The organism is Nitrospirillum amazonense (assembly GCF_007828045.1).
In the GTDB taxonomy this organism is placed as follows: Bacteria; Pseudomonadota; Alphaproteobacteria; order Azospirillales; family Azospirillaceae; genus Nitrospirillum; species Nitrospirillum amazonense_C.
Genome location: NZ_VITN01000007.1, coordinates 1 through 115,343, shown reverse-complemented (window position 1 = coordinate 115,343; position 115,343 = coordinate 1). Strand labels below are relative to the sequence as shown.

The window sequence follows — 115,343 nt, the reverse complement described above, 5'->3', positions numbered from 1 at the left end:
CCTCGCGGGCGAACAGCTCAGCGCTGGAGCGGCCGATGCCCTGGCCGGCGGCGGTGACGATGGCGGTCTTGCCTTCAAGGCGTCCCATGATGGTGTTTCCTTCAGGTGATACCGGCGGCATGTTTCATGCCGCCGCAGGGTGCGACCGTATCCGCCGCAGTTTTGCGGGGAAGTGTCAGCGGACTGGAGCGGCACGGTTAAACAGGCACCGGCGCATCGGCGCGCAGCAGACCCTGCTGTTTCAGGTCCGCCCACAGGGCGGCGGGGATAGGGTGGCGGATCAGGCTGACGGCCCGTTCCACCTGACGCGGACTGTCCATGCCCGGGATGACGGAGGCCACCTGACCGTGGGCCAGGGGGAATTGCAGGGCCGCCGCCGCGAGGGGCACGCCGTGGGCGTCGCACACCGCCTCGATGGCGGCCACGCGGGCCACGATGTCGGGCGGGGCCGGCTGGTACTGGTAGTTGATGGGGCCGGGGCCCTTCACCCCGGTGGCCAGGATGCCGGAGTTGTAGGGGCCGCCGATGATGATGCTGACGCCCCGTTGCGCGCACAGCGGCAGGAAAACGTCCAGCGACGACTGGTCCAGCAGGGTGTAGCGGCCGGCCAGCAGCATCAGGTCGTAATCGCCGTGGGCCAGCGCTTCGACGCAGACCTCCCACTCGTTCACGCCTAGGCCGATGGCGCCCACGGCCCCGCCGTCGCGCAACTCCCGCAATGCGCGGTAGCCGCCCGCCATGAACTGGCGGAACGTCTCCGCATGGCGGTCGCCGTGGGCGTAACGGCCGATGTCGTGGACATAAAGGATGTCGATGCGCTCCCGCCCCAGCCGCCGCCGGCTGGCCTCATAGGAGCGCATGACCGCGTCGTAGGAATAGTCGAAGCGGCTCTCGAACGGTTCCGGCGACACGAAGCCCTGGCGTACCTGGCTCAGGTCGGCCTCCGGCACCGGATCCAGCCGCCGGCCGACCTTGGTGGAGAGGATGAGCTTCCCCTCCGGGTCCAAGGCGGGCAGGGCGCGGCCCAGCCGTTTCTCCGACAGGCCGAAGCCATAATGCGGGGCCGTGTCCAGGTAGCGGATGCCGGCGTCCAGGGCCGACCGGATGGTAGCCTCGGCGTTCTCCTCCGGCATGGCGCGGTAGAGGTTGCCGATGGACGCCGCACCGAAGCCGAGGGCACCCAGCGATGACGGGTCGAACGGCATGCTATTCCACCGTGTTCCGGGCCACGCTCCAGGCCACGGTGCGCTGGCGCTGCGTGCCCAGGCCGTCGATGCCCAGCTCGATCACGTCGCCGGGCTTGAGATAGGTGGGCGGGGTCTGGCCCAGGCCCACGCCGGCGGGGGTGCCCGTACTGATGACGTCACCCGGCATCAAGGTCATGTAGCGGCTGATGTAGCTGACCAGGTGGGCCACGCCGAACACCATCTCCGCCGAGGTGCCGTTCTGGTAGCGGTGGCCGTTGACCGTCAGCCACATCTTCAGGGCCTGCGGGTCGGGGATGTCGTCCTTGGTCGCCAGGAAGGGACCGATGGGGCCGAAGGTGTCGCAGCTCTTGCCCTTCACCCACTGGCCGCCGTGCTCCAGCTGGAATTCGCGTTCCGACAGGTCGTTGATCAGGACATAGCCGGCCACGTGGTCCAGCGCCTTTTCCAGCGGCACATGGCGGGCGGTGTCGCCGATGACCACGCCCAGCTCCACCTCCCAATCCGTTTTCACCGAGCCGTAGGGGATGACGACGTCGTCGTTGGGGCCGCAGATGGCGGTGGTGGCCTTCATGAAGATGATGGGCTGGCTGGGCAGGGGCAGGTTGGATTCCGCCGCATGGTCGCGGAAGTTCAGGCCCACGCAGATCATCTTGCCCACGCGCCCGACGGCCGGCCCGATGCGCTGGCCCGCCGGCAATGCTGGCAGCGTGGCGGGATCGATGGCGGCCAGCCGCGCCAGGCCGGCGCTGGTCAGCACGTCACCGGCGATGTCATCGACGATGCCGGTCAGGTCGCGCGGGGCGCCCTGGGCATCCAGCAGGGCGGGGCGTTCATGGCCGGGGGCGCCGTAACGGGCCAGTTTCATCACGTATCCAGTCGGTTGAAGACGGTTGAGTCACAACTGATATATTAGATACGTCAATTCATATGTCAACGGCGCGAGGCCAACGACTCAGAACATGCCCAGGATGCGTTGCAGGGCCGCCTGGAAGTGCACGGTCAGCGCCGCCTCCGCCCGGTCGCCGTCGCGGTCGGTGCAGGCCCGCAGCACCTCGATATGTTCATTCAGGGTACGCAGGGCCAGCGGCTGGGTGATCAGCCGTTCCAGCCGGATCAGGGTGACGTAGTTCTTCAGCCGGCGGGCCGTCGTCTCGATCAGCGGGTTGCGCAGGCAGGCGATCATGGCGCCGTGGAAGCGCTGCTCCAGCCCCTCCAGCGTCTGGGTCAGGGTGGGGGTCAGGCCGTCCTTCTCTATGGCGGCGATCAGCGCCTGGTGGTCGGCCAACAGGGCCGCGATCTCGGCCGCGTCGCCGGTTTCCGCATAGGTGCGGGCGGCCGCGCGCTCTATGATGGAGCGGAACTGATAGGTGGATCGGGCGAATTCGAAGTCCGGCTTCAGGAACTGGATGCCGGAGCGGGGATGGATGGTCAGCACCCCTTCCGCCTCCAGCACGCGTAGCGCGTCGCGCAAGGGCTGCACCGGGATGCCCAGCAGCTGCACCAGGTCATTCTGCGACACGAAGGCGCCGGCCGGCACCTTGCGGGCGAACAGCCCTTCCAGGATGGCGCTGTAGGCGATCTCACTCAGGCGCTTGCCCTCCGGGGCGCTGCCGGTGTCCTCGATCGCCGCGTTTGCCGCTTGCTTTTTGCGTGCCGCTGCCATATCTAATTCGTGTCCTGATATTTCAGATATCGATATCTGAATAGAGTGTAGCGGTGAAAATGCAGATCGTCGACTTCCGCATCACACGATTCCAGTTTGCCCGAGATCGGGTCATCGGGGATAGCCAAGTCCGGACCGATGACGTTCATGTCGCAGCCCTGGAACTGGTCGGTTCCGATGGCTCGGCGGGCCTGGGATTCGTCCAGTCGCTGTTCTTCCCCCTGCCGGAGGAGGCGGAGATCATCCGCGTTTTCCAGTCGGAGGTGTGGCCTGGGCTGGAGGGGCAGCAGTCCGGCGCCCTGGCCCATCGGGTGACCCGGCCGCGCGGCGGCATCGCCCGGCGCTACACCCTGCCGTTCGAGGAGGCGTTGCAGCAGGCCGTCTGGGATCTGTTCGCCAAGTCCGTGGGCCTGCCGCTGTGGCGGCTGCTGGGGGCCCGCAAGCAGAAGGTGCGCGCCTATGCCTCCGGCCTGGATTTCCACCTGGACGACGGGGCGTTCCAGGACCTGTTCGCCCATGCGGCCTCCGAGGGCTTCACCGCCTTCAAGATCAAGGTGGGCCATCCGGAGATCGGGCGCGACATCCACCGCCTGGACCTGCTGAAGCAGGCCGTCGGGCCTGACGCCACCGTGATGGTGGACGCCAACGAGGCCTGGACGCCCAAGCAGACCATCCTGAACCTGGAGCTGATGCGCAAGGCCGGGCACGAGATCTTCTGGCTGGAGGATCCCATCCAGCGCAACGATTTCGACGGCCTGCGCCTGCTGCGCCAAACGGCCGGCCGCACCCTGATCAACAGCGGCGAATATTTGGACGTATCGGGCAAGCGCGCGCTGATCGAGGCGGGCGGGGCCGACATGCTGAACGTCCACGGCCACGTCACCGACGTCATGCGCATCGGTTGGCTGGCGGCGGAGAAGGTGGTGCCGGTGACGCTGGGCAACTCCTTCCTGGAGGTCGGCGTCAACATGGCCTTGGCCCTGCCGGAGGTCGAGTGGCTGGAATACTCCTACCAGAACTTCGACCATCTGGTGGAGGAGAGCTACCGCATGGAGGACGGCTACATTTACGGCCGGGAGGCGCCGGGCCACGGCCTGGTGCTGAGCGAGGAGGCGCGGCGCGTTTGGCGCCGGCCAGCCATCCTGGACCGCGCCGACCTGGGCGCCGCCCCGCCGCAAGTTCGCCTGGCGCGGGCTGGGTAAGCCCATGCTGATCGACGCCCATCTGCATCTCTGGGATCCGGCGCGCCTGCGCTACGACTGGCTGTCCCATGTTCCTTCCATCGCCGGGCCGCACACCTCGGCGGAATGGGCGGCGATGGAATTGCCCATCGAGCAGGCGGTGTTCGTGCAGGCGGACTGCGATCCGGCCCAGGCGCTGGATGAGGTCGACTGGGTCGCCGGCTTGGCGGACCGCGTGCCGGTGGGCGGCATCGTGGCCTTCGCGCCCTTGGAACGGGGGGCGGGGGCGCAGGCCGCGATCGACGCCCTGGCCACACGGGCCCTGGTGCGGGGCGTGCGCCGGTCGGTGCAGAACGAACCGCTGGCCTTCGTCACCGACCCTGACCACCTGGACGGCATGGTGCGGGCGGCGAGGGCGGGGTTCAGCCTGGACATCTGCGCCCGCGCGCCGCAGCTGCCGGATCTGGCCCATGCCTTGGACCATCTGTACGCGGCGGTGCCGGGCGCCGTCACCGTGCTGGACCACCTGGGCAAGCCCGACATCGCCACCCACGGCGGTGACATCCAAGCCGACGGCTGGGCCGACGCCCTGGTCCGGCTGGCGCGCTTCCCCAACCTGGCCTGCAAAATCTCCGGCCTGACCACCCAGGCACGGTGGGACGGCTGGCAGGTGGAGGATGTGCGGCCCTACATCGACCATGTCCTGGCCTGCTTCGGCGCCGGGCGCTGCCTGTTCGGCGGCGACTGGCCGGTGGTGGACCTGGCCGGCGGCTACCCGGCGTGGCTGACGGTGTTCCAGGATATCGCCGCGGGCTGGACCCAGGCGGAGCGGGACGCCGTGTTCCGGGAGACGGCGCGGCGGATCTACCGGCTGGTCGGCGGATAATGCATCGATAGACAGTCAATCGACAGCGGCCCCACCCAAGAGGGCCGGTCATGACGGCAGTCAGGGAGAGATCAACCAAAGATGAGCGACATTCCCATGTACGTCCCCCTTCCCTCCGCCCCGGCGGAAGACACCAGCCAGCATGTCGCGGGTCGGCGGCGTTGGGTCCTGCTCTGGTCGCTGCTGATCAATTTTTTCGTGCTGCTGGCCCTCTACAATGGGGTCATCTCGGTGCTGCTGCCGAACCAGGTGGCGGCGCTGGATCCGGCGGCGAAGGCGGCGAACCTCGCCATCGTCATGTCCATCACGTCCATCTTCTCGACGCTGACCACCCCCATCGCCGGCGCCCTGTCCGACCGCACCCGGTCGCGCTGGGGCCGGCGGTCGCCGTGGATCGCCCTGGCCTCCCTCATCGGGTCCATGTGCCTGTTCGGCGTGTCGCTGGTCACGTCCCTGTGGTCCATCACCGTGCTGTGGGTGATGGCGGCCATCGCCTACAACGCCATGCAGGGGCCGCTGTCCACCGTGGTGGCCGACCGCTTCGCGCCGGCCAACCGGGGGACCGCCTCGGGCTTCATCGGGGCGGGCATGACGGCCGGCGGCACGGTGGGCATCATCGTGGCGGGGCAGCTGGCCGGCCAGCTGGTGCTGGGCTACCTGGTCTTCGCCCTGGCCGTCGCGGCCTGCTGCGTCGCCTTCGTTTTCCTGAACCGTGAGGTGCCATCAGCACATCTCAAGCCCGCGCCCTTCAGCCTGCCGGGCTTCCTGCGCAGCTTCTGGATCGATCCGCGCAAGCATCCCGATTTCGGCTGGGCCTTCCTGGGCCGCTTCACGATCTATATGGGATACCAGGGGGTGGTGACCTACCAGCTCTACATCCTGCGGGACTACATCCAGCTGTCGGTGGACCAGGCCAACGTCGTCATCGGCAACATCTCCGCCATCACCTTCGTCATGCTGCTGTTCTCCGGTTTGGTCTCCGGCTTCCTGTCGGACAGGGTGGGGCGGCGCAAGCCCTTCGTCTTCTTCTCCTCCGTCATCATGGCGGCGGCCTGCGTGGTCCCGCTGATCACCCCGACGGTGGAGGGGATGTACCTTTATGCCGGCATCGTCGGGCTGGGCTACGGCGCGTTCACGGCGGTGGACATGGCGCTGATGACCCAGGTGCTGCCCCGGGACACCGGGTCCACCGGCAAGGATCTGGGCATCCTGACCACGGCCATCAATATTCCGCAGGCCATCAGCCCCGTCATGTCGGCCTGGTTGCTGGGCCTGTCCGGCGGCGATTACAGCGTGCTGTTCATCGCGGCCATCCTCTTCGTCTTCGCCTCCTCGTTCTTCGTGTTGCCGATCCGGTCGGTCCGCTGAGGCGCCGGCGTATTGAAAACAAAGCCTGTAAGGGGGGGTGAGCGATGGGATCATATGCGGCGCGTCTCGGCCTGTTGGCCTTGCTTTTGACATCGGCGCCGGGGTGGTCGCAGACACCATCTACCCCCGACCTGCCCACCCCCGACCTGCCGCCCGGCCATCAGCCGGAACGGCTGTACGGGGAAAAGCTGCTGGCCACCATCAGGATCCCGCAACGGTCCCCGTCGCCGCCCGTGGTCCTGTCGGTATCGCCCACCGGGTCCGACACGGGCGACGGGTCGCCGGCCCATCCCTTCGCCACGCCGGCCCGTGCCCAGGCCGCCGTGCGGGACCTGAACCGCGACCGGGATGTCATCGTACGGCTGGCCGACGGGGTCTACCGCCTGGCGGAGCCGTTGCGCTTCTCCCCGGCTGATGGCGGGCAGGCGGGCCACCTGGTGCGCTGGGAGGCGGCGGACCGGGCCAAGCCGGTGATTTCCGGGGGCGACAGGGTGACCGGCTGGCGGTTGGCCGACCCGGCCAAGGGGATATGGGCGGCCGACATCCCGCGTGGCGTCGATCCGCGCCAGATCTGGGTCAATGACCGGCTGGCCTGGCGGGCGACGCTGGAGGTGGGGCGCCAAGCCTTCCGCTTCCACGACTGGGGGATGGAAATCATCGACCCGGCCTGGCGGGGCCTGGCCGACGTGCCGGACCAGAGGCGGATCGAGGTCGAGGGTACGGGGTGGTTCACGGATCGGCACGCGATGGTGGAACGGATCGAGGGCGACCGCATCGTCATGCAGCAGCCGGGCTGGCGGAACAACATCATCGGCTATGACACCATCGCCCGGCCGGTTTCGGAGGCCTCCGCCCGGCTTTTTCTGGTCAACGCCCTGGCCTTCCTGCGGGAGCCCGGCCAGTGGTATGCAGACCCAGCCGCCGGCCGTCTCTACTACAAGCCCCGCGCCGGAGAGGAGATGGCGACGGCGTCGGTGGTTCTGCCGCGCCTGTCGATGCTGGTTTCCATTGCCGGCACCTATGACGCGCCGGTCAAGGATCTGCAGTTCAAGGGGGTGAGCTTTCAGCATACCAGCTGGCTGGAACCATCCGGCCCGCAAGGCTATGCCAGCCAGCAGAGCGGCGCGTTCCTGGCCGGCCACCTTCCCGGCTATCCCCAGGAACCGATACGGGACTGCTCGTGGGGCTGCTGGGCGTTCGAGGCCGCCCGCAACCATTGGCGCCAGCAGCCGGCGGCGATCCAGGTGGCCGCCGCGACCCGCATCCTGTTCGAGGGGGGCGAGTTCGCGCATCTGGGGCAGGTGGCGCTGGGCATCGGCAACAATGCCGATGCCAATGACAGCGGCATCGGGCTGGGCGCCATCGCCGTCGAGGTGTCGCGCAACCTGTTCACCGACCTGTCTGGCGGCGCCATCATGGTGGGCGGCGTCACGCCGGATGCCCACCATCCGCCGCGTCCCGAAATGGCTGTCCGCGACATCCTGATCCGCAACAACCGGATCAGGACCGTGTCGCAAGACTATCGGGAGCAGGCGGCCATCCTGGTCACCTATGCGACGGCGCCGGTGATCCTGCATAACGACGTGTCCGACACGCCCTATGACGGGATTGATGTCGGCTGGGGCTGGGGCGTCAACGACCCGGGCGGAAGCTCAGCCTATCGGACGCGGGAACGCGGTTATTACGACCAGCCGGGCAATTTGGTCTACGACACGCCCACCATCCTGCGCGACGCCGTCATCTTCGGGAACCGCGTGCATTCCGTGAAGCAATGGTATGGGGACGGCGGCGCCATCTACCATCTTTCGGCCGATCCCGGCGGCCTGATCGCCGAGAATTACATTTACGACGTTCCCGGCGGCATCGGCATCTACCTGGACGAAGGGTCGCGGTACCTGACGGTGCGCAACAACGTCGTCGACCGGGTCGATGTCTGGCTGAACGTCAACACCCTGGACTTCAACCTTCCCCGCCGCACCGCCATGGACGATGTGGCCTTGGGCAACTGGTTCCGCGACGGGCGGGCGCGGGGAACGCTGACCGACTATCTCAACAACCGTCTGGCCGACAATGTCGAGGTCAAGGGCGACCCGTGGCCGGCCGGCGCACGGGCGGTGATGGAACGCTCAGGCGTCCAGCAGGACGACGCGCCGCGGCGTTGACGGCGGCCGGGTTCACGGCGCCCCCTCTCATTACGACTGCTCCTTCAGGGAATGGATGCGCTCCATGGCGACCCAGGTTTGCCCAGCCGGCGTGCCGGGCAGGGGCCGCTGGAAGGTGCCCATCAGCCGCTCCCATTCCTGGACCTCGGGGTTGGCCGCGTCGCTGGCCGCCTTGGCCACGGGGTCGAACTCTGGTCCCACCTCCATGATCAGCACCATGCGCGTGCCGTACAGCCAAATTTCCAGGTCGCGGACGCCGTCTTTCCGGATGGCGTCGACCACCGGCTTCGGCACGGCGCCCGGCCCATGCCAGGCCTTGTAGCGGGCCATCAACTCCGCGTCGTCCGCCAAGTCCACGGTGAAGCACAGCCGGCGTGTGTCGCTCATTTTGCGCCTCTGAAGTTTTTATTTCGTCATCTGAGATATCACATGTCGCTTCTGAATTGACAAGGCCGCGTTTGGAGGCCTTAATCCCCGAAATCCAAGCGCCAAAAAAGCAAGTCCTCAAGACCAGACTGACGGAGGATACGGGGATGGTCAGCCTTTACGGACAGGTCCGGTCCCGCCGCGATGTCGCGGCCCACACGGGCTCCCTCTCCCAATTCGCTGGCGTGCGGCTGATGACCCTGGGCGACGGTGTCGAGCGCGGCGTGCGCCTGCTGGAATTCCGCACGGGCACGGGGCTGCGCTTCACCGTCCTGATCGACCGGGCCATGGACATCGCGGATTGCGAGCATAACGGCCGCGCCGTTGGCTGGCACTCGCCCTCCGGCTTCCGCCATCCCGGCCTGCATGAGTATGAAGGGGAGGGCGGCCTGGGCTGGTTCCGCTCCTTCTCTGGTCTGCTGGTCACCTGCGGCTTGGACCACATCCTGTTCATGGATGAGGATGCGGCCGACCATTACGTCTATGGCCCGCGGACGGGCGTCAAATCCTCCCTGCACGGCCGCATCGGCACCATTCCCGCCCGCCTGACCGGCTATGGCGAGCGCTGGGATGGGGATGACTGTTGGCTGTGGGCGGAGGGCGTGGTGCAGCAGTCCACCGTGTTCGGGGAGGACCTGCACCTGATCCGCCGGGTCGAGGCCAAGGTGGGCACGGATGAGATCCGCCTGCACGACCGGGTGGTCAACCATGGCTTCTACCGCACGCCGCACATGTACTGTTACCACATCAACGTCGGGTACCCGGTGCTGGCGGAAGGGTCGCGCTATGTGGCGCCCATCCGCGACGTGGTCTGGGCCTCCCACGCCGGGGACGATTACCGCAAGCAGGGCGTCGGCTACCGCACCCTGCCGGCGCCGCAACGCGATTTCCATGAGCAGGTCTGGCAGCATGAGATGGCGGCCGACGCCGCGTCGCGCGTGCCCGTCGCCCTGGTGAACGAGGGCATCGGCTTCGGCCTGGAGGTGGAGACGGACAAGCGCCAGTTCCCCGTCCTGTATGAATGGCAGAACCTGCAGCAGGGCCACTACGCCCTGGGCATCGAGCCCTCCACCAACCACGTCTTCGGCAAGCCCTTCGCCAAGCGGCGCGATGAGCTGATCTGGCTGGAACATGGGGAGGAGCGGCACTACGACAGCGTCTTCCGCATCCTGCCGGACGCCGCGTCCGTGGCCGCGTCCGTGGCGCGCATCCAGGCCATCGCCCGCCAGCCGGACGCGGACTACCCCCCTCCCTCGGGCAACTTCCGCCCCGTCATCCGCGCGTGAGGAGGCAGCCGATGTCCATCGGGGCCAAGACCATCCTGTACACCGGTGCCGCCGGCGGCCTGGGCCTGCCCGCCACCCTGCATTTTCTGCGCGAGGGCGCCACCGTGCTGGCCGTCGATCATGACGCCGCCAAGCTGGCGGCCCTGGCGGCCCTGGCGGACGCCGCCGCCGGCATCGACGCCGGCCGGCTGGTGCCCCTTAAAGCCGACCTGTCGGACCTGACGGGCTTCCGCGCCGTGCTGGCGGACCAGGCGGCGGCACTGGGCGGGCTGGACGTGGTCATCAACAACGCCGCGATCTATCCGGCGAAGCCGTTCGAGGACTACAGCGTGGAGGATCACCAGGCGGTCCAGCGCGTGAACGTCGACGCCGGCATCGTGGCGGTGCAGGTGGCGCTGCCCCATATGCGGGCCCGGGGATGGGGCCGCATCATCAACATCGCCAGCATCACCTTCTACGGCGGCTGGGCCAACCTGTCGCCCTACGTCGCGTCCAAGGGCGCCCTGGTCGGCCTGACGCGGGCCTGGGCGCGGGAATTCGGCGCCTATGGCGTCACCGTCAACGCCCTGTCCCCCGGCGCCTTCCCCACGGACGCGGAGAAGATCCACCCGGATCCGGAGGGCTACACCCGCTTCGTGCTGGACCATCAGTCGGTGAAGCGGCGCGGCCACCCCGGCGACATCGCGGCTGCCCTGTCTTTCCTGGCGTCGGACGCCGCCGGCTTCATCAGCGGCCAGACCCTGAACGTCGATGGCGGCTGGGTCATGCACTGAGCCCTTTGCCCGGGCCCCATTTGCCTGAGCCGCCACCTCCTTTCCATTTCAATTTGTCCTAGGACGACACCATCATGGGCATCCTCAGCGGATACCGCGTTATCGATTGTTCCATCGCTATGGCCGGCCCCTTCGCGGCGCAGCGCCTGGGCGATCTCGGCGCCGATGTCATCAAGGTGGAACCGACCAGCGGCGAATGGCAGCGCCACGCCTCGGCCGGCGGCGCACGCGGCAACAAGATCAACGTCTCCTTCCTGTCGCTGAACCGCAACAAGCGCTCCCTCGCCGTGGACCTGAAGGCGCCGGAGGGTCGGCAGATCCTGCTGGACCTGGTGAAGGACGCCGACGTCTTCCTGCAGAACTACCGCCCCGGCGTGGCCAAGCGCCTGGGCGTGGATTACGGGACGCTGTCGGCCATCAACCCAGGCCTGGTCTATGTCTCCATGTCCGGCTATGGCGAGGACGGCCCTTATGTGAACTACCCGGGGCAGGACCTGCTGTTGCAGGCGCTGTCCGGTGCCATGCTGTCGGCCGGCAGCGCCGACCAGCCGCCGCAGCCGGCCGGCCAGTACCTGGTGGACGCCATCACCGCCTACACGGCGTTCGAGGGTGCGCTGGCCGCCCTGCTGCACCGGGAACGGACGGGCGAGGGGCAACTGGTCCAGGTCAACATGCTGGACGCCATCACCACCCTCCAGATGCAGGAACTGTCCGTCTTCACCGTGGGCAACAAGCCGCAGACCCGCTCCGCCGAGGCGCACGCCCATTGCTACATCCGCGCCCCCTACGGCGTATTCAAGACGAGCGACGGCTATATCGTCGTCGCCATGGCCGGCCTGGACAAGCTGGGCCGGCTGATCGACGAGCCGTTTTTGCAGGGGCTGAACGACGAGGCGGACAGCTGGAAGTTCCGCGACGAGATTTTCGCCTGCATCCGCATCCGGCTGTTGGGCCGCAGTTCCGCCGAGTGGCTGGAGCTGTTCCGCGCCCATGACATCTGGTGCGGGCCGGTCTACGGCTACGCCGACCTGGTGGCCGATCCGCAGATCGCCCACAACGGCACCTTCATCACCTATGACCACCCGACCGAAGGCCGGGTGAAGACGCCGGGCTTCCCCATCCGCTTCTCCAAGACGCCGGCAGCACTGGAACGGGGCGCCCCCCTGGTGGGCGAGCACACGCGCGAGGTACTGGAGGGGCTGTCCCTGTCGCAGGCGGATATCGAGCGGCTGCTGGCCGCCGGTGTCGTCGGGGCGCCGTGAGCCGCCCGATGTCGAATGACGTGCCCCATTACCGTGCTCTGACCTGGGACCACCGGCGCGGCTACAACGCCCTGGCGGCGGCGGCCGGTGCGCTGGACCCGGCGCGCGACGGGCTGTCCCTGTCCTGGGATCGTCACTCGCTGGAGGACTTCGAGAAGCACCCCATCGCGGATCTGTGCCGGCGCTACGATCTGATCGTGCTGGACCATCCCCATGTGGGCGACGCCGTGGCCGGCGGGGGCCTGGTGCCGCTGGAGGCGCTGTTCGGCGCCGAGGAGATCGCGGCGTGGGGGCGGGAGGTCATCGGCCCCTGCCTGTCCAGCTATCGCTACGGTGGCCGGCACTGGGCCCTGCCGCTGGACGCCGCCACCCAAGTCATGGCCTACCGTCCCGACCTGGTCGACGGGCCGCCGCCGGTAACCTGGGGTGAGGTGGTGGCCCTGGCCGGCCGCCATCCGGTGGCGCTATCGCTGGCCGGGCCGCACGCGGCCCTGTCGTTCCAGTCCATCTGCGTGGCCCTGGGCGAACCACCGGCGGAGGCGGATCCTGAGCGCTTCGTCGGGCGGGCGACGGGCACGGCGGCGCTGGACCTGATGGCGCGGCTGGCGGCGACCAGCCCAGCGGCCCTGGCCGACCTGAACCCCATCGGCATCCTGGGCCGCATGGCGGTGGCGGACGATGTGGCGCTGTGCCCGCTGATCTACGGCTACGTCAACTACACCCGCGCCGGGGCGGGCGGCCACCCGCTGCGCTATGCCGACGCCCCCCGGCGGGTGCCGGGGGGCCGGCCGGGATCGACCCTGGGTGGCACGGGCATCGGCATCACCACCCGCGCCCAGGTTACCCCGGCCTTGCTGGACCATCTGCGCTGGCTGATGTCGGCAGCGACGCAGGCGGGCTTCATCCCCGACCATGACGGCCAGCCCAGCCTGCGCTCCGCCTGGGCCGACGCGCGCGTCAACGACCATTGGGGCGGCTTCTACCGCGACACCGCCGCCACGCTGGAGGCGGCCTTCGTCCGGCCCCGCCACCCCGGCGCCATTCCCTTCCAGACGGCGGCCTCGGCCCTGATCCGCGCCGCCCTGGCCGACAGGCGGCCGCACGGCGCCGTCATCGACGACCTGCAGAGCTTGTACGCCGCGTCCCGCCAGTCGGGCTCAGCCGGGCATGGGGAGAGATGAATTGACCGACGAAGTGTTGTTCAGCGTGGATGGCCCCGTCGCCACCCTGACGCTCAACCGCCCGCAGAAGCTGAACTCCGTCACGCCGGAGATGGCAAAGGCCCTGACCGACGCCGTTACCGAATGCAACGGCAGCGACACCATCCGCGCCGTGGTCATCACCGGGGCGGGGGAACGGTCGTTCTGCTGCGGATCGGACATCAAGGAGTTGGACAGCTACGTGACACCCTGGGATTTCCGCAACCGCGCCGACTATTGCGACGCCATCCACCATTGCCTGAAGCCCACCATCGCCGCCGTCAACGGCTATGCCTTCGGCGGCGGGTTGGAGACGGCGCTGTCCTGCGACATCCGCATCGCCGCCACCAACGCCCAGTTCGCGGCGCCTGAGATCAAGCTGGGCTGGATCGGCGGCGGCGGCATGGCGGCTTTCCTGGCCCATTCCATCGGCGCCTCCAACGCCGCCCTGATGATCATGACGGGCGACCCGGTCGATGCCGCCCGGGCGCTGGCCTGGGGCCTGGTCAGCGAGGTGGTGGAGCCGGCGGCCCTGCTGCCCCGCGCCCAGGCGCTGGCCGCCACCATCGCCGCCCGGGCGCCCATCGCGGCGGAGACGGCCAAGCTGAACCTGCGGGCCGCGTTCTCAATGCCCCTGGACCAGGCCATGGCGTATGAGCGGGACCTGCAGACCATCTGCTTCGCCACCTCCGACGCGGCGGAAGGCCGCGCCGCCTTCAAGGAAAAGCGGCCGCCCGTGTTCCGGCGGCGCTGAGGACCCCGATGATGACCGACCCGCGCCCCGCCGATCCCTCCGTCGTGGCCATGCGTGGCGGGCCGTGCGTGACGGGCATTGATATCGGGCTATGATGCCCGCCCGTCCCGCCACCCGCCTGAACAGGAAGCGCCATGCCCCCGAAGATCCTGCTGACCCGCCGCTGGCCCGACGCCGTGGAGGCGCATCTGCGCCAGCGTTACGACGTCACCGTGGACCCCGGCGACCGGCCGCTGAGTGCCGCTGACCTGACCGAGGCCATGGGCCGGTATGACGCCATCTGCCCCACGGTCACCGACCGGCTTGGCGCCGCCATCCTGGCGGCCCCGAACGCCCGGGTGCGCATCCTGGGCAACTTCGGCGCCGGCTTCGAGCATATCGACCTGGACGCGGCCAAGGCCGCCGGAATCGTCGTCACCAACACGCCCGACGTGCTGACCGACGCCACGGCGGACCTGGCCATCCTGCTGATGCTGATGGCCAGCCGCCGCGCGGGCGAGGGGGAGCGGGAGCTGCGTGCCGGCCGGTGGACCGGCTGGCGTCCCACCCACCTGCTGGGCCAGGGGCTGGCGGGCAAGCGGCTGGGCCTGGTGGGCTTCGGCCGTATCGCCCAGGCGACGGCGGCCCGTGCCCGGGCCTTCGGCCTGTCCATCGCCTATTACAGTCGCCGCCGGGCCGATGTGGGCGTGGAGGCGGCCCTGGACGCCACCCATGTCGACAGCCTGGAGGAATTGGCCGCCACCTCGGATGTCCTTTCCCTGCATTGCCCCGGCGGGCCGGCCACGCGCCATCTGGTGAACGCCGCCCTGCTGGCGCGCATGAAACCCACCGCCATCCTGGTCAACACCGCGCGCGGCACCGTGGTGAACGAGGCAGACCTGATCGTGGCCCTGTCTAGCGGCGCCATCGCCGCGGCCGGCCTGGACGTGTTCGAGGGGGAGCCGGCGGTGAACCCCGGCCTGATCGCCCTGCCCAACGCCGTGCTGCTGCCACACCTGGGCAGCGCCACGCTGGAGACGCGCACCGCCATGGGCATGCGGGTCGCCGCCAACCTGGACCGCTTCTTCGCGGGCGAGGTGCCGCATGACCGCGTCGCTTGACCTGGTCGAGGGCCTGTTGCGCCGGCGCCTGGACGCGGTGCCGCGCCGCCCCTTCATCCTGGGCATCTGCGGTGCCCAGGGCAGCGGCAAGTCCACCCTGGCCGATGGCCTGGCCCAGCGGCTGGCGGCGTCGGGCCTGCGGATCGCCGTGCTGTCGCTGGACGACCTGTACCTGACCAAGGAGGAGCGGCAGGACCTGGCCCGCGCCGTCCATCCCCTGCTGGCCACGCGCGGCGTGCCCGGCACCCATGACGTAGGCCTGGGCCTGGCGGTGCTGGACGGGCTGGGAATGCCGGGCCGCACGCTGCTGCCGCGCTTCGACAAGGCCGTGGACAGCCGCGCCGCCGAGGGCGTCTGGGTCGAGGGACCGGTGGACGTGGTGCTGTTCGAAGGCTGGTGCGTCGGCGCCGTGCCGCAGGCCGCCGCCGACCTGGGCCCGCCGGTGAACGAACTGGAGCGGGACCGCGATGCCGGCGGGGAGTGGCGCCGATATGTGAACGCCGCCCTGGCCGGGGACTATCAGCGCCTGTTCGGCCGCCTGGACGCCCTGGTTCTGCTGGCCGCCCCCGACTTCGCCGTGGTACGCGGCTGGCGCATCCAGCAGGAGGAGGGCCTGCGCGCCAAGCTGCGGGCGGCGGGCAAGCCCACCGACGGCACCATGACCGACGATCAGGTCAGCCGCTTCATCCAATTCTACGAACGCCTGACCCGCCACATCCTGGCCGAGATGCCGGGCCGCGCCGACCTGACCTTGCGCCTGGATGCGGCACGGCAGGTGGTTTGATGGCGGCCTGTACCGGGGTGGGACGATAAACATTAGGGAGCGCTTTCTTATGATCACCCCGCCGCCCTGGACCCGCCTGCTGCTGGCGGGTGTGCTGCTGTTGTTGCCCGGTGTGGCCAAGGCGGCGGAGCCCATGACCTTCCATGTGGCGCCGGATGGGGATGATTCCGCACCCGGAACGATGATGCGACCCTTCCGCACCCTGGTCCGCGCCCAGGCGGCGGTCCGCACCGCCAATCGCGACCGTGACGTCACGGTGGAACTGGCGGCCGGCACCTACGCGCTGGACAAGCCGCTGGTCTTCGCCACCGCCGACGGCGGGCAGGGGGACCATCGCGTGGTGTGGAAGGCGGCGGCGGGGGCCGAGGCCCTGATTTCGGGTGGCATGCGCGTCACCGGCTGGACGCTGGCGGACGCGGAGAACGACATCTACGTCGCCGACGTGCCCAAGGGCCTGGACAGCCGCCAGCTGTGGATCGACGGCACGGCCGCCGACCGGCCGGCCATCGAGATCACCCACCATGATGTGGAGTTCACTGCCCACGGCTTTATCCTGAAGAACCCGGCGCTCGCCACAATCGCCGCCGTCAAGGCGCCGCAGCGGCTGGAGGTGGAGGCCACGGGCATCTTCACCGATCGCTATTCCCCGGTGGACCGGATCGAAGGCACGCAGGTCACGCTGAAGCAGCCGGCCTGGGACAACAACAGCTGGGGCTATGACACGCTGAACAAGCCCTTCATGCCTGACCAGGCGCGGCTGTTCCTGGTGAACGCGCCGGAATTCTTCGGCAAGCGTAGCGAATGGCCCCTCAACCAGAACCAGTGGTACATCGATCCGGCCGCCGGCAAGCTGTACGTGAAGCCCCGGCCCGACGCCGACATCACCGCCATGACGGTCATCCTGCCCCGGCTGGAGGCGCTGGTCGCCATCGGTGGCAGCTATGACCATCCCATCCGCAACCTGACCTTTCAGGGATTGCGCTTTTCCCATACCAGCTGGATGGGGCCGTCGCGGGCCACCGGCTACGCCAACCAGCAGAGCGGCGCCTACCTCAAGGAGGTTTCCCCCTTGCGGCCGGTGGACGCCTACGCCACCTGCGGCTGGGGTTGCCCGGAATTCGAGAGCATGCGCCAGAAGTGGGACCAGATCCCCGGCGCCGTACAGGTCTCGGCCGCGCGCGACATCACCTTCACCGGCAACACCTTCAGCCAGTTGGGGCAGGTGGCGCTGGGCATAGGCAACGATGCCAACGCCCACCTGACCGGCGTGGGCCTGGGGACGGACGGGGTGAAGGTGCTGGGCAACCGCTTCGCCGTCATCGCCGGAGGGGCCATCATGGCCGGCGGCGTGCGGGCGGAGGCGCACCACCCCGCCGACCCGCGCCAGGTCAACCGCGACCTGACCATCGCCGACAACGTCATCACCGACGTAGCCCGCGATTACAAGGACAACGCGGCGGTGCTGGCGACCTACATCGACAGGGCCGACATTCTGCACAACGACATCTCCGACGCCAATTACGACGGCATCGCCATCGGCTGGGGCTGGGGCTACAACGACGTGGGCGGCAACCGGAACTACCGGGAAAACCAGAAGGGCTATCTGCACAACCCGGTGTTCGACCAGCCCACCGTGTTGCGGAACATGACGGTGGCGGGCAACCGCGTCCATGGTGTGAAGAAATGGTTCTTCGACGGCGGCGCCATCTACAACCTGTCGGCCAACCCCGGCGCGGTCATCCGCGACAACCACATCTTCGACATCGCCGACCGCATCGGAATCTACCTGGATGAGGGCAGCAAGCACCTGCGGGTGGAGGGCAACGTGGTGGAGACCGCCGGCTATTGGCTGAACGCCAATACCGTGGGCAAGAACTTCGCCTGGGGCGTCACCGCCGACAACGCCGCCACCGGCAACTGGCACAATTCATCCCGCGTCGGCGGCCGCTGGCGGGCGGAGATCGGCATGCGGATGGAGAATGACCACCTGGTGCCCGACCGCGCCTGGCCGGCGGCGGCGCTGGCGGTGATCCGCCAGGCGGGCCCGCGTCCGGGGTCGGATTGCCGGTGATGGCGGTCCGGGCAGTTCCGTGAACAGGGCCGCACCCCACGATGGCATGAAAACTCATGCCGTCGGCATCACAGGGCGGCGATGTCCGCCTGGGTGTTGTTGAAGCAGTCGGTGACCCAGGACCGGAAGGCGAGGGCGCTGGTGCTCAGGGCCGTGCCGGCCGGCCACACCAGGTAATAGCCGTAGATATCCTCCGCCTGGATGTCGAACAGGCGTACCAGGCGCCCCCGGCGGATCTCCTCCTGCACCATCAGGCTGCCGGCCAGCGCCACGCCCTGGCCGCTGCTGGCCACCTCGATCAGCATGGAGCTGTCGGACAGGGTCAGCCCCGCCGTCGGTTCCTGCAGGCGCAGGCCGGCCACGCGCAGCCAGGCCGACCAGCTTTGCCAGCCGTGGCGCAAGATGGTGCAGCGCGCCAGATCCTCCGGCGTCTCTATGCCCAGGCGGTCGCGATACTCGGGGGAGCATACGGGGAACAGCACCTCGCCCCCCAGGCGCTGGCTGACGGAATTGGGCCAGTCGCCAGCGCCATAGCGGATGGCCAGGTCGATGCCCGGCACCAGAAACTCCTCCAGGTCGGCGGTGGAGCGGATTTCCACCGACACCTGGGGCATGATCTGGGTGAAGCCGCGCAGCCGGGGCAGCAGCCAGCGCGTGGCCAAGGCCGGATGGATGCTGACGACCAGCCGGCCGCCATTGACGTGACGGCGGTTGGGAAAGGCGCGTTCCAGGATCGCCAGGGCTTGGCGCACATGGGCGATGATGGTCACGGCCTCACGGGTCGGGGCCATGCCGCGGCCCACCCGGCGGAACAGCGGGATGCCCAGCCGCTCCTCCAATTCCCGGATGCGGTGACTGATGGCGCCGTGCGTCAGGCCCAGCTCATCCGCCGCCGCGGAATAGCTGCCGTGGGTGGCGGCGGAGTCCAGGGCCCGCAAGGTCTGGATGGATGGAAGAGTCTGCATCGGCGCGGCCTCTGGCTTCGTACTGTGAAAACTATTCACATATGAGGTCAGATCATATCGTTTGTCATCAAGTGATATTTCCTTAACCGTAGGACTAACAAACGGGGAGCACGGGGAATGAACAGTGCTTTCATAAACGGGAAGGCAGTTGGGTCCTGTGCTGGCAAGATTCGCACAGCGCTCCGATCGGGCTGGTACATGGTAATCCTGCTCACAGCAGCCCAGGTCGTTTCTTACATTGACCGCTTTTTACCCAGCCTGTTGATCACCCCGATCAAGACCGATCTGGGGTTGACCGATTTCCAGGTGGGGCTGCTGCTGGGGCCGGCGTTCGGCGTGTTCTACGTGCTCATGGGCCTGCCCATGGGCTGGATGGCGGACCGGTTCAGCCGGCGCGGCATCCTGGCCGCCGGCATCACCATCTGGTGCTGCATGACGGCCGCCGCCAGCCTGGCCCGGGGTTTCCCGGCCCTGTTCGCCGCCCGCCTGGGCGTGGGGTTGGGGGAGGCCGCGATCGCCCCGTGCGCCGTGTCGCTGGTCAGTGACCGGTTTCCCCGCCAGCGGCGGGCCCGGGCGCTCAGCGTCTTCATGTCGGGCACCTTCCTGGGGGCGGGCATCGCCTTCCTGCTGGGCGGTCCCCTGGTTCACGCCATCGCCGGCCTGCCGGTGATGGCTGTGCCCCTGCTGGGGGAGTTGCACGCCTGGCAGCTGAGTTTCCTGGTCGTCGGCCTGCCCGGCCTGACGCTGGCCCTGCTGATGTTCACGTTCGCCGAGCCTGAGCGCCAGGACCGGGCGGTGGACGCCGACAGCGGACTGCAAGGCGGGCAGGCGTCCATCGCCCAGGCGCTGCGCTTCATCCTGAGGCGGTGGCGCACCTTCGGGGTGCTGTTCGTCGGCTCGGCCGCCTGCGTCACCATGGGGTCGCTGGCCTTCTGGAACGCCACCCTGTTCCAGCGCAGTTTCGGCTGGAACGTCCGGGACATGGGCATCGCCACCGGCATCCTGTTTCTGACCGGTGGCCCCCTGGGCACCGGCCTGGGAATCTGGCTGACCAACCGCTGGATCCGCCTGGGGCGCAAGGACGCGACGCTGCGCGCCCTGCTGGTGGGGTTATTGATCGCGGTTCCCGGTTTCGCCGCTTATCCCATGATGCCATCGGCGCCGTTGGCCATCGCCGCCCTGTTCTTCGCCTTCGTCGGCCAGGCCATGGCCGCCGCCGCGGGCCCGGCGTCCCTGACCCTGATCGCCCCCGGGCAGATCAAGTCGCAGGCCACCGCCGTCTACTACCTGGTGATCAGCATCTCCGGCCAGTTGATCGGCCCGCCGCCGGTGGGATGGATGACCGACCTGTTCGGCGACCCGGCGCGGCTGGGCTGGGCCATGAGCATCGAGGCCCTGGTGATCGGTGTGACGGCGCTGACCGTCCTGGCCCTGGGCATGCCCGCCTACTGCGCCGGCGTGGTGGCGGTGGAAAAGATGATTGCGAAGGGGGATTGAGCATGACCGAGGGCGGGGCGCCCCTGCTGGGGACCATCCGGGCCGTCACCCATGTGGTGCCGGACCTGGCGGTGATCCGGGCGGCCTACGGTTCCGTGTTGGGTTACCAGCCGGTGGATGAGGGCATCCTGCCGGCGGACACGGCGGCGGCGTGGGGGGCGCCGGCCATGGCGGGGCGGCGCTACCTGACCCTGGCCCCGGCCTGTGGCACCCCGGCCTGGCTGCGCTTCGTGGAAAGTCCAGCGGCGGCCGGCTGGCAGGCGCTGACCACCCACGGCTGGAACGCCACGGAGATCGTGGTCCAGGACGTGGACGCGCTGGCCGCCCGGCTGGAAGGATCGGCGTTCCGCGTCATCGGCCCGCCCAAGAGCCTGCAGCGCTTCCCCATGATCCGCGCCATGCAGGTCCTGGGGCCGGCGGGGGAGTGCCTGTACCTCACCCAGGTAGGCTCGGGCAGCGGATTGGACCTGGCACAGGCCGCCGCCTTCGTCGGCCATGTCTTCATTGTCGTCGCCGGCGGGCCTGACCTGGGTGCGCTGTTCGCCACCTACGCCGGCTTCGCCAACGCCATCGATCCGCCGGTGTCGACGCGGGTGCAGGTGATTTCCTGGGCCAACGGCCTGCCACCGGAGACGGAGCATGCCCACGGCCTGGTCAAGCTGCCGCGCGGCACCCTGATCGAACTGGACGCCTATCCGGCCGTGACCCGGCCGCGGGAAACCGCCCCCGGCGAGCTGCCGCCCGGCATGGCGATGGTCAGTTTCAGCGTGGATGACCCGCGCGTCTTCGCTGGCCTGCGGACCCACGCGGCGCTGTTGCCCGGCGGTGGCGCCAGCGCCTGTCTTCAAGGTGCCGCCGGCGAATGGATCGAGTTCGTCGGTCCACCGTGACCGACGCCGGGAGCAAGCAAAAAACCAATAAATATATGGAGGCAGTATCATGGCTATGGCCATTGAGGACAGGGCTGCTCTGGATTTCGTGCTGAGCCTGCGGCGGCATTGGGCCGGAACGGTCTATCCCCGCCTGCGGGCCGACTTCGACGCCGCCGCGCCGTCATCGGCACCGGTGAACGACCCCGAAAGCCTGGCGCCGCTGGTGCATGGGCTGGCGACCTACCCCTGGTTCTCCTGGCTGGAGCGCGGGTCGCAGAAGATGCTGTGGCGGGCGGTATCCGACGCGGTGGTCCGCCAGGGCGCGTTGCCGCCAGGGCCCGACGGGCCGGCCACGGTGGAGGTGGATCCCGGCCTGCTGCTGCCGGACTGGTACACCGACTGGGACATCCACGTGCAGCCGGGCGGGGTGTGGTCGCACGACCTGGCCGGCCGGATCTATGAACTGGGCGCCCGGCTGGTGATGCTGGGGGAGAATGACGACTACGCCTTCCACCGCCTGTTCGTGGAAACCGCGCTGCCCAAGCGGTCCTATCGCCGCATGGTCGATCTCGGCTGCGGCTTCGGCAAGTCCGCCTGGCCGCTGAAACAGGCCTATCCGGAGGCCGAGGTCATCGGCGTGGACTTGGCGCTGCCCTGCGTGGAACTGGCCGCCCGCCGGGCCAGCGAGCGCAAGCTGGCCGTTCGCTTCCGTCAGGCCGACGCGGCGGCCACGGGGCTGGAGGGGGGGAGCGCCGACCTCGTCACCTCCACCATGTTCGTGCATGAGGTGCCGGCCGACGTGCTGCCGGCGGTATTCACGGAGGCGTCGCGCCTGCTGGCCCCCGGCGGCGTGCTGCGTTTCCTGGATTTCCAGCGCACAGGCGACGGCCTGCGCGACCTGGCCATGGTGGAACACGGCGCCCGCAACAACGAGCCCTTCCTGCCGCCCATGATCGCCGCCGACCTGCCGGCCATGGCCGCCGCCGCCGGCCTGGTGAACGCCCGCTGGGTGGCCTTCGACGAACGGGGGCGCGGTCGCCTGCCCGACCTGTCCTGGCCCACCCGTGCCGAGTGGCATTTCCCCTGGGCCGTCCTGGAAGCGGAGAAGCCGCAATGACCGATCGCAGCTACCCCCCCCTGCCGCCCATGGCGCCCGATGTGGAGCGCCTGACCGGCCTGGTGTTCGAACTGGCGTCTCAGTTGCACATCGAGCGCACGCGGCGCCTGGCCCTGGAAACGGCGCTGGCCCGGATGGGTGTCATCGCCCCGGGCCAGGCGGACGCCCTGGCCGAGGACGCCGCCGTGCTGGCCCGGTCGCGGGCCGAGCTGGAGGTGGCCATGCGCAAGCTGATGCGGGTCTTGAGCGAAAGCGACGACCCGAAAGCGCCGTTGCGGGGCGAAGTCCCGGCCCCCCGTTGATTTCATTGCAGTTAGGAGCCTGAATCTTGGCGCGTTCCTGGATCGAATTCATTCAAGCCCAATACATTCCCTGGCAACCCCACACCCTGTGGGGCCTGCGTGACGGCGTCGAGGCCAAGGTGTTGAGCCACGACGACGCCACGGGTGCGGTCAGCATGCTGGTCCGTTATCCCGCCGGCTTCACCGCCCCGGCGTCCCGCCTGGTGGTGGACGAGGAGTTCCTGGTCCTGGATGGCACGCTGACGATGGCCGGCCAGGAGTACGGCCACCTGGCCTACGCCCACCTGCCGGCGGGGTATGAGCGGGGTGGGCTGGACAGCCCCGGCGGCGCCGTGGTCCTGACCTTCCTGTCGGCGGCGCCTGACCGGGCGGTCCCGGTCACCGGCTACGATCCCGCCCGCCTGGTGGCGCGGCTGGACGGCTATCAGGTGCCCTACACCGGCAACTTCCATCCGGAGTTCCCGCCGGGCGCCGGGCGCAAGTTGCTCTACAAGGACCCGGTCACCGGCGATGTCTCCTGGATGCTGGGCACCCTGCCGGTGCGCTGGGCCGAACGGTCGGAGGTTCATCCCACCGTCGAGGAGATGTACCTGCTGAGCGGCGAGGTGCACGGCAACCGCGGCGTCATGCGGCCCGGCGCCTATTTCTGGCGGCCGCCGGAGGCGCCGCACGGCCCCTACGGCACCCTGACAGGCAACCTTTACTTCTTCCGCACCAAGGGCGGCCCGCTGACGACGAACTACGTCCAGGCGGAACGGCCCTTCCAATGGTGGCCGGCCTACGACCCGGTGTTGCCCCCGGATATGGAGGCCTACCGCGGCGAAATGCCGGCCAACCCAACAGCCTGGTGAGAGCGAGGGCGGACACGCCCCTCACCTTCAAATCAAAAGAACGGGAGCATTCATGATGACGGGTAAAATTCGGGGAGTTTCCATCCTTGCCTTGTTCGGCGCGCTGGCGGCCATGCCGGCCCTGGCGCAATCGGCTGCCCCTTCCACGGCCCAGCCGGCACCACCGCAGGCGGCCGATGCCAGCCAGCTCGAGGAAATCATCGTGACGGCCCAGCGCCGTCAGCAGAACCTGCAGGACGTGCCGCTGGCGGTGTCGTCGCTGGGGGCGGCGGATCTGCAGGACCGGCAGATCCGCGATACCATCGACCTGATCCAGCACATTCCCAACCTGATCGGCAACAACAACGTCGGCCTGGGCAGTTCCAACACCTATTACATCCGCGGTATCGGCAACACGGAATCCATCGCCACGCAGGACGTGCCGGTGGGCACCTATGTCGATGACGTCTACATCTCGCGCCAGAACGCCAACAATTTCGGCCTGTTCGATGTGGAGCGCATCGAGGTGCTGCGCGGTCCCCAGGGCACGCTGTTCGGCCGCAATACCACCGGTGGCGCCATCAACGTCATTATGAAGAAGCCCTCGGCCACCGCCGGCGGCTACCTGGAGGCCGGCGCCGGCCGCTTCGGTGAGACCGACATCCGGGCCAGCATGGACGCGCCCCTGTCGGACAAGGTGCTGACCAAGGTCAGCATGTACCGCGACCGCAGCGACGGCTATGTCCGGCAAGTCAACACCGGCGACAAGCTGAACGGCACCGACTCCTACGGCGTGCGGGGTGCCGTCCGCCTGCTGCCGACGGACCGGGTGACCATCGACCTGGCCGGCGACTACGTCGATGAGAACGAGGCCAATCTGATCAACCGCGTCGATCCGGCGACGGGCGACCGCATCGCCACCATCGGCATCACCCAGGGCGCGCTGGCCAAATACTTCACCGGCACCAAGGCCAACAACGAGGTCGGCAACTCCACCAAAAGCTGGTCGCTGAGTTCCAACGCCGCCTGGGAACTGGACGACCTGACGCTGAACTCCATCACCGGTTTCCGCCAGACCACCCAGCGCTATTTCATCGACTCCAACCCGGCGGCGCCCAATCCCGTCGCCACCGGCGTGTCCCCCATCCTGAACTACAGCCTGCATCAGCAGTGGTCGCAGGAGTTCAAGGCCAATGGCCAGGCGCTGGACAACCGCCTGAACTACACCGTCGGCTTCTATTACCTGCATGAGAACAACTGGACCGACCTGGGTACGGGTGTCGGCACCGCCTCCGGCTTCACGGTCAGTGGCGACCGCACCATCAAGAACACGCTGGACTCCTACGCCACCTACGCCCAAGGCGACTACAAGCTGACCGACGCGCTGACCGCCACCGTCGGTGTCCGCCTGTCGAAGGAGGAGAAGCAGCTGAAGGTCGCGACCAACGCCGGGGGCAAGGGGCCGCTGTTCAGCACCGCCCTGATCGAGGCCGCCGGCATCCCGACCGACCTGGAAAACGAGTTCGTGACGCCCCGGTTCGCCCTGTCCTACCAGATTGACCCCAGCCTGATGGTCTACGCTTCCGCCACGCGGGGTGAGAAGTCGGGCGGCTGGAACGGCCGCGCCCTGGCCAACAACCTGTTCCTGGCCTTCAAGCCGGAAAAGGTGTGGTCGGAGGAGCTGGGCATGCGCGGCGATTTCTTCGACCACACGCTGCGCCTGAATGCCACCGCCTTCTACAGCGAGGCGGAGGACGTTCAGATTTCCGCGGCCTACACCGTCAACGGCCAGCGCATCTTCACCACCACCAACCCGGCCGGCCTGCGCAACTACGGCGGTGAACTGGAGGCGGAGTGGGTGCCCATCCGGGGCCTAACCTTCAGCGGCTCCATCGGTGTGCAGCACGCCCGCTACATCGATATCTCCAGCGATGTCCAGGCGCAGCTGGCGGCCTGCCAGGCGGCGCTGGCCTCCAACAACAGCTCCGGCATCTCGAACAACTGCAACCGGGGCTTCGTCGACTTCAAGGGCCGTATCGCCCGTCCGGTGCGCGCGCCGGACTTCACCGGCCTGGTGACGGCCACCTACCAGATCGACACCGAGGCCGGCATCTTCCGGCCCACCGTCGGCTTCGACTACAACAACGGCTACGCCATCGGCAACGCCGGCAACAGCGACAGCACGGACGGCGCCTGGACCGATCCGCAGGTGCTGTGGAACCTGAACCTGGCCTACGAACCGGCGAAGGTGCCGAACCTCACCCTGTCCGTCGGCTGCAAGAACTGCACGGACCGGACCTACAAGGTCTCCTTCCTGTCGGCGACCTCCATCTACCTGAACCCGCCCATGACCTGGGATGTGCGGGCACACTACAAGTTCTGATCCCGGTCTTTCGATACTTTCGAGCGGCCCCGCATCGGCGGGGCCGTTCCCATTTCAGCATCCGGTATGGCCAAAGAAAACCCCGCGCGGGCCGATCTTCCGCGCGGGGTCTTCCTTCGCGTGGACGGTGATCAGCGCGGCGTGGCGCCGACCACCTCCGACCCGGTGGCGAACCAGGCGTTGTCCTGGTCCTTCAGCCAGCGCAGCAGGCCGTCGAAGGCGTCGATGCGGTAGGGCAGGCCCAGGATGTAAGGCGTCACCTGCAGCGGCAGCAGGCGCCCGCCATAAGTGCGGGATTCCTGGTCCAGCCAGGCGTAGGCATCCTGGATTTGCCGCACGTAGCTGTCGGCCGACTGCTGCAGCACGTTCACGATCTGCCGGTCGGACAGTTCATGGCTCAGCGGCAGGTTCATGATGTCGCCGGCCGCGGTCCGCATGGCATAGGGCAGGTCGTCGTTCACCCAGTCGCACATGTAGCGCACGCCGGCCTCGGCCAGCAGGCGGGGGGTGTTCCAGGATTGCGAGCGCGCGATGGACAGCCAGCCGGCCGGTCGCGTGCCCGTCGCCTGTTCCAGCACGTCCAGCGCCGTGCCGATCAGGGCGCGCTCCGCCTCTTCCTCCAACCCGGTGGCGATGGTGCCGTTCATGTCGGTGGAATGGGCGATGATCTCATGGCCCGCCGCGATGATCTCGCTGATGACGGCGGGATAGCGCTGGGCGATGGCGGCGTTGACGGCGACCGACACCTTGGCCCCCACCGCGGCGAAGGCGTCCAGCAGCCGGTAGAAGCCGACGCGGGTGCCGTAGTCGCGGGAGGTGTAGTGGCGATAGTCGGGGAAGGGGGTCTGCATGTGCCCCGGTGCCCGGAAGGGCTTGTCCGCCGGCGTCAGGGGGAACCATTCCAGGCTGATCACGACGCAGACAGCGACGCCCTTGCCCCCCGGCCAGCTGACGGCCGGGCGGTCGAACAGGTTGGACCAGGGGTAGAGGTCATGGTCCATGCCCCGGCGGCGGCGGGGATACTCCAGATATGAAGGGTCCAGGGACATGGGCGCTCACTCCGCTGCCGGGCGGGCGGTTTCGGCCGTCACCGCGTCGTAATCGTGGGCCAGGAAATGCTGGGCGATGTCGCCGGCCCGGGTGATCCAGGCGCGGCCATCGGCGGCGATGTGGCGCAGCACTTCCTCGAACGGGCCGATGCGGTGCGGCTGGCCGATCAGGTAGCTGTGCAGGGGGATGCACATCACCGTGCCCGATGCCTCCCCCTCCCGCGCCAGGCGCTCGTACTGGCGGATCAGGGTGTCGGCGTATTCCCGGGGGCTCATGTTGTAGACGGCGAAGCCATAGTGGTCGTTGACCTCCAGGCTGTAGGGCATGGAAATCAGGCGCCCCCGCGCCACGTGCACCGGCCCGGGCTGGTCGTCGTGGTAAAGGTCGCAGGTGTAGGTGAAGCCCATCTCCGCCAGCAGGTCCATGGTGCGGGTGGTGTGGGTCAGGGCGGGGGCCAGCCAGCCCCGGATGCGCTGGCCCGTGGCCTCCCGCACCGTGCGGACGCTGTCCTCCATGATGGCCCGTTCCTGGGCCTCATCCATGCCGTAGGTGTAGCGGGTGTTGTAGATGCCATGGCTGAAGAACTCCCAGCCCAGGGCGTTGGCGTTCTCCACCACCTCCGGATGGTGCTGGCACAGCGCCACGGACAGGGACACCGTGCCCGTGAAACCGTGGCGCTCCATCACCTCCGCCATGCGCCAGTGGCCGACGCGGTTGGCGTAGTCGCGGTGGCTGTAGCCGACCACGTCGGGGTGGGGCTTGGTCCAGCTTTTGCGGAAGGGGTTGGCCGGCGGATCGATCTCGTAGAATTCCAGGTTGGGCGAGATCCAGACGGCGATGGGCTTGTCGCCCGGCCAGCGGATGGGGTGGCGGTCGCGATAGGGGCGGAAGTCGTACAGCCCAGGATCGTTGACCAAGGGGGTTTGGGGTGTCTTGTCCATCACCGCGCCTCCAGCCAGTCGATGACCGCCTGCACCGGCTCAACATCCGCGTATTTCAGCTGCAGGTCGGTCAGGTTGGCGAAGTGATAGCTCTCGTGCTTGTCGGCGCAGGTCTCGATGGGAACGATGGTGCGATAGCCGCGGCTGAGGGAGTCCACCGCCGTCGCCCGCACGCAGCCAGAGGTGGAACCGCCGGTGACGATGACCGTGTCCACCTTGTGCCAGACCAGATAGCTGGCCAGGGGCGTCTCGAAGAAGGCCGACGGCATGCGCTTGGTGTAAATCGCGTCGACGGCCGTATCGATTGCGCACCGGTCGTCGAAGGCGTGCCGCCGGCTGCCGTACTTGATGTTCTGCAGGCTGTCCGGCGTGTTGGTCCGGGTGCCCCAGACGCCGGCGTCGCCGGCATCCTCGGCATAGGCCACGTGGGTCCAGATGACCGGCATGCCCCTGGCCCGCGCCAGGGCAGAGATGTGGTTCACATGCTCGATCTGCCGGGGATCGGTCTCATAAGCCGTCTTGAACTCGTCGATGCGGGTATAGGCGTTCTGGAAATCCACGTTGACGATGGCCAGTTTCTCGCCGAAGCCGAACTTGGTCCGGGCCGGATTGGCCATCACGTCCTCGAAAATCTGGCGGGCCGTCCGGTCGTCCCGGATCATGCGCGTGCCGACGATGGTCATGCGACGTCTCCCTCAGTGGTGATCAGCGGGCTTGAAGCCCAATGGCAGGCCGGCGGCGGTAACGAAGCCGTACAGCGGTTCGCCCGGCAGCGCCTCCGCCAGGATGGTCCGCACGGCGAACAGGGCGTCCAGGTCGATGCCCGTGCGCACGCCCATGGCTTCCAGCATGAAGGCCAGGTCCTCGGTGACGATGTTGCCGGAGGCGCCGGGCGCGAAGGGACAGCCGCCCAGGCCCCCCAGCGAGCTGTCCAGCGTGGTCAGCCCGGCGTCCAGCGCCGCCAGGGCGTTGGCCAGGCCCAGGCCGCGCGTGTTGTGCAGGTGGATGCCGGTCAGGGCGTCGGCGCCGACGGTGTCGCGGACCAGCTTGATCAGGCGGCGCACGCTGGCCGGGTCGGCATAGCCCGTCGTGTCCGACAGCCCGACCTCGTCACAGCCGGCGGCCATCAGTTCCTCCGCCAGGCGGGCGATCTGGCTGTCGGGGATGGGGCCTTCCAGGGTGCAGCCGAAGGCGGTGGACAGGCTGCCCTCGAAATGCGGACGCCGGTCGGGGGGCAGGGCGGTGATCATGGCGGCGATGGCCTTCGCCTCCTCGATCACCTGGGCGTGGGTGCGGCGCAGGTTGCGCAGGCTGTGCGTCTCCGACACCGACAGGGGCAGGGTCAGCTTGTCGGCGCCGGCCTGGATGGCCGCCTCCGCCCCGCGCGCGTTGGGCACCAGCACCGCCACGGCCAGGCCGGGGATGGTCTTGGCGTGGGCCACCACCTCGGCCGTGTCCGCCAACTGCGGCAGCAGCTTGGCCGGCACGAAGCTGCCCACCTCGATCTCCCGCACGCCGGCCGCGGCTTCCGCCGTGATCCAGGCCTTCTTGGCCGCCAGCGGCATGATGGCGGTGATGCTTTGCAGGCCGTCGCGCGGCCCCACCTCACTGATCAGGACGTCCCCAGCTGCCATGCTCTTGTCTCCCGGTCCCATCGGCCCGCTTGTTTTATTGTTATAAGTCTATATCAATTAAAAAGGGCCTGTCGAGCCCGAAGCGGATGTGGCGGGAGACAAGAATGGATATGGACAGGGACGCGCTGCCGTTGGCCGGCGTCACGGTGGTTGAATTCACCCACATGGTCATGGGGCCGTCGGTGGGGGTGATCCTGGGCGACCTGGGCGCCACGGTGATCAAGGTGGAACCCGTGGGCGGGGACCAGACGCGCCGGCTGCTGGGCTCCGGCGCCGGCTATTTCCCCATGTTCAACCGCAACAAGCGCAGCCTGTGCCTGGATCTGAAGAGCCCCGAGGGTCTGGCCATCGCCCGGCGCCTGGCGGATGGCGCCGACGTGCTGGTGGAGAACTTCCGCCCTGGCACGCTGGAACGGCTGGGCCTGGGGCCCGAGGCCCTGGCGCGGAGCAACCCGGGGCTGGTCTACTGCTCGGCCAAGGGCTTCCTCGCAGGTCCCTATGAACACCGCACCGCCTTGGACGAGGTGACGCAGATGATGGGCGGCCTGGCCTACATGACCGGGCCGCCGGGCCGGCCGCTGCGCGCGGGCTCGTCGGTTGTGGATATCGCCGGCGGCATGTTCGGTGTCATCGGCATTCTGGCCGCCCTTCTGCGCCGGCAACAGACCGGGCGGGGCGGGGCCGTCAAATGCTCCCTCTACGAGACGACGGCCTTCCTGGTCGGCCAGCACATGGCCCAGCAGGCGGTGACGGGGAAGGCGGTGCAGCCCATGCCCGTGCGCCTGTCCGCCTGGGCCATCTACGACGTGTTCGAAACCCGGCGGGAAGGGGAACTGCTGTTCGTCGGCGTGGTCAGCGACGGTCAATGGCAGGCCTTCTGCACGGCCTTTGGTCTGGATGATCTTGGGGGCGATCCCGCCTACGCCTGCAACAACGACCGGGTGCTGGCGCGCGACGTCATCCTGCCGCGGGTGCGCGCCCTGTTCGCCAACGAGGACCGCGCCGCCCTGGTGGAACGGCTGGAGGGCGTGGGCCTGCCCTTCGCCCCCATCACCCGGCCGGACGAACTGTTCGACGACGCCCATCTGAACGCCGGGGGCGGCCTGCTGGATGTCACCATCCCCGGCGGCACCGCCACCAGGCTGCCGGCCCTGCCGCTGGAATTCGACGGTTGCCGTCCCGGCCTGCACCATGACATCCCCGAGGTGGGCGCGGACGCCGACGATATCCTGGCCGGCCTGGGCTATGGGGCGGCGGAGATCGGCGCCTGGCGCACGCGCGGCGTGGTGGGATGAGTCAGGAATGGACCTGGGTGCCGAGCGCGCCGGCATCGCCGCCGCCGCTGGCGCCCAGATCCAGGGTGATCTGATAGCGGTCGGCGCGGTAGTGGGCGATGGTCAGCAGGATGGGCTGCCCGGCGCTGTCGCTGACCAGCCGCTCGATGCGCAGCAGGGGCGCGCGGGGCTCCACCTCCAGCGCGGCGGTCAGGGCGGCGTCGGCCGAGACTGCGGCGATGGTCTGCCGGGCGTGGCCGATGCCGATGCCCGCGCCACGTAACAGGGCCAGCATGGGCCGGGTGGTCAGGTTCTCCCGTGTCATCAACGGCCCCAGGCGGGCGGGCACATAACTCACGACCTCGCCCAGCGGTGCCCCGTCCAGGGAGCGGACGCGCACGGCGCGCACCAGGGCGGCCCCGGGGGGCAGGCCGAAACGCTGGGCCACGGGGGGGCTGGCCGCTTCCTCCGCGATGTCGATCACGCGGACCTGGGTGTTCTGGCCAAAGGCCACCAGCGAATCCACCGCCTGGTCGATGTTGGCCTCCAGCGGGCGCACGGGGGTCTGGAAGATCACGCGGGTGCCGATGCGCCGCCGGCGTTCCACCAACCCGCTGTTCGCCAGTTCGTCCAGGCAGCGCCGGGCGGTGATGCGTGACACGCCGTAGATCCGCACCAGGTCCAGTTCCGTGGGCACGGCGCTGCCATAGGCGCGCTGGCCGCTGGTGATCTCGTCCCGCAAGGTCAGGAACAGTTGATGGTACAGCGGCACGGCCCCCTGCCGGTCCACGACCCCCTTGGCTTCCTTCACCACTGCCCCTCCCTCCCTCCATCCTGCGCGCCCTTGCGGGTTATAGCGGTTTTTTACCGGCTGGCGCGCCTCCGCAATTTGTTATAGAGATATAACAAATAAAATGAACCTCGGCAGGCGGGCGTTGACAGGCATGCGGACCATTTTCGAAAAAATCTGGGCGGAGCATCAGGTGGCCGACCTGGGCGGCGGGACGGAACTGCTGCTGGTCGACCGCGTGCTGCTGCATGAGCGCACTGGCGGCGTGGCGCTGGAAAGCCTGGCGGCGGCGGGACGGAAGGTCATGGCACCCGGCCAGGTCTTCGCCACCATGGACCATGTTGTCGATACGCTGCCGGGCCGGGGCGACCGCACCATCATGCCCACCGGCACCGCCTTCATCACCGCCACCCGGGCGGCGGCGCGGGCGGCCGGCATCACCCTGTTCGACCTGGGCGACCCGCGCCAGGGCATCGTCCACGTCATCTCCCCCGAGCAGGGCATCGTCCTGCCCGGCCTGACCCTGGTCTGCCCCGACAGCCACACCTGCAGCCAGGGGGCGCTGGGCGCGCTGGCCTGGGGCATCGGCTCGACGGAGGCGGAGCACGCGCTGGCTACGGCCACCCTGCGGGTGCGCCGGCCGCGCACCATGCGGGTGACCGTCAATGGCCGTTTGGCCCAGGGTGTCACGCCCAAGGACCTGGCGCTGCACATCCTGGCCCGCCACGGCGCCGGCGGCGCCAAGGGCTATGTGGTGGAATATGCCGGGGAGGCGGTGCGGGCGCTGAGTGTCGAGGGACGGCTGACCTTGTGCAACCTGGCCACGGAATTCGCCGCCTTCACCGCCATCATCGCCCCGGATGACGTGGTGTTCGACTATCTCCAGGGCCGCCCTTACGCGCCCGAGGGGGCCCGGTGGGACCAGGCGGTGGCCGCCTGGCGGCAGCTGTACAGCGATGACGGTGCCGTGTTCGACCGCGCCATCACCATCGACGCCGGGGCGGTGGCGCCCATGATCACCTGGGGCAACAGCCCCCAGCACGCCATACCCCTGGATCAGCCGGTGCCCGCCTTCCAGGACGTGGCCGACCACAACACGCGGGAAGCCTATGACCGCGCCCTGTCCTACATGGCGGTGACGCCCGGCGCGCCGCTGGTGGGCCTGCCCATCGACGCCGCCTTCATCGGCTCATGCACCAACAGCCGGGTGGAGGACTTGCGCCGGGCGGCGGCCCTGCTGCGCGGGCGCAAGGTGGCGGCGGGGGTGCGGGCCATCTGCGTGCCCGGCTCCAGCCGGGTGAAGGCCGCAGCGGAGGCCGAGGGGCTGGACCGCGTCTTCCTGGATGCGGGCTTCGAATGGCGGGAGGCCGGCTGTTCCATGTGCTTCTTCGCCGGGGGGGAAAGCTTCGGCCATCGCCAGCGCGTGGTCACCTCCACCAACCGCAATTTCGAAAGCCGGCAGGGGCCGGAAACCCGCTCCCACCTGGCATCGCCGGAAACGGTGGCGGCGTCGGCCGTCGCCGGCCGCCTGGCCGATCCCCGCCTGCTGGAAGTCTGACATGACGCCGTTCACCACCCTGACCGCCATCGCCGCGCCGCTGGTGCGACCCAACATCGATACCGACGCCATCATTCCCTCGCGCGAGATGACCTCCGTCTCCAAGAAGGGCCTGGCCGGCGGGCTGTTCGCGGGCTGGCGCTACACCGCCGTGGGCGGCCGCGACCCCGACCCGGATTTCGTGCTGAACAATCCGGTCTACCGGGGGGCGGCCATCCTGCTGGCGGGGGAGAATTTCGGCTGCGGCTCCAGCCGGGAACACGCCGCCTGGGCGCTGGCCGAATACGGCTTCCGCGCCATCCTGGCCCCGTCCTTCAACCCCATCTTCCGCGGCAACTGCGTGCGCAACGGCATCGTGCCGGTGGAACTGCCCACGGTCGCGATCACCTGGATCGCGTCAACGGTGGCCGAGGCGCCGCGCACCCGGCTGGTGACGGTGGACCTGCGGCAGCAGATGGTGACGGCGCCGGACGGCGGCACCCATCCCTTCAGCATCGAGCCGGAGGCGCGGGAAATGTTGTTGCACGGCCTGGACGCCATCGACCTGACGCTGCTGCGCCGCGCGGAGATCCAGGCGAAGCGCCAGGCTGACAAGGAACGCCGCCCCTGGGTCTATCTTTAAGGGGATCCATTCAGCGTCCGCCCCAAGCCGCCGTCCGGCACAAGATCATGCAGCACCGGCGCGGTTGGGGGGTGAAAGGGGCGGGCCGCCACGGCGGCCAACGCCACACCATGATGGCGACGGTGGTCAGCGCGCTCAGCATGGACCCGCCCCCCCCCCCCGTGCTGAGCTGCGCTTCAGTACCGGTAGGAGACTGTGACCCCATAGGTGGTCGGCTGACCCTGGAAGCGGACGACGGAATCGCCCACACGGGTGGTCTGGATGGCGTAGAAGGTGTTGGTGAGGTTCCGCACGAAACCTTCGAAGCGCCAGGTGCCGCTGACGGACGATAGGCCGGCCCGCAGGTCGATGACGCCGTAGTCGGCGTTGTAGGTTGAGGGATAGCCCTGGCTGATGGCGCTCTGGGTGCCGAACAGCCCCTGTGTCTTGGTCTGATAGCGGGCGCTGGCGCCGACGAAGGCGGTGTAGGCGCTGCTGACGCTCCAGTCATACTGGGCGTCCACCAGGAAAGACCATCGGGGTGTATTGGGGAAGGCTTGGCCCTTGAAATTGACCGGCGTGGTGGTGAAGGCGTTGTAGCCGAAATAGTCGCTCTCGACCAAGGAATGCAGGTACGTCGTCTTGGCGGTGACGGTCAGATTGTCCAGGGGCTTGGCGCGCAGGCTGAACTCGGCACCGTCCTCCTTCGACTTGGGCACGTTGACCAGGACGCTCAGCAGCCCGAACACGCCGTTCGGATCCAGGCTGCGGGCCTCCAGCTGCTTGTTGGTGTAGTCGTAGTGGAACAATGCGCCGTCGATTTCCAGGCGGTTGTTCAGCAGGCGGGTCTTCACCCCCAGCTCATAGGCCAGCAACTCCTCCTGGGTGACCGGCCGCAATTGCAGGTAGGAGGAGGCGGACAGCGTCGGGAAGCTGCCGGCCTTGAAGCCGCGGCTGACCGTGCCGTAGATCAGGGTCCGTTCCACCGGCGTCCAGTTGAGGCCGACCCGCCAGGAGACATTGTCCTCGCTCAGCCGCTGGTTGATGTAGGCGGGCGTCGAGCTGGCGTCCAGCGTCGTGCAGCCGCCGCGCACCGCCGGGACGACGCCGACCCCATGCTTCAGGATGGTTTCGATCACCGTGGCGCCGGCGGCGGTGTTGCCGTCGGTATCCCGCGTGCACCCGCCATGGCTGATGGCCGTCGTCGTGTACCGGGCGCCGGCGGTGATGCCCAGCTCTTCCAGCGGATGGTATTCGATGTTGCCGAATGCCGCCCGGCTGATCGAATCGTCGTCGGAATCGCTGCGGTTGCCGCTGAAGGGCGGAATGGCCGGCTTGCCGATCAGCAGCGGCACGTTGGTCAGGGCGAAGGAGGAGGAGGAGCCGGCGAGGTCGTACAACTGCGTTTCGCGCGTGTAGGCCTTGGCATAGTCGGCACCCACCAGCCAGTTCAGGCGGTCGTCGAACTCCTTGCCGCTCAAGCGCAATTCCTGCGAGGTGGCGTTGACGATGCCGCTCTGCAGCTGGCTGAAATGATAGTTGGCGCCCTGCGGCTCGTTCAGGTCGTTCTGGGTGAAGTGTTGGAATGAGCCGAGATAGGTGAGGGTCATGCCACGGGGCAGCGCGTAGTCGGCGCGCAGCGACGCCTGCTCGGTGGACTCGTCCACCCGGGGCGTGGTCCCGGCCAGCCAGTCCGCCGCCTCCGGATCATCCGGGCCAGGTTTGGCCTTGGTCGTGTTCGGGACCAGGGCAGCCGAGGACTGCCGCTGCAGCACGATCTTGACCAGGTTGGCGGCGGGCAGGTCGGACCGGTCGATGAAGCCGTTGAAGTTGGCCTGGACCTGCAGCGCATCCGTGGGGTTCCAGTCCAGCAGGGCGCGCAGCTTCACACTGTTCTGCTGGCCCAAGGTTTCGTCGCGCGTAGTGCTCTGCTGCCAGTCGCCGCCCTCGCGGACGCTGAAGGCGAAACGCCCGGCCAGGGTGTCGCTGATCGGGCCGCTGACAAAGCCGTCCAGCCCGGCGGCGGCGAAGCGGCCCAGGGTGCCGTCCAACCCGGCCTCGAACTGGTTGGTGGGCTTGGCGGCGATGTAGTTGACGGCGCCACCGGTCGCGTTCTGGCCATATAGCGTGCCCTGCGGTCCCTTCAGCACCTCCACCCGTTCCAGGTCGAACGTCGCCCCCTTGGACAGCGCCGGATAGGCGTAGGGCACTTCGTCGGTATAGACGCTGACGGTGGGCGTCGCGGCGATGGAGAAGTCGTTATAGCTGACGCCGCGGATGCTGTAGACCGGCGAGCTGTAGTTGGTCTGGGACACGACGAAGCTGGGATCGACGCGGGCCAGGTCGCCGACGCTGTCGACCCCCTGCCGCTGCAGATCGGCGCCGCTCAGCGTGGTGATGGACATGCCGACGCTGTCGGCCGACTGCGCCCGCTTTTGCGCGGTGACGATGATTTCGTCCAACTGCCCGACATCCGGCCCCGCCTCCTGCGCGGCGGCGGCCCAGACCGGGCCCAGCACCAACGCGACGGCGCCGATGCCACAACGAAGACGATAGCTTCCCTTTATCAATTTACACCCTCCCTGAGCCCGGCCGTTCGTGCGGCGGGTTTTTGTTTGTCAGCCATGATGGGAACGTCGCCGGCGGCGACGGGTGCCCGCGGCTTAAGGCGCTTAACAGAACCTGAAAATCGTTCAGCTACGCTAAGCCAAGGCCGAATATTGTCAATCTTGATTGATATAGTTAAGTTATATGCCTGGGATGTTGTCTTAATCTTGACAGCCTGGCAGGCGCCGCCTCATGTTCGTCGCCCATCAATCAATGAGCCTATCGGTCAATGAACGGCGCGTCGCGGCGGCGTGGGGAGGGTGTCATGGCAGGAAACCGTCGAGTCCTTATCAGTCAGAAGTTTTTCGATCAGGCGTCGCTGGATTATCTGCGCGACCACGGCTGTGAGGCTGAGGTGTTGGCCCTGCCGCCGGGTCGGGCCGACGGCGATTTGGCGGAAGACGAATTGCGGGACTGCCTGGCCGGGGCGGCCGGCTGGATCGTCGGGCATGCGCGTGTCACCCGCTCGCTGCTGGCAGCCCTGCCGGGCCTGGCGGTGGTGTCCCGGCGGGGGGTGGGATATGAGCGGGTCGATTTAGCCGCGGCGCGGGAGCTGGGCCGGGTGGTCACCATCGCCGCCGGTGGCAACGATGCCGCCGTGGCCGACCACACCATCGGCCTGATGCTGGCCGTTGGGCGCCGGTTCCGGCGGTCCCAGGCGGACATGGCCGCAGGCAAATGGGCCATCCAGATCAGCACGGACCTGTACCGCAAGACCGTCGGCATCATCGGATACGGTCGCATCGGGCGGAGCGTGATCAAGCGCCTGAGCGGCTTCGACGCCACGGTACTGGTCTGCACGCCGGGGCCTGTTCCCCCGGATGCCCCTAAGGGGGTGGAGTTCGTTTCGCTACCGGAACTGCTGCGGCGCAGCGATTATGTTTCCGTGCATGCGCCGCTGACGCCCGCGACGCGCTTCATGATCGACGCGGCGGCGCTGGCGGCGATGAGGCCGGGGGCCATCCTGGTCAATGCCGCGCGCGGCGGCCTGGTGGACGATCGCGCCCTGCTTGCCGCGCTGGAGGCCGGGCATCTGGCCGGCGCCGGGCTCGACGTCTTCGTCAGCGAAAGCGATCCGGACTACCGCGAGGTCACCGCCGCCCTGCTGGCGCGCGACGACGTGGTGGCGACGCCGCATGCCGCCGCCTCCTCCCGCGAAGGGCTGGACCGCACCAACATGATCGCCGCGCGGTCGGTCGTGGCCGTGCTGGATGGCGGCGACCCGCCTGCCGACTGCGTGGTCGCGGATGGGCGGTCCCGCTCACAGGCCGGGTAGGGGCCCGCGATAGTGCGGCTCATGGCGCTCGCGCTCACCGCCCAGGCTCTGCTCGATGGCGTGGGCGATCCAGCCGGCGGCGCGGGCCAGGAAGAACGTGGCCTCGCGCGAGCGTAAGCCGAGCTTCAGTCCGGCGAAGGCGCCCAGCAGCGCGAAACCCGGCTCGTAGCCGCCGATGTCCCGCGCCGCGCCGATGGCCGCCATCAGGCGCTGGAAGTCGGCGTCGCGTGCATAGCCGGCTTCCAGCAGGTCCAACAGCACGGTGGCGCGCACGTCGGGGCCGCTGGTGGCGGGCAGGAAGCCGGCGATGGCGTCGCCTTCCTGGACACGCCGGGTGATGGGCTCGAAAGGTCGTTCCGTTTCAACGATTTCCTGGACCAGCCGGCCGATGGCGGCGAACTTGACCGGGCGCGTCTTGCGGCCGATGGCGATGGTCAGGCCGGTCGAAACCGCTCGCCAGGGCGAGACGCCGGTGCTGGCAATCGCCCGGACGGCGAAGGTCGCGGGCTCCAGCCCATGGTCGGCGGCCAAAATCATGACATGGCGCATCAGCGCCGCCTGGCGGTCGGTGAAGCCGAAGGCCTCGGCGATGCTCACATGGATGGCTCTGCGGTCGGGGCGGTCATTCCCGATGATCAGCGCCGTGAAGGCGCGCAGCACGTCACCGCCCGTCCGGGCCATGCCGGTGGGTGAGAAGTCTTGCGAGCGCGGATTTGCCTTCTCGATCAGGGGGAAGAGGGCGATGGCCTGGTCCAGGGGCGATTCCCCCGCCAGCGCGTGGCGCACCGCCTTGACCGTGTCGGGAAAAGCCGGCAGCGACTCGCCGAACACGGCGTCGGCGTCCACGTCCCACAACAGGGCGGCCACGCTTTCGAAGGTGGGGCGGTTCACCAGTTCCCGGACGCTGATCCCCCGGTAGAACAGATTGTCCTCGGTCAGCAGGGTGATGGAGCTTTCGGCGTCCAAGTCCGTCGGGCTGGCCGGCGGCTTGCGGCCGCGGCCGCGCAGCTGTTCCACGTCGGCGCGCCAATAGCGGCGCTTGCGCGAGTTGGGAATGCCCGTGGACCGCAAATTCTTGCGCGTCACATAGACGTAGAAGGTGTCGATGGTGACACCCAGCAGCGCCGCGGCCTCTTCGGCCGATATGTAGTCGTCGTCGACCATTTCTAAACTTTTATAATCAAGATTGACGACTTATCCCTTACTCCGTAGCGTCGGTCAAGTTTGTTATGCATCTTGCTAAGAATAAACAGACGGGACACGAGGAAATGTCGGAGTTGGAACGGACGGTGACCAAGGTCATCGTGCCGAGCGGAATGCTCGGCGCGGGAGTGAAACGGGAACACATCGCCTATGGCCTGGCCCAGGGCGCCCATGCCATTGCCGTCGACGCCGGTTCGACGGACAGCGGCCCCTCCTATCTGGCGCGCGGCGTCTCCAAGATGAACAGGGAGTCGATCAAGCAGGATCTCCTCGTCCTGCTGCAGATGGCCAATGAGGCCGGCATACCGGTGCTGGTGGGCACATGCGGCACCTGCGGCGCAGACTCCAGCGTGGACTGGACCCGTGACATCGCCATTGAGGCGGCACGGGAACTGGGCATAGGCCTGCGCATCGCCTGCCTGTACAGCGAACAGCCGGCGGCGGTGCTGAAGCGCAAGCTGGCGCAGGGGAAGATCCGGCCGCTGGCGCCGCTGGGCCAGGCCACCGATGAGCTGTTCGACGCCTGCGATCACATCGTGGCCCTGATGGGGCCGGAGCCCTACATCGATGCCGTCCAGCGCGGCGCCAACCTGGTGCTGGGCGGCAGGACCACCGACACCGCCGTACTGTCGGCCGTGCCCCTGATGCGGGGTGCCGGGGTGGCCCAGACCTGGCACGCGTCCAAGATCGCCGAATGCGGCGGGCAGTGCACGACCAACCTGCGGCGGGGCGGCGTGCTGATGCATGTCGGGGCCAACCACTTCGACATGGAACCCTTGGACCCCGGCAATCGCTGCACGCCCGAAAGCGTCTCGGCCCACCTGCTGTATGAGAACAGCGATCCATTCCTGCTGGTGGAACCGGGCGGCATTCTGGACGCCAAGGAGGCGGTCTACACCCAGGTCGAGCCGCGCATCACCCGGGTCGTCGGCTCCATCTGGCGGCCCATGCCCTACACCATGAAGCTGGAGGGGGCCCGTGGCGGCGACTATCAGACCATCATGCTGATCGGCATCGAGGATCCGGAAGTCCTGGCCAACCTCGATGAATTCCATGACCGCATGCACAAGACGCTGGTGGACCGCATCGCCGCGACCTTCGGCGATGAAGCGGGTGATTTCGAGGTCTCGCTCCGCCTTTACGGCTGGAACGGCACGTCCGGCCAGCCCGTGCCCGCCGATACCCCACCCCCGCGCGACGTGGGCGTGTTGTTCGTGGTGACGGCGCGCACCCAGGACCTGGCCGACCGCATGGCGCGATCCTGCAACCCCTATTTCTTCCACATGCCGATACGCTTCGACATGGAACTGCCCAGCTACGCCTTCCCCTTCACGCCGGCCGAGATCCCGCGCGGTCGCGTTTATGAATTCATGCTCAACCATGTCGTCGAGACCGAGGACGGGTTCGAACTGGTCAGGACGGATTGGGTGGACGTGTCATCGACCGGCACCGTTGAGCATCTGGAGACGCCGAATGCCTAAGATCGCTGAAGTGTGCCGGCACGTCCGGTCGAAGAACGCCGGTCCTTTCTGGATCACCGTGGATTTCTTTTTCGCCGACGACGACAGTTTCGCGCGCTACCGTGACGCGCCGGAACTGGGGCCCGACCTGTTCGCCCGGCTGTTCGGCACGGACCCGGGCGGCGTGAAGCGTGTGCCGGTGGACGCGCTGCGCATGATCAAGATCTCCTACCCCCGGCCGCATCCCCAGGGCTGGCGGCATGAGCGCGACATGCATGGCGGTCAGCAGTTCGCCCGCCTGCTGTCGGTCGAGCTTGCCTGACGCCGTCGCGGCACCCGTATTTCGCTTAAGCGCACAATAATAAAATCGGGAGGACGCAAATGGGCAGGCAGGCCGCCCTGCATCGCCGGGACACCGCGTATTCCTGGTATGTCGCCGTTGTGATGTGCCTATGTTTCACGTTCAGCTACATGGATCGGGCCCTGTTGCAGCTTCTGGTCGGCCCGATCCAGAAGAGCTTTGACCTCAACGACACGCAGCTTGGTCTGCTGCAGGGTGCGGCCTTCGCCGTCTTCTACACGCTGTTCGGCTTTCCCCTGGCGCGTGTCGCGGATACACGGCACCGTCGCAACCTGACGCTGGCCGGGCTGGTCGTCTGGTGCGCCGCCACGGCGGCGTGCGGCCTGGCGCAAAACATGCCGCAACTGTTCGGCGCGCGGATTTGCGTCGCCATCGGCGAGGCGGCCCTGGCGCCGGCCGCCGTGTCCCTGATCGCCGATTACTTCACGCCGGGGGCGCGGACCCGGGCGCTCAGCATCTATTCCATGGGGGTCTTCTTCGGCAGCGGGCTGGCGCTCGGCCTTGGCGGCACGCTGCTGAAATATTTCGGCCATGAGGATGCCGGCCAGACGGAGCCGTGGCGGCTGGTCTTCATCATCCTGGGTGCCGCCGGGCTCCTCATGGTGCCGCTGCTGCTGACGGTGCGGGAGCCGGCGCGCCTGACGGATGACGGCCGGCGGTCGGAGGCCACGGCCAGCCTGCGCCAGGTGCTGGCGGAGTTCTCCCGCAAGAAGGCGGCCCTGCTGACCACGGTCGGCGGCTTCGCCACCACCAGCATGGCGGCCTCGACCCTGGCGTCCTGGGCCCCCACCTTTTTCGTCCGCGTCCATGGCTGGGCGCTGGGCCCCACGGGCCAGAAGCTGGGGGGCATGACCCTGGTGCTGAGCCCGCTCGGCGCCATCGTCGGCGCCCTGCTGGCCGACGCCCTGACCCGTGCGGGCCGGAAGGACGGCAAGCTGATCGTCGGCACCGGTTCGGCGGCCTTCTGCGCGGTCGCCAGCCTGGTCATGGCGATCGCCGACCAGGCCGTGGCGCTGGTCGCCATCGGCTCCATCCAGTTCGTGGTCGGTTTCAACTTCGGCCTGGTCCAGGCCAGTCTGGCCGAACTGGTGCCCAACCGCATGCGGGCCATCGCGTCGGCCTGCTACATCGCCAGCTCCAACCTGCTGGCGGCGACTTTCGGGCCGCTGCTGGTCGGCGTGCTGAACGATCACGTCTTCCATGACCCGATGATGATCGGCCGGTCCATCGCCATCGTCGCCCCCGGCGGCTTCGCCGTGGCGGCGCTCATCCTCGCCGCCGGCCGCCGATCCTATCGTTCGACCCTGTCCTTGGTGGCGGCGGATAACGCGGCGGCGCAGCGCGCGTCCGATCCCGCGCCCCTCTCTCGTGTGAAGGACCCAGCATGATCGACAGCGAGATCAACCCCATTACCCTGGAAATCTGGTGGAGCCGGCTGATCGCCATCGCCGATGAGGCCGCGGCGACGCTGCTGCGCACCTCCTTCTCCACCGTGATCCGTGAATCCAACGACTACGTCACCGTCCTCATGGATGCGGACGGCGAGACCATCGGTGAGTGCACCCTGGGGATCCCGGCCTTCGCCGCCCTGGTCGGGCGCGCCGCCCGCGCCATGCTGGACCGCTTCCCGGCATCAACATGGCGCGAGGGCGACGTGGTCATGACCAACGATCCCTGGATCGGCACGGGCCATCTGCCGGACATCGTCGTGGTCGCCCCCATCTTCCACCGTGGCGCGCTGGTCGGGTTCTCCGGTTCCGCCGCCCATGCGCCCGATATCGGCGGCACCTTCAAGGAGGGCCCGACCGAGCTGATCGAGGAAGGCGTGCTGATCCCCCCGGTACGGCTTTATCGCGCGGGGCAGCTGAATGACGATCTGGTGCAGCTGCTGCTGGCCAACATCCGCCTCAAGGATATCGTGTTCGGCGACATCGAGGCGCAGGTCAACGCGAACGAGGTGTGCCGACGCCGGGCGGTGGAGTTCCTGGAGGATACGGGCGAGCCTGACTTCAAACGGCTGGGCCGCGCCGTGACCGGCCTGGCGGAGCGGGCCATGCGCGCGGCCATCGCCGGCTTGCCCGACGGCGTTTATCGCGGCGCCATCGAGGCCGATGGCGTGGTGGACCAGCCGACGCGCATCGCCTGCGCGGTGACCATCGCCGGCGACGACATCACCGTCGATTACGACGGCTCCTCCCCCCAGGTGGCGTATGCGATCAATTCGACGCTCAACTATACCCGCGCCTACACCATCTATCCGTTGAAGTGCCTGCTGGACCCCTTCACGCGGCGCAATGAGGGTTCCTACCGCCCCATCCGGGTGACGGCGCCGGCCGGAACCATCCTCAACCCCACCGCACCGGCGCCGGTCATGGCGCGCCACCTGACGGGGCACCTGCTGTCCTGCGCCCTGTTCCAGGCGCTGTCGCCCCTGATGCCGGAGCGGGTGGTGGCCGACAGCGGCGGGGCGCCGGCCTTGCGCGCGCATTTCAGTGGGCGCGCCGCCGACGGGGGGCGCTTCGGCCAGCTGTTGTTCGCCAGCGCCGGCATGGGCGCCTCGGCGGAGCGGGACGGCCTGTCCACCACCGCCTTCCCCACCAATTCCGGCGCCGGCAGCGTCGAGGCCATGGAGACGGTGTCGCCGCTGCTGTTTCTGCGCAAGGCGTTTCGGCCGGACTCCGGTGGGGCGGGCCGCCAGCGCGGCGGCCTGGGCCAGGACTGCGAAATCCTGAACGCCGCCGCGACACCCATCCAGATGGTGCTGCTGGGGGATCGTGAGCGCCACCCGGCGCTGGGCGTCATGGGGGGTGGTTCCGGGGCGCCGGCGCTGGCCGCCCATCGGGACGGGCGCACCGTGCCCATGAAGTCACGCTCCCTCATCCAGCCGGGCGAAAGCGTGACGCTGTCCTTCCCCGGGGGCGGTGGCTATGGACCGCCGGCTGACCGGCCGGTCGCGGCCATCGAGACCGATCTGAAGCGGGGCGTGGTGACCACCGACGCCGTACGCCGCGATTACCCCATGCAAGCTCTGGCCCTTGGACTGAAGTGATGAAGCAGAAGACCATCCGCATCGGCGTCGACATCGGCGGCACGTTTACCGATTTCGTCCTGCATGACGAGGCCCGCGGCCTCAGCGCCACCGGCAAGCGCCTGACCACCCCCGATCAGCCGGGCCGGGCCATCGTCGAGGGCATCGTCCGCCTGCTGGCGGAGACCAACTCGACCATCGACCAGATCCACAGCATCGTCCACGGGACGACCCTGATCACCAACACGGTGCTGGAACGGACCGGCGCCAAGATCGGCCTGCTGGCCTCGGAAGGCTTCCGCGACATCCTGGAGATGGGACGGGAGATCCGGTACGACGTGGACGATCTGGCGCTGGAACCCGTGCCCGTCCTGGTGCCACGTCACCTGCGGCTGGACATCCCCGGGCGATTGAAGGCCGATGGTGGCGAGTTCATGCCGCTGGACGAGCAGGCGGTGCGCGACGCCGTCCGCCACCTGGTGGAGGAAGAGGGCATCGAGGCCCTGGCCATCGCCTTCCTGCATTCCTACCGCAACCCGGCGCACGAGCTGGCGGCGCGCCAGGCGGTGCGGGCGCTCTATCCCGACTTGCTGGTCTCGTTGTCCGCCGAGGTCGCGCCGGAGATCCGCGAGTACGAACGGACCAACACCACCTGCGTCAACGCCTATGTCCAGCCCCGCGTGCACGGCTATCTGGACCGGCTGGTCGATGATTTGCGCGTCCTGGGCTTCGCGGGCGAGCTGTACATCATGTTGTCCAGCGGCGGCATCACCACCATAGGGGACGCCAAGAATTTCCCGGTGCGCCTCATCGAGTCCGGGCCGGCCGCCGGCGCCATGGCGGCCGCGCACATCGCCCGCGAGACGGGACAGCGGCGGGTGATTTCATTCGACATGGGCGGGACCACGGCCAAGATGTGCCTGGTGGAGGATTACGCGCCCCACATCAAGCATGACTTCGAGGCGGGCCGCCTGCACCGCTTCAAGCAGGGGTCGGGGCTGCCGCTGAAGGTCACGGTCGTCGATATGATCGAGATCGGCGCCGGCGGCGGTTCCATCGCCGGGCTGGACGCCCTGGGCCTGCTCAAGGTGGGGCCGCGCAGCGCCGGCTCCGTGCCCGGCCCGGTCTGCTACGGACGCGGCGGGACGGAGCCGACGGTGACCGACGCCGACCTGATGCTGGGGTATCTCGATCCCGCCTATTTCCTGGGGGGCGAGATGGGCCTGCGCGACGCGGCGGCCGGCGACGCGATGGAAAGCCGGCTGGGCCGGGCGCTGGGCATCGACACCCCCGGGGCCGCGCGCGGCATCCAGGCCGTCGTCAACGAGAGTATGGCCGGGGCCACCCGCATGCACCTGGCCGAGAACGGCAAGGATCCGCGCGACTACGCCATGATCGCCTTCGGCGGCGCGGGCCCTGTCCATGCCTACGGTCTGGCCAAGCTGCTGAAGGTCAGGCAACTGATCGTGCCTCCTGGGGCGGGGGTCATCTCGGCGTTCGGCTTCCTGGTGGCGCCACCCACGGTCGATTTCGTGCGCGGGCACGTATCGCCGGTGGCCCGGCTGGACTGGCCCCATGTGCGGGGACTGATCGCCGACATGGCGGACCAGGCCCGGCGTCTGCTGGACGCGGCCAGTGCCGCCACCGTGTCCATGCGGACCAGGCTCTATGCCGACATGCGCTATGTCGGCCAGGGCTTCGAGGTGTCGGTCGGCATCCCGGCGGAGGCGATCGCCGCCGGTGACGGTGGGGCGCTGCACGAAGCCTTCGGCGCGGCCTATCGCGCCCGTTTCGGCCGGGCGGCCCAGGGCATGCCGGTCGAGGTGGTCGGATGGCGCCTCTCCGCCTCGCTGCCCATCCAGCCGATCAGCCTGACCCGGACGCGGGAAGAGGGGGCGGAGCCGCTGCGGGGCCACCGGCGGGTCGACTTCCCGGATTTCGGCCCGGTTGACACGGCGATCTACGACCGCTACACTCTGGCGCCCGGCGTGCGCATCGTCGGCGCCGCCCTGTTCGAGGAGCGGGAGTCGACTTTCGCGGTGGGGCCGGATTGCGTTACGGAGGTTGATCCGCACGGCCATCTGATTACCACCATCGCCGCGGATGCCGGAACGGCGGCAGCCTGACGGGCCCCAGGGGCGCCTTTCCGGCGCTCCGTTGGGCGCGGGTAGGGGCGGGGGCCTGCTCACCGTGGCAGCTCGGGCTGCGTCGTGACCATGAATTTCCAATCGGCGAGCGCAGCGTGCCGGTGTGGCGCGGCCTGCTCCGCGTAGGCCGGGTTTTCGAGAATTCGGCGCAGTGTGGCGAAGCTCGCATAACGGACGATGACGATATCGTCCCAGGCTTCGCCAGCGACGCCCACCAGCACCCCACGGACATTGCCAACCCAGAAAACCGAATAGTCCTCGCCCCGCGCGATAGTTTGGAAGGCGCGGGCATACCGCTGGAAATAGGCCTCGCTACCCGAGCAGGGCGGCAGGTCGGAGGCCGCTTCAAAGGTGGCCTCATAGGTGGCCTGGTCCCGATAGCGCACCAGATTGACCATGTAGACCGGGCCCGCTTCGGCAAGTGTTCTGCCCGCCGCGTCCAGCGCCGCACGGGTGTCGTCAATGATCGCCATATCTCTCGCCTTTCTGGATTGTCGCGCTGAGCACCTTCATGCGGGGGAACCGTGAGCGTTCAGGGGCCGCCGGCGGAACTGCGCTTGCCAAGCAATACGTCCAACTGTATTTATTAGCAATGGCCAGACCGTCCCTTCGCGAAAAAATCATCGAGTCCGGGGTGCGTACGCTGCACGAGCGCGGATACGCCGGTGCCGGCGTGCGCGAGATCACCAGTGACGCCGGCGTCCCCCAGGGCTGCTTCACCAACCATTTCCGATCGAAGGAGGCTTTCGCCGCCACCATCCTCGATCGCTACCATGAGCGCACACAGGCGATCATGGACGGCACGTTGCGCGATAACGGCCGGCCGGCCGTCGAACGGTTGCGCGCCTATTTCGATGCCATCACCGAACGGCTGGAAGCGGCGGGCTGGCGATACGGCTGCCTTGTCGGCAACATGAGTCTCGAGTTGCCGGAACAGAGCGAGGTGCTACGCGCTCATTTGGTCGAGGTTTGCCGCGCCCTCACCGACGCGTTCGCCGAGGCTATACAGGCCGGCCAGGAAGCGGGTGAGATCCGGGACGATCTGGACGCCGGCGACGTCGCGACTTTCCTTCTCGCGTCTTGGGAGGGCGCTATGATGCGCATGAAGGTGGACAGGTCCCCACACCCCATCGAGCAGTTCAAGCGGGTGGTCTTCGCGTCCGTCCTTGCTCCAGGGGTGAAGGCCGGCGCCCCTCAATAACGCGGCTGGGCATGACGGGCATGGACTGGAACGACCTCAAATATTTTCTGGCCGTGGCGCGGACCGGAAGCCTCACCCGAACGTCCGCCGACCTTGGGGTGAGCCAGTCCACCGTCGGTCGCCGCATCGCCGAATTCGAGGAGAGCATCGGCATGGCTCTCTTCCAGCGGCATCAGACCGGCTACTTCCTCACCGACGAGGGGCGCGAGATGCTGGGGCACGCCGAGCGGGTCGAAGACAGCATCCTGGCGTTGGAACGCGGTGCCGCGGGTCTCGACAAGACCCCGGTGGGAACCGTCCGGCTCGCGACGTCCGAAAATCTGGCAACGGACCTCATCATTCCCGCCCTGCCGGCGTTCCGGGACCGCTACCCGGGCATCTGCCTGGAGATCATCACCAGCACCGTCACGGCTGAGCTTGGAAGACGCGAGGCGGACATAGCGCTTCGCGTCGTGCGGCCGACACGCGGCAACCTGACGGTGAGGCGCGTGGGCCACATGACCTACTCGGTCTACGGCAGCAGGGATTACATTGAACGCCACCCTGCCATAGCCGGCGAGCCGCTGGGCGGGCGGCACTTCATCACCTGGGACGACGGCCACGCCTTCATGCCGGCCGCGGCTTGGCTCGCGCGGGAATACCCGGGCTGCAAGGTCGCGCTGGTCACCAGCAGCCTGCCCTCCCAGATCGCCGCCGTTCGCGCCGGCCTGGGCCTGGCCGTCATCCCGGACTTCCTGACCGTGAGGGAGGACTTCATCAGGGTCATTCCGCCCGATCAGATGTTCAGTGCCGAGGTCTGGCTGGTGACCCATGCCGACCTTGTCGCGTCCGCCCGGGTGCGGGCCGTCGGCGACTTCCTGACCGAGGAAGTGATGCGGGCCAACCCCGAGCTTTCGGGGCGTTAGCTTGGCCTGCTTCTTCGCCGGCGAACGCGGACGGGAGGCGCCGGCTCCGGTGCCTCCCGCGCATTGATCACGACGTCTGGGATATCTTGTCGGCCCACAGGTCGACAGGCCCCATCCGGTCGGAACCCTGGGTGGCGAGCATCCAGCCGGGGTATTCCGGCGGCAACTCGCTGACGGCGTCGAGCGCCGCGATTTCGTCGTCGCTCAGCACGATGCCGGTCGCGGCGATATTGTCCTGCAACTGGCTGAGCCGCTTGGCGCCGACGATGACCGAGGTCACGACCGGCTTGGCCAGCAGCCACGCCAGCGCGATGCGGGCCGGGCTGCAGCCGTGCGCCGCCGCGATGGGTTTCAGCGCGTCGATGACAGTCCAGGCCCGTTCCTTGTCGACGATGGGGAAGTCGAACGACGAGCGCCGCGACCCCTCCGGCGACTGGTTCTCGCGGCTGAACTTGCCGGACAGCAGGCCGCCGGCCAGCGGGCTCCACACCAGCAGGCCCATCTTCTCCGCCTCCAGCAGCGGCTTGAGTTCACGCTCCAGGTCACGCCCGGCGATCGAGTAATAGGCCTGCAGCGTGTTGAACCGCTCGAGGTTGAGGCGCGCGGAAATGCCGAGCGCCGTCGCGATCCGCCACGCCTGCCAGTTGGACACGCCCAGGTAACGGACCTTGCCCTGCCGGACCAAATCATCGAGCGCGCGCAGCGTCTCCTCCACCGGTGTCAAGGTGTCGGTGGCGTGGATTTGATACAGGTCGATGTGATCGGTCTGGAGGCGGCGCAGGCTGGCCTCGACGGCGTCCATGATGTGGCCGCGCGACGCGCCGACGTCATTCCGACCCTGGCCCATCCGGCTGTAGACCTTCGTCGCCAGCACGACCTCATTCCGGGGAATCCCCAGATTCTTGAACGACTGGCCCAGCGTGCGCTCGCTGGCGCCGGCCGAATAGACATCCGCCGTGTCGAAGAAGTTGATGCCGGCGTCGATGCTGGCCTTGACCAGATCATCGGCGTCCGACTGGCCGACGTTGCCGATATGCTCGTAGACGCCGGTCCCGTCGCTGAACGTCATGGTCCCGAGGCACAGCTGTGAGACCAGAAGGCCGGTATTCCCCAATGTCTTGTATTTCATCTTTCTCTCCTGAAGATGCGACGGCGCGTGCGGGGCCGAAGGGGCGCGGCGCCGTGTCGGTTGGTGGTGGTGCCGTGTTGATCAGCCTCGCGGCGGCTGCGGCGCCTTGACGGGGCGCGAGAGAACCGGGGGCGGGCGTCATCTATGTCGTGACGCCAGCTTGGCCCTGCCGATTTCGGAAAGAAATACAAGAAAATGGCAGTCCGAATTCCAAATTTGGAAAATGCGGCTGGCTTCGATGATCAGCCCTGCGCGGGCTGGACCACATATAGGCTCGACAGCGTCTCGCGAAGCCAGCGCTGGACGGGGTGAGCGTCGTTCCTGCGGTGCCAGGACATGGCGAACGACACGGTGCCCAGCGTGACCGGCGGCGGCAGGATCAGCAAATCGTCACGCGCGGCAGACGCGTTGACCGCGCCTTCCATGAGGGTGGCGATGAGGTCGGAGCGGGCCACCAGGGGAGGGGCCGCGTACATCTGCGGCAGCGACAAGGCGATGCGGCGGCGGAGGCCCATCGCCGCCAGCGCGGCGTCGACCTGGCCGAACCGTTCCCCTTCCGGCGAGACGAGAAGGTGGGACAGGCTGAGGAATGTCGGCAGGTCCAGCGCCCCCGAGGCGGCCGGATGGCCACGCCGCACGATGCAGACGAAGCGTTCCTCAAACAGCGGCTGGCTGAGGATGCGGCCGCCCACCGGCTGGCGGGGCGGGACGCTGATCGTCAGGTCGGCGTCGCCGGCGTCCAGGATGGCGACGGCATCGTCCCGGTGGGTGAAGGCGTTGATGCGCAGCGTCACATTGGGCGCCCGTTCCCGCAGGGCTTCGGTCAGCCGCGGCAGCAGCACCAGGGCCGGATGGTCGGACAGCGCCAGCGTGAACGCCTGCGACGACGTGGCGGGGTTGAAGCGCTGGGTGAACTCCAGTGTCCGGCTGATCTCGGCCAGCGCCCGGCCCAGGGGTTCCGCCAGGTCGCTGGCGCGCTGGGTGGGTTGCAGCCCCGACGGGCTGCGGACGAACAACTCATCCTCGAACAGCGCGCGCAACCGCGCCAGCGCGGCGCTCATCGCCGGCTGGGTGCGCCCTATCCGCTTGCCCGCCCGCGTGACGCTCCGCTCCGCCATCAGCGCGTCGAAGGCGACGAGCAGGTTGAGATCGATGCCGTGTAAATCCATACCATGGATGTTTCCACATACAGACTATCGATTTCAAGAATGTTGTTCGCCTCCCTAATTTTAGGGGGCGTCAACAAGGAGACAACCCCATGTCGCAAGACCCTATCGTCACATCGAACGGGCTCGCCGAGCGGGATCGCATTGCGATCGAAACGCTCTACCGCGCCTTTTCCGACCATGATCCCGACCTTCTCGACGGGGCGCTGGCCCCGGACTGGCAGGACATTCCCCTCGCGCCCGGCCAGGCCGCCGGCCGCGAGGGCATGAAGCCGCTGGTCCACGCCTTCAGCGCCGCCTTCCCCGACGTGCGCATCACCATCCACGAGCTGATCGGCGCGCCGGGCCGGGCGGCCGTGCGCGCTGAGATCACGGGCACCCATCAGGGTGAATGGTTCGGCGTGGCGCCGACCGGCGTCCGTTTCACCATCCCGATCCACGAGTTCCATTATGTGCGGGATGGGCGCGTCACCCATACCTGGCACCTGGAGGACTGGTTCGGCTGGCTGCATCAGGTGGGCGCCTTGGGCACCGGGGAGAAGCGCGCCGGGGAGAAGGCGGAATGAAGGCGTTTCGTATCCACGGCTACGCGGCGGATCCGGTCATCGATACCGTCGATATGCCCCGGCCCGGTGCCGGCGAGGTGCTGGTGCGCGTCGCGGCCGCCAGCCTGAACCCGCTCGATGTGAAGCTGCAGCGCGGCTATATGGAGGCCTTCTTCCCGTTGGCCTTCCCCTACACGCTGGGAAGCGACCTGAGCGGCACCATCGAGGCCTTGGGCGATGGCGTGTCGGGCTGGAGCGCCGGTGACCGGGTCGTGGCGCGAACGGCGCCGACCAGCGGCGGCGCGCTGGCGGAGTTCGCGGTGGTTCCGGCCGACCAGCTGGTGCGCCTGGCCGACACCGTCAGCTTCGAGCGGGCCGCCGGCGCCCCGACGGCCGCCGGCACGGCCTGGCAAGCGCTGTTCGAGGTCGCCGGGCTGGGTGCCGGGCGGACGGTGCTTATCCACGCTGGCGCGGGCGGGGTCGGCAGCTTCGCCATCCAGTTCGCCCGCCAGGCCGGCGCGCGGGTGGTGGCGACCGCTTCCGGCAACGGTATCGCCATCGCGGAACGCTTAGGCGCCGATCTCGTGATCGACTACCGCAACCAGGATTTCACCAAGCGCGTTTCCGACGTGGACGTGGTCCTGGACACCATCGGCGGCGAGACGCAGGCCCGATCCTATGAGCTGCTGCGCGCCGGCGGTTTCCTGGCCTCCATCGCCGCCCCGCCGGACGGGGCCTTCGCGAAGGCGCACGGCGTGGAGGCGGCGTTCGTCTTCCACAGGTCGGATGCCGCCCGGTTGGCGGCCGTCATGGACAAGGTCGCCGCCGGGGTCGAGGTTTTGATCGACCGGACGGTGCCTGGCCGCGATGCCGTGACGGCGTTCCACCATCAGGCGTCCGGCCGCGCGCGTGGCAAGATCGTCCTGACCAACGGATGGTGAGGGTCGGACGAGGTCCGGCCCAGGGAATCCTCCGGGCGCCACCCGGCGTCCGGAGGGTTTCGGTTCCTTACGTCTGGCGCACGTACTCACCGGGTGCTGGACATAGCGTTGTTGATGGTCGCGGCGGCGCCACCTGGGCCGCCTTTCCCGTGTCGCGCAACCACGCCTCCCATGCCGGCCACCAGGAGCCGCCGTGGCTGGGTGCCGAGGCCGCCCAGGTGTCGGGATCGATGTACCGCTGATCCGGCTGGCGGGTGAGGATCTGATAGCCGCCGCGCTCCGCCGCCGGCGGGTTGACGATGCCCACGTTGTGCCCGCCGGATACCAGGGTGAAGGTGACGGCGGTGTCGCTGAACAGGTTGACCTTGTAGACCGAACGCCAGGGGGCGACATGGTCGCGCGCGGTGCCCAGGGCGAAGATCGGCACCTTGATGTCGCGCAGCGCGACCACCCGCCCGTCCACGGCGAAGCGGCCGGCGGACAGGCGGTTTTCCAGGAACAGGCCGCGCAGGTATTCGCCGTGCATGCGCGCCGGCATGCGTGTGGCGTCGGCGTTCCAGGCCATCAGATCGGTCATGGGCTCGCGATCGCCCAGCAGATAGTCGCGGATGAAGCGCGACCAGATCAGGTCGTTGGGGCGCAGCAACTGGAAGGCGCCGGACATCTGGCCGCCGCTGAGATAGCCCTGCGTCCACATCAGGTCCTCCAGCAGGCTGACCTGGCGCTCATCCAGGAACAGCATCAGTTCGCCGGCCTCGGCGAAATCGGTCTGGGCCGCCAGCAGGGACAGGCTGGCCAGCCTGTCGTCCCCGTCGCGGGCCATGGTGGCGGCGGCGATGGACAGGATGGTGCCGCCCAGGCAATAGCCGCAGGCGTGGATCCGCTGACCCGGGACGGCGGCGGTGACCGCGTCCAGGGCCGCCATGACCCCCAGGCGGCGGTAATCATCCAGGCTCAAATCCCGGTCGCCGGCATCGGGGTTCTTCCAGGACACCATGAAGACGGTATGGCCGCGCCCAACCAGCCAGCGCACCAGCGAATTCTCCGGCCGCAGGTCCAGGATGTAGTACTTCATGATCCAGGCGGGGACGATCAGCATCGGCTCCGCATGGACGGTGGGCGTGGCCGGCGCGTATTGGATGACCTCCATCAGCCGGTTGCGGTAGATGACCGAACCCGGCGTCAACGCCACGTCGCGTCCCACCTGGAACTCCTCCGCGCCGGCCGGCGGCGCACCCTTCATCAGGCGGCCGGCGTCCTCCAGCCAGTTCAGCCAGCCGCGCGCCAGGTTGGCACCCCCTTCCTGCAGCGTGCGGCCCATGATGACCGGGTTCAGCCAGGGCAGGTTGGTGGGCGACAGGATGTCGGCCCACTGGCTGAAGAGGAAAGCCAGTTCGTCCTCATGCCGGCGCGCCACGCCGGGCACGCGATGGGCGGCGTCCAGCAACAGTTTTTCCCCCAGCAGATAGGCTTGGGCCACGGCCACATGGGGCCATTGCCGCCAGACGGGGTCGGCGAAGCGATGGTCACCGGGTTGCGGATCGACCAGGAGTGCGGCATCGCCCGCGACGGACGCTTGCCCCAGCCACACGGCGAATTGCCCGGCGGCGTCCGCTGCCGCCAGTGCCCAGCCCAGACGCCGCCCGGGGCTGGCCGACAGGTGCAAGGCCCAGTCCGTCCATGCCTCCAGCAGCACCGATGGCGAGAGTCCCTGCGTCATCCGCGCCGCCGTGGCGCGCAGGGCGCGGTCGAGGGCGCGAAAATCCGGATCGGCATCGGCGGCGGGCGGGGGTGGGGGCGTCGGGACCGTCGTCATCGGCCGGATCGATGCCGGACGGCGGGCCGGGGCAGGGCGCGGGGCGGGGACGGCGGCGGTCATGGGGTGCCTCCTATCGCCGGTCCGCGGCATGGGGCCGGCCGGCCTCATCATGGCAGCCGTGGTGGCGGCGGCCTTGATGCATCGCAAGGCGCCCGCGTCGGCATGGGCGCATAGTGCCGTCATGGCCCGCGAGGGGGCCTTCCCCATCGGCGGGCCGGGAAGGGGAGGAGTCATGGCCTCAGCTCGGCTCACACTGCCGCGGGTGCTCGGCATTCCCATTTTCGTGGACCTGTCCTGGTTCTTCGTGGCCGCCTTGATCGGGTGGTCGCTGGCGGCGGGGGTGTTCCCCGCGCTGCTTCCCGGCATGCCGCGCCCGGTCTATCTGTGGATGGCGGTGGCGGGGACGCTGGGCCTGTTCGTCTGCATCCTGCTGCATGAACTGGCGCACAGCGTGGTGGCGCGCGCGTTCGGCATGCGAATCAACGGCATCACCCTGTTCGTCTTCGGCGGCGTGGCCGAAATCGCGGACGAGCCCGATAAGGCGTCGCACGAGTTCCTGGTGGCGATCGCGGGCCCCGCCGCCAGCGGCGTCATCGCTCTCGCCTGCTGGGCGGTGTCGCAGCCGTTTCCCCTTCTGGGCGGCTGGCCGGCGGCCGCCGCGACCCTCGCCTATCTGGGCCAGCTCAACGCCTATCTGGCGCTGTTCAACCTGGTGCCCGCCTTCCCGCTGGACGGCGGCCGGGTGCTGCGGGCGGCGCTGTGGCGGCTGCGGGGCGACTATGCCTGGGCCACCCAGGTCGCGGCGGCCTGCGGTGACCTGTTCGGCCTGTTCCTCATCGCGCTGGGCTTCTGGAACACCGCGACCGGCGATGTCATGGGCGGCTTGTGGGGGGTGGTCATCGGCATGTTCCTTCGGAACGCCGCCGCGAGCGGCTACCGGGACATGCAGGTGCGCACGGTCCTGGGCGGGATGCGCGTGGCCGATGTCATGACGCCGGATCCCATTTTCGTCAGTCCGCAGGCCGTCGTCGGTGATTTCCTCACCCGCTATGTCTACCGCTATCACCACCGCAGCTTTCCGGTGGTCTGGGATGGCCGCGTCATGGGCGTCGTCGGCATCCCGCAAGTGGCCACCCTGGCGCCCGACGAATGGTCCGCGACCCCGGTCCGCGACATCATGGTGCCGTGCGGGGAGCCGGACTTCATCGCCGCCGACGCCAGCGTGGTCGATGCCTTCCGCCGGCTGGGCGAGGCCGGGCGGCATCGGCTATGGGTCCTGGACCACGGCCGCCTGGTCGGCGTCATCGCCGCCAGGGACCTGATGGTCTTGGCCTCGCTGGCCACTGATCTGCCGGCCTTGGCCCGGCGCGGCGGTACCGCACCATCCGGTCCGGGCGCGTCAAGTCCGCCGCATCTCACAGGGCCTGGTCCGCTGGACATCCACACTCAAAGAGACGGAGGTCATCATGCCTGACGCTAAGCAACCCTTCAGTCCGGCCGAGGATCTGGCGAAAGGGGTCATGGAAGAGATGTTCGCCGGCAACGTCGCCTGGCTGGAAGACATCCACAACGTCTATGGACGCTGGACCCAGGGCATGCTGGGCACCGTCCAGGAGATGGTGCGGCTTTGGGAAGGCCGCTTCCACGAGGACTGCGAGGCGTGCAAGGCCCTGTCGGCATGCCATACACCGCTGGATCTGCAGCGCTTCGGCCAGGCTTTCGCGGTCAAGGCCAGCCGGGATTACGCCGAAGGCGTCGGGCGGCTGCTGCATGTGACGGTGGAGGCGCTGGGGCCCCCCGCCGCCCCCGGCCCGCGCGGCTGAAAGCCGCCCCAGGCCCACGCGGCTGAAAGCCGCCCCAGGCCCACGCGGCTGAAAAGCGACGGGGCGGCCCCCGGCCGCCCCGTCCGACCGCTTGCCGGCCCTCACTGCATATACTTGCCGCCGTTCACAGACAGGGTCTCGCCGGTGATGAAGCCGGTGTCGTCGGCGGCCAGGAAGGCCACGGCGCGGGCGATCTCCTCCGGCTGGGCCAGCCGCTTGGCCGGGATGCCGTTGACGATGGTCTGCAGGATGTCGGCAGGCACCGCCTCGACCATGGCGGTCTTGGTGTAGCCCGGGGCCACGGCGTTGACGGTGATGTTGCGCGACGCCCCCTCCAGCGCCAGCGCCTTGGTGAAACCGATCAGGCCGGCCTTGGCGGCGGCGTAATTGGTCTGCCCGGCCTGGCCCGACAGGGCGTTGACCGAACTGATGTTGATGATGCGGCCATAACGGCGCTCGCGCATGCTTTCGATGACGGCGCGGCACATGTTGAAGCAGCCGCCCAGGTCGACATCGATCACGGCCCGCCATTGCTCTGGCGTCATCTTGTGCAGCATGGCGTCGCGGGTGATGCCGGCGTTGTTGACCAGGATGTCGATGGGGCCGTGCGCCGCGGTGACCCCCGCCACGCCGTCGGCGCAGGCGGCATAGTCGGCGACATCCCAGAAGACCGTCGGCAGGCCCGTCGCCTGCTGAAAGGTCGCTGCCATCGCCTCGTCCGCGGGCGCGCAGGTGGCCACCACGGTGTGGCCGGCGGCCTTCAAGGCGAGACAGACGGCGGCCCCTATGCCGGTGACCCCGCCTGTGACCAAAGCGACGCGTACCATCAGAACCTCCATCCCATGTGTGTCGGTTGCTGGCCTACGGGACCATGTGAAGGCTCGGGCCTCCTTGTGATGCGTCAAGACAGCGGCGATTCCGGTCCGGATTGCGGCCGATCAATGCGGGGATGCGGAAACGGCGTCCACTAGGGAGGCCGGGGAGCCGTCCAGACGGAGGGCCAGACAGGAGGAACGTCATGCGTGCCATGGTCTGGGACGGGACGGGGGCGCTGAAGGAACGGGATTTGCCCGATCCGGAACCGGGGCCAGGCGAAGTCCGCCTCGTCGTCCGGGCCTGCGGCATCTGCCGCACCGACCTTCACCTGATTGACGGCGACCTGCCGCCGGGCGGCCTGCCCCGCGTTCCAGGCCATGAGATCGTAGGCGTCATCGACCGGCTGGGTCCGGGGGTCGTCGATCTCAGCCTGGGCCAGCGCGTGGGCGTGGGCTGGCTGGCGCACAGTTGCCGGCGCTGCCCTTATTGCCTGGCGGGTCATGAGAACCTCTGCGACCGGCCCGCCTTCACCGGCTATACCCGCGATGGCGGCTTCGCCACGCTGGCCGTGGCGGAGGCGCGCTACGTCTATCCTTTGGACGGCATCGACCTGGCCGACACCGTGGTGGCCCCGCTGCTGTGCGCCGGTCTCATCGGCTGGCGCTCGCTGGTGATGGCCGGCCCGCATCGCAAGCTGGGCCTTTATGGCTTTGGCGCTGCCGGGCACATCATCCTTCAGGCCGCCCGCTGGCAGGGTGCGGAGGTGTTCGTCTTCACCCGGCCCGGCGACCTGGCCGCGCAGGAGTTCGCCCTCACCCTGGGCGCTGCCTGGGCCGGCTCGTCGGAGGAGCCGCCGCCCGAGCCCCTGGATGCGGCTATCCTCTACGCCCCGGTGGGTGCGCTGGTGCCGGCGGCGCTGGCGGCTGTGCGCAAGGGCGGGCGGGTGGTCTGCGCCGGCATCCACATGAGCGACATCCCCGCCTTTCCCTATACCCTGCTGTGGGGGGAACGCCAGCTGGTCTCGGTCGCCAATCTGACGCGGGCCGACGCGCTGGATTTCCTGCGCGTGGTGCCCCTGGCGGGCATCCGGCCGGAGGTGACGTCCTATCCCTTGTCCCAGGCCAACCGGGCGATCCAGGACCTGCGGGCCGGGCAGGTGCGCGGGGCTGCGGTCCTGGTGCCTTGACGGTCAGCGCACCGCCGCCAGGTGACGGCGGAAGCGCCACAGGCTGAGGCAGAAGAACAGCGCGCCCATACCGGCGACGGCGGCGAAATGGCGCCAGACCAGGGTGATGTCCGCCCCCCGGTAAAGGATGGCCTGGGCGAAGGCCACGAACTGGGTGGCGGGGGAGAACTGCATGATCCGCTGCAGCCAAACGGGCATGCTCTCCAGCGGCGTGTTGCCGCCCGACAGCAGGTTCAGGGGCAGGACGATCAGGATGAACAGCAGGCCCAGCTGCGGCATGGACCGCGCCACCGTGGCCAGGAAGATGCCCAGGGCGGTGGTGAAGAACAGGTAGACGGCGGTGCCGGCCAGGAACAGGGGCAGGGACCCGGCAAGGTGGATGCCCAGCGCCCACCGAATGATCAGCGCCAGGGAAAGCGCCGTCATGCCCAGCACCACCAGGCCGTTGGCCAACACCTTGGCGCCCATGATCTCCAGCGGGCGCACGGGCATGACCAGCAGATGCTCCAGCGTGCCGTGCTCCCGCTCGCGGATGACGGCCGCGCCGGTCAGCAGGACCGACAGCATGGTGACGTTGAACAGGATGGCCATCAAGCCGGTGAAGCGCGTCGTTTCCAGCGTCTGGTTGAAGGCGAAGCGCAGCTGGGCGCTGACTGCGTCGGGGACGGTGGTGGTCTTGTCCCGCGCCAGGAAGCGTGTGACCTCATCGCTCAGCACCGATTGGATCTGCGCGGCGCCGATGCCGGCCTGCATCATGGCGGTGGCGTCCACCAGGATCTGCAGCTCCGCCCCGCGGCCGGCCAGCAGGTCGGCTTGGAAGTCCGGCGGCACGTCCAGCACGAAGGTGTAGCGCGCGTCGGCCATGGCGCGGTCGACCTCGCCTTTGCCGATGAGGGCGGGGGCCTGGAAGTCCGGCGCGCGGAAGGCGGAGCGGAGCCGCAGCGCCAGGGGCGACTGGTCCTCATCCACGATGGCGATGGAGGCGTTGCGCAGCTCGTGGCTGATGCCCGTGGCCTGCAGGTAGATCATGCCGGTGAAGGCGTAGAGCACGAAGAACAGCATGAAGCGGTCGCGCAACAGACCGGCCAGTTCCTTGCGTGCCAGGGTCAGCAGATTGCGGAAGGCGGCCATGGGGCTCACGCCTCCTGCTTGCGCAGCAGCACGGCCGCCGTCAGCACCAGGACAGGGAAGAAGGCCAGCAGCGACAGGATGAAGGGTGTCAGCTCCGCCAGCGACAGCCCCTTGGTGAAGGCGCCCACCACCGTCTTCACGAAGTAGGTGGTGGGGAAGATGGCGCCCAGCAGATGGGGCATGCCCGACAGGGTTGAGACGGGCTGCATCATGCCGGAGAACTGGATGGCCGGCAGCATGGTGGCGATGGCTGTGCCGAAGACGGCGGCGGTCTGTGTGCTGACGAAGCAGGACACCAGCAGGCCCAGCGCGGTGGTGGCCATGACGTAGGCCAGCGCCCCCAGACTGAGGCCCAAGAGGCTGCCCTTCAGGGGCACGTGGAAGATGACCAGCGCCATCACCACCATGATGGTGTAGTTGAAGAAGGCGATGGCGATGTAGGGCAGCTGCTTGCCCAGCAGGAATTCCAGCCGCGACACCGGCGTCACGTACAGGTTGGTGATGGACCCCAGCTCCTTCTCCCGCACCACGCCCAGGGCGGTCAGGATGGACGGGATGAAGACCAGCAGCAGGCCGATGACGGAGGGCACCATGGCGTCGGCGGACCGGAAGGCCTGGTTGTAGCGGAAACGCGGAATGAGGTTCAATCCGGGCGGGTCCTCGACACCAGCCTCCGCCGCCAGATCCTGCCGCAGCCGGATGAACAGGCCGGCGACATAGCCCTGGATGGTTTCCGCCCGGAAGGGCATGGCGCCGTCGATGCGGACGGCGATCTCCGCCGGCGTGCCCTTCTTCACGTCGCGGCCGAAGTCGGGCGGGATATCGACCACCAGGGCGACGTCATTGGCCTGCAGGCGCCTCAAAGCCTGGGCCGCGTCGGCGGCGGGTGGTGTTCCCTCGAAGTAGCGGGAACTGGAGAATGCCTCCACCACCGTGCGCGACAGGGGGCTGTGGTCGCGGTCCAAGATGGTATAGCGCAGGTTCTCGACATCGAAGTTGATGCCGAAGCCGAAGACCACCATCAGCAACAGCGTGCCCAGCAGGGCGACGGTCAGGCGAACCGGGTCGCGGCGCAGTTCCAACCCCTCGCGCAGAGCATAGGCCGACAGCCGCCGCAGGGAAAAGGCGCCGGCGTCCGCCATCGCGGTCGGCGTGGGCGATGCCGCCGCCGGCGCGGGTGCCGGCGCCTCATCCGGGGCGCTCTCCCGCATGTAGGCGACGAAGGCGTCGTCCAGGCTGGCGGCGTCCTTGGCCCGGCGCAGGTCGTCCGGCGCGCCCACCGCCAGCACGCGGCCGGCCTGCATGAAGGCGACGCGGTCGCAGCGCGCGGCCTCGTTCATGTAATGGGTGGAGACGAAGATGGTGACCCCCTGGTCGCGCGACAGGGTGGTCAGCTGCCGCCAGAAGGCGTCGCGGGCCACCGGGTCTACGCCCGAGGTGGGTTCGTCCAGAATCAGGACTTCGGGCTTGTGCAGCACGGACACGGCCAGCGACAGGCGCTGGCGCACGCCCAGCGGCAAGCTGTCCGCCAGGGCGGGCAGGTAGGGGGCGAGGCCGAAATCGGCCACCACCTCGGCGATGCGCGCCTGCGCCGCGCCGCCCGTGAGCCCGAACAACGTGGCGTGCAGATCCAGGTTCTGCGCCACCGACAGGTCGCCGTAGAGCGAGAAGGACTGGGCCATGTAGCCCACCCGCCGGCGGGTGGCGAGGTCGCCGGGATCGACCGGCTGGCCGAACAGCAGGGGCGTGCCGGCGCTGGCCGGCAGCAGGCCGGTCAGCATCTTCATGGTGGTGGTCTTCCCGCAGCCGTTGGAGCCCAGGAAGCCGAAGATCTCCCCCTTGGGAATGGCGAAGCTGACCCGGTTCACGGCGACGAAATCGCCGAAGCGGCAGGTCAGCTCCCGCGCCTCGATGGCGATGGGCCGGCCAGGTGGCAGGGGGGTGGTGGCCGCGGTTTCGTCCGGCCCCCGCCGGTCCGCCGGCAGCAGGGCGACGAAGGCCGCTTCCAGGGTGGCCGTGCCGGTGCGGCTCATGAGCTCGACCGGCGTGCCGTCGGCCAGGATGCGGCCGCCATCCATCATCACCGCCCTGTCGAAGCGCTGGGCCTCATCCATGTAGGAGGTGGCGACCAGCAGGGTCATGCCCGGCCGCTCCGCCCGTATGCCGTCGATCAGGTCCCAGAACTGCCGGCGGGACAACGGGTCGACGCCGGTGGTCGGCTCATCCAGGATCAGCAGGTCGGGATCATGGATCAGGGCGCAGCACAGCCCCAGCTTCTGGCGCATGCCGCCCGACAGCTTGCCCGCCGGCCGGTCGGGAAAGGGGGCGAGGCCGGTGGCGGCCAGCAGATGGCCGATGCGGCGGCCGCGCTCCCCCGGGCCCTGCCCGAACAGCTTGCCGAAGAACTCCAGGTTTTCCCGCACCGACAGGTCGGGATAGAGGTTGCGGCCCAGCCCCTGGGGCATGAAGGCGACGCGGGGCTGCAGGCGCCGGCGGTCCCGCCCGCGCGCCATGTCCCCGCCCAAGACCTCCAAGCCGCCCCGCTGCAGCCGCTTGGCGCCGGCGATCAGGCCCAGCAGGGTGGACTTGCCCACGCCATCCGGGCCGATCAGGGCCAGGGTACCGCCGGCCGGCACCGCCAGGGTCACTGCATCCAGCGCCGGGATGCGGCCATAATGGTGGCTGATGCCCGTGGCGCGGACGGCGGGGGGCGGTGTCATTGCGCTGCCGTGGTGGTCAGGCGTGACTGCAGCCAGGCGGGCCAGGCGGCCTTGGTATCCAGGCGGACATAGGCCGTGCCGCTGACACCCGTCTTCACCTGCTCGATATGGCTGGTCACCAGGGCCTGCGGTACCCGAGCCTTCAGGCGGAACATCATGCGGTCGCGCTCCGCCCGGGTTTCCACCTGCTTGGGCGTGAACTGGGCCTTCGGCGCCACGAAGCTGACCGACGCGGGAATGGCCAGGCCGGGCAGGGCATCCAGCAGCAGGCGCACGTCGGCGCCCAGCGCCACGCGGTTGGCATAGTCGGTGGGCAGGAAGAAGGTCATGTAGACGTCGGACAGGTCCAGCAGGGTGGCGACCTTGCCGCCGGCGCCCAGCATCTCCCCCGGTTGCGCCAGCTTGTACAGGATGCGGCCGGTCACCGGTGCCTTGAGGATGCCGTCGTCCGCCAGGTCGCGCAGCCGGTCGGCATCGGCCTCCGCCGCGCGGATGGCCTCCTCGGCGGCGCTCAGTCCGCTCTTGGCCGATCGCAGGGCGGCCGAGGCGCTTTTCAGCTGATTGCGGTTGGTGTCCACCCGCTGCTGCGAGACGTTGCCTCGGGTAAACAATTCGTTGGCCCGGTTCATCTCCTTGGTGGCGAACTCCAGGTCGCTTTGCCGCTGCACCACCAGGCTGGCCGCCTGGTCACGGCTTTTCTGCGCCTGTGCCAGGGCGGCGGTGGCGGCGCGGTATTGGGCCTGGACATCGCGCACGTCCAGCCGGGCCAGTACGGTGCCGGCTTGCACCAGCTGCCCCTCCTCGAACTCTATGGTCAGGACGCGGGCCGCGTACTTGGCGGCGATATCCACCTCCTGCGCCTCGATGCGGCCGTCGGCGGAGACGAAGCCCGCCGGCAGCACGTTGCCGCGCGTGCGCAGCCACAGCAGGTAGCCGCCGCCGGCGGCGCCGGCCAGCAGGATCAACACCAGCAGGAACTTGAGGAAACGCATGGGACCGGTGCTCCTTCAGGGGTTGGCCGGGGGCGCCGGGTTGGGGGCCTGGGGGTTCAACAGCGCGGCGATACGGTCCAGCAGGGCCAGGCGCTGCGTGTCGCCGTCGGCATGGCGCAGCGTTTCCGCCAAGTCCAGGATCGTGGCGGCATAGACATTGTGCCAATCCTGCTCGGGCACGGCGGCCAGGCGCGGCTGGTCGGCCGGCTTCCGCTCCGCGTGGCCGGGCCGCAGGACGATGGTCTCATCCAGTTCAGGCTGATGGACCGGGACCGACAGGTCCCGGGTGGCCAGCGCGTCCGCCAACGCCTGCCGCGGCGTGGTCTCTCCGTGCATCAGGGCGATGCCATTGCGGATGGGGCCGCGCGCCGCCAGCCACGCCAGCAAGGCCGCCTGGTCGGCGTGGCCGGAGTAGCTGTCCAGGGTGCGGATGCGGGCGTGCACCTCCACCTCTTCGCCGTGGATGCGGACGTGGCTGGCCCCCTGGGTCAGGATGCGGCCCAGCGTGCCCGGCGCCTGATAGCCGACGAACAGGACCGTGGCGTTGCGTTGCCACAAATGATTCTTCAGGTGATGGCGGATGCGGCCCGCGTCGCACATGCCGCTGGCCGCCATGATGATGGCGCCGCCGCCCAGACGGTTCAGGCGCTTGCTGTTCTCCACCGCCGTGATGGGGTGGAAATAGGGCCGGTCGAAGGGATTGGCCACGGCGGCGTGATTGATGTCCGGCAGGTGCTGGCGGAAGACTTCCGTCACGTTCACCGCCAGCGGGCTGTCCAGGAAGATGTCCGTGTGCGGCAGGGCCCCGTCGTCCATCAGCCGGGCCAGGTCGTACAGCAGCTCCTGAGTCCGCTCCACCGCGAACACGGGGATCAGCAGCACGCCGCCCGCCTTCAGCGCCGCTGCCACTTCCTCGCCCAATTGGCGCCGCCGTTCCTCATTGTCCACGGGCGGGCGCAGCGTGCCGCCGCAGGTCGATTCACAAAACACCCAGTCCACGCCCGACGGGCCTTCGGGCAGGCCGTGGAAGGGCTTGTCGCCCGGCCCCAGGTCGCCCGAGAACAGCAGTGTCTGTTCCCCGCCATCGCCCGCCACCTTGACCTCAACCGAAGCCGAGCCCAGCAGGTGCCCCGCATCCCAGAAGCGGATCCGCACGCCGGGCATGACGTCGATCCAGATGCCGTATTCGCCCGCTTCCAACTGGTCCAGGCAGGCCTCCGCGTCCTTGCGGGTGTAGATGGGCTGCACCTCCGCCCGGCCGCGCTGGCGGTTGCGGTGGTTCAGGTGCTGAACCTCGCTTTCCTGGATGAAGCCGCTGTCGGGCAACATGAAGGACAACAAGTCCCGCGTGCCCCCGGTGCAGTGGATGCGCCCTTTGAATCCCTGGCGGCACAGCTTGGGCACAAGGCCGCTGTGATCGATGTGGGCGTGGGTCAGCACCAGCGCCGCCGGCTCGCGGGGGTCGAAGGGGAAGTCGCGGTAGTTCAGCTCCTTGACCGTCTTGGGACCCTGGAACAGGCCGCAATCGATCAGCAGCGCCCCGCCATCGTGGCGGATCAGGGTGCAGGACCCGGTAACGGTGCCGGCGGCACCGTGGAAGGTGACGGTGGGGATCATGGAAACAGGCCTTTGAATGGTCAGGCTCCGGAAGGCGGCGCGGCGGGGGCCGTCGGCACCTTAAGGCCATGGGCCAGCAGGGCGCGCCACACGCCCACGGCGTCGTCGGCGAAGCTGAACAGTTCCAAATCGGCCGGGGAGATCATGCCGGTCTTGGCCAGCACGTCGAAATTCACCACCCGTTTCCAGTAGGCCCTGTCCACCAGCACGACGGGAATGGCGGGGGACTTGCCCGCCTGGCGCAGGGTCAGGATCTCGAACATCTCGTCCAGGGTGCCAAACCCGCCGGGGAAGATGACCAGACCCGCCGCCCGCATGGCGAAGTGCAGCTTGCGCATGGCGAAGTAATGGAACTGGAAGGTCAGTTCCGGCGTGGTGTAGGGGTTGGGCTCCTGCTCATGCGGCAGGGCGATGTTGAAGCCGATGCTGGGCGCGCCCGCCTCCCACGCGCCGCGGTTGACCGCCGCCATCAGGCCGCCGCCGCCGCCGGTGGCGATGACGTTGTCGCGATAGCCGCCGGGAATGCCGTCCAGCGCCCCGCCCCGTTGGGAGGCCAGCCGGCCGAAGGCCACGGCCTCGCCATACCACCGGTGGGCGTTGGGGAATTCCGCGACGCGCGCCACCTCCGCCGCCGTTGCCGGCGGCCCATCCGGATCGCGAACCCGCGCGCTGCCGAAGGCGACCAGGGTGGAGCGCACGCCCCAGTCCCGCAGCCGCTCCTCGGCCTTTTCATATTCCAGCATCAGGCGGGCGCCCCGCATGCTGTCGCTCAGCAGGAAACTCTGATCCAGCGCCGGCAGGCGATAGGCGGGGGACGCCAGTTGCGCCCGGTTGTCGGGCCTCGAAGCATCGCGCGACATGATGGGAAGCGTCCTTGTCACGATCGCCGGGTGGGCTGCCGGACTCCGTCCGGCAGCCCACCCGTTCATGACCCAACCATTCACCATCCCGGCTGTTGGCAAAATGATCCACCTCAATCTCCGGTCGCGTCGCGGCGGGCGTGGGATCAAGGGCTGATGATCACCTTCAGGGCATGGCTGTCGGCGGCGTGGCCGAAGGTGTCGTAGGCGGACAGGATGCCGTCCAGCGTGAACCGGTGGGTGATCAGCAGCGACGGGTCCAGCTTCCGCGACTGCACGGTCTTCAGCAGCATGGGCGTGCTGACGGTATCCACCAGCCGCGTGGTGATGGCGATGTTCTGTGCCCACAGCCGGTCCAGGTGCAGATCGGCCTTGTGTCCATGCACGCCCACGTTGGCGATGACCCCGCCGGGCGCCACCAGATCCTGGCACAGCTCGAACGTGGCCGGGATGCCTACCGCCTCGATCACCGTGTCGGCGCCCATGCCGCCGGTCCAGGCCCTGACCGCCTCCGGCACGTTGGTTTGCGCGCTGTTCAGGGTGCGGGTGGCGCCGAAACGGCGCGCGATCTCCAGCCGATTGTCGTCGATGTCGATCATGATGATCTCGGCCGGGGAATAGAACTGGGCCGTCAGCAACGCGGCCAGGCCGATGGGGCCCGAGCCGACGATGGCTACAGTGGCGCCCGGCGCCACCTTGCCGTTCAGCACCCCGCATTCGAATCCGGTGGGCAGGATGTCGCTCAGCATGGCCAGCGCCTCCTCATCCGCCCCGTCGGGGATGGGATAGAGGCTGGTGGCGGCGTGGGGAATGCGCACATATTCCGCCTGGGTACCGTCGATGACGTTGCCCAGGATCCAGCCGCCGGTGCGGCAGTGGGAATACATGCCGCGTCGGCAGTAGTCGCAGGTGCCGCAGGCGGTGATGCAGGAAATCAGCACGCGGTCGCCCGGCCTGAACGTCGTGACCCCGGGCCCCACCGCATCGATCACGCCCACCCCCTCGTGGCCCAGGATGCGGCCGGGCGCGCAGGTGGGCACGTCACCCTTCAGGATATGCAGGTCGGTGCCGCAGATGGTCGTCTTGGTGATGCGGACGATGGCGTCGCCGGGGTCCTTGATCTCCGGCTTGGGCCGCTGCTCCAGTGCCTTGCGGCCGGGGCCTTGGTAGACAAGCGCCTTCATGACGGTTTTCCCCTATCTCAGGTTAGTGACGTCTCAGGTTGATGAGTCCGGTCAGCGGGGCGCCAGCGTCAGTGGGCCAGCAGCGCCGGGACCGGGGTCTTGGTCAGGATGTCCCGGGTCACGCCGCCCAGCGCCCATTCCCGCAGGCGGGAATGGCCATAGGCTCCCGCCACGATCAGGCCGGCATCCGAAAGCTCGGCCTCGTTGAACAGCCCCGCGGCGATGTTGTCCCACTTCCCCAGCCGCCGGATCTCGGCGGCAACGCCGTGCCGTTCCAGATAGCGGGCCAGATTGCGGTCGCCCGGCGCGTCCTTGGACCCGCCGTTGTCGATCGTGGCGATGATCACCTGGCTGGCGCGGCGCAGGAAAGGCATGGCCTGGGCCACGGCGTTGGCCGCCTCGCGGCTATCCTTCCACGCGACCAGAACGGTGTCGAACGGCCGCAGGCGCAACGGATCCTCTTCCGGGATGACGAACACGCCGCAGCCCGATCCGAACAGCGCCGCCTCCACCACATCGCTGGCGCGGTTGGGTTCGGCGATGCGGTAGGGGGTGCGGACCACCAGCAGATCCGCCGTACGGGCGTGGGTGGCGACCAGCCCCTGGACATTCGCCGCCCGGCAGTCGATGCGATGCAGATCGTGGGGGCCGGCCAGTTTCGCCAGGCGTTCTTCCAGCGCGTGTTCCACCAGCCGGCACTGGGCCTTGGCGTCGTCCAGATGCTGGGACAACAGGCTGCGGCTGACCGCGTAATGCGATATGCTTTCCGGCGGCTCGGGCAGGATGTTGATGTACAGGCCCTGGACATGGGCCTGATGCATGATCGCCAGATGGTCGGCATGCAGGATGCGGCTTTCGTCGTCGCCGCCGCCATCCAGGTGAACCAGAATTTCCTTGATCATCGCGCCGGCCCTCCTTCGGTGAAGCGGCCTGTCCATGGGGGCATGGAGGCGGTCGCCAGCTCTGGAACACAGCTTGCCGCAGACGGGCTGGCGGGACCTTGACCTGGCTCAACGGGTCACGGGAAGAAGGCGTGATCCCGAAGCATCCGGACCCCCGGGTCCCGTCCAGCTTGGCGGTCACACACCGACATCGCCCCTTGCCCTAATGGGCGATCGGGATTGTCCGCCTCCTTGCTGTCGGTCCAGGCGACAAGGACGGTGTCCCGGGGCCGCAGCCGGGCCGGTTCTTCCTCCGGCACCACGAACACGGCGCGGCCGGATCCGAACAGGGCGGCCTCCACGAATTCCGGCGCCCGGCCCGGCAGGGCGAAGCCGGGCTGGTAGGGTGTGCGCACCACCGTCAGATCGGCTGTGCGCGCCTGGCTGGCCACGACGCGGTCGATGCCGTCGATCAGGACATCGAACCGGCGAAGATCATAAGGAACACTCAGCTTGTCGAGCCGGAGACGAAGGGCCTGCTCCGTCCTGTCCGTCTGGGCCTTGAGCACGCTCATCTGCTCGGATGCCGCGCCGCGGCTGACGGCGTATTGCGGCAGCGTGAGAACGATCTCGGGCAGGGATTCGCAGTAAAGCCCCCGGATGTGGGCCCTGTGCGCGGTCGCCAGATGCTCGGCATGCAGCAACCGGTATTCGTCGTCCGAACTTCCGTCCAGATGGACCAGGATTTCCGTGATCATGACACCCGCCCTCGTCACAGGGGAGCGGCCTGTCCGTGCCGTGGCACGATGCCGGGTCGCCAGCTCGGGTCGCAGTGTGCCATGTGAGGCCGCCGCCGCATTGACCCAGGTCAGGGGCGCACGCGCCGGAAGGGATACGCACAATAGGCGCCGTCCCCATTCCCAATGGAATGGGGACGGCCCACAGGTTTCAGGGCACGGTGACGGTCGCCGTGGCCGGCTGGGTGTTCCAGCCGCGCAAGGCCACCCTGGGCTGCCCCTGGGCCAGGGCGGCCGGGTAGGCGATGGTGATCTCGCGCCGGTCGCCCGGCAGGAGAGAGACGTAATTGTCGCTGGCATAGGCCGGCAGCAGGCGGTTGCCGTCGGCGTTCTGCAGGGTCAGCTTGTTCATCAGGGACGCGGCGGTGCCGGTGTTGGTCAGGGTCACATGCACCTTGACCTCGTCGCCCGCCCGCTCCGTGCGCGTGGCCAGGGTCACGGGCTGCGGCGCCAGGTCGTTCAGGCGACGTGTGGCGGCCTCGTCGGCCACCCGCCAATAGACGTTCTGCGACAGCGTGCCACCGGCGTCCGACAGCTCCAGCTCCACCAAAACCAGGCCGTTGGCCTGGATGGCGGCGGCCAGGTCCAGTTTGCGCGCAGGGGTGGCGGCGTCGGCGGGGGCATCGACCTTCTGGGTCTGGTCGCTGATGACCTGGCCGGCCACGGTCAGGACGCGGGCGCGGATGGTCAGGCCCTTTTTGGCCTCGCGGGTGTTGTTGACCACGCTGATCCCGTCGTCCGGCGCGTTCAGCTGCACGTGCAGGGGCTCCGCCGCCTTCTGCACGCCGTAGAAGGCGCCGTGGGTGTCGTAGTCGTGGCTCATGATCTGCCAGTTGGTGCTGGGCCAGGCCGGCTGGGTCATCCACAGCAGGCGGCCGCTGTTCACCGTCCACAGGCCGGCGTTCATGCCCTCGAAGATGGCCCGGTGGCTTTCATAGTTCATCAGCTGGGCCTTGCGCTCGAAGTCGGCCAGGCTGGTGGCCGCCCCCAGCTTGCGGTCCATGGCGGCCATGAAGCCGTGGGTGTCGCCGTTCCCCGTCTGGTGCCAGTCGTGATAGGCCCAATTGTCGCTGACCGGCCAGCGGTCGGCCGCCGGCACGGCGGCCTCGAACGCCTCCAGCGTGGGAAAGGACGGTGTGCCCACCTCCACCGCGAAGCCGCGGGACAGCTTGGTGAAGTACTGTGACGGGTCGCGGTAGTCGTAGGGGCCGCTGTCCTGCAGGTTCACGCGGTTGGAACTGCCGCTGTAGTAGCGGGTGCCGTCCAGGGTGGCGACCAGGCTTTCCAGCCCCTCGTTCAGCACCGGTTGCGGCACGCCCTCGTTACGGCCGAACCACAGCACGATGGAGGGGTGGTTGCGATAGCGGCGGATGACATCGGCGGCGTTGTCCAGGAACAGGGGCACGTCCTGGGCTTCGATGTTGTAGTCCTGGGTGCTTTCCCAGAAGTCGTTCAGCACCATCAGGCCGTATTCGTCGGCCAGGTCGAAGAACACGTCCTCGGTGTTCTGGCCCACCCAGTTGCGGATGATGTTGACGTGGGCCTCGCGGTGCAGGCGGAAGAAGGGCTCCAGCCGGTCGCGCGATACACGCTTGCGCCAGTCGTCGGTGCCCCAGCTGCCGCCGCGCGCCGGCACGCGCACGCCGTTGACCTTCAGGATCAGGTAGGGGGCCAGGCTGCTGTCCTCCAGCGGCGTCACCGCCGGCGACTTCTCAGCCCCCGGCAGCAGGGAAGAAACCCAGCCGCCGGCGATCTTGTGGATGCCGGTATGGCTGCCGTCCACTACGCGCTCCCCGCGTTGGAAGGCGGCGGTGGGGTCCACCTCCACCCGGCGCAGATGGCCGCCGCTGTCCATCAGCGACAGCTCATAGCTGACCTCGCGGATGCCGAAGCGGGTGTGCTTCTCATCCGACTTTATACTCCCCTGGGCCCCACCGGCGGCGGCCGTCAGGGTCAGGTTGTGCAGGGCGGGATCGCCCAGGCCGTTGGGCCACCACAGCTTCGGGTTCTTGACGCTCAACTGCGGGAACTCGGCGGGCGTGAGGGTGACGCTGCCCGCACCCGGCGGCAGGGTCACGGTCTTGGCGACGGTCACGTCGTCGAAGGCGGCGCGGATCTCGGCCTGCACCGGCTGGCCGGTCAGGTTCTCCACCGGCACGGTGATGGTGATGTCCGCCTTGGACGTGTCGGGCAGGGGCAGCTTGGTCACCACCTGGCTGTCGCCGATGCGTACCGCGCCGGAGGCGGTCAGGGTCACGTCCTGCCACAGGCCGGTGTTGCGGTCGCGGACGGCGGGGATCCAGTCCCAGCCCTCGCTGGCGATGAAGGTGGGGCCGTCCAGCGCCTGCATGCCGCCGTTCTCGCCCACGCCGGCGGTGATCGATTGCTCATGCGGCAGGCCGGGATGGGGCGGCGGGGTGATCTTGACCGCCAGCACGTTCTTCTGGCCCGGGCGCAGAGGACCGGTGACGTCGAACTGCCCTCGGATGAAGGCGCCGCGCACGCCGCCCAGCCGTTCACCGTTCAGCCACACCTCGGCGGCGTAGTTGATGCCCTTGAAGGTCAGCAGCGGGTGGCGGCCCTGCAGGTCGGCGGGGGCGTCGAATTCCGTGCGGTACCAATAGTCCTGCCTGTTCAGGCTTTCCGGGATGGCCAGGTTGTCCAGGCCGTAATCCGGGTCGGGGTAGACGCCGCGGTCGATCAGGGTGGTCAGCACCGTGCCGGGCACGGTCGCCGCATACCAGGACGCGGTGTCGAACCCCGGCTGGGAGATGCGGGCGCCGTCGCCCTGCACCTTGGGTGCCTCCGCCAGGCGCCAGCCGCCCACGGTCCAATTGCTATCGCTTCCCGGGGGACCATCGGCCTTCAACGCCGGGCCGGTGGGAAGGGGTTTCGCCACGGGCTTGGAAAAGGCGGCGCCGGACTTGGGCAGGGTCCACGGGGCCTGCGGCGTCACCTGGCCCATCATCTGCCTGACCTGCACCGGCCAAGTGGGACTGGCGGCTTCGAAATTGATCAGGTCGGTGGTGGGCTTGCCCTGGGCGGCGGCTTTGACCTCCGCCGCGCCCAGCGCTTGGGGGGCGATGGTGAAACCGGCGATGCGGCCGGCGAAGGCGCCGCCCAGGCGCGGCGCCAGGCCCACCACCGGGGTGACGGTGATCTGGACGGGGATGCCGTGTGCCACCTCGGCGCCATCCAGGTACAGGTGGGCGGTCTTGCCGTCGGAGCTGGCCAAGGCATGGTGCCAGGTGCCGGCCTTTACGGCGCCACCGCCGCTGATGGTATCGGCGGCCCCGGAGCGCAAGGCCAGGCGGCCGTCCTTCAGCGCCAGGTAGCGGCCCTGGGCCGGGTCGCCCACGCCGGCCAGCAGCACGGTGCCGGTACCGATTTCATCGGCCTGGAACCAGGTGGACAGGGTCCAGGGGCCGTCGGCGGGCAGGGTGATGCCGCTCAAGGGCTTGGTCAGGCCGTCGCCGCCGGCCAGGAAGGCGGCGTTGTAAGGGCCGGAATTGACAGCGCTGTCAGACGCAATTGCCCTCAATGGCATGGCCCAGGCGGTGGACACCATCAGCGAGGCCCACAGCAGGCGCCGGACGGCATTAGTTTTATCAATCCCGTGCATCAAAGATACCCTCCCTCGCCGGCCCGGTAGGGCCACCTGTTATTCTTCGGGCCGGTTGCGATCCCAGTACAGGCTATCGATAAACCAGCGGTGGCAATTTAATAAAACAAATTGGTTAAATAAAAAAGAGAAAGAAAGTGGGGCCATGGCGTTTATGCTTGTCAGTATCGCCACCGCGTCTTGCTGGAGGAACGGCCGGGCGGCTACCTGAGGCGGATCAGCCGCCCGGGGAGGGGCCGGCGCCGTAGCGCAGGCCGTCCAGCAGCAGATCCACCATGCGCCGCCCATGCTCCGGCCCCAGCTCCTGCGACGGGGCGGCCAGCACGGCGACGGCCCGCAGAAGATCAGTGGCGGCGAAGCCGGCGCGGACCACGCCCGCCGCCGCCGCCGCGTCCAGCAGGGACTGCAGCGCCGGCACCAGGCGCTTCTGGAAATAGCTGGGCAGGATCTCATAGGCAGGGTCGCCGGAATGCAGCGCGGCGGCCAGCCCGCGCTTGGCGGCGATGAAATCCAGGTAACGGCGCATCCAGCGGCTCAGCGCCTCCCCCGGGGCATGGGCCGCCGCCAGGGCGGGGGCGGCGTCGGCGCAGGCGTCCACCTCTTGCCGGAAGACGGCGATGATCAGGTCCGACCGCTGGGGGAAGTGGCGGTAGACGGTGCCGATGCCCACGCCGGCCTTTTCCGCGATTTCCCGCACCGGGGCGTCGACGCCGGACGTGGCGAATACCGCCATGGCCGCCCGCAGCAGGGCGTCCAGGTTGCGCTGCGCGTCCGCCCGCACCCGCCGCCGCTGGCCGTCATCCTCAGGACGGATCTCTCCCGCCGTGTCGTCCACCATATCCTCGCTTGAAAAACGGAACATTGTTCCGTATATGTGACCGGAACGCCGTTCCGTTTGTATAACACCCATCGACGTAAGAGAGAAGGAGAGGGCGATGCAGTATCGCACCCTGGGCCGCACCGGCATGAAGGTCAGCCCCTATTGCCTGGGCGCCATGATGTTCGGCGCCGTGGCCAACCCCGACCATGACGAGGCCATCCGCATCATCCACAAGGCGCTGGATGCCGGGATCAACTTCATCGACACGGCGGACTTCTACAGCCAGGGCGAGTCCGAGGAGATCGTGGGCAAGGCCCTGAAGGGCCGGCGCGACCGTGTGGTGCTGACCACCAAGGCGCATCTGCCCATGGGTGAGGATCCTAACCAGCAGGGCAATTCCCGCCGCTGGATCACCCGCGCGCTGGAGGATTCGCTGCGCCGGCTGGGGACGGACCACGTCGACCTCTACCTCATCCACCGGCCCGCCCCCGACACGGATATCGAGGAGACGCTGTCCGTCCTGACCGACCTGATGCGCGCGGGCAAGGTGCGGGCCATCGGCACCTCCACCTTCCCGGCATCGGACATCGTGGAGGCGCAATGGGTGGCGGAGCGGCGGGGCCTGGCCCGTTTCCGCGCCGAACAGCCGCCCTATTCCATCCTGAATCGCGGCATCGAGCGTGAGGTTTTGCCGGTGTGCGAGCGGTACGGCATGGGCGCCATGGTGTGGAGCCCGCTGGCCATGGGCATGCTGACCGGCCGCTACCGCAAGGGCCAGGCCATGCCCGACAGCCTGCGTGCCCGCCGTTTCCCCAAGCAGATGGGCGATGAACGCCGGCTGGACGCGGTGGAGCAGTTGATGGGCGTGGCGGAGGCGGCGGGCCTGTCCCTGACCCACCTGGCCATGGCCTTCGCCATCGCGCACCGGGGCGTGACCGCCGCCATCCTGGGGCCGCGCACCCAGGCGCAGTTCGACGACCTGCTGGCCGGGGCCGAGGTGTCGCTGTCGGACGAGATCCTGGACCGCATCGACGCCATCGTGCCGCCCGGCACCGACCTGGGCGCACTGGCCGCCATGTATGACCCGCCGGCCATCCAAAAGGCGGACCTGCGCCGCCGGCCGGCCAGCGAGCGCGCGGCGGCCTAAGCGAAACGGCGGCGTCCTCGGGATCGCCGCGACATCTCCGCCGGTTGGGGCGTTGATGCCGCGGCGTCCGGTGATGGTCAGATCTTCGGATGCAGGCCGCGCACCGGGCTCACCCCCTCCAGCAATCCGGCCAAGTGCAGGATGGTCGATTCCGCCATCCAGCTGGACACCAGCTGCACACTGATGGGCAGGCCGTCCCGGCTGGTGCCGAAGCGCAGGGACAGGCCGGGCAAGCCGGTCACGTTCAGCGGTGAGGTGGCGGCCATGACGTTCATGGCACTCACCGTCTGGCCGTTGATCGTGACCTCCGTGACGCCGTGCCCGTGGGCCGGCAGGGGCAGTACGGGGCACAACAGGGCGTCATAACGGCTGAAATAGTCGGCGAAGCCGTCCTTCAACCGCTCCGCCGCCTGTTCCGCCTCGATAAAGTCCGCCATGGACGTCTCTGGCGCCGCCAGCATGGCTTGGGCGATGTGGAACAGGTTCTCCGGTGGCTGGCCGGCGGTGGCCTCTACGAAGGCCGGCTTCATCTCCATGATGTGCAGGCGCAGGAACACGTCCAGGGCGAAGTCGCGTTCCAGTGCCGGAATGCGCACCGGCTCCACGACGCAGCCGACACCCTTCAGCGCCTCGGCCGCCGCTTGCACGGTCGTTGCCACATCCATGTCGATGGGCCCGAAGCCCGGTTCCACCAGCCAGCCCACCCGCAGTGGCCGCGTGGGCGCTTGGCCGACACCGGCATCAATGGGGGCCGTGCCGCCAGCGCCCATCATGCTTGAGAAGGCGTCGGCGCCATCCGCGCCGGCCAGCAGCGCATAGGCCAGGGCGATGTCGCGGACGCTGCGGGCCATGGGGCCCACGTGCCAGAAGCGGCGCGGCGCCCGGGGCCAGATGCCGGTCATGGGCACGCGGCCGTGGGTGGCCTTCAGGCCGATGATGCCGGTCTGCGCCGCCGGCCCCCGGACGGAAATGGCGAGGTCGGTGCCCAGGCCCAGGGGCGACATGCCGGCGGCGATGGCGGCGGACTCGCCGCCGCTGGACCCGCCGGGGGTGCGATCCAGGTTCCAGGGGTTGTTGGACCGGCCGGTCAGCAGGTTGTCGGATTCGATCGAGTACGAAAACTCCGGCAGGTTGGTCTTGGCCAGCAGGATGCCACCGGCAGCCTTCAGCCGCGCGACGCTGACGGCGTCGGTGTCCGGCATGCGTCCCTTGAAGATGGGGGAACCGCGCTGGGTCGCGACGCCGGCGGTATCGATGGAATCCTTGGCGGTGAAGGGCACGCCGTGCAGGGGCCCCACGTCCTCCCCCTTCAGGAGGGCCGCCTCCGCCGCCTTGGCGGCGGTCAACGCGCCGTCGGCCACGGTGACGATGGCGTTGACCTTGGGGTTCACGGCGGCGATGCGGTCCAGGTGCGCCTGCACCACCTCGCCCGGTGAAACCTCACGGGCACGGATCAGCCGGGCCAGCGTGGTGGCATCGGAAAAAAGGATGTCGGTGGTCATGTCGGTGCATCCTACCTAACGTTTGGTAGGCAAACGCATAAAGCTTTCCTTTTTGGGCGTCAAGGCCTATCTAACAGTCGTTAGGTTTGCTCCTAGGGGCCGAAGGCCAGGGATGAGGACATGAGCACGAACTCCAAGGAAGCGATTCTGGCGGCCGCCCGGCAGATCGCGCAGGCGCACGGCTATGGCGGGTTGAATTACCGCGATTTGGCGGCGGCGGTGGGTATCAAGGCCGCCAGCATCTATCACCACTTCCCCAGCAAGGCCGATTTGGCCGCCGCGGTGGCCAAGCGCTATTGGGAGGATACGGCGGCGGAGTTGGAGGCCATGGCGGCCCAGGCGCCGAACGCCGCCGCCGCCCTGCGGCGGTATCCGCAGGCTTTCCGCCGCGCGCTGGAAAACGACAACCGCCTGTGCCTGTGCAGCTTCATGTCCGCCGAAGTCGATGACCTGCCGGACATCGTGAGGGCGGAGGTGCGGGCCTTCGCCGACGTCAACGTCGCCTGGCTGGCCAAGGGGCTGGCGGCTGCCGGCATCGTGGCGCCGGACAAGGCGGAGGCGCGGGCGCGCGCCATCTTCGCCGCCATCTCCGGCGCGCAGCTGATGGCGCGCAGCCGCGCGGACATTTCGCTGTACGACACCTTGGTCGACAGCTACCGCGCGGCGGGCCTGCTGCCGGCGTGATCCGCGCCTACGGTGTGGGCGGGCGCAGGCCGCACAGGGGGCCGCGCAGGGTTGCCATTGCTTGCGGCCCGGCATCGGTGAAGGCCAGGTAAGCGCCCGTGGCGTCGTGGGCGGGCCAGTGGGCCAGGCCTTGGCCGTTGGGATCGCCGTTGCGGGCGAAGTTGACCCAATAGCGTTGCAGGGTGGGCGTGTCGTCGCCAGGAGCGCCGGCTGGCCGCCCGTCGAAGACGAAGGGCAGGTCGCTGCCGTGGGTGACAGGCCCTTGCGCCGGGCTGCGGTCAAAATGATACACCCAGGTGGGATGCCCGCCGGCGGCGTGCACGGCCGCGACATGCAGGGTGGGGCAGCGGAAGGTCAGGTCATCGGCCAGCTGCGTCGCCACGTCGCCCAGGCGCGGGTCCGGGGCGGGCAGGGTGGTGCCCGTGATGCCGTAGAAGGCCAGCGCCTTCGCCGCGTGGGCGCCAAAGGCCTGGCGGATGGCGGGCACCACGGCATCCGCCCCGCCATAGAGCGTCAGCTCGCGGGCGTTGCTGCCGATCATCAGCGGCACCGGCGCGGCGCCGGCCAGCAGGTCCTCCGGCGCCTGGGGCAGCACCCAGCCGTCAATGACGGCCTGCAGCCAGATGAAGCTGTCGTCGGCGATGGTAGTGGGCTTCAGCTTGTCCGTGGCTGTCAGGATGTCCGCGCCGGGCAAGGCGCGCAGCTGCGCCAGGCTTTTCACCCCCGCCTTGTCCAGCAGCTGGCCGCCCAGGGCCTCATTCTCGGCCAGGGTGCGGGCCGGAACGCCGAAGCCGGCGGTCCCGCTTTGCTCGATCGCCTTGGCGAACAGGCCGCGGGCATTGGGCGCCAGCATCAGCTGACCCACGTCCTGGCCGCCGGCGGACTCGCCGAAGATCGTGATGTTGCCTGGATCGCCGCCGAACATGCCGATGTTCTGGCGGATCCAGGCCAGGGCCGCCATCTGGTCCATCAGGCCATAATTGCCCGAGGCGTGGTGCGGCGACTCCGCCGTCAGCTCCGGCAGGGACAGGAAGCCGAAGGTGCCCAGCCGGTACTGGATGGCCACCAACACAACACCCCCATTCGGGCCGACAGGACTGGCCAGGCTGGACATCACCGTGCCATCCGCCGCGCCCGCGCGGTTCGCGCCGCCATGGATCCAGACCATGACGGGCAATGCCGCGCGCGGTAACAGCGCCGGGGTGCGGATGTCCAGGTACAGGCAGTCCTCCTGGCTGCGGGCCGCCAAGGCGTCGTTCCAGCCATAGCCGCGTTGCAGGCAGGGCGGCGAGGGATGGGTGGCATCGCGTGTTTGCTGCACCCAACCGACGGGCTGTGGTGGCTGCCAGCGCAGCGGACCCACGGGCGGCTGAGCGAAAGGGATGCCCTGGAACACGGCGCCGCCTTTGCCATCGCCCGTGCCGAGCAGGGCGCCGATGCTGGTGTTGACTTCCACCGTGGCGGCACACGCTGGCGCCGCGCCGCCCAGCAAGAGGGTCAGCGCCAAAAGCGTCTGGATCATCCGTTGGATCATGGGGCCGCCCTCCCCAGGCGCTGTGGTTGCGGCCCAATTAAAGGAATTCGTTTTAGTTAATCAAGCACGGCCTTCTGTCCGACAGGACAGAGGGCGGCGTCAATTGTCCGCCGTCTTCATCAGGGCGGCGCGGCTGGGCAGCAGGCGGTCGGTGAAGGGCAGCATGCCGGCGCCCACGGCCGGCGCGTCGGCGGCCATGGCGGCGCGCAGCACGGGCGCTACCTGGGGGATGTCCCGCAACGCGCCCAGGCGATGGTTCAGGGCGGCGGCCAGCTTATCCACCAGCGGGGCGGGCAGGCGGCCGCCCAGGAAGATGGCCTCGGGATTGACCAGGCAGTTGATGGCCACCAGCGGGTCGGTCATCAGGTCGGCCGCCAGCTCTATCCACTCCTCCACCACCGCCTCGGCCGGGGTGCCGGCCAACCGGCACAGCTGTCCGGGCTCATCCACAGTGTAGCCGGTGGCGGCCAGGCGATCGTACAGGGCGGACAGGGACACGGCCTCTTGCAGGGTGCGGGCGGTGGTGCGGTCCGACCGCACCGGCAGGAAGCCGATCTCACCGCTGCGGCCCCGCGCGCCGCGGAACTGGCTGCCGTCCACGACGATGCCGCCGCCCAGGCCACCGCTGATCAGGATGTAGAAGAAGCTGCGATGGCGCAGGCCGTGGCCGAACTGAAGCTCCCCCAGCGCGGCGGCGGTGGCGTCGTTTTCCACGAACACGGGCAGGGGCAGCACATCGGCGAACAGGCGGGCCACGTCCACGTCGCGCCAGGCGGCGTAGGCCTGCGGCCAGCGCGCCAGGCTCACGCGGCCGATGTCGTCGGGCATGGCGACACCGATGCCGATGAAGCGCGACAGGGGCAGGCCGGTGGCCGCCAGGATGGCGGAGATTTCCGTCCGGAAGAACTGGGCCACCACCTCCGGCGGGGCCAGGTCGATCTCCCGCGAGGCGCGCGCCCGCACCGTGCCCAGCAGGTCCAGCACCACCAGGGTGATGTGGTCGCGGTCGATGGTGACGCCGATGGAAAAGCATCCGTCCGGATTCATCTCCAGCAGGATGGCGGGCTGTCCCCGGCCGCCGTGCTGGCGCCCGGCCTCCACGATCAGCCCCTCGGCCAGCAGCCGCTTGGTGATGTTGGCGATGGCCGGCAGCGTCAGGCCCGTCAGCTCCACCAGTTCGGCGCGGGTGATCTGGCCGCTGACGCGGATGGCCTGCAGGGTGACGCGCTGGTTATGGTCGCTGGCCCGCTCCAGGTTGGTGCCCGACAGGCTGGCGGCAATGGCGTGAAGGGCGTCAACGTGACTGTGGCCGTCGAGCATGGCCTGTCGCCTGTCCTGGTGATGACATCGCTGTCGGATTACACCCCAGTCTGGCCTGAGACAATCGGCAAGTCACAAGAAAAGTCACATCTGTCCAGGCAAGACAGATGCGGTGCCGGAACGATGCGGGAAATCCTCAGGCCGCCGCCCTGGCCGTCCGGTCGGCGCCCACCAGGTCGTGGATGAAACCCAGCTTGGCGATGACGGCCGGGGTCAGGATGAAGGGATAGAAATCCACCTGCCCCATGCTGCGGTTGATGTTGTTGACGGCGAAGGCGATGGGCAGCCAAGCCTCCACCATGTCGGCGATGGTGCCGTGGCGATAGGGGTTGAAGTCGACCTTGGCGGACAGGTCGCCGGTGCGGTCCACGGCGGGGCGTACCCGCACGCCGAAGGCGTGGGCCGTTTCCAGCGTGTCGATAATGTGAAGATAGTGCGCCCAGGTCTCGGCGAAATCCTCCCACGGGTGGCTGGTGGCATAGGCGCTGATGAAATTCTGCTGCCAGTCGGCCGGGGCGCCTTGGTCGTAGTGGCGTTGCAGGGCGGCGCCGTAATCCTGCCGGTCGTCGCCGAACAGCGCGCGGCAAGCGTCTAGCCTATTCTCGTCGCGCACCAGCCGGTCCCAATAGTAATGGCCGATCTCATGCCGGAAATGCCCCAGCAGGGTGCGGTAGGGCTCATGCAGCTGGGTGCGGCGCGTCTCGCGCTCCGCATCGTCTGCCTCCTTCAAGGCCAATGTAATCAGGCCGTTGTCATGTCCTGTCATGACGGCGCCGTCCGGCAGGTCATCCAAGAAGTCAAAGGCCAGCCCCCCCTCCGGGTCGTCCGCCCGGTTGGCGAGGGGCAGGCCCAGCTTGATCAGGGTATAGAACAGGCGATGCTTGGCCAGCTCGATCTTGCGCCATTGGGCCAAGGCCGTGGGACAGGACACATCGGGGATGGTGCGGTTGTGGCGGCAGGCGGCGCACAGGGGCTCCTCCGACCCCGCCGGCAGCAGCCAGTTGCAGGCGTCCAGCTCCGCGTTGGCGCAAAACTTGTAGAGCTGCTCAGGCGCGCCCAGGGCGCGCCAGGCGTCCCCCTCCGCCTCGACTGCATGCATTTTGTCGTCATCGGGCAGGTAGCCCAGGCGGTGGCCGCAGCGCTCGCAGACGCGGTTTTCGAAATACAGCATCTGGCCGCAAGATTGGCAGTTGAACAGCTTCACGCTCGGATCTCCCCCGCTGGTGGCGCGCGTTAAACCGTACCCCGTGGTCCGTGGTTCCGCCCAGGCTTCCGGAACCCGCGCGCCGCCGTCGGCGTTGAATTGCGGCTCTAATGTGGAATGCGAATATGGAAGGCGGCGGCCATGGCACCCAGGGCGAACTGGAAGGGGTTCCTGAAGATTGGCGAGGTCAGCTGCCCGGTGGCGCTCTACACCGCCGCCTCCGCATCTGAACGCATCGCCTTCCACACCGTCAACCGCGCCACGGGCCACCGCGTGCATCGGCAGTTCGTGGACAGCGACACGGGCAAGCCGGTGGACCGCGAGGACCAGGTGAAGGGGTATGAGGTCGCCCGTGGCGACTATGTGGTGCTGGAGTCGGACGAGGTGGCCGCCGTCGTGCCGGAAAGCGACAAGACCCTGTCCGTCCTGGCCTTTATCCCCTGCGCCGACATCGATGACGTCTATTTCGACAAACCCTATTACCTGGCGCCCAGCGACCGGCACGCGGACGAGGCCTTCGCGCTGATCCGCGAGGGCATGCGCGCCAAAAAGGTGGCGGCGCTGGCGCAGACGGTGCTGTTCCGCCGGGTGCGCACCGTGCTGGTCCGCGCCCACGGCGCCGGCCTGATCGCCACCACCCTGAACTTCGATTATGAGGTGCGATCCGCCGCCCAGGCTTTCGATGAGATCGCCGAGATCAAGATCGAGGGCGAGATGCTGGACCTGGCCAAGCACATTATCGAGACCAAGAAGGGTGTCTTCAATCCGGCGGACTTCGACGACCGGTACGAGGCGGCGCTGGCCGACCTGGTGAAGGCCAAGCTGGAGGGCAAGGCGCCGCCGGCGCGGAAACGGGCGCCGCCGGCCAAGACCACCGACCTCATGGCGGCGTTGCGGGAAAGCGCGGGGCTGGGCGGCAAGCCGTCGGCCAAGAAGGCCGCATCCAACGCCAACCGCGCCAAACCCCCTTCCACCCGGCCCCATTCCGCCGGTACTGCGCCCAAGCCGAAGGCGGCCCTCGCCCGACAGAAGGCCAGCTGAGCCATGGCGCTGGAGACCTACCACAAGAAGCGCGATTTCACGGCCACGCCCGAGCCCCGGGGGCGCCAGGGCCGAAAGGCGGGCCACAGCTTCGTCATCCAGAAGCATGAGGCCACCCGCCTGCATTATGATTTTCGGCTGGAAATGGACGGCGTGCTGAAAAGCTGGGCCGTCACGCGCGGGCCCAGCCTGGTCCCCGGCGAAAAGCGCCTGGCCGTCCATGTCGAGGACCACCCGCTGGACTATGGCGACTTCGAGGGCACTATCCCCAAGGGCGAATACGGCGGCGGCACCGTCATCGTCTGGGACCGGGGCGAGTGGACGCCCATCGGCGATGCCCACAAGGGTTATGCCAAGGGACACCTCGATTTCGAGCTGCACGGGGAAAAGCTGGGCGGCCATTGGCACCTGGTCCGCATGCACAAGCGGCCCGGGGAAAAGCGCGAGAACTGGCTGCTGATCAAGGGCGAGGACGAGGCCGCGCGGGGCGAGGGCGACGCCGACATCCTGGAAGAGCGGCCGGAATCGGTGAAGACGGGCCGGGTCATCGCCGAGGTGGCGGGGGAGGAACCGGGCTGGTCCTCCAAAACGGGCAAGATCGAAAAGAAGGCCCGCGCGCCGGCCCGCGAGACTGTCGCCGAGACCGCCGCGGCGGCCGGGACGCCCAAGCTGAAAGGGGCCAAAGCCGGCCCGCTGCCGGACTTCGTGGAGCCCGCCCTGGCCACGCTGCAGGCCAAGCCCCCGGTGGGGGATCGCTGGGTGCATGAGATCAAGTTCGACGGCTACCGCCTGCAGGCGCGCGTCGAGGCGGGGCGGGTGAAGCTGCTGACCCGGGGCGGCCTGGACTGGACCAAAAAGTTCGGCAAGGCGGTACCGGAGGCACTGGTGGCGCTGCCGGTGGGCAAGGCGCTGATCGATGGCGAGCTGGTGGTGGAAAATGCGGCCGGCGCCTCCGACTTTTCCGCCTTGCAGGCCGACCTCAGCGAGGGCCGCAGCGACCGCTTCCTGTTCTACGCCTTCGACCTTCTCTATCTGGAGGCCCGCGATCTGCGCGGCGTGGGGCTGGAGCAGCGCAAGGCGGCCTTGAAGGACCTGTTGGCGGATGCCGGCGATCCCCTGCGATACAGCGAGCATTTCGATGAGTCCGGCGGCCTGGTGTTGAACCACGCCTGCCGCCTGAGCCTGGAGGGCATCGTCTCCAAGGTGCGCGATGCCGCCTACCGGCCGGGCCGGGGCAAGGGCTGGATCAAGTCCAAGTGCGGCAACCGCCAGGAATTCGTGGTGGCTGGCTATGTCCCGTCCACCACAGCGCGCCGCGCCATCGGCTCGCTGGTCATGGGGGTCTATGACGAGGGGAAGTTGCGCCACGTCGGTCGCGTTGGCACCGGCTATACCGTTTCGATGGCGGAAGAATTGTTCCGCCAGCTGGAGCGCATGCGGGTGCAAGAGAGCCCGTTCGACGACACGCTGACGGCGGAGGAGCGGCGCCTGGTGCGCTACGTTCGGCCCGAACTGGTGGCGGAGGTGGACTTCCGCACCTGGACGGGCGACGGTAACATCCGCCACGCCGCCTTCCGTGGCTTGCGGGAAGACAAGGACCCGAAAGACGTGGTGCGTGAACCAGCCGCCAAGGCGCCGGCCAGCACCGTCCGCGCGGCGGGCCGAACGGAGCCCAAGCCCCTGCTGAAGCTGAGCCATCCCGACCGCCTCTATTGGCCGGACGAGGGGGTGACCAAGGCCGGCCTGGCTGATTATTACACGGAGATATGGCGGTCCATCGCCCCCTTCATCGTCGGCCGGCCGCTGGCCCTGCTGCGTTGCCCCAACGGCATCGCCGGTGAGAAATTCTTCCAGAAGCATGCCTGGAAGGGGCTGAGCAAAGCCATCGTCCAGGTGCCCGACCCGGCGGAGCCGGCGGAAGGGCCGCTGATCGCGGTCAACGACCTGGACGGCCTGTTGGGCCTGGTGCAGGCGGCGGTGCTGGAAATCCACCCCTGGGGCTCGACCCTCAAGGACTGGGAACAGCCGGACACCATCACACTGGACCTGGACCCGGGGGAGGGCGTGGCATGGCAGGCGGTCATCGATGCCGCGCGCGAGGTCAAGGACAGGCTGGAGCAGGCGGGCCTGGCGGCCTTCGTCAAGACCACGGGCGGCAAGGGCCTGCATGTGGTGGCGCCATTGACGCCCAAGGCTGACTGGGCGGCCGTGAAGGCCTTCACCAAGGGCATCGCCGACGCCATGGCCGCCGACAGCCCGGACCGTTTCGTGGCCACCATCACCAAGGCCAAGCGCACCGGCAAGATCCTGGTCGACTATTTGCGCAACCAGCGGGGCGCCACGGCGGTCGCGGCGTATTCGACCCGCGCGCGGCCCGGGGCGGCCGTCTCCATGCCCCTGGCGTGGGAGGAATTGAGCCCGGCCATCGGCCCCGCCTATTTCACGGTCAGGACGGCGCCCACGCGGCTGGCTGCCCTCTCCGCCGACCCGTGGGCGGATTTCCGGGCGGCGGCCCGGCCCTTGCAGGGGGCGAAAAGGCCGGCGCGCAAGCGGGCCGGCTAGGGGCGGCGGGTCAAGGGGCTGGCGCTGCGCCTGGTTTCAGGCAGAATGCGCCCCCCACCCGCTAAAGAGGCTAATGCCATGCGCCTGATCGGAATGCCGGATTCACCCTATGTCCGCCGCGTGGGGATCTCGCTGGTGGCCATGGGGCTGCCCTTCGAGCATGAGCGCGTGTCCGTCTTCCGCCATTATGACACCTTCGCCGCCATCAATCCCGTGGTGAAGGCGCCGACCCTGGTGCTGGACGACGGTACGGTGCTGATGGACAGCACCTTGATCCTGGACGCGCTGGAACGCCTGGTGCCGGCGGACAGGCATCTCATGCCCGCCGACACCGCCGCCTTCATCCGGGCCCAGCGCCTTATCGGCCTGGCGCTGGTGGCATGCGAAAAAACGGTGCAGGTGGTCTATGAGCGGGAGCTGCGCCCCGAGGACAAGCAGCACCAACCGTGGCTGGAACGGGTGCGCGCCCAGGCCGTCACCGCCTTCGATCTGCTGGAGCGCGAGGTGGGGGACGGCACCGCCTGGATGGGCGGCGCCTGGATGGGCGGCGAGCGTCCCAACCAGGCCGACATCACCACCGCCGTCGCCTGGTATTTCGCCCAGAACATGGCCCCAGGCCTGATCGACCCGGCCAAGCATCCCGGCCTGGTCCGCCTGTCGGATCGTGCGGAGGCATTGCCCGAATTCCAGGCCGTGCCGTACGCCTGAGCGGGCGGGCCTACCGTCGCTTGGGCGCGCCCTTGCCCTCGGCGGCCAGGCTTTTCTTCAGCGCGTCCATGATGTTGATGACGTTGCTGGGGGTGTCGGCCTCCGGCGCCTTGGCCTTGGCGGGGCGCTTGCGTCCCTTTTTCTTGGCGGCGATCAGGTCCAGCAGGCGGTCCTGCACGGGGTCATTCACCAGCGAGGGGGCCCAGGGCCGCGTGCGTTCCTCGATCAGGGTCTTGACCAGGGACATCAGCTTGGGCTCGGGCTTCTCCTCGCGAATGCCGCCGAAGTAGGCGTCCGGGTCGCGCACCTCATCACCGTAGCGCAGGGTCCAGACGATGATGCCCTTGCCCTGCGGCTCCAGCATCACGGCCCGTTCCCGCCGGTACATCACCAGACGGGAGATGCCGACCTTGCCGGTGGCGGCCATGGCCTCACGGATGACGGAAAACGCCTCCTCCCCCACGGGGTCGCTGGGCGTCAGGTAGTGGGGGGTGTCGTACCAAATCCATTCGATGCTGTCGCGCGGCACGAACATCTCTATGTCGATGGTGCGGGTGCTTTCCAGCGCCACCGCGTCCAGTTCGTCATCCTCCAGGATCAGGTAATCGTCCTCGCCCCGGGGGTAGCCCTTGGCCTCATCGTCCTCGTCCACCGGGTCGCCGGTGATGGCGTCAACGTAGCGGCTGACCACCCGGTTGCCCGTTTCGCGGTTCAGGGTATGGAAGCGGACCTTCTCGTTCTCCGACGTGGCCGGCGTCATGGCCACCTGGCAGGTGACCAGGGACAGCTTGAGATAGCCCTTCCAAAACGAACGCGGCGCCATCCGGCGATCTCCTGTGGCGTAGACCCCAGGAAACCGCCGGACGGGACGCCCGGTTCCCTTACTCTGCCAGCGTCGGTACCGCCGTCCCCGCCCCCGCCTCACGGGGCACGGCGAAGCGGCGATAAAGGGCTGGCAGGACGACCAGGGTCAGCGCCGTGGCACTGATCAGGCCGCCAATGACGACGGTGGCCAGCGGCCGCTGCACCTCCGCCCCCGGGCCCGTGGCCAGGGCCATGGGCACGAAACCCAGCGAGGCCACCAGCGCCGTCATCAGCACCGGCCGCAGGCGGGTCAGCGCCCCGTCGCGGATGGCGGCCAGGGGATCGTCGCCGTTGGCGATGGCCTGACGAATGAAGGACACCATGACCAGGCCGTTCAGCACGGCAATGCCGGACAGGGCGATGAAGCCCACGGCGGCGGAGATGGAAAAAGGCATGCCGCGCAGCCACAGGGCCGCGATGCCGCCGGTCAGGGCCAGCGGCACGCCGCTGAACACCAGCGCGGCGTCCCGGGCCGAACCCAAGGCGCCGTAAAGCAGCAGAAAGATGGCGGCGAAGCAGGCCGGCACCACCACCGCCAGCCGATCGCGCGCTGCCGCCAGGTTCTCGAACTGCCCGCCCCACGTGACCCAGTAGCCGGACGGCAGGGATACCGAGGCCAGCCGGGCCTGCGCCTCGGCCACGAAGGACCCGATATCCCGGCCACGCACATTGGCCTGGATGACGATGCGCCGCTTGCCGTCCTCCCGCCCGATCTGGTTGGGTCCTTCCGCCAGGGTGAAGCTGGCGACGGTGCCCAGCGGCACGAAGCGGGGCCCCTCCTTGCCCCCTTCCTTGCCCTGATCGGGCAGGGGCACCGGCAGGGCGCGCAGGGTGTCCAGGTCATTACGCAAGGGGTCGGCCAGCCGTACGGTGACGTCGAAGCGGCGGTCGCCTTCGAACACCTGCCCGGCGGCCCGCCCGCCCACGGCCATGGCCACGACGTCCTGCACGTCCTGGGCGCTGAGGCCGAAGCGGGCGGCGGTCTGGCGATCGACGCGGATGTCCAGGGTGGGCAGGCCCGCCGCCTGGTCCACGCGCACGTCGGCCGCGCCGGCGATGCCCTGCAGCACGCCGGCGATGCGGTTGGCCGAGGCCTGCAGGGCCTCGAAGTCGTCGCCGTACAGCTTCACCGCCACGTCGCTGCGCACGCCGGAGATCAACTCGTTGAACCGCATCTGGATGGGCTGGGTGAACTCATAGGCGTTGCCGGGCAATTGGCCCAGCGCCGCCTCGACGCGGGCCACCAGGTCGGCCTTGGGCAAGGCCGGGTCGGGCCATTGCGCGCGCGGCTTCAGGATGATGAAGGTGTCGGAGGCGTTGGGCGGCATGGGGTCCGCCGCCATCTCCGCCGTGCCGGTCTTGGAGAAGACGAAGGCCACCTCCGGCATCGCGGCCACCGCCCGCTCCACCTCCGTCTGCATGGCGGTGGATTGGGTCAGCGAGGTGCTGGGGATGCGCACCGCCTGCACCGCGATGTCCTGCTCATCCAGCGTGGGGATGAATTCCTGCCCCATGCGGGTGAACAGGCCCATGCTGGCCAGGAATAGGCAGGCGGCGCCGAAGATCCAGGGCAGGGGCGCGGCCAACGCCCGTTCCAGGACAGGCGCGTACCAGCCCTTGGCCCGCGCCACCACACGGTTCTCCGTCTCATTGACGGGCCCGGTGACGACCAGGGCGATCAACGCCGGCACCAGGGTCAGGGACAGGATGAAGGCGGCCACGAGGGCGGTGATGACCGTCAGGGCCATGGGCTGGAACATCTTGCCCTCCACCCCGGTGAAGGTCAGCAGCGGCACATAGACCAGGATGATGATGGCCTGGCCGTAGACGGACGGGCGGATCATCTCCTTGGAGGCGGCCACCACCTCCGCCAGCCGTTCCGATGTCGCCAGGGGGCGGCCCAGGGCCTGCTGGCGGTGGCCCAGGCGGCGTAGGCAATTCTCCGCGATGATGACGGCGCCATCGACGATCAGGCCGAAGTCCAGGGCGCCCAGACTCATCAGGTTGGCGCTGATGCCGGCCTCCACCATGCCCGTGGCCGTCAGCAGCATGGTCACGGGGATGATGGCGGCGGTGATCAGGGCGGCGCGGATATTGCCCAGCAGGGCGAACAGCACCACGATCACCAGCAGGGCGCCCTCCGCCAGGTTCTTGCCCACGGTGTGGATGGTGGCGTCCACCAGCTTGGTGCGGTTCAGCACCACCTCCGCCTTGATGTCGGGGGGCAGGGTGCGGGCGACATCGGCCAGCTTGGCCGTCACGGCCGCGGCCGCCGTGCGGCTGTTACCCCCCACCCGCATCAGCGCGGTGCCCACCACCACTTCCCGCCCGTTCTCGCTGGCGCTGCCGCTGCGCAGTTCATGGCCCAGGGTCACGGCGGCCACGTCGCGCAGCAGGACAGGGGTCCCGTCACGGGTCGCGATGGGTACGGCGGCGATGTCCTCCGTATCGCGCAGGCGGCCGTCGGCCCGCACCACGTAGGCCTCCCCCCGCCGTTCCAGGTAGCCCGCGCCGGCGCTGGTGTTGTTGCGCTCCAGCGCCTGTGCGACGTCCGTCAGGGTCAGGCCGCGGGCGGCCAGCCGCTGCGGATCGGGCGCCACCTGGTACTGCTTCACGTACCCACCGATGGCGTCAACCCCGGCGATGCCGGGCACGCCCTTCACCTGCGGCCGGATGATCCAGTCCTGCACGGTGCGCAGGTAGGTCGCCCGTTGCGCCTCCGTGGTCAGCACCTCGCCCTCCGGCGTGCGATAGCCGCCGTCGGCCTGCCAGCCGGCGGCGCTCGGCTTGACCTTGGCGGGATCGAAGGGGACCAGGGACACGGTCCACATGGCGACCTCGCCCAGGCCGGTGGACAGCGCCCCCATGTGGGGTTCCGCCCCCTCGGGCAAAACGGCCTTGGCTTCGCCCAGGCGTTCCCCCACCTGCTGGCGGGCGAAGTAGATGTCCACATTCTCAGCGAACAGGGCGGTGACCTGGGAGAAGCCGTTGCGCGACAGCGAGCGTGTGCCCTCCAAGCCCGGGATGCCGGCCAGCGCCGTCTCGATGGGGAAGGTCACCTGCTTCTCGACCTCCACTGGCGACAGGGCCGGGGCGGTTGTGTTGATCTGCACCTGCTTGTTGGTGATGTCGGGCACGGCGTCGATGGGCAGGCGCAGGGCTGTCCAGCCGCCCACGGCCATCGCCAGCAGCGCCAGCGCCACCACCATCCAGCGGTGGCGCACGGACAGGGTGAGGATGCGTTCAAGCATTGTTGGTCTCCTCACTCGTCATGGCCGGCGTCGCCCTTGCCGGCCTCCGCCTTCAGGATGAAGGCATTGCCGGCGGCGACGGTGTCGCCGGGCTTAAGGCCGGCCAGCACTTCCACGCGGGTGCCATCGCCACGGCCCAGGGTGACCGGCCGCCGCTCGAAGCCGCCGGGCACGGGCACGAACACCTGGGTCCGGCTCTCCAGCGTCACCACCGCGTCCTCCGGCACCAGCACGGCGGCCTCCTGCGCGTCCGCCGCCAGCGTGCCGGTGGCGAAATCGCCGGGGCGCCAGGATCCGTCAGGGTTTTCCAGGGTCGCCACCACGGGGGCGGCGCCGGTGGCCGGATCCAGCACGGGACCGACATGGGTGATGCGGGCGGTGGCCGTGCGGCCGTCCGCGCCGCTGACACCCATCTCCTTGCCCACCGCCACGAAGGGCAGGTCGCGGGCATAGACGGGGAAGGTCAGGGACAGGCTGGCCAGGTCGGCCACGACATAGGCGTCGGCGTCGGCCGCCAGGCGGTCGCCCCGGGTGGCGCCCCGGGCGATGACGTGCCCGGCGATGGGGCTGCGCAATTCCAGCCGCTGCAGATTGCCGCCCTTGGCCTTGGCGCCGGTCTCGTCCAGTCCCAAGGCTTGCAGGCTGTGGCGGGCGCGGCCGGTGCGGATGCCGGCTTCCGCCGCCGCCGCCTTGGCCTGGAGGTAATCCCGCTCGGGCGAGATGCGCTGGCGCCACAGCGCCTCCTCCCGCGCCGCCGTGGTGCGGGCCAACTCCTCGCTTTCCCGGGCCGCCAGGTATTCGGCGCGGGCGTCCGCCACCTCCGTACTGTCGATCAGGGCCAGCACCTCGCCGGCCGCGACGGTGTCGCCCAGCTTCTTGCGTGCCTCCGCCACCACGCCGGCGATGCGGGGGGCGATATGGACGATGTGGTCCTGGTCGGCCGTCACCGTGGCGGTGACGCGCACCTGGCGGACCAGGCGGCCGGGGCCGGCGACGGCGGTGGTGATGCCGGCGGCCTTGGCCTGCTCCGCCGTCAGGCGCACCAGCCCCTCGTCGTGCGCCTCATGGGCGGTGGACTCTTCGCCCTTGGGCGCCTCGCCGGTGGCGATCCAGACAACCAGCCCGCCCAGGGCCAGCGCTCCGGCGCCCAGGCGCAACAGGGTCTGCTTGGAGATGGGGGTCATGGCTGGGCCTCCTCGGCGCCGGTCAGCCGGTCCAGGTCGGCGCGGCTCTGGTGATAGTCCTGATAGGCGGCCACCAGGGTCAGGCGGGTGGCCAGCAGGGTACGCTGGGCGTCCAGCACATCCAGGTAGGGAAATTTGCCCTGGCGGTAGCCTTCACGGGTCGCGGCGGCGGCCTGCTCCGCCCCGGGAACGACCTGTCCGGCCAGTGTCTCGGCCTCGGTCCGTGCCACCGCCACGCGGTCGCGCGCGATGGCCAGGGCGGTGTCCTGGTCGCGGGTGGCGCGGTCCAATTCCATCTCCGCCTCGGTGCTCTCCTGATAGGCGCGGTGGATGCCGCCCCGGTTGGTGTCGAAGGCTGGGATGGGTATGGTGACGCCCAGCACCAGGGCGGTGTCGCGCCCGTCGTTGAAGCGGCGCACGCCGGCGCCCACGGTCACATCGGGCACGGCCCGCGCCCGCTCCACGGCGATGGCGGCGCGGGTGCGGCCCACCTCCGCCCGCCAGCGGGCCACGTCGGGGGTGTTCCCGCCGGCAGCGACGGGCAGGGCGGCGCCCAAGTCGCGCAGGGCGGCCGGATCCAGCGGCGGCACCGGGCCGCCCACCAGCAGTTCCAGGCTGCGGCGGGCGGTGGTTTCGTCACGCGCGGCGCGGGTCGCCTCGATCTCCGCCTGGCGCAGATCGGTGGCGGCGCGGTCCTCCTGGATGGCGCTATCGTGGCCGGACCGCACCCGGGCCGCGACCGCGCGGGCGGTTTCCGCCGCCAGGCCGCGCTGTTCCTCGACGATGGCGCGGCGGGCGGTGGCGGCCAGCAAGGTGGCGTGGGCCACGCGCACGTCGCGCACCAGGTCCAGGCGCACGATGTCGGCGTCCAGGCGGGCGCGGCTTTCCGCCGCCGTCGCCACGGCCTGGCGGCTGCCGCGCTTGCCGCCCAGCTCCACCAATTGGTTCAGGCCCAGCGTCGTTTCCATGGCGCGGGTGCCGCTGTAGGGGCCGGATCCGGCCAGGTTCTCGGTTTGCAGCGAGACCTGCGGGTTGGGCAGCACGCCGGCCTGCATGACGTCGCCCTGGGCGGCGGCCGCGCGGGCCTGGGCCGCCTTTAAGCGCGGGTTGGTGGCCAGCGCCTGGGCGATCAGGTTGGCGAGGGTGGCGTCATGGACGGATGCGGTGGGGGTGGGCGGTGGCGGTTCGGCCACGGCCCAGGCGGGCCAGGCCACGGTCAAGGCCGCGGCCAGCCCGAGGATCGGGATGCGCATGAGGGCTCCGGACAAGCAGGATCGATCGGGCCGCCCCTGGGGGCGGCGTCAGGACGCGAAAGCGCGCGGGGGATCGATCAGGCGGCCGGGGGGCGGTCCGGGGGGGCCAGGGTGCGGGTGGTGTAGGGCTGGTCCAACGGCGGCAAGGCCGTGGGACGCGGCTGGACGCTGGGCCCCGGCACGAGCGCGGGCTCGACGGCGTCGGCCACATGAACATGGCCGCAGGGGCCCTGGCCGGCGTGAAAATGCACGGCGCTGTGGCGCAGGCCGTCGGTGGGGTCGGGCGCCCCTTCCACGGCCACATGCTCCTGGACGATGCCGCACGTCGGCGCGCCGCCTGCCATCTCGGTCAGGGACGGGCCGTCGAACACCGCCGTGAACAGCAGCAGAAGGGCGAGCAACCAGCGCATGGCGGGCAATCTGGCCATTAAGCCCGCCGACTTCAAGTCTTTCGCTGATTCATGGGGCCGGTGATTTATGGGCAGCGCCACAAAAAGTTGTGACGCCGCGTGTCGCGCCACGATAGAAAGGCGGGACAGGGAGAGACATCGCAGGGACCCAACGCATGGCCGCGCCGCACGCTTCGTCGCAAACTTCGAATGATACCGCTACCAACGCCCCCTTGCGCCGCATCGTCATCGTCGGTGGCGGCACCGCCGGATGGATGGCGGCCGCCAGTCTGGCCAAGTTCCTGCGCAACCTGAAGTGCGACATCCAGCTGGTGGAATCCGAGCAGATCGGCACCGTGGGCGTGGGTGAGGCGACCATCCCACCCATCATGAACTTCATCCGCGTGCTGGGCATCGATGAGGACGACCTCATCCGCCAGACCAACGCGACCTTCAAGCTGGGCATCCGCTTCCAGGACTGGACCCGCCTGGGCCATTCCTATTTCCACCCCTTCGGCCACACCGGTTTCGAGATGGAGGGGATAGGCTTCCCCGCCTATTGGATGCGGCAGCGGCTGGCCGGCGCCGCCGCGCCGCTGGAGGAATATTCGCTACAGGCCCAGGCGGCGGCGCACAACCGCTTCATGCGCCCGGTGAAGGCACCGGGATCGCCGCTGGAGGGCATCACCTACGCCTTGCATTTCGACGCCGCCCTGTTCGCGCGCTACCTGCGCAGCTATTCCGAGGCGCGCGGCGTCACCCGGGTGGAGGGCAAGGTGGTGAAGGTCGACCTGCGGCCCGAGGATGGCTTCATCGACGCCCTGCGGCTGGAGGACGGCCGCCGGGTGGAGGGCGACTTCTTCATCGACTGCAGCGGCTTCCGCGGCCTGCTGATCGAAGAGGCGCTGCAGGCCGGCTATGAGAACTGGCAAAGCTACCTGCCCTGCGACAGTGCCGTCGCCGTGCCCAGCGAGCGGACGGGCGCGCCGCCGTCCTACACGCTGGCGACGGCGCGGGATGCCGGCTGGCAATGGCGCATCCCGTTGCAGCACCGTGAAGGCAACGGCGTGGTCTACGCCCGCGACTTCCTGGATGACGACGCGGCGCGGGAAACCCTGCTGGCCAATCTGGTGGGCAAGCCCCTGGCCGACCCCCGCATCCTGCGCTTCGTCACCGGCCGCCGCCGTGAAACCTGGAAGCGCAACTGCCTGTCCTTGGGCCTTGCCAGCGGCTTCCTGGAACCCCTGGAGTCCACCAGCATCCACATGGTGCACCGGGGCTTGGCCCTGTTCATCCAGATGCTGCCCGACCGGCGGTGCGAGCCGGCGGACATCGCCCGCTACAACAAGATGGTGGCGTTCGAGTATGAGCGCATCCGCGACTTCCTGGTGCTGCACTACGCCACCAACGAACGGCGGGACACCGACTTCTGGCGCCATTGCGCCGCCATCGACTGGCCGGACAGCCTGAAGGCCAAGATCGAGCTGTTCCAAAGCCATGGCCGTATCCAGCGCGAGGATACCGAGCTGTTCCCCGAGCAAAGCTGGCTTTACGTCTTCACCGGCCAGGGCCTGCGCCCGCGGCGCTATGACCCGCTGACCGACCTGCTGGATCCAGAGAAGATGCGCGGTGCCCTGGCCAACATCCACGACGTGATCGGCCGCGTGGTCCAGACCATGCCCTACCATCAGGCCTTCATCGACCGGCACTGCGCGGCGCACCCGTCACGATAAGGCGCCCCGTGGCCGAGGGTGGAAGGCAAGCCTTCTCACCCCCCGCGCAGCAACTGCATCACCCGGGCGCGGATGCGGCCGTAGTTGCCCGCCTTCAGGGGGCCCAGCACGCCGTGCTGCTCCGCCGGCAGGTGGGCCAGGGGATGGCCTTGGGGGCGGAAGACGTAATGGTCGAAGAAGGCGCGCCAGGCCTGCCGTTCCGCCTCCGGCCGCTCGGCCATCGTGATCATGGCCAGAAGCAGGCTGGTGAAGGGGGCGTCCGGGCCGGTGGCGAAGGCGTCCCACCAGTAGTTGACCAAGCCGTTGAAGGGGGCGGTCGCCTCCACCTGATGCCACCACAGCTTGGGCAGGAACAGGGCGTCGCCGGGCTCGAGATCCGCCACCAGCGCCTGGTCGCGGATGGCGTGGAAGCGTGGATAGGCGGGGTTGTCGGGGTCGGACGCGGCCAAGCTGATGGGCTGGCCCGACAGGGTGTTGTCGATGGGGCCGACATAAAGGTCGCCCACGGCCGCCGGTGGGTACAGGGTGAAACGCCGCTTGCCGGCCACCACGCAGGCCAGGTTCTCGAACGCGTCGTAATGGGTGGCGACGGTGGAGGCGTGGCCCAGCCAGATGCGTCCCGCCACGCCGGGCGGCAGCAGGGGCATGGCATTATCCGCCGCGAAGCCCGGCAGATGGTCGTCCAGGGTCAGCGACCCGGCGTAGAGGGTGGGGGAGGCGGGGTCGTCGAGGGCCCGCACCATCTGGTCCAGCGCCTCACCCAGGCGCAGGGTGCGGCGCTCGAAATTGTTACCCTTGAGGTCCGCGCCATAGAAATACCGGCCCCGGATCTCCGGCGGGCCGACGAAGGTTTCCATGGCGGCGCCCGGTCCGAAGCCGCTGAGATAGTCACGCAGGGCGGCGGGCGTGACTTTCCCAACCACCGGCCAGTGCGCCACCAGGCCGCGCAGGGCCAGGGGGCGGCCCGCCGCCACCACCTCGCCCAGGAACTGCCCCGGCGAGGTGACGGTGCGGCCGTCGCGTTCGGCGACTTCGGTCGTCATGGGGGCGCCGCCGTCAGCCCCAGGCCGGGGCCGGGCCGGTGCTCAGCTGCCTGTTCTTGCGCTCCGCCATCAGGGGCACATGCTTCAGCGACGCGATCATCAGGTAGATCAACTGCATATAGCCGCGGCGGAACAGGTCCAGCACAGCGGCATCCGGCAGGGCGCGCAGGGCCTCGCGGTCGATGGTGTACAGGTTGGCCAACTCATGCCGGCTGCCGTCGTCGAAGCTGAGGCTGATGTCGATGGGCTCGATCAGCTTCAGGTTCATCAGCGTTTCGATGAAACGCTTGGTGCGCTCCAGCCCCGGACGCAATTCCTGCATGGCGTTGATGATGCCCCGCAGATAGGGGGTCATCTCCCCGTTCGGCGCGAACAGCGGCTCGCCGACGTCGGTGCCCACCCGGGCATCGTCCAGGTCGATGGCCAGATCCTCCCCCACCGTGTAGAAGGGGCCGCGCTGCAGGGTCAGCGGGCGATAGCCCTGCCAGCCGTCCGGCGTCAGGAACAGGTTTTCATTCTGGGCGAAGCCCAGCACGGCGCCACAGACGAAGGCACCGGTTTCCGCGTCCTTGGACAGCAGGATGGGGCACTGCACGGCCAGCAGGGGGAACTCGGCCACGATGACGGCGACGAAATGCTTGGCGTCAAAGGCGGGGCTGGCCTTGGCCTTCACCTGCAGGTCGCGGTGGGCTTGGGCGTTGACGATGGCGATATTGGTCATGGGTCCCATCCGGGCTCAGATCGATTGCATGCCGTGGTCGCGGATCTTACGCACCAGGTCGCGGTTCTTGGGCAGGTTCGCCCTCATCTTCTGGGCCATGGCCGCGTTCTCTTCCATGATGCGGCTGGCCAGGAGGGCGTCGGCACTGTTTTCGGCGGGGTCCACCTCGGTGCGGAAGCCCATGCCGTACAGCACGTACTGGTAGCTGGCGGCGGGGAACACCTCCTCCAGCCGGTCGAACTCATCCAGGAACCAGGGCGCGCGGTATTTCCACAGGCGCAGCAGATCCCGCAGCCGTTCCGGTGTCGAAGCGGGATCGACGTTGTCGCGCCAGAACGCCGTGTCCGTCCGTTGGGTCAGGACATAATGCAGCTTCAGGAAATCGATGATGCGGCCCCAGCGGTAGTGCGTCACCTCGTTGAAGCGGCGGGCGACCACATCCATGACGCTGCGGCGGGCCGGCAACTGGTCCGCGATGATCTTGGCCGACAGCTCGATCAGCATGATGGCGGAGGCTTCCAGCGGCTCCAGGAATCCGGCGGCCAGGCCCACGGCCACGCAATTGTTTTTCCAGAACATCTCGCGATGACCGGAGCGGATGGGGATCTTGCGCGCCTCGGCCTGGGTGCCGGCGTAGCGCGCCAGCTCGGCCCGCGCCGCCTCCTCATCGATATGGTCGCTGGAATAGACGTAGCCCAGGCCGCGCCGGGTGGGCAGGGCGATGTCCCAGATCCAGCCGGACGATTGCGCGGTGGCGATGGTCTGCGACGCCATCGGGGCGTCCTCGCTCTCATGCGGGACCTGCACCGCCAGCGCCGTGTCGCAGAACAGCACGTCGCGGCATTCCCTGAAGCCCACGCCCAGCGTCTTGCCGATCAGCAAGGCGCGGAAGCCGGTGCAGTCCACGAACATGTCGCCGGTGATCTCACCCGCCTGCTCGGTCACCAGGCCGGTGATGTCGCCGGCCTCGTCCTGCTTCACCTGGGTGACGTCGGCCAGGACATGGCGGACGCCCAGCTTTTCCGTGCAGTGCTTCTGCATGAAGTTGGCGAACTTGCCGGCGTCCAGGTGATAGGCGTAGTTGGCCAAGCCCCGGTATTCGGGGGTGGCGATGGTCTTGGGCGCCAGGCCTTCCTCGCAGATGGCCTCCTGCGGGCAGACGGCGGCGGAGAAGGTGCGGCCGCGCCCGTCCTGCAGCCAATGGGGCACCAGGTTCACCTGGGACCAGCCGTGCGGCAGCATCAGCGGGTGGTAATAGGCGTCGTCGTCGGCGCCGGTGGTCCAGCCCACGAACTTGCCGCCTTGCTTGAAGGCGGTGTCGCAATGGCGGAAGAACTCCGTCTCCGACACACCCATTTTTTCCAGCGTGGTACGCATGGTGGGCCAGGTGCCCTCGCCCACGCCGATGATGGCGACGTTGGGGGATTCCACCAAGGTGACCTTGAAGCCCGAGGCCATGCGCGCCTTGTGCCGGGCGGCGATGACGCCCGCAGTCAGCCAGCCGGCGGTACCGCCGCCGACGATGACGATATGCTGGATGGGACGATCCATGAAGGCATCCTGGTTTTCGGGGACGCCGGCCCCCCTCCCTGGCGGGGGCATGCGGCATCCGGTATCGGTCCAGTGTAAGGCCTTTCCCCCACTCCCCCAGAGGGAAAAAGGGGGCCGCCACGTGCCACGGCGGCCCCTCAGGAGTTAGGAGGAAGGTACGCTCACAAACAAAGGTCAGTACTTGAAGTGCGCGCCGAAGGTGTAGCGCTGCCCGTAGGCGACGGCATCCAGCAACTGCTCCTTGTACCGGCCATGGGTCGAGTAGGTCTCGTTGGTCAGGTTCAAGGCTTCGAAGTAGACGCTCACATACTCGTTGATGTCGTAGCTGGTGCTGAAGTCCACTTCCCAGGCCGGGTCGACGAAGGTCGGCTCGGACCCGTAGATGGAACCGCCCTGCGCCTGGCCGAAGTGGTCCAGGTACTCATCGCGCCAGTTGACGGCGATACGTGCCTGGAACCCGTACTTGTCGAAGAAGCCGACGAAGTTGGCGGAGTTGGCCAGGCCCGTGACCGCGAAGTTGCTGACCGCCAGGTTGTTCGGATCATAGGGCTTGTCGGTGCCGACGACGGTGGCATTGGCCTGGAAGCCGAAGCCGGTGTCACCGAACACATGCTGGATGGCCATTTCCAGGCCGTAGACCTGGGCCGTTGGGCTATTGATGTAAGAGCTGAAGCTGTACTGGACCGGCGCGCCGGTCGTCGGATCGATGACGCCAGCGAAAGTCTTCTGCGCCGTATTGCCGATGATGAAGTTGCTGACGCTCTTCATGAAGCCATCGATCGAGACGTAGGAGTTACGCTGGTAGTAATACTCGGCCCCCAAATCCAGGTTGTCGGACAGGTAGGGCATCAGGGCGGTGTTGCCGCCCGACGCCGATACCGTGCCGACGCGCTGTGTCCCGATGCTGTAGGTCGGGGTCATGTAGTTCAGCGGCGGCCGGGTCAGGGTACGCGACGCGTTGAAGCGCACCTGCAGGTCGTCGGTGACACCCAACGTCAAGTCAAGGTTGGGCAGCATGTACTGGTAATTGTTGGTGGCGCTGAAGGTTGAGGTGGGGCCGTAGTCGATGGTGAACGCCGTGGGGTCACCAGGGGTGACCCTGAAGGCGGTCGGCGACTGACCCAAGCCGGACGAAATCACATGGGTGATTTCCTCGCGGACGCCCATGTTGACCTTCAGCGGCATGTCGGCCACCTGGGTCTTGAACGTCGCCGCCAGATAGGGGGCGAAGGTCTCTTCCTCGATGTTGCGCAACGAACCGGGGGACAGGATCAGGCGGTAGGTACCGTCGAAGGGCGGGGTGCAGCAGCCGGTGTTGAAACCGGGGATGTTTTTGGTCTGCGGATTACCCAGTCCCTGCAGGTAGTTCAGGATCTGGCCCGGGTTGGCCATCAGGATCTGCGGCGGCAGGTTGCCGTTGTTGGCGAAGCCCGGGATGAAGTTGGCCGTGCTGAAGGTCTTGGTGAACCAATCCTGCGGCAGCGCCACGCCGGTGGGCGAGCCGGACGCCGGACCATAGCCACTGTATGCCTGCCAATCGCTATTGGTGAAGGTGTCGTAGCTGGCCAGGTTTTCCTTGTTGTCGATGTACTGCATGCCGAAGCGGATGGTGGTGTCGCCACTCTTCCATTCAGCCTCGGCCTTGCCCTGGTCGATGACGTTGTAGTTGCGGGTCGAACTCATCGGGAAGACGTGCGACCCGATGAAGCCGTTGGTGAAGTGCGACGTGTCACCGTTCGGACCGTAGACGGTGGGATAGGGCAGGGACCCGGCCCCAACGCCGGTGATGCCCACGTTGTTGGTGTTCGTGCAGACGCCGGCCTTGTTGCAGTAACCATACCCCACGTCGGCGTCCAGGCTGGTCAGCTGGCCGTCGGGGTTTTGCCAGGATTCCGAGCGGGCGGCGTCGACCGTGATCTTCCAGTTGTTGGTCGGCGTCCACTTGATGTTCAGGCCGTACAGGTTGTTCTCCAGCACCTGGCTGTTGTACTGGGCCTGAAAGTCGGTCGGCGTGTTGGGCTGGACGAAATCGACCACCGACCCGTTGCTGTTCAGCTTCACGTTCTGCAGGTTGCCAGAGTTGAACCAAATACTATAGCCGTACTGGTTCTGGTGGGCGTCCTCACGCTGGAAGTCGTCGTTCAGCGTGATTTCAAGCTGATCGGACGGCTGCCACTGCAGGGCCAGGCGACCGGACTTGCGGATGGTGTCGCTGTGTTCCTGGTACAGGCCGTAGTCCTGGATGAACCAGGCCGGAACGCCGGACGGCGTACCGGACGCCAGGCTGCCGAACTTATCGCTGGTGGTGCCGATCCAGCCCTGGCTGTTGACATGGTTGCCCAGGGTCTGGGTTTCGTTGAAGCCGGCGGCCAGCAGGATGCCGAAGGTATCGTGGGCGAAGGTGTCGCTGACCAGGATGGCGCCGTTGGGGGAGGCCCCATCCGCGTCGGAGGCGTAGGAGCCGGAAACCGAGCCGGCGGCCCGGAATCCCGAATGCTCCAGCGGCTTGGGGAACTTGATGTTGACGGTGGCGCCGATGGCGCCGGCCGACAGCGATGCGTCCGGCGACTTCAGGACGTCGATCTGCCCGATGAAGTCGGAGCTGACGGAGCTGAAGTCGAAACCGCGGCCGGAACTGGCGGCCGAGGCGGACACACGGCCGTCGAACAACGTCTCGTTGAAGCTGGGGCCGAAGCCGCGGACGGTGATGGCGGTGGCGTCGCCGGTGGAGGTGGGCACGCCGCCCATGCTGCTGGTGCCACGGCTGATGGACACGCCGGGAATGCGCTGCATCGAGGCCGCGACGTTGGAATCGGGGAACTTACCGATGTCCTCGGCCGAAATGGCGTCGACGATGCCATCCGCCTCGCGCTTGATATCAAGGTTACGTTGCAGAGATCCGATGATGCCCGTGACGATGATGTCTTCCATCGTATCGGAATTGGCGCCGCCCTTGTCTGGGCTGGGCTGAGTCGTTTGCGCGAATGCCGGCGTTGCCAGGCCCGCGATGGTTATCAGCGAAACACTGGCCAGAACGGCCGTGCGGAAATTCGCCGCCGGTGACTTGGACACTCCCTTTTTTCTTTGGAAACTTACCATATTTTCCCTCCCTAGTTTTAAAGGCGCTGGTTTTGTTTGTGATACCGGGCACGGGACACAGAAATACGAAAACACCAACAGCAGCTGTTAGCGCTATCATATTTATATGCAAAATCCCGTGTGCAGCTTATCGCAGGCGGCCAAGCGGCATGATTTGCCGGCCAGCGTTCATCCTCCCGTTCGCTAGAGTAATTCTAAGCCGCCACTGTCGTGGAAAGCCCCAACCCTATGCAATGGTAACGCTACCACAGGGTGCGAGTAGGGGCGACAAAAATCTGAACATTGCGATTTTGAGAGGGGGAGTGTGTCATTTGTACCAACATTTCCGGTGGCGACGGGGCGATGAGAGCGGTCTCAGCCAGTGACGCGTGGCGAACAACGGCGGCGCGGCATCGGGGACTCCGGCGTCTTTCGCGGGTGCAGCAACCAGAAGGGGAAGATGTCGGCCGCCGCGAAGCGCCGCCACAGGCCCGCGGCCGCCATAAGACCATGCCCGATCGACCATGCGTGATCGCGGGCCCTGAACGCGCCCGGCCTCTGCTAAGGTGGCCGGCCCACACCCGCCTGTCTCGGCGGCCCCGTGCGGGCCGACCAGCTGCCGACCAGCTGATGGACCTCGACCTGTACGGAGCCGCCTCACCCATGCCCCACATCATCGTGAAGATGTACGCCGGCCGCAGCGAAGCGCAGAAGGCCAAGCTGGCCGGGGAACTGACCCGGACCCTCATGACCCACATGGGCAGCAGCGAGGCATCGGTTTCCATCAGCATCGAAGATGTCGATCCCGCCGACTGGGTGGAGACGGTCTACAAGCCCGACATCGTGGACAAGCCCGACACGCTTTATAAAAAGCCAGGTTATGACCCCCGGTAAGAGAGCCCAGCCTGACATTGGCCGTCGCCGCCGCGAATGTTACAACGGTGCTGGCGGTGGCCCATCGTGGGGCCGCCCCTGTGGACGTCAGCGCCGGCGGATTGTCGTATGGATGAATTGATCGCCGGGCTGACCCGTCTGGGCCGGGGTTCCCCGATGGGTCGGCTGCACGGCTCCCTGGCCCGAAAGCTGGGCACCGACATCGTCACCGGCCGCTACCAGCCGGGCGATGTCCTGGACAATGAGATCGTCAATGCCGAGCGGCTGAAGGTCTCCCGCTCCGCCTATCGCGAGGCGTTGCGCATCCTGGCGGCCAAGGGGCTGGTGGAGAGCCGGCCCAAAAGCGGTACCCAGGTCTGCGCCCGGTCGCGCTGGAACCTGCTGGATCCCGACATCCTGGCCTGGCATTTCGCGGCCGAGCCCAGCAAGGACTTCATCTACAGCCTGTTCGAACTGCGCATGATCGTGGAGCCGGGCATCGCCGCCCTGGCGGCGGAGCGGCGCACCGGGGAACAGCTGGCCCGCATGACGGCGGCGCTGGACACCATGGATCGTCACACCCTGGCGGCGGAGGAGGGGCAGGCCGCCGACGCCGACTTCCACGACACCCTGCTGGAGGCCAGCAGCAACCCGCTCATCGGGTCGCTGGCCGTCAGCATCGGGGCGGCGGTGCGGTGGAGCACCATCCACAAGCTGCGCGAGGGGGTGGTGCTGCGCGACCCCATCCCCCTGCACCGCCATGTCCTGAACGCCGTCGCCGCCCGCGACGCGGAAGCGGCGCGCGATGCCATGCGCCTGTTGATCACCGAGGCGCTGCGCGACACGGCCCAGTCTTTCAAGGCATAGCCTCGGCAGGCATAGACTGGGCCGCATGCGGACTTGGGGCTTAGCGCTCGATGGACAGCGCCGCCGTGGTGGCGAACTGCCCCTGCTTGACGGGCACGCCGCTGTCCGGCTGGCCGGAACCGACGCTGACCTGATAGGTGCCGGCCATGACCTGGCGATCACCATCTCGGGTGACGAAGCTGAGGTCGCGGGGCGACAGCTCGAACGAGACCGTGCGGCTTTCGCCCGGCGCCAGGGACAGGCGCTGGAAGCCGCGCAGCGCCAGGCGGGGCGCCCCCTCGAACGCCGGCGGCTTCAGGTACAGCTGCGCCACCTCGTCGCCGGCGCGATCGCCGGTGTTGGTCACCGTGGCCGTCACCCGCACGCCGTTCTCGGCGCCGCCGTGTGTCGGCTCCACGGTCACGGGGCCATAGTCGAAGCGGGTGTAGGACAGGCCGTAGCCGAAGGGGTAGACGGCCTGGCCGGTGAAATAGCGATAGGTGCGGCCCGTCATGGCGTAATCGTTGAAGGGCGGCAGATCGGCCACGCTGCGGTAGAAGGTCAGCGGCAGGCGGCCGGCCGGGTTGGTCTTGCCCGACAGCACGTCGGCGACGGCCAGGCCCCCCGCCTGGCCGGGGTACCAGGCCTCCACGATGGCGGCGGCGTTGTCCTTGGCCCAGGACAGATCCAGCGGGCTGCCGTTCAGCAGGACCACCACCACCGGCTTGCCCGTGGCCTTGGCCGCCTGCAACAGGCGGCGCTGCTCCGACGGCAGGTCGAGGGAGGTCTTGTCGCCGCCGGCGAAGCCCTCGATCTGGCGCTTCATCTCCTCGCCTTCCAGGTCGGCGCTCAGGCCCACGGCGGCGACGATGACGTCGGCGTCGGCCACGGCCGCGGCCAGGTCGCCGTCAGCGGCGGCGGCGGGCGCCACCCGCTTCCACAGGAATTCCACCCCGCCCATGCCGTGCACGTCGGTGGCGACGCGGATGGGATACCGCTTGCCCTTTTCCAGGGTCACGGTTTCCAGCTTGGGCAGGTCACCCCACAGCGGCGTGCCCAGGTCCACGCGGCGGCCGTCGAACTCGAACTCCCCGCCGGAGAAGCCGGTCATGCCCAGGCGGTAGGTGCCGGATTCGGGGGGCACCAGGAAGCCCGTCCAAACCACGCGGTAATTCTCCGCCACCGTCTTCTGGTCATGGCCACTGCCGCCCACTTGCGCCTCCACCCGCGTCAGCACGGGCTTGGACGCCACCTCCAGCGGCGGCATGGAGCCGAAGGGCGCGTCCGGTGCCGGGGCCTTCACCGGACCGGTGGCGTTGAAATATTGCGCCCGCACGCCCGGCTTGCCGCCGGGCGTCACCAGGGCGGACGTGGGCACCGGGTCGCCGTCCATGACGGTCTCGTTGAAGGGGACGTGGGTGACGCGGGCGCCCGGCATCACCTGGCGCAGGCCGTCCAGCACCGACACCGGTGGGGCCGACAGGGCCGAGGAATAATTGCCGCGCAGCACCCGGGTGGAATCGCCATGCGGCCCGATCACCGCCACCTTGGCGCCGGGCTTCAGGGGCAGCACGCCGTCGTTCTTCAGCAGCACCATGCTTTCACCGGCCACCTTGCGCGCCAGCTGCTGATGCTCCGCCGTGCCGATGGCCTGGACGGGCACGTCCTGCTTGCGACGGTCCAGGCCGGGCAGGTCGCCGTTGCGGTAGCGGGCGGAGAACAGGCGCACCAGCGCCAGGTCGACGTCCGCCGCACCGATCAGGCCGCGCGTGTACGCCTCCTTGTAGCGCGCCGCCAGCCCGCCGCCCCCGCCGAACAGCGTGGCGACGTTGCACTCGTTGTCCACCCCGGCCTTCAGGGCGGCGGCCACCGCGGCGGCCTGGTCCGGCGCGTATTTGTGATTGTCGGCGATGTCCTTCACCGCGTCGCAGTCCGACACGACATAGCCGGTGAAGTGCCAAGCGCCGCGCAGATGGTCCTTCAGCAGAAGGTCGCTGGCGCAGGCCGGCTGCCCGTCGATGCGGTTGTAGGCGCACATGATGGACCCGGCGCGCGCCTCCACGATGGCGGCGCGGAAGGCGGGCAGGTAGGTGTCCTCAAGGTCGTGCGGCGACACGTAGACGTTGGCGGCGTGGCGGGTCGATTCCGGGCCGCTGTGCACGGCGAAATGCTTGGGCGTGGCCACCACGTCCGGCAGGTCGGGGTTGGGCCCTTGCATGCCGCCGACGAAGGCCACCGCCAGGCGCGCCGTGAGATAGGGGTCCTCGCCATAGGTTTCCTGGCCGCGGCCCCAGCGCGGGTCGCGGTAGATGTTGATGTTGGGCGACCAGGTATCCAGCCCGGTGCCGATGCGGCCCAGATGGCCGGTGGCGCGGCCCAGGGTATGCAGGGCGCGCACCTCCACGCTGACGGTCCCCGCCACGTCGTGTACCAGGGGGGCGTCGAAGGTGGCGGCCAGGCCGATGGGTTCGGGGAAGTTGGTGGTGGGGACGGCGCCGATGGCACCATGCAGCGATTCGGTCCACCAGTTGTAGGCGGGGATGTCCAGCCGGGGGATGGCGGGCGCCACGTTGACCAGCTGGCCCAGCTTCTCATCCAGCGTCATGCGGGCGACCAGCGCCTGCGCCTTTTGCCACGCCTCGCTGACGGCGGGGGCGGCGGGCTGGTCCGCGCGCACCTGCGGTGCCACGGCGAAGAAGGCGGCGCCGAGCAGCAGCGCGCGTGTCAGGGGGCGATAACGCATTCTTTTCCTTCCCATTCCTTGTTCTTTTACCGGGTTCTTGAGGTCGGCCGGGGCCGTCGTTACCAATCCAGCGCCAGCAGCGAGACCGACTGGCGTGGCATATCCAGGGTGAGGATGGCGGTGCCACCCGAGGGTGCCAGCCAACGGGGCGATTCCATCAGTTGCAGCCCGGCCTGCCCCTTCAGCTCCGCCAGTTGCGCCGGGGTCGGGTTCTGCGGCGACCCCATGGCCTGCCAGGCGGTATAGGCGTTGGAGTGGCGGTCATCGATGCGGTAGTGGCTCAACCGCACCCGCGCCGCCGCCTTGGGCAGGCCGGTAAGGCTCAACGCCACGGGCGTGGGGTCGGCCGGCGTCGCCGCGTCGTGATAGTTCCACACCATCACGGCGGCGCCGCGCGCGTCGGCGGTGGCCAGGGCGTCGATGTCCGGCGCGTCGCGCACGCCGTGGGCGATGATGTCCGCCGCAGTCCGGATGGTGGCGCCGGCGGTGGCGACGCGGGTGCCGCGCAGCATCGCCGCCATCCGGAAGAAGTTCAGGATGGGCTTGTCGATGCCATTGGTCGACAGGTCGCGGAAGCCCTCGAAATAGGCCCGGCCCTCGAACTCGAACGACCAGCTCAGCATGGCCGCTAGGTTCACGCCGTGCCGGTCGGCCAGCTCGAACAGGCGCTTGTAGGCGGCGGCGGTATAGGCGGGATACAGCGCGCCGTTGCGATAGGCGTTGGCGGGGTTGACGGTCATGGAGCAGGCGGCGCAGCCCTCGGGGTCGGCCTCCGACAGGATGATGGGCAGGGGACGGAATTCGGGGTGGCCGGCGATCAGGGCGAAGCCCTTGTCCACGTCCGTCAGTTCCTGCGCCAGGCCCATGGTCACCTGCCCGTCCTGGAAGGTGGGCTGGCCCTTGGCGTGGAAGGAGATGAAGTCCAGCGGCACCTGGGTGGCGGCGACGTGGTCCAGGAAATCCTTCAGGAACTGGGCGCCGCTGGCCCCGCCGGGCCCGGTGGTGGCGGGACCGCCCACCTTGGCCTGGGGCAGTACGTCGCGAACCGCGGCGACGGTGGTGTCGTACAGCTGGAAATACTGGGTGGGCGTGCCGTGCCAATAGGGGATGTCCGGCTCGTTCCACACCTCGAAATACCAGCCGGCCACGGCTTCCCGGCCATAGCGCTCCGCCAGGTGGGCCACCACGGTGCGGATCAGCGCCCGCCACTTGGCGGGATCCTTGGGCGGGCTGTGCACGGTGCCGCCGATGGCGGCGTCGGGATAAACATCCTCGTAAGGTCCGGCGCCGCTGGCCAGGGCTTTGGGCGTGAAGCCCAGTTCCACCATGGGCACCACGCCGGCGTCGCGATAGGCGTCGAAAATCCCATCCAGGATATGGAAATCGTAGACGGGGTTGCCGGCCGCGTCCTCGGAATAGACGTTGGTCGAACTCCATTTCAGCGCCGCCACGCCGTCGCCGGAACTCAGCAGGTGGTGGGTGCGGATGTGCACCGGCACCGGCGCCAGGTCGTGCAGCTCGGTCAGCAGGGCGCGGCCGTCACGCATGGTGGTGTAGTTGGCCTCGTCATAGCCGAACCAGGCGTAGAGCGGGTGAGTCGGGCCCACCGGATGGGCCAGGTCCACGGTGATGGACACCGGTGTCGGCATGGGTTGGGCCAGCCCCGGCCGGGGCGAAAGGCTCAGCGCCAGCAGGCCGGCCGCCAAGGTGCGCACCCGCCGTCGCCGCCGGGCCGCCTGGCCCTTCCGGCCGTCCTCGCTCCGCCATCCGCGCGCCGCCACCTGTTCCTCCCGTTTTTTGTGGCGCCACCCTGACACATCTTGACTCCAAATCAAATACTCAGACAATTAAATCATGTTAGCGCTCACATTGCGCTGACACGCACACCCCCCGCCGTCACGGACGGGGGGCAAAAATCGGGCGACCCGTCAGGGAAGGGCCCACCTGGGAGGGGATAATGGCAGCCACGCACAACCGCCTGGGGGCGGTTCTCGCGCTTTCGACAGCACTGCTGGGCGGTATCGCGCACGCGGCGGCGGAATCCGCGACCACGCGCCCCGTCACCGCGCGGCCCATCACCGCGCGTATCGACGCCACGCGCGCCAGCGCCGCCGTCACGCCCTACGCCTACGGCATGTTCATTGAACCCATTGGCGGCCTCATGAACCGCGCGCTGTGGGCGGAACTGCTGGACGACCGCAAATTCTACTTCCCCGTCGTCGCCGAGGGGAAGGACCCGCCGCAGCCGCTGTCGGTGGAAGGCAAGCCGGCGCTGGTCAATCGCAAATGGCGCCCCATCGGGGATGAGGCGGCGGTGACCATGGACCGGGTCCAACCCTATGTCGGCGCCCAGAGCGTGCGCGTGGCGGTGGACGCGGCGGCACCGCATGGCTTCGGCCAAGGCGGGTTGGGGGTGGCTCAAGGGCGCGATTATGTCGGACATATCGTGGCCAACGGGACCCCGGGCACGGTGCTGACGGTGGCGCTGATTTGGGGGGTGGGTGCCGGGGACCGCCAGACGGTCACCCTGCCGCCGCTGACGGCGGAATGGCAGAGCCTGGATTTCGCCTTCAAGCCCGGGGCCGATACGCTGGACGCCCGGTTCGAGGTGACGGGCACGGGCACGGGCTTCTTCCGCGTGGGTACCGTCACCCTCATGCCGGCGGACAATGTGGACGGCTGGCGGGCTGACACCACCGCCGTGCTGAAGTCGCTGCACTCCGGCTTCTGGCGCCTGCCGGGCGGGAACTTCCTGTCGAACTGGGACTGGCACCAGGCCCTAGGCCCGCGCGACCGGCGGCCGCCCGTCTACGACTACGCCTGGAGCGCCATGCAGCCCAATGACCTGGGCATGGACGAGTATATGGCGCTGACCCGCCTGCTGGGGGTGGACCCCTACGTGACGGTCAACGCCGGCCTGGGCGACGCCCATTCGGCGGCGGAAGAGGTGGAGTACCTGAACGGCCCGGCGACCAGCGAATGGGGTGCCAAGCGTGCCGCCAACGGCCATCCCGAGCCCTACGGCGTGCGCTACTGGAACATTGGGAACGAGCCTTACGGCTGGTGGCAGATCGGCCGCACCTCGCTGGACTATTTCATGATCAAGCACCGCGAGTTCGCCGCCGCGATGCGGTCGGTGGACCCGACCATCACCCTGATCGGTTCCGGCGCCATGCCGGACCAGATGCATCCGCGCGACGCCAAGGAGAACGCCAGCCTGGAGAGCATCCAGGCCAAGTTCGGGACCGAGAATGACTGGACCGGCGGGCTGCTGGCCAAGGCCTGGGGCGACTTCGACGGCCTGAGCGAGCATTGGTACGACATGGTGGAGAAGCGCCCCGACGCCCCGCCGGCGGACGAACTGATGGAATTCGCCCGCGCCCCCGCCAACCAGGTGCGCATGAAGGCGGAGGAATGGGCCATCTACCAGCGGCGCTTCCCGGCGATGGCGCAGTCGCCCATTTTCCTGTCCATCGACGAGTATGCCTACATAGGGGCCGGCAACAAACCCACCCTGAAGCTGGCGCTGGCCTATTCCATGGTGCTGCAGGAGATGCTGCGTCATTCGGATTTCATCCGTATGAGCGCCTTCACCTTCGGCATCTCCACCCTGGACGTGACCCCGGCGGGGGCCACCCTGAACGCGACGGGCCAGGTCTTCAAACTGTATGGGGATCGGTTCGGCGCCAGTGTCATCCCCGTGGCGGTGACGGGCGATGCGCCGCCGCCGGACCCGAAGTTCGCGGTGGGCTACGATCATCCCCAGGTGAAGTCGGGCAGCCCGACCTATCCGCTGGACATCGTCGCCGGCCTCAGCCCCGATCGGCGCGCGCTGCGGGTCGCGGTGGTCAACGCCACCTTCCAGCCGCACCCGCTGTCGCTGGCGGTCCAGGGGGCGAAGGCCGACGGTGCCGGCCGCGTCTGGCGGCTGAGCGGGCCGGACCTGGATGCCCAGAACAAGGTGGGCGCCGCCCCGCAGGTGACCATCCTGGAGGCGCCAGCCCCGTCCTTGCGCGGGCCACTGACCGTGCCGGCGCTTTCCACCTCGATCTACGAGTTCCCGATCCGCATGGGCGGCCCTGCCGGGGTTGCCGGCCAATGATATTCCCAGGCCAACGATATCTAGGGAGGAACGAATGAGAAAAGCGGCCTATTGCCTGGCCATGGCGTTGGCGGTGGGGGTAGGCGTCGGCCCCGCCCGCGCCCAGGTGGCGACGGAAGCGCCCGCCCCGGTGGCCGGCGCCCGCGCGGCGACGGTGGAGCACATCACCGTGCACGCCCCCACGCTGGAAGGTAACCTGGAGGGCGACGCCGTGGACCGCGACGTCTACGTGGTGCTGCCGCCCGGCTACGCCGCCAATCCGAAGAAGCGCTACCCCGTGGTCTACGCCCTGCACGGCTATTCCATCGGCGCCGCCCAGTGGATGGCGGAAATCCATGTGCCCCAGACGATCGAGGGCGCCTACGCCCAAGGGGCGCGGGAGATGATCGTCGTGCTGCCGGACAGCAAGACGGTCCACAATGGCTCCATGTATTCCAGCTCGGTGACCACAGGCGATTTCGAGACCTTCATCTCCCGCGACCTGGTGGCCTATATCGATGGGCACTACCGCACCATCGCCAAGCGGGAGAGCCGGGGCCTGGCCGGCCACTCCATGGGCGGCTACGGCACCTCCCGCATCGGCATGAAGCATGCCGACATCTTCGGCGCGCTCTACATGCTCAGCCCCTGCTGTCTGTCGCCTCGGGTCCTGGGGCCCATCGACCCCAAGATTTGGGAGACGCTGGAGGCGGTGAAGGCGCCGGCGGACTCCGGCACGCTGCCGTTCATGGCGCGGGCGCAGTTGGCGACCGCTGCCGCCTGGTCGCCCAATCCGCAGAACCCGCCGCTGTACCTGGACCTGCCCGTGAAGGATGGGCAGCCGCGGCCGGAGGTGCTGGCCAAATGGGCGGCCAACGCCCCGCTGGCCTTCATGGACCAATATGTCGGGGCGTTGCGCCGCTATCGCGCCATCGCCATCGACGTGGGTGACCAGGACGGCCTCAAGGTCGATGCCGGCAAGCTGCACGAGGCGCTGGACAGCTACCGCATCGCCAACAGCTTTGAGATTTACCCGGGTACCCACACCAGCCACGTGGCGTTCCGCATCCAGGAACAGGTCATTCCCTTCTTCAGCCGGAACCTGGATTTCGGCGAGGCGCCCTGACGGGCCACCGGGTCCCGGTCAAGGTCGACCGGGACCCGGCCAACCGTCGCGTCAGGCCGCGCGAACCTGTTCCGCCGCCGTGTCGTTCACGGTGCGGGACGCCTTGTTCAGGATCTGGTCCGCGTTCCTTTCCTCTTCCAGTGTTTCGGACAGGATGTCGGCGGCTTCGTTGTACCCCAGCGCCACGGCCCAGGCGATGGCGGAGCCGTAGCTGGCGATCTCATAATGCTCGACCTTCTGGGCCGCGGCGATGATGGCGCTGTCCAACGCCTCCGGTGACAGGCCCAGGTCGAGCAGCTCATTGGCCTCCGACAGCATGCCCTCCATGGCCTCGCATTTTTTGCCGCGGCTGCGGCTGCTGGTGTCCAGCGTCTCAAACACCTTGTCCAGCCGCTCCACCTGACCCCGGGTTTCCTCCAGGTGGGTCTCCAGCGCCTGCCTCAAATCGTCGGCCGACGCCGCCTTGGCCAGCTTCGGCAGGGCGCGGACGATCTGGCGTTCCGCGCTGTAGATGTCTCGAAGTTCCTCGATGAACATGGTTTGCAGGGTCTTTTGCGCCATGGCGTGCTCTCCGATCTGATCGGGCGGTCCGATATGTCCCGCCCAGGGCCTTGCTGGCGGAGAAGCGCCGACGCCGGCTTCCGTTCCATGCAAAACGAAATCTTCGTCGAGGGATGATGACGGAATTATAGGCGTAGAGGGGAATTTTCGATCGCGCACAAGTGGAAATTTATGTATTTTCGGAATTTAAGCGCAGCTTTGACTTATCTGTACTTCATAAAATAGTTTTATCTCGCGAAATTTGGAACCAATACGAACGCTTGGCCTTTATATGACACACCGCCAAAAAGATAAGATATCCGGCCCGGATGGGCCGGGGTGCGCCGAATACGGAAACGGCGGTGCTTCCCCAGAATGGAGAGGACGTCATGAGCAAGGACAATGGAACTTCCAATCGCGGCTTCGCCTCGATGGACGAGGACAAGCAGCGGGATATCGCCAGCAAGGGTGGCTCCAGCGTGCCCGATGAGAAGCGTAGCTTCTCGCAGGATCATGAGCTGGCGGCCGAAGCCGGCCGCAAGGGCGGTGCCAGCGTTCCGGACGAGAAGCGCAGCTTCTCCCAGGACCGGGAGCTGGCCGCTGAAGCCGGTCGCAAGGGCGGTGAGGCCTCTGGAGGCAACTTCGCCCACGACCGCGAGCGGGCGTCCGAGGCTGGCCGCAAGGGCGGCGAGGCGTCGGGCGGCGGCAACCGGGGCGGTGACGGCAACTTCGCCAACAATCCGGAACGCGCGTCGGAGGCCGGCCGCAAGGGTGGTCAGGCGTCCCACGGGCATCGTTAGCGGAACCGCCTGGGAAGGCGGGGCGTCCGGTAAGCCAAAAGCGCTAGCAACGCTCCTGCTCGGATAGCAAGTCCGCTGTCCGAAACCGGCCGCCGTCGCTCCCTCCCGGCGGACGGCAGGTTCCGGCCACGTCGGCGGCGTGGCCGGAACCCCCTCCCCGGGGCACCATATCAGGGTGGAAATTGTTTAGGCAGCATTCCTATCCTAGCGAAGTCAACGCCATGACCGCCCTTTGCGGCAGCAGCGTGCTAATGAACGAGGTGCGACAAACCTAGTGACAGATTACAATGGAATATAATATCCAGAATTTACTTGGCCATCCTGGAAGAAAACAAATTTCTAATATATGACCGCATCAATATAATAAGGACGATTATAGAAAAAGATGCGCCACCTACAAGCACTATGTTTACGGCACCTGAAATAAACTCGACCACAGAATTATGAGATATTCCATATCTTTCCGGACGCAATATATCGTACAATGAAATATAAGTTATTGCCATTGTCGTTACTGATATAATATAATATGCATCCAATATGGAAAATTTCTCAATGCGCAAATTTCTTCTATTCAATGTTAACTGTTCTAAACGCCTTCCAAAAAACAATTTCACCCTGACAATAAATGACATAAATAAAATTGTAGAAATTACAAGTGGTATTGGCGCATATGTTGCTTTATCGCAATAAATCGCAATAAAATATAATACTATAGAAATAGAAGATGCACATATACCATATGACGAAAACTTCATCATATGCTTAATTTCGTCGTTATTGAATTTGAATACTTTTATCTTTTTCCCAGAAATTATAGATTCTGCACTGACGAACGCCATATAGGTGGACGTATTTTGCAAATTCCTAATTATCATTTCCCGCTTCCATAGAATGCGCGCCTACCTGCTAGGGATCCTCTAACAGGTAGGCGGCTGTCTGTCACTTAGGGAATGGAACCACCGCTGACACGAGTGCCTGCGGCGGCGGCGGCAGTAGCATTCGCCAATGCAGCTGTGGTAACGGTGCCTGCGGCTTTGATGGCGTTAACTATAGACGGTGCGAAGCGCGCAATAGCCGCCGCGCCAGCCAAAGTCTCACCGGTAATGGCCGCGTAGGCAGCCGGTGCAATAAGAACAGCGCCGCCAGTGGCAAAAACAATAAGGCCAACTCCGGCAGCAACCAGAGACGCTGTCACAACGATTTCAACCAAAGGATCTTGTGGGCGGAGTTGTTGCCCACCGGTGCCATCAGGATCACCACCGCCACCCCCTGCCACGGATGCGGATAATCCGCTTCCGTCATGCCGGGATGGGCGGCCAGCCAAGCCTGCTCCTTCTTGTAGGCCTCGATCTGGGCCGAGGTGGCCGGACCGCTACTTCCGGTGTAGCTATAACCATCACCCGCGCCCAATCCACTACCGCCAGCCGAAACACTGGCGTCGCCGCCAGAAACCCAGGCGCATTCATCTAAAGAAATCTCAATCATTCTATGTTCCTGTTCATTTGAATCAGACGTTTTGATAATTATTATTGCGTCTAGTACCTCCTCATTTGCCGCCCAGACTGCGCGCGGCCCTTAACGGGTCGAGCACCCAGTCGATGAAGTGCCGGCGGTCGGTGACGACATCGCCGGTCAGGGTCATGCCGGAGGTCAGCGGCCGGTCTTCGCCATAGGCGGTGACGCTGGTGTGCTCCAGGCTTACGGTCACGCGGTAGACTGGATCCTTGTAGGGGATGGGCGCCAGCAGCTCGCCCTCGCGATAGGTGGCGTGGCTGACCTGGACCACCCGCCCCCGTACCGCACCGAAGCGCTGGTAGGGGAAGGCATCCACCCGCAGCCGCACCTCCTGCCCCGGTTGGATCAGGCCAGCCGCGCGCGACGGCACCAACAAGTTGGCCTCCAGGTCGCTTTCCGCCGGCACCAGGGCCGCCAGCGGCGACTGCGCCGTCGCCGTCTGTCCGGGCTGCGCTTGCAGCGCCGCCACCCGTCCCGCCACCGGCGCCACCATGACGTAGCCCCGGTTCACCTCCAGCTGCGCCAGCGACTGCTCCAGCTCGCTCCGCGCGCTGCGCAGTTGTGCCAGCTTGTCCGCCCGCTCCGCTGGCAGGGAGGCCAGTTGCGATTGCGTGTCCCGTAGGTCACCCTGGCGCGCTTCCCGTTGCCGCTCCAACTCGCGGATGGCGCCCTCTTGCGCCAGCACCTGCTGCTTGCGCCGCGACAGTTCCAGTCGCGTGCCGTTGCCATTCGCCTCCAGGCCGGCATACCGGGCCACGTCGTCCCGTTGCAGCACCTGCAGGTCCCGCTCCGACACCAGGCGTTGGTCCAGGCTGGATAGTTCCTCCGCGATGCCCTTGAGGCGTGCGGCCAGACGCCGGCCTTCCTCGGCATAGCGCGCCTCGGCTGCCGCGATCTGCGCGTCGCTCTCGCGGATGCGCGCCTGGGTTTTCAGCCGCAGCTTTTCCCCCACCGGGCCGTCAGTGCCCGCCATATCCAGTGACAACGCTACCAGCGGCTGGCCCTGGGTGACCCTGTCACCCTCGTGCACAAGCACCGCCGTCACGATGCCGCCCTTGCTGGCGTAGACCTGGGCCAAGCCGCCGGTGGGGGCGACGTAGCCCTGCACCGTCTCCGTCTTGGCGTAGGTGCCGGTCACCAGGTAAGTCGCTGCCGCCAGGGTGAACAGGCTCAGCACCGCTGTCATCACCCCGTGGCTGACCGGCTGCACGATGATGACTTCGCCCCACAGGCGTCGGCGGCGGTTCTCCACCGCCTCGGGGCGGAACAGGCCGGCGGTCATGGCACGGCCTCCAGCGTCTCGTCTGGGGTGGGTACCAGGTGCGGCGGCTGGCTGGATACCTCCCGTACCAATTCCCGCACTTGCCCACCTTCCACCGCGAACAGCCGGTCGGCACCCTCGATGGCCGTTGGCCGGTGCGCCACCACCACCCGGGTGATGGACAAGGCGGCGAAGGCCTGCATGATGCGGCGCTCCGCCAGCATGTCCAGATTGGCCGTGCCCTCATCCAGGAACAGAATGCTGGGACGACGGTACAGAGCGCGGGCCAGCAGCACCCGCTGCTGTTGGCCACCCGACAGGGTGGAACCCAGATCGCCCACCAAGGTCATATAGCCCATGGGCATGCGCACGATCTCATCATGGATGGCCGCCAGCTTGGCCACCTCCTCCACCCGCTCCAGGTCCAACTCGGGGTCGAAGAAGGCGATGTTGTCCGCGATGGTGCCGGCGAACAGCTGGTCGTCCTGCATCACCACACCGATACGCTCCCGATAGGACCGCAGGCCGAAGGCGGTCAGCGGCAGGCCGTCCACCAGCACCTCCCCCTCATTAGGCGGGTAGAGCCCCATCAACAGCTTCAACAGGGTGGACTTACCGCCGCCCGAAGGCCCAACGAAGGCCGCGAACTGCCCAGGCTCGATGGACAGGGCCACGTCCTTCAGCACCCAGGGTTCGTGCTGGGCATAGCGGAAGTTGATGGCGCGTAGCGCCAAGGCACCCGCTAGCGGGCGGTCCTCGCGCACTTCGGCATCCAGGCCCCTTTCGACGTCCTCATGCACGGCGTCGGCCAGACGTTCCAGGTGCAGGCCCAGCATGCGGAACTTGAAGAACTGGTTCACCAGCGACAGCGCGGCACTGGAGAATTGGCCCCGGTAGGATTGGAAGGCCATCAGCATGCCCAGGGTCATCTCTCCGGCGATGATAGCCTTGGCGCCCAGATAGAACACCAGCAGGGTTTCCGCCCCCGACAGGATGGACAGGCCGGCGCCGCCGTTCAGTCCCACCTTCTGCACCCGCAGGCCGTTGTTCACGCTGTCGGCGTAGGCGTTCTGCCACACGGCGTGGCGCTCCCGCTCCCGTCCGAACAGCTTAAACGCCCGGGCGCCACGGATGGTCTCCAGGAACACGCTGTCCACCTTGGCCTGATACTGGATACCCTCGTTGGCCAGGCGCCGCAGCCAGGGGAAGGTGCCCAGCCGCACCCCGATCAACAATGCCAGCGAGGCAAGGACGATGCCGGTTAAAACGGGAGCGTAGAGGATCATCACCACCAGGGTGATCAGGGCCATGACCCCGTCTAGCGCCACGGAGATTATGCCGGCGGCCAGCAGGTCCTGAACCGGCTGCAGCGAGTTGAAGCGGGAGAGGATGTCGCCCAGGGTCCGCTTCTCGAACCACGGCACCGGCAGGCGCAGGGCATGGCGCAGCAGGTTGCCCCGCATCTGGAAAGTCAGCAGTGTACCGAAGTGCATCTGCACATAGCCGCGCAGCAGCGTCGTGCTCACCTGGATCAGCAGCAGCAGGGCGGCACCGATGACGATGACGTTCAGCAGGTCCAAATCGCCCTTGGCGATGGCGTCGTCCACGATCATCTGGTTGACCAGGGGCGACACCAGGCCGAACAGTTCCAGCAGGGCCGACAGCGCCAGGATCTGCACCAGGCTGGGGATGAAGCCTGCCGCCTTGGACCACAGGTCGGCCAGGCGCACCCGTTCCACCACCTCGCGCTTCTGGAAACTGACCGCCGGGGTCAGTTCCAGCGCCACGCCAGTGAAATGCTTGGACACCTCGGCATGGGTCAGGCGCCGCAGGCCGCTGGCCGGGTCGTGCACCTCCACCCAGCGCGGCGTCACCCGACTCAGTACGACATAATGCGCCAAGTCCCAATGCAGCACGCAGGGGCGCTTCAGCTTGGACAGGTCGTCCAGCTCTAGCCGTAACGGGCGGGCGGTGAAACCCAGCGCGTCGGCGATGGCAATCAGAGTCTTGAGTGTGGTGCCCTTCAGCGACACGGCATGCCGCCGCCGCAGCTCAGACAACGTTACCCGATGGCCGTGATACCCCGCCACCATCGCTAGGCACGCCAGCCCGCACTCCGCTGCCTCTGATTGCAGCACGGGCTCGATTTGGGAATAGGTGCGAAAGGAGATGGAACGCAACAGCAACTCCAACGGGTCATACGATGTGCAATAATATTTCCGTAAATGGATCGGAAATTTTTCCTCTGCGCAACGAACGTTCGCATGACAGCAAAATCACATTTGTTGCGTCAATGTAAAAATACAACCAATAAGATAGTTAAATTTGCATTTACATTGTTAAATTGGCGTTATCAAAGTAACGTTGCTATTCACCCGCAGTGCATCCTATGGTAGAGCTTTCCTAGCTGCAGAATAAATCAAAAATAGAAGGCTATTAATGTATTTTTAACGTGAAACACTATTGCTTGCGCCTGATAGAGTCGATTCGCATTATGGTGCTGGTACGCTAATACCACATGTGTGGACGGCCCCGCCGAAACAAGGTGTTGGCGTAAGATTTTGTTTGGGTTGAAAGCGGTCATGTGTCCGGCCTTTGTGCGCGGTCGACAG

General features: G+C 68.1%; 92 protein-coding genes (1 of these 92 running past the window's edge). 45 read left to right on the top strand and 47 right to left on the bottom strand.

The window, feature by feature from the left end; all coding sequences use genetic code 11:
* The 4 genes from FBZ89_RS13525 to FBZ89_RS13510 all read right to left on the bottom strand — a co-directional run.
* Nucleotides 1-88: the start of an SDR family oxidoreductase gene (locus FBZ89_RS13525; RefSeq protein WP_211115221.1), read on the bottom strand. Its footprint begins 644 nt before the window's first position; 88 of the gene's 732 nt are visible here — the first part of the coding sequence; the start codon lies at nt 86-88; the stop codon falls past the left edge of the window.
* Nucleotides 89-197: 109 nt separating this feature from the next.
* A complete protein-coding gene (locus tag FBZ89_RS13520; protein WP_145750497.1) occupies nt 198-1,205 on the bottom strand; it encodes an aldo/keto reductase in 1,008 nt (335 codons plus the stop codon).
* A 1-nt stretch (nt 1,206) separates the two neighbouring features.
* Nucleotides 1,207-2,073, bottom strand: coding sequence for a fumarylacetoacetate hydrolase family protein (locus FBZ89_RS13515; RefSeq protein ID WP_145750496.1), 867 nt, complete (start codon nt 2,071-2,073; stop codon nt 1,207-1,209).
* Nucleotides 2,074-2,160: 87 nt separating this feature from the next.
* Entirely contained in the window at nt 2,161-2,871 is a 711-nt protein-coding gene (locus FBZ89_RS13510; protein ID WP_145750495.1) for a GntR family transcriptional regulator, read from the bottom strand.
* Nucleotides 2,872-2,930: 59 nt separating this feature from the next.
* Between FBZ89_RS13510 and FBZ89_RS13505 the strand changes: the two genes are divergently transcribed.
* The 4 genes from FBZ89_RS13505 (at nt 2,931) to FBZ89_RS13490 (ending at nt 8,468) form a co-directional block, all read left to right on the top strand.
* Nucleotides 2,931-4,073, top strand: coding sequence for a mandelate racemase/muconate lactonizing enzyme family protein (locus FBZ89_RS13505; RefSeq protein ID WP_145750612.1), 1,143 nt, complete (start codon nt 2,931-2,933; stop codon nt 4,071-4,073).
* Between the two features lie 4 nt (nt 4,074-4,077).
* Nucleotides 4,078-4,938, top strand: coding sequence for an amidohydrolase family protein (locus FBZ89_RS13500; protein WP_211115219.1), 861 nt, complete (start codon nt 4,078-4,080; stop codon nt 4,936-4,938).
* A gap of 81 nt (nt 4,939-5,019) precedes the next feature.
* Nucleotides 5,020-6,306: an MFS transporter gene (locus FBZ89_RS13495; protein WP_145750494.1), complete on the top strand. Its 1,287-nt coding sequence runs from the start codon at nt 5,020-5,022 to the stop codon at nt 6,304-6,306.
* 44 nt (nt 6,307-6,350) lie between these two features.
* Nucleotides 6,351-8,468, top strand: a complete 2,118-nt coding sequence (locus FBZ89_RS13490) for a right-handed parallel beta-helix repeat-containing protein (RefSeq protein WP_145750493.1) — start codon at nt 6,351-6,353, stop codon at nt 8,466-8,468.
* 30 nt (nt 8,469-8,498) lie between these two features.
* Here FBZ89_RS13490 and FBZ89_RS13485 read toward each other — a convergent pair whose 3' ends face one another.
* On the bottom strand, nt 8,499-8,855 hold the full coding sequence (locus tag FBZ89_RS13485) for an L-rhamnose mutarotase (protein ID WP_145750492.1): 357 nt from the start codon (nt 8,853-8,855) through the stop codon (nt 8,499-8,501).
* Between the two features lie 146 nt (nt 8,856-9,001).
* On the opposite strand from FBZ89_RS13485, the gene FBZ89_RS13480 reads away from it, so the two are divergent.
* The 8 genes from FBZ89_RS13480 to FBZ89_RS13445 all read left to right on the top strand — a co-directional run bounded on the left by FBZ89_RS13480 (nt 9,002) and on the right by FBZ89_RS13445 (nt 18,123).
* Nucleotides 9,002-10,180, top strand: coding sequence for an aldose 1-epimerase family protein (locus tag FBZ89_RS13480; protein WP_145750491.1), 1,179 nt, complete (start codon nt 9,002-9,004; stop codon nt 10,178-10,180).
* A gap of 11 nt (nt 10,181-10,191) precedes the next feature.
* Nucleotides 10,192-10,953 (top strand): SDR family NAD(P)-dependent oxidoreductase, encoded by a 762-nt coding sequence (locus tag FBZ89_RS13475; protein ID WP_145750490.1) that lies wholly within the window; start codon nt 10,192-10,194, stop codon nt 10,951-10,953.
* Nucleotides 10,954-11,027: 74 nt separating this feature from the next.
* Entirely contained in the window at nt 11,028-12,215 is a 1,188-nt protein-coding gene (locus FBZ89_RS13470; protein ID WP_145750489.1) for a CaiB/BaiF CoA transferase family protein, read from the top strand.
* 8 nt (nt 12,216-12,223) lie between these two features.
* The gene (locus FBZ89_RS13465; protein ID WP_145750488.1) at nt 12,224-13,396 is read left to right on the top strand and encodes an ABC transporter substrate-binding protein; all 1,173 of its coding nucleotides are present in this window, start codon (nt 12,224-12,226) and stop codon (nt 13,394-13,396) included.
* A 1-nt stretch (nt 13,397) separates the two neighbouring features.
* A complete protein-coding gene (locus FBZ89_RS13460; protein WP_145750487.1) occupies nt 13,398-14,168 on the top strand; it encodes an enoyl-CoA hydratase/isomerase family protein in 771 nt (256 codons plus the stop codon).
* A gap of 134 nt (nt 14,169-14,302) precedes the next feature.
* Complete coding sequence (locus FBZ89_RS13455; protein WP_145750486.1) at nt 14,303-15,268, top strand: 2-hydroxyacid dehydrogenase; 966 nt, start codon at nt 14,303-14,305, stop codon at nt 15,266-15,268.
* Nucleotides 15,252-16,052, top strand: coding sequence for a kinase (locus tag FBZ89_RS13450; protein WP_145750485.1), 801 nt, complete (start codon nt 15,252-15,254; stop codon nt 16,050-16,052). Before FBZ89_RS13455 ends, FBZ89_RS13450 begins: the two co-directional genes overlap by 17 nt.
* A 49-nt stretch (nt 16,053-16,101) precedes the next feature.
* Nucleotides 16,102-18,123 (top strand): right-handed parallel beta-helix repeat-containing protein, encoded by a 2,022-nt coding sequence (locus FBZ89_RS13445; RefSeq protein WP_145750484.1) that lies wholly within the window; start codon nt 16,102-16,104, stop codon nt 18,121-18,123.
* A 68-nt stretch (nt 18,124-18,191) separates the two neighbouring features.
* Here FBZ89_RS13445 and FBZ89_RS13440 read toward each other — a convergent pair whose 3' ends face one another.
* Nucleotides 18,192-19,088, bottom strand: a complete 897-nt coding sequence (locus FBZ89_RS13440) for a LysR substrate-binding domain-containing protein (RefSeq protein ID WP_145750483.1) — start codon at nt 19,086-19,088, stop codon at nt 18,192-18,194.
* A 198-nt stretch (nt 19,089-19,286) separates the two neighbouring features.
* On the opposite strand from FBZ89_RS13440, the gene FBZ89_RS13435 reads away from it, so the two are divergent.
* From FBZ89_RS13435 to FBZ89_RS13410, 6 genes are read left to right on the top strand one after another with little or no spacing between them, the layout of a single operon-like run.
* A complete protein-coding gene (locus FBZ89_RS13435) occupies nt 19,287-20,585 on the top strand; it encodes an MFS transporter (RefSeq protein WP_186457345.1) in 1,299 nt (432 codons plus the stop codon).
* Between the two features lie 2 nt (nt 20,586-20,587).
* The gene (locus FBZ89_RS13430; RefSeq protein WP_145750481.1) at nt 20,588-21,475 is read left to right on the top strand and encodes a VOC family protein; all 888 of its coding nucleotides are present in this window, start codon (nt 20,588-20,590) and stop codon (nt 21,473-21,475) included.
* Between the two features lie 49 nt (nt 21,476-21,524).
* On the top strand, nt 21,525-22,574 hold the full coding sequence (locus FBZ89_RS13425; RefSeq protein ID WP_145750480.1) for a class I SAM-dependent methyltransferase: 1,050 nt from the start codon (nt 21,525-21,527) through the stop codon (nt 22,572-22,574).
* Nucleotides 22,571-22,876: a hypothetical protein gene (locus FBZ89_RS13420; protein WP_145750479.1), complete on the top strand. Its 306-nt coding sequence runs from the start codon at nt 22,571-22,573 to the stop codon at nt 22,874-22,876. Before FBZ89_RS13425 ends, FBZ89_RS13420 begins: the two co-directional genes overlap by 4 nt.
* Before the next feature lie 26 nt (nt 22,877-22,902).
* Nucleotides 22,903-23,727 carry a cupin domain-containing protein gene (locus FBZ89_RS13415; RefSeq protein ID WP_145750478.1) on the top strand — a complete coding sequence of 275 codons (825 nt, stop codon included), beginning with the start codon at nt 22,903-22,905 and terminating at the stop codon, nt 23,725-23,727.
* 52 nt (nt 23,728-23,779) lie between these two features.
* Complete coding sequence (locus FBZ89_RS13410; protein WP_145750477.1) at nt 23,780-26,089, top strand: TonB-dependent receptor; 2,310 nt, start codon at nt 23,780-23,782, stop codon at nt 26,087-26,089.
* A gap of 131 nt (nt 26,090-26,220) precedes the next feature.
* Here FBZ89_RS13410 and FBZ89_RS13405 read toward each other — a convergent pair whose 3' ends face one another.
* From FBZ89_RS13405 to FBZ89_RS13390, 4 genes are read right to left on the bottom strand one after another with little or no spacing between them, the layout of a single operon-like run.
* Complete coding sequence (locus tag FBZ89_RS13405) at nt 26,221-27,138, bottom strand: polysaccharide deacetylase family protein (protein ID WP_145750476.1); 918 nt, start codon at nt 27,136-27,138, stop codon at nt 26,221-26,223.
* A 6-nt stretch (nt 27,139-27,144) separates the two neighbouring features.
* Nucleotides 27,145-28,080, bottom strand: a complete 936-nt coding sequence (locus FBZ89_RS13400) for a polysaccharide deacetylase family protein (protein ID WP_145750475.1) — start codon at nt 28,078-28,080, stop codon at nt 27,145-27,147.
* A complete protein-coding gene (locus tag FBZ89_RS13395; protein ID WP_145750474.1) occupies nt 28,080-28,763 on the bottom strand; it encodes an isochorismatase family protein in 684 nt (227 codons plus the stop codon). Before FBZ89_RS13395 ends, FBZ89_RS13400 begins: the two co-directional genes overlap by 1 nt.
* Before the next feature lie 12 nt (nt 28,764-28,775).
* A complete protein-coding gene (locus FBZ89_RS13390) occupies nt 28,776-29,714 on the bottom strand; it encodes a hydroxymethylglutaryl-CoA lyase (protein WP_145750473.1) in 939 nt (312 codons plus the stop codon).
* 104 nt (nt 29,715-29,818) lie between these two features.
* Here FBZ89_RS13390 and FBZ89_RS13385 point away from each other — a divergent pair, with 104 nt between their 5' ends.
* Entirely contained in the window at nt 29,819-31,009 is a 1,191-nt protein-coding gene (locus FBZ89_RS13385) for a CaiB/BaiF CoA transferase family protein (RefSeq protein WP_246172181.1), read from the top strand.
* Nucleotide 31,010: 1 nt separating this feature from the next.
* Here FBZ89_RS13385 and FBZ89_RS13380 read toward each other — a convergent pair whose 3' ends face one another.
* Entirely contained in the window at nt 31,011-31,799 is a 789-nt protein-coding gene (locus FBZ89_RS13380; RefSeq protein WP_145750472.1) for a GntR family transcriptional regulator, read from the bottom strand.
* 133 nt (nt 31,800-31,932) lie between these two features.
* Between FBZ89_RS13380 and FBZ89_RS13375 the strand changes: the two genes are divergently transcribed.
* Together FBZ89_RS13375 and leuD are read left to right on the top strand one after the other, a co-directional pair.
* Entirely contained in the window at nt 31,933-33,336 is a 1,404-nt protein-coding gene (locus tag FBZ89_RS13375; RefSeq protein WP_246172180.1) for a 3-isopropylmalate dehydratase large subunit, read from the top strand.
* Between the two features lies 1 nt (nt 33,337).
* Nucleotides 33,338-33,958, top strand: a complete 621-nt coding sequence (leuD, locus tag FBZ89_RS13370) for a 3-isopropylmalate dehydratase small subunit (protein ID WP_145750470.1) — start codon at nt 33,338-33,340, stop codon at nt 33,956-33,958.
* A 176-nt stretch (nt 33,959-34,134) separates the two neighbouring features.
* Here the strand turns inward: leuD and FBZ89_RS13365 are convergent, their stop codons facing one another.
* Complete coding sequence (locus FBZ89_RS13365; protein WP_145750469.1) at nt 34,135-36,507, bottom strand: TonB-dependent receptor; 2,373 nt, start codon at nt 36,505-36,507, stop codon at nt 34,135-34,137.
* 302 nt (nt 36,508-36,809) lie between these two features.
* On the opposite strand from FBZ89_RS13365, the gene FBZ89_RS13360 reads away from it, so the two are divergent.
* Nucleotides 36,810-37,820, top strand: a complete 1,011-nt coding sequence (locus FBZ89_RS13360; RefSeq protein ID WP_145750468.1) for a phosphoglycerate dehydrogenase — start codon at nt 36,810-36,812, stop codon at nt 37,818-37,820.
* Here the strand turns inward: FBZ89_RS13360 and FBZ89_RS13355 are convergent.
* Complete coding sequence (locus FBZ89_RS13355) at nt 37,806-38,984, bottom strand: citrate synthase (protein WP_145750467.1); 1,179 nt, start codon at nt 38,982-38,984, stop codon at nt 37,806-37,808. The genes FBZ89_RS13360 and FBZ89_RS13355 overlap by 15 nt on opposite strands.
* A 104-nt stretch (nt 38,985-39,088) precedes the next feature.
* Here FBZ89_RS13355 and FBZ89_RS13350 point away from each other — a divergent pair, with 104 nt between their 5' ends.
* Genes FBZ89_RS13350 through FBZ89_RS13330 form a run of 5 tightly spaced genes read left to right on the top strand, consistent with a single transcriptional unit; the run spans nt 39,089 to nt 45,998 of the window.
* Nucleotides 39,089-40,504: an acyclic terpene utilization AtuA family protein gene (locus FBZ89_RS13350; RefSeq protein ID WP_246172179.1), complete on the top strand. Its 1,416-nt coding sequence runs from the start codon at nt 39,089-39,091 to the stop codon at nt 40,502-40,504.
* On the top strand, nt 40,497-40,805 hold the full coding sequence (locus FBZ89_RS13345) for a DUF4387 domain-containing protein (RefSeq protein WP_145615871.1): 309 nt from the start codon (nt 40,497-40,499) through the stop codon (nt 40,803-40,805). The genes FBZ89_RS13350 and FBZ89_RS13345 overlap by 8 nt, the downstream gene beginning before the upstream one ends.
* Before the next feature lie 59 nt (nt 40,806-40,864).
* Nucleotides 40,865-42,232, top strand: a complete 1,368-nt coding sequence (locus tag FBZ89_RS13340) for a spinster family MFS transporter (protein ID WP_145750465.1) — start codon at nt 40,865-40,867, stop codon at nt 42,230-42,232.
* Nucleotides 42,229-43,893 (top strand): hydantoinase B/oxoprolinase family protein, encoded by a 1,665-nt coding sequence (locus tag FBZ89_RS13335; protein ID WP_145750464.1) that lies wholly within the window; start codon nt 42,229-42,231, stop codon nt 43,891-43,893. Before FBZ89_RS13340 ends, FBZ89_RS13335 begins: the two co-directional genes overlap by 4 nt.
* Entirely contained in the window at nt 43,893-45,998 is a 2,106-nt protein-coding gene (locus tag FBZ89_RS13330; RefSeq protein ID WP_145750463.1) for a hydantoinase/oxoprolinase family protein, read from the top strand. Before FBZ89_RS13335 ends, FBZ89_RS13330 begins: the two co-directional genes overlap by 1 nt.
* 59 nt (nt 45,999-46,057) lie before the next feature.
* Here FBZ89_RS13330 and FBZ89_RS13325 read toward each other — a convergent pair whose 3' ends face one another.
* Complete coding sequence (locus tag FBZ89_RS13325) at nt 46,058-46,492, bottom strand: DUF1330 domain-containing protein (protein WP_145750462.1); 435 nt, start codon at nt 46,490-46,492, stop codon at nt 46,058-46,060.
* A 38-nt stretch (nt 46,493-46,530) separates the two neighbouring features.
* Between FBZ89_RS13325 and FBZ89_RS13320 the strand changes: the two genes are divergently transcribed.
* On the top strand, nt 46,531-47,220 hold the full coding sequence (locus tag FBZ89_RS13320) for a TetR/AcrR family transcriptional regulator (RefSeq protein WP_211115217.1): 690 nt from the start codon (nt 46,531-46,533) through the stop codon (nt 47,218-47,220).
* 11 nt (nt 47,221-47,231) lie between these two features.
* Nucleotides 47,232-48,125: a LysR family transcriptional regulator gene (locus FBZ89_RS13315; protein ID WP_246172178.1), complete on the top strand. Its 894-nt coding sequence runs from the start codon at nt 47,232-47,234 to the stop codon at nt 48,123-48,125.
* A 67-nt stretch (nt 48,126-48,192) separates the two neighbouring features.
* Here the strand turns inward: FBZ89_RS13315 and FBZ89_RS13310 are convergent, their stop codons facing one another.
* Together FBZ89_RS13310 and FBZ89_RS13305 are read right to left on the bottom strand one after the other, a co-directional pair.
* The gene (locus FBZ89_RS13310; RefSeq protein WP_145750461.1) at nt 48,193-49,254 is read right to left on the bottom strand and encodes an aldo/keto reductase; all 1,062 of its coding nucleotides are present in this window, start codon (nt 49,252-49,254) and stop codon (nt 48,193-48,195) included.
* Nucleotides 49,255-49,496: 242 nt separating this feature from the next.
* Nucleotides 49,497-50,423: a LysR family transcriptional regulator gene (locus FBZ89_RS13305; RefSeq protein ID WP_145750460.1), complete on the bottom strand. Its 927-nt coding sequence runs from the start codon at nt 50,421-50,423 to the stop codon at nt 49,497-49,499.
* A gap of 89 nt (nt 50,424-50,512) precedes the next feature.
* Between FBZ89_RS13305 and FBZ89_RS13300 the strand changes: the two genes are divergently transcribed.
* Entirely contained in the window at nt 50,513-50,986 is a 474-nt protein-coding gene (locus tag FBZ89_RS13300) for an ester cyclase (RefSeq protein WP_145750459.1), read from the top strand.
* On the top strand, nt 50,983-51,906 hold the full coding sequence (locus tag FBZ89_RS13295) for an NADP-dependent oxidoreductase (protein WP_145750458.1): 924 nt from the start codon (nt 50,983-50,985) through the stop codon (nt 51,904-51,906). Before FBZ89_RS13300 ends, FBZ89_RS13295 begins: the two co-directional genes overlap by 4 nt.
* Before the next feature lie 67 nt (nt 51,907-51,973).
* On the opposite strand, the gene FBZ89_RS13290 is transcribed toward FBZ89_RS13295, so the two are convergent.
* Nucleotides 51,974-53,785 carry a PHA/PHB synthase family protein gene (locus FBZ89_RS13290; protein ID WP_246172177.1) on the bottom strand — a complete coding sequence of 604 codons (1,812 nt, stop codon included), beginning with the start codon at nt 53,783-53,785 and terminating at the stop codon, nt 51,974-51,976.
* Nucleotides 53,786-53,957: 172 nt separating this feature from the next.
* Here FBZ89_RS13290 and FBZ89_RS13285 point away from each other — a divergent pair, with 172 nt between their 5' ends.
* Nucleotides 53,958-55,199: a site-2 protease family protein gene (locus FBZ89_RS13285; RefSeq protein ID WP_186457344.1), complete on the top strand. Its 1,242-nt coding sequence runs from the start codon at nt 53,958-53,960 to the stop codon at nt 55,197-55,199.
* Nucleotides 55,192-55,548, top strand: a complete 357-nt coding sequence (locus tag FBZ89_RS13280; protein WP_145750454.1) for a hypothetical protein — start codon at nt 55,192-55,194, stop codon at nt 55,546-55,548. Before FBZ89_RS13285 ends, FBZ89_RS13280 begins: the two co-directional genes overlap by 8 nt.
* 101 nt (nt 55,549-55,649) lie before the next feature.
* On the opposite strand, the gene phbB is transcribed toward FBZ89_RS13280, so the two are convergent.
* Entirely contained in the window at nt 55,650-56,375 is a 726-nt protein-coding gene (phbB, locus tag FBZ89_RS13275) for an acetoacetyl-CoA reductase (protein ID WP_145750452.1), read from the bottom strand.
* 191 nt (nt 56,376-56,566) lie between these two features.
* Here phbB and FBZ89_RS13270 point away from each other — a divergent pair, with 191 nt between their 5' ends.
* Nucleotides 56,567-57,550, top strand: coding sequence for a zinc-dependent alcohol dehydrogenase family protein (locus FBZ89_RS13270; RefSeq protein ID WP_145750451.1), 984 nt, complete (start codon nt 56,567-56,569; stop codon nt 57,548-57,550).
* 3 nt (nt 57,551-57,553) lie between these two features.
* On the opposite strand, the gene FBZ89_RS13265 is transcribed toward FBZ89_RS13270, so the two are convergent.
* The 10 genes from FBZ89_RS13265 to FBZ89_RS13220 all read right to left on the bottom strand — a co-directional run bounded on the left by FBZ89_RS13265 (nt 57,554) and on the right by FBZ89_RS13220 (nt 72,216).
* Nucleotides 57,554-58,681, bottom strand: coding sequence for an ABC transporter permease (locus FBZ89_RS13265; protein WP_145750449.1), 1,128 nt, complete (start codon nt 58,679-58,681; stop codon nt 57,554-57,556).
* A 5-nt stretch (nt 58,682-58,686) separates the two neighbouring features.
* Nucleotides 58,687-61,401, bottom strand: coding sequence for a ribosome-associated ATPase/putative transporter RbbA (gene rbbA / locus FBZ89_RS13260; protein ID WP_145750448.1), 2,715 nt, complete (start codon nt 61,399-61,401; stop codon nt 58,687-58,689).
* The gene (locus FBZ89_RS13255) at nt 61,398-62,393 is read right to left on the bottom strand and encodes an HlyD family secretion protein (protein WP_145750447.1); all 996 of its coding nucleotides are present in this window, start codon (nt 62,391-62,393) and stop codon (nt 61,398-61,400) included. Before FBZ89_RS13255 ends, rbbA begins: the two co-directional genes overlap by 4 nt.
* A 15-nt stretch (nt 62,394-62,408) precedes the next feature.
* Nucleotides 62,409-64,010 (bottom strand): MBL fold metallo-hydrolase, encoded by a 1,602-nt coding sequence (locus FBZ89_RS13250; RefSeq protein ID WP_246172176.1) that lies wholly within the window; start codon nt 64,008-64,010, stop codon nt 62,409-62,411.
* A gap of 20 nt (nt 64,011-64,030) precedes the next feature.
* A complete protein-coding gene (locus FBZ89_RS13245) occupies nt 64,031-64,870 on the bottom strand; it encodes an LOG family protein (RefSeq protein WP_145750443.1) in 840 nt (279 codons plus the stop codon).
* A 146-nt stretch (nt 64,871-65,016) separates the two neighbouring features.
* Entirely contained in the window at nt 65,017-66,054 is a 1,038-nt protein-coding gene (locus FBZ89_RS13240) for a zinc-dependent alcohol dehydrogenase family protein (protein ID WP_145750442.1), read from the bottom strand.
* A gap of 68 nt (nt 66,055-66,122) precedes the next feature.
* Nucleotides 66,123-66,956, bottom strand: coding sequence for a universal stress protein (locus tag FBZ89_RS13235; RefSeq protein ID WP_145750441.1), 834 nt, complete (start codon nt 66,954-66,956; stop codon nt 66,123-66,125).
* A 116-nt stretch (nt 66,957-67,072) separates the two neighbouring features.
* Nucleotides 67,073-67,693 (bottom strand): hypothetical protein, encoded by a 621-nt coding sequence (locus FBZ89_RS13230; RefSeq protein WP_186457343.1) that lies wholly within the window; start codon nt 67,691-67,693, stop codon nt 67,073-67,075.
* 190 nt (nt 67,694-67,883) lie between these two features.
* Nucleotides 67,884-71,354 (bottom strand): glycosyl hydrolase 2 galactose-binding domain-containing protein, encoded by a 3,471-nt coding sequence (locus FBZ89_RS13225; protein ID WP_211115216.1) that lies wholly within the window; start codon nt 71,352-71,354, stop codon nt 67,884-67,886.
* 217 nt (nt 71,355-71,571) lie between these two features.
* Nucleotides 71,572-72,216: a TetR/AcrR family transcriptional regulator gene (locus tag FBZ89_RS13220; protein ID WP_246172175.1), complete on the bottom strand. Its 645-nt coding sequence runs from the start codon at nt 72,214-72,216 to the stop codon at nt 71,572-71,574.
* Between the two features lie 73 nt (nt 72,217-72,289).
* Between FBZ89_RS13220 and FBZ89_RS13215 the strand changes: the two genes are divergently transcribed.
* Nucleotides 72,290-73,321 carry an aldo/keto reductase gene (locus FBZ89_RS13215; RefSeq protein ID WP_145750440.1) on the top strand — a complete coding sequence of 344 codons (1,032 nt, stop codon included), beginning with the start codon at nt 72,290-72,292 and terminating at the stop codon, nt 73,319-73,321.
* Between the two features lie 77 nt (nt 73,322-73,398).
* Here the strand turns inward: FBZ89_RS13215 and FBZ89_RS13210 are convergent, their stop codons facing one another.
* Nucleotides 73,399-74,823 (bottom strand): amidase, encoded by a 1,425-nt coding sequence (locus tag FBZ89_RS13210; RefSeq protein WP_145750439.1) that lies wholly within the window; start codon nt 74,821-74,823, stop codon nt 73,399-73,401.
* 120 nt (nt 74,824-74,943) lie between these two features.
* On the opposite strand from FBZ89_RS13210, the gene FBZ89_RS13205 reads away from it, so the two are divergent.
* Nucleotides 74,944-75,507 carry a TetR/AcrR family transcriptional regulator gene (locus FBZ89_RS13205; RefSeq protein WP_145750438.1) on the top strand — a complete coding sequence of 188 codons (564 nt, stop codon included), beginning with the start codon at nt 74,944-74,946 and terminating at the stop codon, nt 75,505-75,507.
* 7 nt (nt 75,508-75,514) lie between these two features.
* On the opposite strand, the gene FBZ89_RS13200 is transcribed toward FBZ89_RS13205, so the two are convergent.
* The 3 genes from FBZ89_RS13200 to FBZ89_RS13190 all read right to left on the bottom strand — a co-directional run bounded on the left by FBZ89_RS13200 (nt 75,515) and on the right by FBZ89_RS13190 (nt 79,565).
* Nucleotides 75,515-77,041: a carboxylesterase/lipase family protein gene (locus FBZ89_RS13200; RefSeq protein ID WP_145750437.1), complete on the bottom strand. Its 1,527-nt coding sequence runs from the start codon at nt 77,039-77,041 to the stop codon at nt 75,515-75,517.
* A 99-nt stretch (nt 77,042-77,140) separates the two neighbouring features.
* Complete coding sequence (locus FBZ89_RS13195) at nt 77,141-78,361, bottom strand: ROK family transcriptional regulator (protein ID WP_145750436.1); 1,221 nt, start codon at nt 78,359-78,361, stop codon at nt 77,141-77,143.
* Nucleotides 78,362-78,497: 136 nt separating this feature from the next.
* Entirely contained in the window at nt 78,498-79,565 is a 1,068-nt protein-coding gene (locus tag FBZ89_RS13190; RefSeq protein ID WP_145750435.1) for a zinc-binding metallopeptidase family protein, read from the bottom strand.
* A 141-nt stretch (nt 79,566-79,706) separates the two neighbouring features.
* On the opposite strand from FBZ89_RS13190, the gene ku (FBZ89_RS13185) reads away from it, so the two are divergent.
* The 3 genes from ku (FBZ89_RS13185) (at nt 79,707) to FBZ89_RS13175 (ending at nt 83,876) form a co-directional block, all read left to right on the top strand.
* Nucleotides 79,707-80,606 (top strand): non-homologous end joining protein Ku, encoded by a 900-nt coding sequence (gene ku, locus FBZ89_RS13185; protein ID WP_145750434.1) that lies wholly within the window; start codon nt 79,707-79,709, stop codon nt 80,604-80,606.
* Nucleotides 80,607-80,609: 3 nt separating this feature from the next.
* The gene (gene ligD, locus FBZ89_RS13180) at nt 80,610-83,168 is read left to right on the top strand and encodes a DNA ligase D (protein WP_145750433.1); all 2,559 of its coding nucleotides are present in this window, start codon (nt 80,610-80,612) and stop codon (nt 83,166-83,168) included.
* A 78-nt stretch (nt 83,169-83,246) separates the two neighbouring features.
* The gene (locus FBZ89_RS13175) at nt 83,247-83,876 is read left to right on the top strand and encodes a glutathione S-transferase family protein (RefSeq protein WP_145750432.1); all 630 of its coding nucleotides are present in this window, start codon (nt 83,247-83,249) and stop codon (nt 83,874-83,876) included.
* A 10-nt stretch (nt 83,877-83,886) separates the two neighbouring features.
* On the opposite strand, the gene ku (FBZ89_RS13170) is transcribed toward FBZ89_RS13175, so the two are convergent.
* The 5 genes from ku (FBZ89_RS13170) to FBZ89_RS13150 form a co-directional block, all read right to left on the bottom strand.
* Complete coding sequence (gene ku, locus FBZ89_RS13170) at nt 83,887-84,699, bottom strand: non-homologous end joining protein Ku (RefSeq protein ID WP_145750431.1); 813 nt, start codon at nt 84,697-84,699, stop codon at nt 83,887-83,889.
* Nucleotides 84,700-84,757: 58 nt separating this feature from the next.
* Entirely contained in the window at nt 84,758-87,991 is a 3,234-nt protein-coding gene (locus tag FBZ89_RS13165; RefSeq protein ID WP_145750430.1) for an efflux RND transporter permease subunit, read from the bottom strand.
* 11 nt (nt 87,992-88,002) lie between these two features.
* Nucleotides 88,003-89,175 carry an efflux RND transporter periplasmic adaptor subunit gene (locus FBZ89_RS13160; protein WP_145750429.1) on the bottom strand — a complete coding sequence of 391 codons (1,173 nt, stop codon included), beginning with the start codon at nt 89,173-89,175 and terminating at the stop codon, nt 88,003-88,005.
* Entirely contained in the window at nt 89,172-90,428 is a 1,257-nt protein-coding gene (locus FBZ89_RS13155; RefSeq protein ID WP_145750428.1) for a TolC family protein, read from the bottom strand. The genes FBZ89_RS13160 and FBZ89_RS13155 overlap by 4 nt, the downstream gene beginning before the upstream one ends.
* A gap of 77 nt (nt 90,429-90,505) precedes the next feature.
* Nucleotides 90,506-90,856 carry a hypothetical protein gene (locus FBZ89_RS13150; RefSeq protein ID WP_145750427.1) on the bottom strand — a complete coding sequence of 117 codons (351 nt, stop codon included), beginning with the start codon at nt 90,854-90,856 and terminating at the stop codon, nt 90,506-90,508.
* Between the two features lie 137 nt (nt 90,857-90,993).
* Between FBZ89_RS13150 and FBZ89_RS13145 the strand changes: the two genes are divergently transcribed.
* Nucleotides 90,994-92,550 (top strand): tryptophan halogenase family protein, encoded by a 1,557-nt coding sequence (locus FBZ89_RS13145; protein ID WP_246172174.1) that lies wholly within the window; start codon nt 90,994-90,996, stop codon nt 92,548-92,550.
* A gap of 35 nt (nt 92,551-92,585) precedes the next feature.
* On the opposite strand, the gene FBZ89_RS13140 is transcribed toward FBZ89_RS13145, so the two are convergent.
* The 4 genes from FBZ89_RS13140 to FBZ89_RS13125 all read right to left on the bottom strand — a co-directional run bounded on the left by FBZ89_RS13140 (nt 92,586) and on the right by FBZ89_RS13125 (nt 98,937).
* Nucleotides 92,586-93,593 (bottom strand): cupin-like domain-containing protein, encoded by a 1,008-nt coding sequence (locus tag FBZ89_RS13140; RefSeq protein ID WP_145750426.1) that lies wholly within the window; start codon nt 93,591-93,593, stop codon nt 92,586-92,588.
* Between the two features lie 13 nt (nt 93,594-93,606).
* The gene (locus FBZ89_RS13135) at nt 93,607-94,314 is read right to left on the bottom strand and encodes a SapC family protein (RefSeq protein WP_186457342.1); all 708 of its coding nucleotides are present in this window, start codon (nt 94,312-94,314) and stop codon (nt 93,607-93,609) included.
* A 15-nt stretch (nt 94,315-94,329) separates the two neighbouring features.
* Nucleotides 94,330-95,865 (bottom strand): tryptophan halogenase family protein, encoded by a 1,536-nt coding sequence (locus tag FBZ89_RS13130; RefSeq protein WP_145750424.1) that lies wholly within the window; start codon nt 95,863-95,865, stop codon nt 94,330-94,332.
* A gap of 174 nt (nt 95,866-96,039) precedes the next feature.
* On the bottom strand, nt 96,040-98,937 hold the full coding sequence (locus tag FBZ89_RS13125) for a TonB-dependent receptor (protein ID WP_211115215.1): 2,898 nt from the start codon (nt 98,935-98,937) through the stop codon (nt 96,040-96,042).
* A 669-nt stretch (nt 98,938-99,606) separates the two neighbouring features.
* On the opposite strand from FBZ89_RS13125, the gene FBZ89_RS13120 reads away from it, so the two are divergent.
* Together FBZ89_RS13120 and FBZ89_RS13115 are read left to right on the top strand one after the other, a co-directional pair.
* The gene (locus tag FBZ89_RS13120) at nt 99,607-99,837 is read left to right on the top strand and encodes a tautomerase family protein (RefSeq protein ID WP_145750422.1); all 231 of its coding nucleotides are present in this window, start codon (nt 99,607-99,609) and stop codon (nt 99,835-99,837) included.
* A 108-nt stretch (nt 99,838-99,945) separates the two neighbouring features.
* A complete protein-coding gene (locus tag FBZ89_RS13115; RefSeq protein WP_145750421.1) occupies nt 99,946-100,683 on the top strand; it encodes a FadR/GntR family transcriptional regulator in 738 nt (245 codons plus the stop codon).
* Between the two features lie 40 nt (nt 100,684-100,723).
* Here the strand turns inward: FBZ89_RS13115 and FBZ89_RS13110 are convergent, their stop codons facing one another.
* Together FBZ89_RS13110 and FBZ89_RS13105 are read right to left on the bottom strand one after the other, a co-directional pair.
* Complete coding sequence (locus tag FBZ89_RS13110) at nt 100,724-103,405, bottom strand: glycoside hydrolase family 3 C-terminal domain-containing protein (protein WP_246172173.1); 2,682 nt, start codon at nt 103,403-103,405, stop codon at nt 100,724-100,726.
* 59 nt (nt 103,406-103,464) lie between these two features.
* On the bottom strand, nt 103,465-105,186 hold the full coding sequence (locus FBZ89_RS13105; RefSeq protein ID WP_246172172.1) for a GH39 family glycosyl hydrolase: 1,722 nt from the start codon (nt 105,184-105,186) through the stop codon (nt 103,465-103,467).
* 176 nt (nt 105,187-105,362) lie between these two features.
* Between FBZ89_RS13105 and FBZ89_RS13100 the strand changes: the two genes are divergently transcribed.
* Complete coding sequence (locus FBZ89_RS13100; RefSeq protein ID WP_246172171.1) at nt 105,363-107,507, top strand: alpha-L-arabinofuranosidase C-terminal domain-containing protein; 2,145 nt, start codon at nt 105,363-105,365, stop codon at nt 107,505-107,507.
* A gap of 34 nt (nt 107,508-107,541) precedes the next feature.
* A complete protein-coding gene (locus FBZ89_RS13095; RefSeq protein ID WP_145750419.1) occupies nt 107,542-108,612 on the top strand; it encodes an alpha/beta hydrolase in 1,071 nt (356 codons plus the stop codon).
* Between the two features lie 51 nt (nt 108,613-108,663).
* Here the strand turns inward: FBZ89_RS13095 and FBZ89_RS13090 are convergent, their stop codons facing one another.
* The gene (locus FBZ89_RS13090; protein WP_145750418.1) at nt 108,664-109,173 is read right to left on the bottom strand and encodes a YciE/YciF ferroxidase family protein; all 510 of its coding nucleotides are present in this window, start codon (nt 109,171-109,173) and stop codon (nt 108,664-108,666) included.
* A 368-nt stretch (nt 109,174-109,541) separates the two neighbouring features.
* Here FBZ89_RS13090 and FBZ89_RS13085 point away from each other — a divergent pair, with 368 nt between their 5' ends.
* Nucleotides 109,542-109,952 carry a con-10 family general stress protein gene (locus FBZ89_RS13085; protein ID WP_145750417.1) on the top strand — a complete coding sequence of 137 codons (411 nt, stop codon included), beginning with the start codon at nt 109,542-109,544 and terminating at the stop codon, nt 109,950-109,952.
* A gap of 1,194 nt (nt 109,953-111,146) precedes the next feature.
* Here the strand turns inward: FBZ89_RS13085 and FBZ89_RS13080 are convergent.
* The 3 genes from FBZ89_RS13080 to FBZ89_RS13070 form a co-directional block, all read right to left on the bottom strand.
* Nucleotides 111,147-111,440, bottom strand: coding sequence for a hypothetical protein (locus FBZ89_RS13080; protein WP_145750416.1), 294 nt, complete (start codon nt 111,438-111,440; stop codon nt 111,147-111,149).
* A gap of 61 nt (nt 111,441-111,501) precedes the next feature.
* The gene (locus tag FBZ89_RS13075) at nt 111,502-112,752 is read right to left on the bottom strand and encodes an HlyD family secretion protein (RefSeq protein ID WP_145750415.1); all 1,251 of its coding nucleotides are present in this window, start codon (nt 112,750-112,752) and stop codon (nt 111,502-111,504) included.
* A complete protein-coding gene (locus tag FBZ89_RS13070) occupies nt 112,749-114,911 on the bottom strand; it encodes a peptidase domain-containing ABC transporter (RefSeq protein ID WP_211115214.1) in 2,163 nt (720 codons plus the stop codon). The genes FBZ89_RS13075 and FBZ89_RS13070 overlap by 4 nt, the downstream gene beginning before the upstream one ends.
* Nucleotides 114,912-115,343: the final 432 nt, after the last annotated feature.

Coding starts and splice junctions, on each gene's coding strand:
- FBZ89_RS13520 (WP_145750497.1), bottom strand. CDS start 1,205: ATGCCGTTCGACCCGTCATCGCTGGGTGCCCTCGGCTTCGGTGCGGCG.
- FBZ89_RS13515 (WP_145750496.1), bottom strand. CDS start 2,073: ATGAAACTGGCCCGTTACGGCGCCCCCGGCCATGAACGCCCCGCCCTG.
- FBZ89_RS13510 (WP_145750495.1), bottom strand. CDS start 2,871: ATGGCAGCGGCACGCAAAAAGCAAGCGGCAAACGCGGCGATCGAGGAC.
- FBZ89_RS13505 (WP_145750612.1), top strand. CDS start 2,931: ATGCAGATCGTCGACTTCCGCATCACACGATTCCAGTTTGCCCGAGAT.
- FBZ89_RS13500 (WP_211115219.1), top strand. CDS start 4,078: ATGCTGATCGACGCCCATCTGCATCTCTGGGATCCGGCGCGCCTGCGC.
- FBZ89_RS13495 (WP_145750494.1), top strand. CDS start 5,020: ATGAGCGACATTCCCATGTACGTCCCCCTTCCCTCCGCCCCGGCGGAA.
- FBZ89_RS13490 (WP_145750493.1), top strand. CDS start 6,351: ATGGGATCATATGCGGCGCGTCTCGGCCTGTTGGCCTTGCTTTTGACA.
- FBZ89_RS13485 (WP_145750492.1), bottom strand. CDS start 8,855: ATGAGCGACACACGCCGGCTGTGCTTCACCGTGGACTTGGCGGACGAC.
- FBZ89_RS13480 (WP_145750491.1), top strand. CDS start 9,002: ATGGTCAGCCTTTACGGACAGGTCCGGTCCCGCCGCGATGTCGCGGCC.
- FBZ89_RS13475 (WP_145750490.1), top strand. CDS start 10,192: ATGTCCATCGGGGCCAAGACCATCCTGTACACCGGTGCCGCCGGCGGC.
- FBZ89_RS13470 (WP_145750489.1), top strand. CDS start 11,028: ATGGGCATCCTCAGCGGATACCGCGTTATCGATTGTTCCATCGCTATG.
- FBZ89_RS13465 (WP_145750488.1), top strand. CDS start 12,224: ATGTCGAATGACGTGCCCCATTACCGTGCTCTGACCTGGGACCACCGG.
- FBZ89_RS13455 (WP_145750486.1), top strand. CDS start 14,303: ATGCCCCCGAAGATCCTGCTGACCCGCCGCTGGCCCGACGCCGTGGAG.
- FBZ89_RS13450 (WP_145750485.1), top strand. CDS start 15,252: ATGACCGCGTCGCTTGACCTGGTCGAGGGCCTGTTGCGCCGGCGCCTG.
- FBZ89_RS13445 (WP_145750484.1), top strand. CDS start 16,102: ATGATCACCCCGCCGCCCTGGACCCGCCTGCTGCTGGCGGGTGTGCTG.
- FBZ89_RS13440 (WP_145750483.1), bottom strand. CDS start 19,088: ATGCAGACTCTTCCATCCATCCAGACCTTGCGGGCCCTGGACTCCGCC.
- FBZ89_RS13435 (WP_186457345.1), top strand. CDS start 19,287: ATGGTAATCCTGCTCACAGCAGCCCAGGTCGTTTCTTACATTGACCGC.
- FBZ89_RS13430 (WP_145750481.1), top strand. CDS start 20,588: ATGACCGAGGGCGGGGCGCCCCTGCTGGGGACCATCCGGGCCGTCACC.
- FBZ89_RS13425 (WP_145750480.1), top strand. CDS start 21,525: ATGGCTATGGCCATTGAGGACAGGGCTGCTCTGGATTTCGTGCTGAGC.
- FBZ89_RS13420 (WP_145750479.1), top strand. CDS start 22,571: ATGACCGATCGCAGCTACCCCCCCCTGCCGCCCATGGCGCCCGATGTG.
- FBZ89_RS13410 (WP_145750477.1), top strand. CDS start 23,780: ATGATGACGGGTAAAATTCGGGGAGTTTCCATCCTTGCCTTGTTCGGC.
- FBZ89_RS13405 (WP_145750476.1), bottom strand. CDS start 27,138: ATGTCCCTGGACCCTTCATATCTGGAGTATCCCCGCCGCCGCCGGGGC.
- FBZ89_RS13400 (WP_145750475.1), bottom strand. CDS start 28,080: ATGGACAAGACACCCCAAACCCCCTTGGTCAACGATCCTGGGCTGTAC.
- FBZ89_RS13395 (WP_145750474.1), bottom strand. CDS start 28,763: ATGACCATCGTCGGCACGCGCATGATCCGGGACGACCGGACGGCCCGC.
- FBZ89_RS13390 (WP_145750473.1), bottom strand. CDS start 29,714: ATGGCAGCTGGGGACGTCCTGATCAGTGAGGTGGGGCCGCGCGACGGC.
- FBZ89_RS13385 (WP_246172181.1), top strand. CDS start 29,819: ATGGATATGGACAGGGACGCGCTGCCGTTGGCCGGCGTCACGGTGGTT.
- FBZ89_RS13375 (WP_246172180.1), top strand. CDS start 31,933: ATGCGGACCATTTTCGAAAAAATCTGGGCGGAGCATCAGGTGGCCGAC.
- leuD (WP_145750470.1), top strand. CDS start 33,338: ATGACGCCGTTCACCACCCTGACCGCCATCGCCGCGCCGCTGGTGCGA.
- FBZ89_RS13360 (WP_145750468.1), top strand. CDS start 36,810: ATGGCAGGAAACCGTCGAGTCCTTATCAGTCAGAAGTTTTTCGATCAG.
- FBZ89_RS13355 (WP_145750467.1), bottom strand. CDS start 38,984: ATGGTCGACGACGACTACATATCGGCCGAAGAGGCCGCGGCGCTGCTG.
- FBZ89_RS13350 (WP_246172179.1), top strand. CDS start 39,089: ATGTCGGAGTTGGAACGGACGGTGACCAAGGTCATCGTGCCGAGCGGA.
- FBZ89_RS13345 (WP_145615871.1), top strand. CDS start 40,497: ATGCCTAAGATCGCTGAAGTGTGCCGGCACGTCCGGTCGAAGAACGCC.
- FBZ89_RS13340 (WP_145750465.1), top strand. CDS start 40,865: ATGGGCAGGCAGGCCGCCCTGCATCGCCGGGACACCGCGTATTCCTGG.
- FBZ89_RS13335 (WP_145750464.1), top strand. CDS start 42,229: ATGATCGACAGCGAGATCAACCCCATTACCCTGGAAATCTGGTGGAGC.
- FBZ89_RS13330 (WP_145750463.1), top strand. CDS start 43,893: ATGAAGCAGAAGACCATCCGCATCGGCGTCGACATCGGCGGCACGTTT.
- FBZ89_RS13325 (WP_145750462.1), bottom strand. CDS start 46,492: ATGGCGATCATTGACGACACCCGTGCGGCGCTGGACGCGGCGGGCAGA.
- FBZ89_RS13320 (WP_211115217.1), top strand. CDS start 46,531: ATGCGGGGGAACCGTGAGCGTTCAGGGGCCGCCGGCGGAACTGCGCTT.
- FBZ89_RS13315 (WP_246172178.1), top strand. CDS start 47,232: ATGACGGGCATGGACTGGAACGACCTCAAATATTTTCTGGCCGTGGCG.
- FBZ89_RS13310 (WP_145750461.1), bottom strand. CDS start 49,254: ATGAAATACAAGACATTGGGGAATACCGGCCTTCTGGTCTCACAGCTG.
- FBZ89_RS13305 (WP_145750460.1), bottom strand. CDS start 50,423: ATGGATTTACACGGCATCGATCTCAACCTGCTCGTCGCCTTCGACGCG.
- FBZ89_RS13300 (WP_145750459.1), top strand. CDS start 50,513: ATGTCGCAAGACCCTATCGTCACATCGAACGGGCTCGCCGAGCGGGAT.
- FBZ89_RS13295 (WP_145750458.1), top strand. CDS start 50,983: ATGAAGGCGTTTCGTATCCACGGCTACGCGGCGGATCCGGTCATCGAT.
- FBZ89_RS13290 (WP_246172177.1), bottom strand. CDS start 53,785: ATGACCGCCGCCGTCCCCGCCCCGCGCCCTGCCCCGGCCCGCCGTCCG.
- FBZ89_RS13285 (WP_186457344.1), top strand. CDS start 53,958: ATGGCCTCAGCTCGGCTCACACTGCCGCGGGTGCTCGGCATTCCCATT.
- FBZ89_RS13280 (WP_145750454.1), top strand. CDS start 55,192: ATGCCTGACGCTAAGCAACCCTTCAGTCCGGCCGAGGATCTGGCGAAA.
- phbB (WP_145750452.1), bottom strand. CDS start 56,375: ATGGTACGCGTCGCTTTGGTCACAGGCGGGGTCACCGGCATAGGGGCC.
- FBZ89_RS13270 (WP_145750451.1), top strand. CDS start 56,567: ATGCGTGCCATGGTCTGGGACGGGACGGGGGCGCTGAAGGAACGGGAT.
- FBZ89_RS13265 (WP_145750449.1), bottom strand. CDS start 58,681: ATGGCCGCCTTCCGCAATCTGCTGACCCTGGCACGCAAGGAACTGGCC.
- rbbA (WP_145750448.1), bottom strand. CDS start 61,401: ATGACACCGCCCCCCGCCGTCCGCGCCACGGGCATCAGCCACCATTAT.
- FBZ89_RS13255 (WP_145750447.1), bottom strand. CDS start 62,393: ATGCGTTTCCTCAAGTTCCTGCTGGTGTTGATCCTGCTGGCCGGCGCC.
- FBZ89_RS13250 (WP_246172176.1), bottom strand. CDS start 64,010: ATGATCCCCACCGTCACCTTCCACGGTGCCGCCGGCACCGTTACCGGG.
- FBZ89_RS13245 (WP_145750443.1), bottom strand. CDS start 64,870: ATGTCGCGCGATGCTTCGAGGCCCGACAACCGGGCGCAACTGGCGTCC.
- FBZ89_RS13240 (WP_145750442.1), bottom strand. CDS start 66,054: ATGAAGGCGCTTGTCTACCAAGGCCCCGGCCGCAAGGCACTGGAGCAG.
- FBZ89_RS13235 (WP_145750441.1), bottom strand. CDS start 66,956: ATGATCAAGGAAATTCTGGTTCACCTGGATGGCGGCGGCGACGACGAA.
- FBZ89_RS13230 (WP_186457343.1), bottom strand. CDS start 67,693: ATGATCACGGAAATCCTGGTCCATCTGGACGGAAGTTCGGACGACGAA.
- FBZ89_RS13225 (WP_211115216.1), bottom strand. CDS start 71,354: ATGCACGGGATTGATAAAACTAATGCCGTCCGGCGCCTGCTGTGGGCC.
- FBZ89_RS13220 (WP_246172175.1), bottom strand. CDS start 72,216: ATGTTCCGTTTTTCAAGCGAGGATATGGTGGACGACACGGCGGGAGAG.
- FBZ89_RS13215 (WP_145750440.1), top strand. CDS start 72,290: ATGCAGTATCGCACCCTGGGCCGCACCGGCATGAAGGTCAGCCCCTAT.
- FBZ89_RS13210 (WP_145750439.1), bottom strand. CDS start 74,823: ATGACCACCGACATCCTTTTTTCCGATGCCACCACGCTGGCCCGGCTG.
- FBZ89_RS13205 (WP_145750438.1), top strand. CDS start 74,944: ATGAGCACGAACTCCAAGGAAGCGATTCTGGCGGCCGCCCGGCAGATC.
- FBZ89_RS13200 (WP_145750437.1), bottom strand. CDS start 77,041: ATGATCCAACGGATGATCCAGACGCTTTTGGCGCTGACCCTCTTGCTG.
- FBZ89_RS13195 (WP_145750436.1), bottom strand. CDS start 78,361: ATGCTCGACGGCCACAGTCACGTTGACGCCCTTCACGCCATTGCCGCC.
- ku (WP_145750434.1), top strand. CDS start 79,707: ATGGCACCCAGGGCGAACTGGAAGGGGTTCCTGAAGATTGGCGAGGTC.
- ligD (WP_145750433.1), top strand. CDS start 80,610: ATGGCGCTGGAGACCTACCACAAGAAGCGCGATTTCACGGCCACGCCC.
- FBZ89_RS13175 (WP_145750432.1), top strand. CDS start 83,247: ATGCGCCTGATCGGAATGCCGGATTCACCCTATGTCCGCCGCGTGGGG.
- ku (WP_145750431.1), bottom strand. CDS start 84,699: ATGGCGCCGCGTTCGTTTTGGAAGGGCTATCTCAAGCTGTCCCTGGTC.
- FBZ89_RS13165 (WP_145750430.1), bottom strand. CDS start 87,991: ATGCTTGAACGCATCCTCACCCTGTCCGTGCGCCACCGCTGGATGGTG.
- FBZ89_RS13160 (WP_145750429.1), bottom strand. CDS start 89,175: ATGACCCCCATCTCCAAGCAGACCCTGTTGCGCCTGGGCGCCGGAGCG.
- FBZ89_RS13155 (WP_145750428.1), bottom strand. CDS start 90,428: ATGCGCATCCCGATCCTCGGGCTGGCCGCGGCCTTGACCGTGGCCTGG.
- FBZ89_RS13150 (WP_145750427.1), bottom strand. CDS start 90,856: ATGGCCAGATTGCCCGCCATGCGCTGGTTGCTCGCCCTTCTGCTGCTG.
- FBZ89_RS13145 (WP_246172174.1), top strand. CDS start 90,994: ATGGCCGCGCCGCACGCTTCGTCGCAAACTTCGAATGATACCGCTACC.
- FBZ89_RS13140 (WP_145750426.1), bottom strand. CDS start 93,593: ATGACGACCGAAGTCGCCGAACGCGACGGCCGCACCGTCACCTCGCCG.
- FBZ89_RS13135 (WP_186457342.1), bottom strand. CDS start 94,314: ATGACCAATATCGCCATCGTCAACGCCCAAGCCCACCGCGACCTGCAG.
- FBZ89_RS13130 (WP_145750424.1), bottom strand. CDS start 95,865: ATGGATCGTCCCATCCAGCATATCGTCATCGTCGGCGGCGGTACCGCC.
- FBZ89_RS13120 (WP_145750422.1), top strand. CDS start 99,607: ATGCCCCACATCATCGTGAAGATGTACGCCGGCCGCAGCGAAGCGCAG.
- FBZ89_RS13115 (WP_145750421.1), top strand. CDS start 99,946: ATGGATGAATTGATCGCCGGGCTGACCCGTCTGGGCCGGGGTTCCCCG.
- FBZ89_RS13110 (WP_246172173.1), bottom strand. CDS start 103,405: ATGCGTTATCGCCCCCTGACACGCGCGCTGCTGCTCGGCGCCGCCTTC.
- FBZ89_RS13100 (WP_246172171.1), top strand. CDS start 105,363: ATGGCAGCCACGCACAACCGCCTGGGGGCGGTTCTCGCGCTTTCGACA.
- FBZ89_RS13095 (WP_145750419.1), top strand. CDS start 107,542: ATGAGAAAAGCGGCCTATTGCCTGGCCATGGCGTTGGCGGTGGGGGTA.
- FBZ89_RS13090 (WP_145750418.1), bottom strand. CDS start 109,173: ATGGCGCAAAAGACCCTGCAAACCATGTTCATCGAGGAACTTCGAGAC.
- FBZ89_RS13085 (WP_145750417.1), top strand. CDS start 109,542: ATGAGCAAGGACAATGGAACTTCCAATCGCGGCTTCGCCTCGATGGAC.
- FBZ89_RS13080 (WP_145750416.1), bottom strand. CDS start 111,440: ATGATTGAGATTTCTTTAGATGAATGCGCCTGGGTTTCTGGCGGCGAC.
- FBZ89_RS13075 (WP_145750415.1), bottom strand. CDS start 112,752: ATGACCGCCGGCCTGTTCCGCCCCGAGGCGGTGGAGAACCGCCGCCGA.